General features: G+C 72.4%; 74 protein-coding genes and 2 pseudogenes. 46 read left to right on the forward strand and 30 right to left on the reverse strand.

Translation table 11 applies throughout. From position 1 onward, the window contains the following. Positions 1 to 160: 160 nt before the first annotated feature. Positions 161 to 511 (reverse strand): annotated as a pseudogene (locus ACH4F2_RS30995) (YbjQ family protein); the annotation flags it as partial. Between the two features lie 134 nt (positions 512 to 645). Here ACH4F2_RS30995 and ACH4F2_RS31000 point away from each other — a divergent pair. Beyond that, the gene (locus ACH4F2_RS31000; protein WP_398136068.1) at positions 646 to 1524 is read left to right on the forward strand and encodes a DedA family protein; all 879 of its coding nucleotides are present in this window, start codon (positions 646 to 648) and stop codon (positions 1522 to 1524) included. A gap of 42 nt (positions 1525 to 1566) precedes the next feature. Here ACH4F2_RS31000 and ACH4F2_RS31005 read toward each other — a convergent pair whose 3' ends face one another. Both ACH4F2_RS31005 and ACH4F2_RS31010 read right to left on the reverse strand, forming a co-directional pair. Further along, positions 1567 to 3276 (reverse strand): threonine/serine exporter family protein, encoded by a 1710-nt coding sequence (locus ACH4F2_RS31005; RefSeq protein WP_398136069.1) that lies wholly within the window; start codon positions 3274 to 3276, stop codon positions 1567 to 1569. Between the two features lie 114 nt (positions 3277 to 3390). Next, positions 3391 to 3882, reverse strand: coding sequence for an inorganic diphosphatase (locus tag ACH4F2_RS31010; RefSeq protein WP_007452023.1), 492 nt, complete (start codon positions 3880 to 3882; stop codon positions 3391 to 3393). A gap of 79 nt (positions 3883 to 3961) precedes the next feature. On the opposite strand from ACH4F2_RS31010, the gene dacB reads away from it, so the two are divergent. The 6 genes from dacB to folE all read left to right on the forward strand — a co-directional run bounded on the left by dacB (position 3962) and on the right by folE (position 11677). Continuing rightward, positions 3962 to 5572, forward strand: a complete 1611-nt coding sequence (gene dacB, locus ACH4F2_RS31015; protein WP_398136070.1) for a D-alanyl-D-alanine carboxypeptidase/D-alanyl-D-alanine-endopeptidase — start codon at positions 3962 to 3964, stop codon at positions 5570 to 5572. A gap of 140 nt (positions 5573 to 5712) precedes the next feature. Then, positions 5713 to 6840 carry a zinc-dependent metalloprotease gene (locus ACH4F2_RS31020; RefSeq protein WP_398136071.1) on the forward strand — a complete coding sequence of 376 codons (1128 nt, stop codon included), beginning with the start codon at positions 5713 to 5715 and terminating at the stop codon, positions 6838 to 6840. A 192-nt stretch (positions 6841 to 7032) separates the two neighbouring features. Then, entirely contained in the window at positions 7033 to 8079 is a 1047-nt protein-coding gene (tilS, locus tag ACH4F2_RS31025; RefSeq protein WP_398136072.1) for a tRNA lysidine(34) synthetase TilS, read from the forward strand. Positions 8080 to 8174: 95 nt separating this feature from the next. Next, the gene (gene hpt / locus ACH4F2_RS31030; RefSeq protein WP_226027733.1) at positions 8175 to 8714 is read left to right on the forward strand and encodes a hypoxanthine phosphoribosyltransferase; all 540 of its coding nucleotides are present in this window, start codon (positions 8175 to 8177) and stop codon (positions 8712 to 8714) included. Positions 8715 to 8909: 195 nt separating this feature from the next. Further along, positions 8910 to 10949, forward strand: coding sequence for an ATP-dependent zinc metalloprotease FtsH (gene ftsH / locus ACH4F2_RS31035; protein WP_398136133.1), 2040 nt, complete (start codon positions 8910 to 8912; stop codon positions 10947 to 10949). A 122-nt stretch (positions 10950 to 11071) separates the two neighbouring features. Continuing rightward, the gene (gene folE / locus ACH4F2_RS31040; protein WP_398136073.1) at positions 11072 to 11677 is read left to right on the forward strand and encodes a GTP cyclohydrolase I FolE; all 606 of its coding nucleotides are present in this window, start codon (positions 11072 to 11074) and stop codon (positions 11675 to 11677) included. A 120-nt stretch (positions 11678 to 11797) separates the two neighbouring features. Here the strand turns inward: folE and ACH4F2_RS31045 are convergent, their stop codons facing one another. From ACH4F2_RS31045 to ACH4F2_RS31070, 6 genes are all read right to left on the reverse strand, one after another. Next, positions 11798 to 12286: a DUF3180 domain-containing protein gene (locus ACH4F2_RS31045; protein WP_398136074.1), complete on the reverse strand. Its 489-nt coding sequence runs from the start codon at positions 12284 to 12286 to the stop codon at positions 11798 to 11800. A gap of 61 nt (positions 12287 to 12347) precedes the next feature. After that, positions 12348 to 12959 (reverse strand): 2-amino-4-hydroxy-6-hydroxymethyldihydropteridine diphosphokinase, encoded by a 612-nt coding sequence (gene folK / locus ACH4F2_RS31050; RefSeq protein ID WP_398136075.1) that lies wholly within the window; start codon positions 12957 to 12959, stop codon positions 12348 to 12350. Next, positions 12956 to 13315, reverse strand: coding sequence for a dihydroneopterin aldolase (gene folB, locus ACH4F2_RS31055; RefSeq protein WP_011028954.1), 360 nt, complete (start codon positions 13313 to 13315; stop codon positions 12956 to 12958). Before folB ends, folK begins: the two co-directional genes overlap by 4 nt. Positions 13316 to 13552: 237 nt before the next feature. Next, positions 13553 to 14056 (reverse strand): nuclear transport factor 2 family protein, encoded by a 504-nt coding sequence (locus ACH4F2_RS31060; RefSeq protein ID WP_398136076.1) that lies wholly within the window; start codon positions 14054 to 14056, stop codon positions 13553 to 13555. Continuing rightward, on the reverse strand, positions 14053 to 15015 hold the full coding sequence (gene folP, locus ACH4F2_RS31065; RefSeq protein ID WP_398136077.1) for a dihydropteroate synthase: 963 nt from the start codon (positions 15013 to 15015) through the stop codon (positions 14053 to 14055). Before folP ends, ACH4F2_RS31060 begins: the two co-directional genes overlap by 4 nt. Before the next feature lie 206 nt (positions 15016 to 15221). Beyond that, positions 15222 to 17033: a phosphatidylglycerol lysyltransferase domain-containing protein gene (locus tag ACH4F2_RS31070; RefSeq protein WP_398136078.1), complete on the reverse strand. Its 1812-nt coding sequence runs from the start codon at positions 17031 to 17033 to the stop codon at positions 15222 to 15224. Between the two features lie 230 nt (positions 17034 to 17263). Here ACH4F2_RS31070 and ACH4F2_RS31075 point away from each other — a divergent pair, with 230 nt between their 5' ends. Both ACH4F2_RS31075 and ACH4F2_RS31080 read left to right on the forward strand, forming a co-directional pair. Then, a complete protein-coding gene (locus ACH4F2_RS31075) occupies positions 17264 to 18421 on the forward strand; it encodes an alpha/beta hydrolase (protein ID WP_398136079.1) in 1158 nt (385 codons plus the stop codon). A gap of 123 nt (positions 18422 to 18544) precedes the next feature. After that, positions 18545 to 19921: a hypothetical protein gene (locus ACH4F2_RS31080; protein WP_398136080.1), complete on the forward strand. Its 1377-nt coding sequence runs from the start codon at positions 18545 to 18547 to the stop codon at positions 19919 to 19921. Positions 19922 to 19968: 47 nt separating this feature from the next. On the opposite strand, the gene ACH4F2_RS31085 is transcribed toward ACH4F2_RS31080, so the two are convergent. Both ACH4F2_RS31085 and ACH4F2_RS31090 read right to left on the reverse strand, forming a co-directional pair. After that, positions 19969 to 21351 (reverse strand): PH domain-containing protein, encoded by a 1383-nt coding sequence (locus ACH4F2_RS31085; RefSeq protein WP_398136081.1) that lies wholly within the window; start codon positions 21349 to 21351, stop codon positions 19969 to 19971. Then, a complete protein-coding gene (locus tag ACH4F2_RS31090) occupies positions 21348 to 21869 on the reverse strand; it encodes a PH domain-containing protein (RefSeq protein WP_398136082.1) in 522 nt (173 codons plus the stop codon). The genes ACH4F2_RS31085 and ACH4F2_RS31090 overlap by 4 nt, the downstream gene beginning before the upstream one ends. A 31-nt stretch (positions 21870 to 21900) precedes the next feature. Here ACH4F2_RS31090 and ACH4F2_RS31095 point away from each other — a divergent pair, with 31 nt between their 5' ends. After that, positions 21901 to 23052, forward strand: a complete 1152-nt coding sequence (locus tag ACH4F2_RS31095; protein WP_398136083.1) for an NADH-quinone oxidoreductase subunit D — start codon at positions 21901 to 21903, stop codon at positions 23050 to 23052. Here ACH4F2_RS31095 and ACH4F2_RS31100 read toward each other — a convergent pair. Further along, a complete protein-coding gene (locus tag ACH4F2_RS31100; RefSeq protein ID WP_398136084.1) occupies positions 23017 to 24102 on the reverse strand; it encodes an SAM-dependent methyltransferase in 1086 nt (361 codons plus the stop codon). The genes ACH4F2_RS31095 and ACH4F2_RS31100 overlap by 36 nt on opposite strands. A 118-nt stretch (positions 24103 to 24220) precedes the next feature. Here ACH4F2_RS31100 and ACH4F2_RS31105 point away from each other — a divergent pair, with 118 nt between their 5' ends. From ACH4F2_RS31105 to ACH4F2_RS31115, 3 genes are all read left to right on the forward strand, one after another. Continuing rightward, positions 24221 to 25426: a sensor histidine kinase gene (locus ACH4F2_RS31105; protein ID WP_398136085.1), complete on the forward strand. Its 1206-nt coding sequence runs from the start codon at positions 24221 to 24223 to the stop codon at positions 25424 to 25426. Positions 25427 to 25479: 53 nt separating this feature from the next. Continuing rightward, a complete protein-coding gene (locus ACH4F2_RS31110; RefSeq protein ID WP_398136086.1) occupies positions 25480 to 26154 on the forward strand; it encodes a response regulator in 675 nt (224 codons plus the stop codon). An 83-nt stretch (positions 26155 to 26237) separates the two neighbouring features. After that, positions 26238 to 26870 carry an AAA family ATPase gene (locus ACH4F2_RS31115; RefSeq protein ID WP_398136087.1) on the forward strand — a complete coding sequence of 211 codons (633 nt, stop codon included), beginning with the start codon at positions 26238 to 26240 and terminating at the stop codon, positions 26868 to 26870. Positions 26871 to 26992: 122 nt separating this feature from the next. Here the strand turns inward: ACH4F2_RS31115 and ACH4F2_RS31120 are convergent, their stop codons facing one another. Beyond that, positions 26993 to 28099 (reverse strand): DUF5937 family protein, encoded by a 1107-nt coding sequence (locus ACH4F2_RS31120; RefSeq protein WP_398136088.1) that lies wholly within the window; start codon positions 28097 to 28099, stop codon positions 26993 to 26995. Between the two features lie 158 nt (positions 28100 to 28257). Between ACH4F2_RS31120 and ACH4F2_RS31125 the strand changes: the two genes are divergently transcribed. Beyond that, positions 28258 to 28473 carry a hypothetical protein gene (locus ACH4F2_RS31125; protein ID WP_398136089.1) on the forward strand — a complete coding sequence of 72 codons (216 nt, stop codon included), beginning with the start codon at positions 28258 to 28260 and terminating at the stop codon, positions 28471 to 28473. Between the two features lie 24 nt (positions 28474 to 28497). Here ACH4F2_RS31125 and ACH4F2_RS31130 read toward each other — a convergent pair whose 3' ends face one another. Next, a complete protein-coding gene (locus ACH4F2_RS31130) occupies positions 28498 to 29793 on the reverse strand; it encodes a threonine aldolase family protein (protein ID WP_398136090.1) in 1296 nt (431 codons plus the stop codon). A 209-nt stretch (positions 29794 to 30002) separates the two neighbouring features. Between ACH4F2_RS31130 and ACH4F2_RS31135 the strand changes: the two genes are divergently transcribed. The 10 genes from ACH4F2_RS31135 (at position 30003) to ACH4F2_RS31180 (ending at position 38487) form a co-directional block, all read left to right on the forward strand. Beyond that, positions 30003 to 31079 carry a Rossmann-like and DUF2520 domain-containing protein gene (locus tag ACH4F2_RS31135; RefSeq protein WP_398136091.1) on the forward strand — a complete coding sequence of 359 codons (1077 nt, stop codon included), beginning with the start codon at positions 30003 to 30005 and terminating at the stop codon, positions 31077 to 31079. Beyond that, a complete protein-coding gene (panC, locus tag ACH4F2_RS31140) occupies positions 31076 to 32086 on the forward strand; it encodes a pantoate--beta-alanine ligase (RefSeq protein ID WP_398136092.1) in 1011 nt (336 codons plus the stop codon). Before ACH4F2_RS31135 ends, panC begins: the two co-directional genes overlap by 4 nt. Beyond that, entirely contained in the window at positions 32083 to 33840 is a 1758-nt protein-coding gene (locus ACH4F2_RS31145; protein WP_398136093.1) for an L-aspartate oxidase, read from the forward strand. Before panC ends, ACH4F2_RS31145 begins: the two co-directional genes overlap by 4 nt. Positions 33841 to 33845: 5 nt before the next feature. Then, positions 33846 to 34826 (forward strand): carboxylating nicotinate-nucleotide diphosphorylase, encoded by a 981-nt coding sequence (nadC, locus tag ACH4F2_RS31150; RefSeq protein ID WP_398136134.1) that lies wholly within the window; start codon positions 33846 to 33848, stop codon positions 34824 to 34826. Between the two features lie 5 nt (positions 34827 to 34831). Then, complete coding sequence (locus ACH4F2_RS31155; RefSeq protein ID WP_398136094.1) at positions 34832 to 35629, forward strand: type III pantothenate kinase; 798 nt, start codon at positions 34832 to 34834, stop codon at positions 35627 to 35629. Between the two features lie 278 nt (positions 35630 to 35907). Continuing rightward, complete coding sequence (locus tag ACH4F2_RS31160; protein WP_398136135.1) at positions 35908 to 36555, forward strand: hypothetical protein; 648 nt, start codon at positions 35908 to 35910, stop codon at positions 36553 to 36555. A 23-nt stretch (positions 36556 to 36578) separates the two neighbouring features. Then, positions 36579 to 36758: a hypothetical protein gene (locus ACH4F2_RS31165; RefSeq protein WP_279564289.1), complete on the forward strand. Its 180-nt coding sequence runs from the start codon at positions 36579 to 36581 to the stop codon at positions 36756 to 36758. 145 nt (positions 36759 to 36903) lie between these two features. Next, positions 36904 to 37314 carry a BlaI/MecI/CopY family transcriptional regulator gene (locus tag ACH4F2_RS31170; protein WP_398136095.1) on the forward strand — a complete coding sequence of 137 codons (411 nt, stop codon included), beginning with the start codon at positions 36904 to 36906 and terminating at the stop codon, positions 37312 to 37314. A 9-nt stretch (positions 37315 to 37323) separates the two neighbouring features. Next, positions 37324 to 37833, forward strand: a complete 510-nt coding sequence (locus tag ACH4F2_RS31175; protein ID WP_398136096.1) for an amino-acid N-acetyltransferase — start codon at positions 37324 to 37326, stop codon at positions 37831 to 37833. Between the two features lie 318 nt (positions 37834 to 38151). Continuing rightward, a complete protein-coding gene (locus tag ACH4F2_RS31180; RefSeq protein ID WP_279564292.1) occupies positions 38152 to 38487 on the forward strand; it encodes an Lsr2 family protein in 336 nt (111 codons plus the stop codon). A gap of 43 nt (positions 38488 to 38530) precedes the next feature. Here the strand turns inward: ACH4F2_RS31180 and ACH4F2_RS31185 are convergent, their stop codons facing one another. Beyond that, positions 38531 to 39247: an SCO3374 family protein gene (locus ACH4F2_RS31185; RefSeq protein WP_398136097.1), complete on the reverse strand. Its 717-nt coding sequence runs from the start codon at positions 39245 to 39247 to the stop codon at positions 38531 to 38533. Between the two features lie 430 nt (positions 39248 to 39677). On the opposite strand from ACH4F2_RS31185, the gene ACH4F2_RS31190 reads away from it, so the two are divergent. Next, the gene (locus ACH4F2_RS31190) at positions 39678 to 42203 is read left to right on the forward strand and encodes an ATP-dependent Clp protease ATP-binding subunit (protein ID WP_398136098.1); all 2526 of its coding nucleotides are present in this window, start codon (positions 39678 to 39680) and stop codon (positions 42201 to 42203) included. 67 nt (positions 42204 to 42270) lie between these two features. Here ACH4F2_RS31190 and ACH4F2_RS31195 read toward each other — a convergent pair whose 3' ends face one another. Beyond that, positions 42271 to 45342 carry an NACHT domain-containing protein gene (locus tag ACH4F2_RS31195; RefSeq protein WP_398136099.1) on the reverse strand — a complete coding sequence of 1024 codons (3072 nt, stop codon included), beginning with the start codon at positions 45340 to 45342 and terminating at the stop codon, positions 42271 to 42273. A 46-nt stretch (positions 45343 to 45388) separates the two neighbouring features. Then, a complete protein-coding gene (locus tag ACH4F2_RS31200) occupies positions 45389 to 46021 on the reverse strand; it encodes an HAD family acid phosphatase (protein WP_398136100.1) in 633 nt (210 codons plus the stop codon). Between the two features lie 1015 nt (positions 46022 to 47036). On the opposite strand from ACH4F2_RS31200, the gene ACH4F2_RS31205 reads away from it, so the two are divergent. Next, on the forward strand, positions 47037 to 47711 hold the full coding sequence (locus tag ACH4F2_RS31205; RefSeq protein WP_398136101.1) for a M23 family metallopeptidase: 675 nt from the start codon (positions 47037 to 47039) through the stop codon (positions 47709 to 47711). Positions 47712 to 47742: 31 nt separating this feature from the next. Here the strand turns inward: ACH4F2_RS31205 and ACH4F2_RS31210 are convergent, their stop codons facing one another. Further along, complete coding sequence (locus tag ACH4F2_RS31210; RefSeq protein WP_398136102.1) at positions 47743 to 48342, reverse strand: TetR/AcrR family transcriptional regulator; 600 nt, start codon at positions 48340 to 48342, stop codon at positions 47743 to 47745. Between the two features lie 169 nt (positions 48343 to 48511). Here ACH4F2_RS31210 and ACH4F2_RS31215 point away from each other — a divergent pair, with 169 nt between their 5' ends. The 3 genes from ACH4F2_RS31215 to ACH4F2_RS31225 all read left to right on the forward strand — a co-directional run bounded on the left by ACH4F2_RS31215 (position 48512) and on the right by ACH4F2_RS31225 (position 51565). Then, on the forward strand, positions 48512 to 50116 hold the full coding sequence (locus tag ACH4F2_RS31215; protein ID WP_398136103.1) for an MDR family MFS transporter: 1605 nt from the start codon (positions 48512 to 48514) through the stop codon (positions 50114 to 50116). Between the two features lie 443 nt (positions 50117 to 50559). Further along, complete coding sequence (locus ACH4F2_RS31220) at positions 50560 to 51201, forward strand: RNA polymerase sigma factor (RefSeq protein WP_398136104.1); 642 nt, start codon at positions 50560 to 50562, stop codon at positions 51199 to 51201. Further along, positions 51188 to 51565 carry a hypothetical protein gene (locus ACH4F2_RS31225; protein WP_398136105.1) on the forward strand — a complete coding sequence of 126 codons (378 nt, stop codon included), beginning with the start codon at positions 51188 to 51190 and terminating at the stop codon, positions 51563 to 51565. Before ACH4F2_RS31220 ends, ACH4F2_RS31225 begins: the two co-directional genes overlap by 14 nt. Before the next feature lie 24 nt (positions 51566 to 51589). Here the strand turns inward: ACH4F2_RS31225 and cseC are convergent, their stop codons facing one another. The 5 genes from cseC to ACH4F2_RS31250 all read right to left on the reverse strand — a co-directional run bounded on the left by cseC (position 51590) and on the right by ACH4F2_RS31250 (position 56600). Further along, complete coding sequence (cseC, locus tag ACH4F2_RS31230) at positions 51590 to 53044, reverse strand: two-component system sensor histidine kinase CseC (protein ID WP_398136106.1); 1455 nt, start codon at positions 53042 to 53044, stop codon at positions 51590 to 51592. Between the two features lie 16 nt (positions 53045 to 53060). Continuing rightward, positions 53061 to 53765: a two-component system response regulator CseB gene (cseB, locus tag ACH4F2_RS31235; protein WP_398136107.1), complete on the reverse strand. Its 705-nt coding sequence runs from the start codon at positions 53763 to 53765 to the stop codon at positions 53061 to 53063. Between the two features lie 179 nt (positions 53766 to 53944). After that, the gene (locus tag ACH4F2_RS31240; RefSeq protein WP_398136108.1) at positions 53945 to 54619 is read right to left on the reverse strand and encodes a hypothetical protein; all 675 of its coding nucleotides are present in this window, start codon (positions 54617 to 54619) and stop codon (positions 53945 to 53947) included. Next, on the reverse strand, positions 54607 to 55146 hold the full coding sequence (locus tag ACH4F2_RS31245; RefSeq protein ID WP_398136109.1) for a SigE family RNA polymerase sigma factor: 540 nt from the start codon (positions 55144 to 55146) through the stop codon (positions 54607 to 54609). Before ACH4F2_RS31245 ends, ACH4F2_RS31240 begins: the two co-directional genes overlap by 13 nt. Positions 55147 to 55517: 371 nt before the next feature. Beyond that, a complete protein-coding gene (locus ACH4F2_RS31250; RefSeq protein WP_398136110.1) occupies positions 55518 to 56600 on the reverse strand; it encodes an A/G-specific adenine glycosylase in 1083 nt (360 codons plus the stop codon). Positions 56601 to 56926: 326 nt separating this feature from the next. Here ACH4F2_RS31250 and ACH4F2_RS31255 point away from each other — a divergent pair, with 326 nt between their 5' ends. Together ACH4F2_RS31255 and ACH4F2_RS31260 are read left to right on the forward strand one after the other, a co-directional pair. Next, a complete protein-coding gene (locus tag ACH4F2_RS31255; RefSeq protein WP_398136111.1) occupies positions 56927 to 58525 on the forward strand; it encodes a sensor histidine kinase in 1599 nt (532 codons plus the stop codon). Then, entirely contained in the window at positions 58522 to 59193 is a 672-nt protein-coding gene (locus ACH4F2_RS31260; protein ID WP_398136112.1) for a response regulator, read from the forward strand. The genes ACH4F2_RS31255 and ACH4F2_RS31260 overlap by 4 nt, the downstream gene beginning before the upstream one ends. Positions 59194 to 59199: 6 nt before the next feature. On the opposite strand, the gene ACH4F2_RS31265 is transcribed toward ACH4F2_RS31260, so the two are convergent. Continuing rightward, positions 59200 to 59853, reverse strand: a complete 654-nt coding sequence (locus tag ACH4F2_RS31265; RefSeq protein WP_398136113.1) for a phosphatase PAP2 family protein — start codon at positions 59851 to 59853, stop codon at positions 59200 to 59202. A 174-nt stretch (positions 59854 to 60027) separates the two neighbouring features. On the opposite strand from ACH4F2_RS31265, the gene ACH4F2_RS31270 reads away from it, so the two are divergent. Further along, a complete protein-coding gene (locus tag ACH4F2_RS31270; RefSeq protein ID WP_398136114.1) occupies positions 60028 to 60882 on the forward strand; it encodes a hypothetical protein in 855 nt (284 codons plus the stop codon). 134 nt (positions 60883 to 61016) lie between these two features. On the opposite strand, the gene disA is transcribed toward ACH4F2_RS31270, so the two are convergent. Together disA and radA are read right to left on the reverse strand one after the other, a co-directional pair. Next, positions 61017 to 62141 (reverse strand): DNA integrity scanning diadenylate cyclase DisA, encoded by a 1125-nt coding sequence (disA, locus tag ACH4F2_RS31275; RefSeq protein ID WP_398136115.1) that lies wholly within the window; start codon positions 62139 to 62141, stop codon positions 61017 to 61019. Positions 62142 to 62221: 80 nt separating this feature from the next. Then, positions 62222 to 63631, reverse strand: coding sequence for a DNA repair protein RadA (radA, locus tag ACH4F2_RS31280; protein ID WP_398136116.1), 1410 nt, complete (start codon positions 63629 to 63631; stop codon positions 62222 to 62224). A 336-nt stretch (positions 63632 to 63967) separates the two neighbouring features. Between radA and ACH4F2_RS31285 the strand changes: the two genes are divergently transcribed. After that, positions 63968 to 65827: a hypothetical protein gene (locus tag ACH4F2_RS31285; protein WP_398136117.1), complete on the forward strand. Its 1860-nt coding sequence runs from the start codon at positions 63968 to 63970 to the stop codon at positions 65825 to 65827. A gap of 20 nt (positions 65828 to 65847) precedes the next feature. On the opposite strand, the gene ACH4F2_RS31290 is transcribed toward ACH4F2_RS31285, so the two are convergent. After that, the gene (locus ACH4F2_RS31290; RefSeq protein ID WP_398136136.1) at positions 65848 to 66624 is read right to left on the reverse strand and encodes a hypothetical protein; all 777 of its coding nucleotides are present in this window, start codon (positions 66622 to 66624) and stop codon (positions 65848 to 65850) included. Between the two features lie 194 nt (positions 66625 to 66818). On the opposite strand from ACH4F2_RS31290, the gene ACH4F2_RS31295 reads away from it, so the two are divergent. The 4 genes from ACH4F2_RS31295 (at position 66819) to ilvD (ending at position 71369) form a co-directional block, all read left to right on the forward strand. Next, a complete protein-coding gene (locus ACH4F2_RS31295) occupies positions 66819 to 67751 on the forward strand; it encodes a Ppx/GppA family phosphatase (protein WP_398136118.1) in 933 nt (310 codons plus the stop codon). Between the two features lie 175 nt (positions 67752 to 67926). After that, positions 67927 to 68787: a sugar phosphate isomerase/epimerase family protein gene (locus ACH4F2_RS31300; protein ID WP_398136119.1), complete on the forward strand. Its 861-nt coding sequence runs from the start codon at positions 67927 to 67929 to the stop codon at positions 68785 to 68787. Further along, positions 68784 to 69395: a TetR family transcriptional regulator gene (locus ACH4F2_RS31305; protein WP_398136120.1), complete on the forward strand. Its 612-nt coding sequence runs from the start codon at positions 68784 to 68786 to the stop codon at positions 69393 to 69395. Before ACH4F2_RS31300 ends, ACH4F2_RS31305 begins: the two co-directional genes overlap by 4 nt. A 120-nt stretch (positions 69396 to 69515) precedes the next feature. Beyond that, on the forward strand, positions 69516 to 71369 hold the full coding sequence (gene ilvD, locus ACH4F2_RS31310) for a dihydroxy-acid dehydratase (RefSeq protein WP_398136121.1): 1854 nt from the start codon (positions 69516 to 69518) through the stop codon (positions 71367 to 71369). Between the two features lie 150 nt (positions 71370 to 71519). Here ilvD and ACH4F2_RS31315 read toward each other — a convergent pair whose 3' ends face one another. Then, entirely contained in the window at positions 71520 to 73631 is a 2112-nt protein-coding gene (locus ACH4F2_RS31315; RefSeq protein ID WP_398136122.1) for a PQQ-binding-like beta-propeller repeat protein, read from the reverse strand. Positions 73632 to 73823: 192 nt separating this feature from the next. Here ACH4F2_RS31315 and ACH4F2_RS31320 point away from each other — a divergent pair, with 192 nt between their 5' ends. The 8 genes from ACH4F2_RS31320 (at position 73824) to ACH4F2_RS31355 (ending at position 79498) form a co-directional block, all read left to right on the forward strand. Next, positions 73824 to 74162 carry an SH3 domain-containing protein gene (locus tag ACH4F2_RS31320; protein ID WP_398136123.1) on the forward strand — a complete coding sequence of 113 codons (339 nt, stop codon included), beginning with the start codon at positions 73824 to 73826 and terminating at the stop codon, positions 74160 to 74162. 151 nt (positions 74163 to 74313) lie between these two features. Further along, entirely contained in the window at positions 74314 to 74973 is a 660-nt protein-coding gene (locus ACH4F2_RS31325; RefSeq protein ID WP_398136124.1) for a DUF4232 domain-containing protein, read from the forward strand. Between the two features lie 131 nt (positions 74974 to 75104). Then, a complete protein-coding gene (locus ACH4F2_RS31330; protein ID WP_398136125.1) occupies positions 75105 to 75626 on the forward strand; it encodes an EamA/RhaT family transporter in 522 nt (173 codons plus the stop codon). 173 nt (positions 75627 to 75799) lie between these two features. After that, complete coding sequence (locus tag ACH4F2_RS31335; protein WP_398136126.1) at positions 75800 to 76585, forward strand: class I SAM-dependent methyltransferase; 786 nt, start codon at positions 75800 to 75802, stop codon at positions 76583 to 76585. A 32-nt stretch (positions 76586 to 76617) separates the two neighbouring features. Beyond that, on the forward strand, positions 76618 to 77463 hold the full coding sequence (locus tag ACH4F2_RS31340; protein ID WP_398136127.1) for an ABC transporter ATP-binding protein: 846 nt from the start codon (positions 76618 to 76620) through the stop codon (positions 77461 to 77463). Then, positions 77460 to 78254 (forward strand): ABC transporter permease, encoded by a 795-nt coding sequence (locus tag ACH4F2_RS31345; protein ID WP_398136128.1) that lies wholly within the window; start codon positions 77460 to 77462, stop codon positions 78252 to 78254. The genes ACH4F2_RS31340 and ACH4F2_RS31345 overlap by 4 nt, the downstream gene beginning before the upstream one ends. A gap of 164 nt (positions 78255 to 78418) precedes the next feature. Further along, the gene (proC, locus tag ACH4F2_RS31350; RefSeq protein WP_398136129.1) at positions 78419 to 79231 is read left to right on the forward strand and encodes a pyrroline-5-carboxylate reductase; all 813 of its coding nucleotides are present in this window, start codon (positions 78419 to 78421) and stop codon (positions 79229 to 79231) included. Between the two features lie 105 nt (positions 79232 to 79336). Continuing rightward, positions 79337 to 79498 (forward strand): hypothetical protein, encoded by a 162-nt coding sequence (locus ACH4F2_RS31355; protein ID WP_398136130.1) that lies wholly within the window; start codon positions 79337 to 79339, stop codon positions 79496 to 79498. Positions 79499 to 79579: 81 nt separating this feature from the next. On the opposite strand, the gene ACH4F2_RS31360 is transcribed toward ACH4F2_RS31355, so the two are convergent. Further along, positions 79580 to 80161, reverse strand: coding sequence for a cysteine hydrolase family protein (locus ACH4F2_RS31360; RefSeq protein ID WP_398136131.1), 582 nt, complete (start codon positions 80159 to 80161; stop codon positions 79580 to 79582). Positions 80162 to 80354: 193 nt separating this feature from the next. Between ACH4F2_RS31360 and ACH4F2_RS31365 the strand changes: the two are divergent. Then, positions 80355 to 80654 (forward strand): annotated as a pseudogene (locus ACH4F2_RS31365) (helix-turn-helix domain-containing protein); the annotation flags it as partial. On the opposite strand, the gene trpS reads toward ACH4F2_RS31365, so the two are convergent. Beyond that, positions 80609 to 81619 (reverse strand): tryptophan--tRNA ligase, encoded by a 1011-nt coding sequence (gene trpS / locus ACH4F2_RS31370; protein ID WP_398136132.1) that lies wholly within the window; start codon positions 81617 to 81619, stop codon positions 80609 to 80611. The pseudogene ACH4F2_RS31365 and the gene trpS overlap by 46 nt on opposite strands. Positions 81620 to 82176 lie beyond the last annotated feature (557 nt).

Here is an 82176-nt window from a genome sequence, read left to right on the forward strand (position 1 = left end):
GGCGGCGGGCCCCCCCGGGGCCCCCCCCCCCCCCCCCCCCCCCGCCCCGGCCCCCCCCCCCCCCCGCCCCCCCCCCCCCCCGGGCCGCCCCCCGCCCCCCCCCCCCCCCCCCCCCCCCCCCGCGGGGGGGGGGGGGCCGGCCCCCCCCCCCCCCCCCCCCCACCACCGCCGTCCCGTACGCGCACACCTCGGTGCCCACGTCCGCCGCCGTCGTCACGTCGAAGCGGAACGCCAGCACCGCGTTGGCCCCGCGCGCGCGTGCCTGCTCGACGAGCCGCTCCATCGCCTCGTTGCGGGTCTCCACCAGCGTCTTCGTGAGCCCGCGCAGCTCACCGCCGACCATCGACTTCAGCCCGGCGCCGATCTGGCTCCCCAGGTGCCGGGAGCGCACGGTCAGTCCGAAGACCTCCCCGAGCACCTCCTGCACGCGGTGGCCCGGCAGATCGTTCGTGGTCACTACGAGCACCTCGGGCCGAGGACCCTGGCCGCCGCCGTATTCTTCAATACCCATGGTTCTCAGGTTTCCCCGGGGAGCGTCACAGTGCACCTCTGGGACCCCCGTGGAACCTGGACTGCCACGGCTGCGTTGTACGTTTGGGCAGCCAGGTCCAGCCCGCCTCCCCCAGCAGCAGGAGCCACAATCCCGTGACCACGCTTGCGCTCGGCCCCGAGTGGCTCAGCCCGGACTACCTGATCGAGACCTTCGCTCTACCGGGCATCCTGCTCATCGTCTTCGCCGAGTCCGGACTCTTCGCCTTCCTGCCCGGTGACTCGCTGCTGTTCACGGCGGGTCTCTTCGTGGCCGAGGGCAGTTACATCACCCAGCCGCTGTGGCTGGTGTGCACCCTGATCGTGCTGGCCGCCGTCATCGGTGACCAAGTGGGCTACATGATCGGCAAGTTCCTGGGCCCCAAGCTCTTCAGCCGTCCCAACTCCAAGCTCTTCAAGCGGGAGAACCTGGACAAGGCCCACGAGTTCATGGAGAAGTACGGCCCCAAGGCAATCGTCCTGGCCCGCTTCGTGCCGATCGTGCGCACCTTCGCCCCCATCGTGGCGGGCGCCGGCCGCATGCAGTACCGGACCTTCCTCACCTACAACGTCATCGGCGGCGTGGCCTGGGGCTCGGGCGTCACCCTCGCCGGCTACTGGCTCGGCCAGATCGAGTTCATCCGGAAGAACGTCGAGCCGATCCTGGTGCTGATCGTCGTGGTCTCGGTCGTCCCGATCGCCATCGAGTACCTCCGCGAGCGGGGCAAGAAGAAGCGCGCCGCCGCGACCGAGCCGCCGGCGGTCCAGCAGCACCAGCCGCAGCCCGCGTACCCGGTCATGGACGACGCCACGACCCAGCTCCGCCGCGTGGACGCGTACCCGCAGCAGCCGCAGCCGCAGCAGCCCCAGCAGCAGTCGTACGACCAGCCCTACGGACAGCAGCAGCCGTACGCCCAGCAGTACCCGCAGGGCTACGGGCAGCAGCCCCACGGCGACCAGCAGGGCGGGCAGTACCCCTACAACCAGGGACGCTGACACCACCCGCCCAGGGGCGCGGGGCCGTGACGGCGCGCGGTGCTAGAACCCCCGCGTCCGCTTGGCCGCCCGGCGCCCCGCCGCACTCGCGGCCCCCGGCACCTTCAGGAACAGCCGCGAGATCTCCCCACCGAGGTTCACCCCGATGGCGATGGCCATGGCGAGTGCCACGGCCGTCGACAGGGACACCAGCCCCCTGTCGACCTCGCTCTGCGCGATCGCCAGCAGCCCGAAGTACGTCGCCGAACCGGGCAGCAGCGGCCCGATCGCCGCGGTCGTGTACGGCAGCGCCGACGCGAACCGGTACCGGGACATGAGCTGCCCGAACAGGCCCACGAGCCCCGCCGCGGCGGCCGTGGAGGCCACCGGCGAGATGCCGCCGGCGACGTGCATGGCGCCGTAGACGATCCAGGCGACGCCCCCGTTCAGGGTCACCGCCAGCACGGTGGATCGTTCCTGCTGGAGCAGGATCGCGAAGGCCAGGGACAGCAGCATCGACGCGCCGATCTGGACGAGGGGCTCGTCGCCCGTCCCCAGCTCGGCGTCCGGATTCAGCTCGGCGCCCAGCTGGACGCCGAAGTACAGCACGATCAGCACCCCGGCGACGATGCTGACGAAGAAGTACATGACCTCGAGCAGGCGCGCGGACGCGGTGATGTAGAAACCGGTCAGCCCGTCCTGCACCCCCGCGACCAGCGCCCGCCCCGGCAGCAGCGCGAACAGGCCACCGGTGATCACCGCGGACGCCTTCACGTCGACGTGGACGAGCGTCAGCATGATCCCCATCGCGGCCGGCGGCATCGCGGCCACCGCGAACTGGTAGAACTCCGGCAGCCCGCGCCCGGCGCACAGCCAGGCCAGCCGGTCGCCGAGCATCGAGCCGAGCATGGCCGCGACGAACACGGTCAGCCCACCGCCGACGAGCACCGACGCCGCGCCGGCGAGCAGCCCGCTCGCCGTGGTCAGCACCCAGGTGGGGTACGGGTGCCGGTTGCGGCGCATCTCCGCGAGGCGCCGGTAGGCCTCCTCCAGGGAGATGTTCGTGTCCGGGTCGCTGAGGTCGTCCACCAGGTGGAAGACGGCCGCGAGCCGCGTGTAGTCGGTGCCCCGGCGGCGTACCGTCCGCGACGCCGTGACCGGGTCCTCGACCAGGGACGGCTGGTGGGAGATCGACAGCAGGGTGAAGGTGACGTTCGGCTCGCAGCGGTCCAGGCCGTACGAGCGGCACACGGCGAACATCGCCGCCTCCACGTCCTCGGCGCCCTCACCGCCCGCCAGCAGCAGCTCCCCGATACGCAGGGTCAGGTCGAGCACGCGCGGTACGGCGGGGCCGGTGTCGTCGTCGTGCCGCTGCGCCGACTCGGGCGCGGGCCGTTCGGCCACCGGCATGCGCAGCATGGCGCGCATCCGGTCCTGCCAGGGCACGTCCGTCAGGTTCACCGCCGGGAAGCCGCTCGCCGGAGTGAACGCGGCCGGCGCGGTCCACGCGCTGTACGTGCTCGGCGTGGTGAACGCCGATCCCTCGCCCTCCGCGGGCGCCGCCGGGGGCGCGTCCAGCCCCTCGGGCAGCGCGAACTCCGAGGTCGTCTCCGACTCCGTGCCGGTGGGCCGCGGGACGGCCAGCCCCTGCGGGATCTCGAACTCGGACGTCGTCGACGACTCGCCGTCGGCCGGCGCCGCGACCCCACCGGGCGGCCGGAAGGCACTGTGGGCCTCGTCCGACTGTGGTTTGCGGTCCTCCGCCTCCGTCACCTGCGCAACGCTCCCTGGTTCGAACACACCCTCCTGTAGCCCTCAGTATGCGTACCCAAACGTGAACGGGCCGCACGCTTCACGCGTGCGGCCCGTTACGGGAGGGGTGCCTGATCAGTGGCCGCCCTGGTCCTTGAAGCGCTTGTAGGACCGCTCGATCTCGGCCTCGGCGTCCGTGCGGCCCACCCAGTCGGCGCCCTCGACCGACTTGCCGGGCTCCAGGTCCTTGTAGACCTCGAAGAAGTGCTGGATCTCCAGGCGGTCGAACTCGGACACGTGGTGGATGTCACGCAGGTGCTCCACACGCGGGTCGGTCGACGGCACGCACAGCAGCTTGTCGTCGCCGCCGGCCTCGTCCGTCATCCGGAACATGCCGATCGCGCGGCAGCGGATGAGGCAGCCCGGGAAGGTCGGCTCGTCCAGGATGACCAGCGCGTCCAGCGGGTCACCGTCCTCGCCGAGGGTGTTCTCGACGAAGCCGTAGTCGGTCGGGTAGGCGGTCGAGGTGAACAGGCGGCGGTCCAGGCGGATACGACCGGTCTCGTGGTCCACCTCGTACTTGTTCCGCGAACCCTTCGGGATCTCGATCGTGACGTCGAACTCCACCGGACGCTCCTCCATGATCAGCACATAGTTCTGGTGATTAAGTGTCCCTCACGCAGGTGGGTGATCGCGAAAGGGGCTGGTGATAGTGCCAGAGCTGAGGCCTTGGCGGGCCGCGAGACCGCACGTGGCGCGGGCCGCGGGCGCCGTACGTCCGCGTCTCGCACGCGCCGCGCGGGCCGCGACGCCGCAACTCGCGCGGGTTACGAGGCCGAAGACCTGGCAGTACACCGCCGGTGCCGCCACCGCCGGGCTGGCACTCGCCGCCGGTGTGGTGACCGCCGCCGGCCCCTGGGACTCCATGGGTCAGCGTACGGCCGAGCGCGACCGTGCCGTCGCCATGGAACGCACGGGTGGCGCAGATCACGGTCGCGGGCCCGAGGGCTCCGGTACGACGTCCGGGGCGCCCCGCCCCGCGCCCAGCGCCGGCTCCGTCCTGACCGGACTCGGCGGCACCGCCGGCGGTGTGCCGGACGGCGCCGAGGCCGGGCCGGGCGGCACGGCCCTCGCCGACGTGCTCGGACCCCTGCTGGACGACCCGGCGCTCGGTGACCGCCGCGCGGCGTCCGTCGTCGACCTCACCACCGGCGAGCGCCTCTACGGCCTCGACGCCGACGTCCCCCTCACGCCCGCCTCCACCACGAAGATCGCCACCGCGGTCGCCGCCCTCACCGCCCTCGGCCCCGACCACCGCCTCACCACCCGCACCGCCCTGGAGGCCGACACCGGCGAAGTCGTCCTGGTCGGCGGCGGCGACCCCACCCTGACCGCGCGCGAGGACGACGGGGGCGCCTTGCGCCCGGGCGGGACCGGGAGCGGGGCAGACCTCGCGAGCCTGCGCACCCTCGCCGGGAAGACCGCCGCGGCCCTGAAGAAGCGGGACGTGCGCAAGGTGACGCTGTCGTACGACACGACGCTCTATGCCGGTGAGGAGACCCACCCGATCGGGGTGAACGAGAACCTCGCCCTCGTCACCGCCCTGATGGCCGACGAGGCCCGCACGGACGACTCCACCAGCGGCCCCGTCACGCGCGAGGACGACCCGGCCGCCGACGCCGCCCGTGCCTTCGCCGGCTTCCTGGAGCAGCACGGCGTCACCGCGTCGCCGCCCGGCCCCTCCAAGGCCACGGAACGCGCGGAGACCCTCGCCACCGTCTCCTCGCCCCCGGTGTCGGCCCTGGTCGAGCGGATGCTGACCGACAGCGACAACGACCTCGCCGAGGCCCTGGCCCGGCACACCGCCCTGGCGACCGGTGAGCCCGCCGGCTTCGACGGGGTCTCGGCCGCCCTCCCGGCCCGTCTGGAGCGGCTCGGCCTGCCCGTGCGCGGCACGCGGTTCCACGACGGCAGCGGCCTGGACCGCACCGACCGGATCACCGCCGACCTGCTCACCGCGCTGCTCGCCGAGGCGGCCGACCCGGCCCGCCCCGAACTCCGCCCGGTCCTCACCGGCCTCCCCGTCGCCGGCTTCACCGGCACGCTGTCCAGCCGCTACACGGACGGCGCGGCCGGCCTCGTACGCGCGAAGACCGGCACCCTGAGGGGCGTCAACACCCTCGCCGGCACCGTGGTCACCGCCGAAGGCCGCCTCCTGGGCTTCGCCTTCCTGGCCTCCGGCACGACGGACGCGTGGTCGGCCCAGACGGCCCTGGACCGGGCGGCGACGACCCTGGTGTCCTGCGGCTGCGCATGACCCCCCGACCGTCCGGGGAGCGGCGGCACCGCGGCGCCGGGCCGCGCACCCGTCCGCACGCCGCTCCGGCACCGGCCGGCCACCACCCCACCGCCCGCCACAGCCTGCCCCCAGCGGCAGCGCTCACGTACGGTTGAGGGATGACGAGCATCGGCGCATCTTCCGGCATGGTCGACTGGAATCTCGCGGTGGCGACCGCGACCCGGCTCGTACGGCCGGGCCCCGAGGTGAGCCGCGACGAGGCCAGGGCCATCGTCGCGGAACTCCGCCGCCACGCCAAAGCCTCGGAGGAACACGTCCGGGGCTTCACTCGTCTGGCCACCGAAGAGGCCCACGACACCCCCGTCCTCGTCGTCGACCGCCCCGGCTGGGTCCGGGCGAACGTCGCCGGGTTCCGGGAGATCCTGGGGCCCCTGCTGGGGAAGATGCAGGAGCGGCGCGGCAGCAGCGCGGGCAACGCGGTCCTCGGCGCCGTCGGCGGCAAGGTCACCGGCGTGGAGCTGGGCATGCTGCTGTCGTTCCTGTCCTCCCGCGTCCTCGGTCAGTACGAGACCTTCGCCCCGGCCACCCGCGAGCTGCCCGCCGGTGCGAACGGCGGCGGCCGGCTCCTGCTCGTCGCCCCGAACATCGTGCACGTGGAGCGCGAACTCGACGTCGAGCCCCACGACTTCCGCCTGTGGGTGTGTCTGCACGAGGAGACGCACCGCACGCAGTTCACCGCGGTGCCCTGGTTGCGCGACCACCTGGAGGGCGAAATCCAGTCGTTCCTCGCGGAGACCGACGTCGACCCCATGACCGTCCTGGAGCGCGTCCGCGAGGCCGCCCAGACACTCGCCGGGGGCCGGCCCGAGGGGGAGGAGGACGACGGCGGCCGCTCCCTGGTCGAGCTGGTGCAGACACCGGCCCAGCGGGAGGTCCTCGGCCGGCTCACCGCCGTGATGTCCCTCCTGGAGGGCCACGCCGACTTCGTGATGGACGGGGTGGGCCCGGCGGTCGTGCCGAGCGTCGGGGAGATCCGCGAGAAGTTCCAGCAGCGCCGCGCCAAGGGCGCCTCCCGCCTGGACCTGGCGCTGCGCAAACTGCTCGGCATGGACGCCAAGCTCCGCCAGTACCGGGACGGCGAGCGCTTCGTGCGGGCCGTCGTCGACGAGTGCGGCATGGACGGCTTCAACCGCGTCTGGACCTCGCCCAACACCCTCCCCACCAAGTCGGAGATCGCCAAACCGGCGGACTGGATCGCGCGGGTGCACCGCAAACCGGAGTCGTGAGCCGCGCGGTCGGGGCGTGAAACGAATCCGGCCGACGGCAGGCAAACGCCCCTTCAATCACCCGTCCGAGGGACCGTGAGCCTTCGACAGGCGTGCGATGCTCGGGGAACGGCCCGTTTCTGTCACCATCTACATACTCTGCGTGACCGAATCTCGGGCTCATCCCCGAAAACTTCATGAAGGGCACCGGACATGGGTCCCCATCCTGCGGTCGCGGCGATACGCCTGGCGGTCCGCCGCGTCCTCCACGACATCCTCACCGAACTGCACACCACGGCCGGTGTCGCCGCCGCGACGGCCGCCGACCGCACAGCCGAGCGCCCGCCGTCGCCGCTCGTGCTCGTGGCGTGCTCCGGCGGCGCCGACTCCATGGCGCTCGCCTCCGCCCTCGCCTTCGAGGCCCCCCGGCTCGGCATCCGCGCCGGCGGCGTCACCGTCGACCACGGCCTGCAGAACGGCTCCGACCTGCGCGCCGAAGAGGTCGTCCTGCGCCTGCGCGAACTCGGCCTGGACCCCGTCGAGGCCAGCGCCGTCACCGTCGGCCGCGCGGGAGGGCCCGAAGCCGCCGCCCGCGACGCCCGCTACGCGGCCCTGGACGCCGCCGCCGCCCGCCACGGCGCCGCCGCCGTCCTGCTCGGCCACACCCGCGACGACCAGGCCGAGACCGTCCTGCTGGGCCTCGCCCGCGGCTCCGGCATCCGCTCCCTGTCGGGCATGGCCGCGGTCTCGGGGGCCGACGGCCGTTACCGCCGCCCCTTCCTCCAGGTCGACCGGCAGACCGCCCGCAAGGCCTGCATGGTCCAGTCCCTGCCCGTCTGGGACGACCCGCACAACGCCGACCCCGCGTACACGCGTTCCAGGCTGCGGCACGAGGGCTTGCCCGCATTGGAGAAGGCGCTCGGAAAGGGTGTCGTCGAGGCCCTCGCCCGTACGGCCCAACTCTCCCGGGACGACGCCGACGCCCTCGACACCTGGGCCCGCCAGGCCGAGCCCGGCGTCCGGGACGCCACCGGTGTACTGGAGTGCGCCAAGCTCTACGCCCTCCCGCCCGCCGTACGCCGCCGCATCCTGCGCCGTGCCGCCATCGAGGCCGGTGCTCCCGCGGGCGCGCTGTTCGCCCGCCACCTCGAGGAAGTCGACCGGCTGATCACCGGCTGGCGCGGTCAGGGGGCCATCAACCTGCCCGGCAAAGTCGTCGCCCAGCGCCAGGGTGGCAGACTGGTGATTCGGCAAGGCTGAATCCGGACCCTCCCACCGATCCGCGTACGGATCACCGGGACGTTCCGGAGTGGCCGGTGGGACGACCGAAAGTGATGCGGGTGGACGCGAACGACATGGGTGCCGACCTCGAGAAGGTACTCATCACCAAGGAAGAGATCGACGCGAAGCTGGCCGAGCTGGCCGCGAAGATCGACGCGGAGTACGCGGGCAAGGACCTGCTCATCGTCGGCGTGCTCAAGGGCGCCGTGATGGTCATGGCCGACCTGGCGCGCACGCTGTCCACCCCCGTCACCATGGACTGGATGGCGGTGTCCTCGTACGGGGCGGGCACCCAGTCCTCCGGCGTGGTGCGGATCCTCAAGGACCTCGACACCGACATCAAGGGCAGGCACGTCCTGATCGTCGAGGACATCATCGACTCCGGCCTGACCCTGTCCTGGCTGATCTCCAACCTCGGCTCGCGCGAGCCCGCCTCCCTCAAGGTGTGCACGCTGCTGCGCAAGCCCGACGCCGCGAAGGTCGCCATCGACGTGGAGTGGGTCGGCTTCGACATCCCCAACGAGTTCGTCGTCGGCTACGGCCTCGACTACGCGGAGAAGTACCGCAACCTCCCGTTCGTCGGTACGCTCGCGCCCCACGTCTACGGCGGCTGACGCGGCCCCGTAGCGGGCGCCACGGCGTTTCGGGGGGCTACCGGGAACCCCGGAGGCCCCCGCGCCGTTGGAGCATGCAGACGGGACGCCAGCGGTCCCGTGCGGCTGAGGGCCGCCGCGCTGGGGTACCGTCAGAAGAACTGTCTTATCAAACTCACTATGGCAGGAGGGACGGGGCGCCACCGCTCCGTGTGGATGGACGTGAAGCGATACTTCCGTGGGCCAATCATGTGGATCGTGCTGGCCGTCCTTGCCGTGGTCGTGTTGATGCAGGTCGTCGGCTCGTCCGGCGGCTACAAGACGGTTGACACTGGCCAGGTCGTCCAGGCGATCAACGACAACAGGGTCGAGTCGGCCAAGCTGACCACCGGCGACGAGCAGAACATCAAGGTTCAGCTCAAGGACGGCGAAAAGGTCAAGGGCAGCTCGAAGATCCAGGCGAGCTACATCGGCGACCAGGGCGTCGACATCGCCAACACGCTGCAGAACAAGTACCAGGACAAGCAGATCCCCGACGGCTACACGGTGTCGCCGTCGAAGCAGAACCCGTTCGTCGGGCTCCTGATCACCCTGCTCCCCTTCGTCCTCATCGTGGTCATCTTCCTCTTCCTGATGAACCAGATGCAGGGCGGCGGCTCCCGCGTCATGAACTTCGGCAAGTCCAAGGCCAAGCTCATCACCAAGGACACGCCCAAGACGACGTTCTCCGACGTCGCCGGTTCGGACGAGGCCGTCGAGGAGCTCCACGAGATCAAGGAGTTCCTCCAGGAGCCGGCCAAGTTCCAGGCCGTCGGCGCCAAGATCCCCAAGGGTGTGCTGCTGTACGGCCCGCCCGGCACCGGCAAGACCCTGCTCGCGCGTGCCGTCGCGGGCGAGGCGGGCGTGCCGTTCTACTCGATCTCCGGTTCCGACTTCGTCGAGATGTTCGTCGGCGTCGGTGCCTCCCGGGTCCGTGACCTGTTCGAGCAGGCCAAGGCGAACGCCCCGGCGATCGTCTTCGTCGACGAGATCGACGCGGTCGGCCGCCACCGCGGCGCCGGCCTCGGCGGCGGTCACGACGAGCGCGAGCAGACCCTGAACCAGCTGCTCGTCGAGATGGACGGCTTCGACGTCAAGGGCGGCGTGATCCTCATCGCCGCGACGAACCGCCCGGACATCCTCGACCCGGCGCTGCTGCGCCCCGGCCGCTTCGACCGGCAGATCGCCGTCGACCGCCCGGACATGCAGGGCCGTCTGGAGATCCTCAAGGTCCACCAGAAGGGCAAGCCGGTCGCCCCCGACGTCGACCTGTCCGCCGTCGCCCGACGCACCCCCGGCATGACCGGTGCCGATCTGGCCAACGTGCTGAACGAGGCCGCCCTGCTGACGGCCCGCAGCGACCAGAAGCTGATCGACAACCACATGCTGGACGAGGCGATCGACCGTGTGGTCGCGGGCCCGCAGAAGCGGACCCGGATCATGTCGGACAAGGAGAAGAAGATCACCGCGTACCACGAGGGCGGACACGCCCTGGTCGCGGCGGCCTCACCCAACTCCGACCCGGTCCACAAGATCACGATCCTGTCCAGGGGCCGGGCCCTCGGCTACACGATGGTGCTCCCGGACGAGGACAAGTACTCGACCACGCGCAACGAGATGCTCGACCAGCTCGCCTACATGCTGGGCGGCCGCGCGGCCGAGGAACTGGTCTTCCACGACCCGACGACCGGTGCTGCCAACGACATCGAGAAGGCCACCGGTGTGGCCCGCGCGATGGTCACGCAGTACGGCATGACCGAGCGTCTCGGCGCGATCAAGTTCGGCGGCGACAACAGCGAGCCGTTCCTCGGGCGCGAGATGGCCCACCAGCGCGACTACTCGGAAGAGGTCGCCGCGCTGGTCGACGAAGAGGTCAAGAAGCTCATCGAGACGGCGCACAACGAGGCCTGGGAGATCCTGGTCGAGAACCGCGACGTCCTCGACAACCTCGTGCTCGCGCTGCTGGAGAAGGAGACGCTCGGCAAGGAGGAGATCGCCGAGATCTTCGCCCAGATCGTCAAGCGTCCGGCCCGGCCCGCCTGGACCGGCTCCTCCCGCCGCACGCCCTCGACCCGTCCGCCGGTGCTCTCCCCGAAGGAGCTCGCCCTGACGAACGGAGCGAACGGCGCCACGGCGGCGATCTCCACCGCCAAGAGCACCACGGCGGAGCCGGCTCCGGCACCGGAACGAGCCCCGGAGGACCGCCCGGAGAGCTGACCCGGCCACTCCCGGCGGCCCCACCAGGCCCGGAATGTATGCCACGCCCCCCAGGTTCTAGCCTTGGGGGGCGTGGCATTTCCGTATGCCGACCGCAGGACAGGACAGGAACGAGGCACCAGATGACCGACCCCGTGACGCTGGACGGCGAGGGCCAGATCGGCGAGTTCGACGAGAAGCGGGCCGAGAACGCCGTACGCGAGCTGCTCATCGCGGTCGGTGAGGACCCGGACCGCGAGGGTCTGAGGGAGACGCCCGCACGGGTGGCGCGGGCGTACAAGGAGATATTCGCGGGCCTGTGGCAGGAGCCCGAGGACGTACTGACGACGACGTTCGACCTCGGGCACGACGAGATGGTCCTCGTGAAGGACATCGAGGTGTTCTCGACCTGTGAGCATCACCTGGTGCCGTTCCGCGGCGTGGCGCACGTCGGCTACATCCCGTCCACCAACGGCAAGATCACGGGCCTGTCCAAGCTGGCCCGTCTCGTGGACGTCTACGCCCGCCGCCCGCAGGTGCAGGAACGACTCACCACGCAGGTCGCGGACTCCCTGATGGAGATCCTCGAGCCGCGCGGGGTGATCGTCGTCGTGGAGTGCGAGCACATGTGCATGTCGATGCGCGGCATCCGCAAGCCCGGTGCCAAGACCCTGACCTCGGCGGTGCGCGGCCAGCTGCGCGACGTGGCCACGCGCAACGAGGCGATGAGCCTGATCATGGCCCGCTGACGCCGGGCGGAGTGCCGACAGGTGCCGGGGTACCGAAAGGCGTCGGGATACCGACAGGTTCCGCGTGGTGGGCGCCCGTCCGAGGGCGGGGCGGGCCGCCGAGGCCGGCGCGGCGGCGGATCAGGCTGCCGTGGCCGTGCCCGGGGTGTCCTCGTCGTCGTTGTCGGGGAGCTTGCAGACGCGCTCCAGGAAGATCGCGGCCGCTATGACGGCGATCCCCGCCACGACCGAGAAGCCGGCGTAGAACGCCTGGTCGCGGCGGGCCGGGACGTCGAGGTACTCCAGCAGGAAGGCGCCCGTGCCGCCGTACATGCCGGCGACCAGGGCGGCGACCAGGGCGCTGGCCTGGCCGAAGACGACCGCGCGGGCCGCCATCATCGGGTCGACGCCCTTGGCGTCCGGGACACGCTCCCGCTGGGCCTTGAGACGGGCGCGGATCGAGAGCGCCGTGGCCAGCAGGATCACGGCGATCAGGGCGAGCACGACGGGGGCGGCCAAGGGGACGCTCGGGAGGGTCCCGATCGAGTTCCACAGGCGGGCGCCCGCCCAGGACAGGATCCCGGCGACCACGAACACGCCGGCCAGCACCCTGATGCGCAACTCTTTCACGGTGTCCCGGTGTCCCTTCGGTTCCCCTGCTCGGTCGTCCTGACCTTGTCGACCTTAACGACTACTCGGGCAGCCGGAGTTCCAGGTCGGCGCGGGGCGCGATGCCGTCCCGGGGGACGGACTCCAGGAGGTCTGCGACCGGGCCGTGTCCCGGCAGCTGGGCCTCGGGGTCCACGTCGTGCCAGGGGGCGAGCACGAAGGCGCGTTCGTGGGCGCGCGGGTGGGGCAGGGTGAGCTGCGGGTCGTCGGAGACGACGTCGGCGTAGGCGACGATGTCGACGTCGAGGGTGCGCGGGCCCCAGCGCTCGTCGCGGACGCGGTGGAAGGCCTCCTCGACGGCGTGCGCCCGCTCCAGCAGGGAGGACGGGGGCAGGGTGGTCTTCACGACCACGACCGCGTTGAAGTACGAGGGCTGGCTGTCGGGGGCGACGCCCCAGGGCTCCGTCTCGTACACCGGCGAGACCCCTTTGACCCGCACGCCCGGGGTGTCCTCCAGGGCGTCGATGGCGCCCTGGAGGGTCTCCAGGCGGTTGCCGAGGTTGGCGCCGAGGGCGATCACCGCGCGCTTGGGATTGGACAGCGTGGTGTCGGCGGCATCGACCTGCTCGATGACGGAGGCGGGTACCGGCTGTACGGTCGGGTCGCTGGGACCCTGGGCGAAGGGGGCGCTCATACACGGCTCCGGATGATGGTGACGGTCACGTCGTCGAACGGGACGGTGATCGGCGCGTCCGGCTTGTGGACGCATACCTCGACCTCCTCGACCCCTTCGTGTTTCAGGCAGACCTGGGCGATGCGCTCGGCGAGCGTCTCGACCAGGTTGACGGGCTCGCCCTCGACCACGGCCACGACCTCCTCGGCCACGATGCCGTAGTGCACGGTCTTCGCCAGGTCGTCGTCGGCCGCGGCCGGCCGGGTGTCCAGGCCAAGGACGATGTCCACGAGGAAGGTCTGCCCGTCCTCGCGTTCCTTGGGGAACACACCGTGGTGCCCGCGGGCCTTGAGGCCGCGCAGCGCGACACGATCCACGCGAATCACTCCTGCAGTCGTCGGTCCCGGCCGGTCCGTACCACGTGCGGGCGGTACGCCGGCCTCAGTCGAATCTACCCGCGGGCACTGACAGTGCCGGGCCACGGGGGGTGTGAGCCCTGGCGGAGGCCAGGAGGTTTCACCGTGTGTTTCCCCTGGCGGCCCCGGTGGATCACGGGTTGGTAGCCGCCCATACCCGCCGGTCCGTGATTCCAACCACTTCTTGGTTCTCCAGGGTCAGGGAGGTGTGTCCTCGCCGTCCTCGTCGTCGGTCTCGGTCAGCACGGGGGAAGCGTGGTGCGACCAGAGTTTCCAGCCGGACGGCGTGCGCCGGAACGTGTTGGTGGCGACCACGAGCTGGCCGACGAGCGGGCCGAGCTCGTCGCCGCCCTCGGGGGCGGGGCCGCCGCTGAGGATGTTCTCGGTGCAGGTCACCAGGGCGGTGTCGCCTGTCACGGAGACGTGTACGTCGGTGAGGAAGAACTGGATGTAGTCGGTGTTCGCCATGATCAGCGCGTACGAGCGCAGGACCTCGCCGCGGCCGGTGAGCACCGGCCAGCCGGGGTGCACGCAGGAGATCACGCCGGCGTCCGCCGGGTCGTGGAACGACTCGTCGATGCCCAGGTCGGACGGCGTGAGCCAGAACTCGGACACCTGCTCGAAGTCGCCCCGCTCCAGTGCCTCGTAGAAGGCGGTGTTGGCGGCCTCGACCTGTTCGACGTCGGTGTGGGGGGTGTTCACCGGGTTCCTTCCGAGCCTGAGCCCGAGCCCGAGCCCGCCTCCACGCCTGAGCCCGAGCCCGAGCCCGCCTCCACGCCTGAATCCGGGACCTGGCCCGCTGTGCGCGCTCCCTCGACGGCGCGTGCGACCCGTACGGCGTCGGCCGTGGCGCGTACCTCGTGCACGCGTACGGCCCACGCGCCGGCGTGCGCCGCGAGTGCGGAGACGGCGGCGGTGGCCGCGTCGCGCTCGCGCGCGGGGGGCGGGGCGGCTCCCGGTCCGGCGAGCACCCGGCCGAGGAACCGCTTGCGTGAGGCGGCGACGAGCAGCGGGTGGCCGAGACCGAGGAGGCGGTCGAGGTGGGCGAGGAGGACGAGGTCGTGCTCGGCGTCCTTGGAGAAGCCGAGGCCGGGGTCGACGACGACGCGGTCGGGCGCGACGCCGCCCTCGACGACCGCCTCCACGCGCGCCTGCAGCTCGTCCATGACCTCGGTGACGACGTCGTCGTAGGTGCCCCTGACGTTGCCGCCCTCCAGCAGGCCGCGCCAGTGCATGACGACGAAGGGGGCGTCGGCGTCGGCGACGACCGGGATCATCCGGGGGTCGGCGAGGCCGCCGCTGACGTCGTTGACCAGGGCGGCGCCGGCCGCGAGGGCCTGTTCGGCGACCGAGGCGCGCATGGTGTCGACGGAGATCGTGACGCCCTCGGAGGCCAGTCCGCGCACGACCGGGACCACACGCCTGAGCTCCTCGTCCTCGTCGACGCGGGTCGCGCCGGGACGGGTGGACTCGCCGCCGACGTCCACCAGGTCGGCCCCCTCGGCGACCAGGTCGAGGCCGTGCTTGATGGCGGCGGTGGTGTCGAAGAAGCGGCCGCCGTCGGAGAAGGAGTCGGGAGTCACGTTGACGACCCCCATGACCGCGCAGCGGTCCCATACGGTCAGTCCCGCGAGGTGGCGGCGGCCGGTCTGCTTGCTCATGTGTTCAGCCTAGGCCCAGTGGGCGGGGTGCCCGCGGCGGCCTGTGCGGGCTCGGTGGAGCGCTGCCGGGGCGGGGGCGGCACGGCGCACCGCAGGGCGGCGAGAGCCGTGCTCGGGTGGTGCGGGGGCCGTGCTCGGGCGGCGAGAGCCGTGCTCGGGTGGTGCGCAGTGCCTCCTCGGCGTCGTGGCCGCGCAGCATCCGGCGGTCACGCCGCCCGGGCGTCCCGCTCGGTCACCCGGTGCGCGCAGGGCCGGCGTACGGGCGTCCGGCGCCGCAGGAAGCGCGGCAGCGGCACCGTGAGCGTGACGAAGCCCTCGGCCTGCATGGCGGCGAAGCCGATGCGGGGCAGGTCGGCGGAGGCGCGGTAGACGACGAAGCGGGGCTCCCACCGGGGCCGGAACTTCGCGTTGAACTTGTACAGGGACTCGATCTGGAACCAGCGGGAGAGGAACACCAGCAGTCCGCGCCACGCCCGCAACACCGGCCCCGCGCCGATCTTCTCGCCGCGCGCGAGCGCCGCGCGGAACATGGCGAAGTTCAGCGAGACGCGCGCGATGCCCAGTTTCGGCGCGGCCTGGAGCGCGGCCACGATCAGCAGCTCGTTCATGCCCGGGTCGGCAGCGCGGTCGCGGCGCATCAGGTCCAGGGAGACGCCGTCGGCGCCCCACGGTACGAAGTGCAGGACCGCCTTCAGGTCGCCGTACTCGCCGGGCTCGGCGTCCTGCTTGTGCGCGGTGGCGATCAGGCAGTCGCCGTCGGCGGGGTCGCCGATGCGGCCCAGTGCCATGGAGAAGCCGCGCTCGGTGTCCGTGCCGCGCCAGTCGTCGGCGGCGCGGCGGACGCGGTCCAGTTCGGCGTCACCGAGGTCGGCCACGCGCCGTACCCGGGTCTCGTAACCGGCGCGCTCGATGCGTTTGACCATCTGACGCACGTTGCGCATCGCGCGGCCGGCGAGGGAGAAATCCGCGACGTCCACCACCGCCTCGTCGCCCAGTTCGAGGGCGTCGAGCCCGGTCTCGCGGGTCCAGACCTCGCCACCGGTCTCGGAGCAGCCCATGACGGCGGGCGTCCAGGAGTGCGCGCGGGCCTCGTCCATGAAGCGTTCGATGGCGCCCGGCCAGGCCTCGACGTCGCCGATCGGGTCGCCGCTGGCGAGCATCACTCCGGAGACGACGCGGTAGGTGACCGCGGCCTTGCCGCTGGGGGAGAAGACGACGGCCTTGTCGCGGCGCAGCGCGAAGTGGCCGAGGGAGTCCCGGCCGCCGTGCCTGGCCAGCAGGGCGCGCAGCCGGACCTCGTCGTCCTCGGTGAGGCGGGCGGCGGGGTGTTCGGGGCGGAGGGCCAGGTAGATGGTGGTGATCGCGGTGAGCAGGCCGAGGGCGCCGAGGGAGAAGGCGACCGTCCAGGAGGTGTCGCCCCGGTAGTCGACCGGTCCCTCGACGCCGAACAGGCCGTACAGCACGTGCGTGATGCGGTCGGCCAGGCTCGGCTCGCCGACCATGTGGTGCGGGTGGGCGTTGACGACGACCAGCCCGAGGGAGAGGGAACCGGCGCCCATGAGTACGACGTTGGCGAGCGCCCGCCACCGGCTGCGCGGGTCGGGCAGTGCCGCGAACTGGTCCCGGTGCCGCAGCAGGGGCAGGAGCAGCGCGAGCGAGATCAGCACCCCGGCGAGCGAGTGCCGGTACGCGAACTGTGCGACGGCGCCGAGCGGCAGCAGGGCCACGGCCGCCCGCCACGCCCTCCGCTTGCGGCGCTTGAGCCCGTGGGCGAGCAGCAGCAACAGCACCCCGGCGCTGAGCGAGAGCGCCGCCGCGAACGGGCCGAACGCGCCGGGCAGTACCTCGGCGAGGGCGTGCATACGGCTGTGCCGGAAGCGCGGGAAGACGCCGGCGGCGATGTCCAGCAGGCCCACGAGTGCGCAGGCGCGGCCGACGAGGAGGGGCACGGCCTCCGGGCGAGGGCCGCGCGGCACCCGACGTACGCTGGCGGGCTTCGCTGGAACCCCACCCGACATTTCCTCATCTGTCCTGACAGACATCGCACCCGTAGTTCTGCGAGAGACCGTGGATCCGGGCCCGTTTCGGGCATCCGGCGACATTGCGCCCTCTAGGACGGTGACTTGGTGGGAGAGGTTCACTCCCGCGATCGGAAAGGCCGCGGAGCGCGAGGGGTGCGAAGGGCGGTGGTCCGGGCGGATGGCCCGAACGGACGTGACGTACGGAAAGCGCAGGCAGGTAGCGACGCATGGGTCTCACGAGCGACAAGGTGCTGGCGTTGGCGGTCCTGGCCGGCGTGCTGCTGTTCGCCGGCACGGTGTGGCTGTGGCCACGGCTGGCCCGGCGTACCTGGCGGGCCGTGCTGGGGCGGGTGGGCCTGCTGTTCGCCACCCAGTTGGCGGTCTTCGCCGCGGTCGGCCTGGTCGCCAACCAGTCCTTCGGGTTCTACGGCAGCTGGGCCGACCTGTTCGGCCGGGAGAACGGACAGGGCGTGGTCGTCGACCACTCGGCCGACGACGCCGGCGGTCCGCTCCGGGTCGTCGGCGACCGGCGGGTCACGCGGGCGGGCGGGGCGCGGCCCGAGGCCACCGGGCGGATCCACGAGATACGGATCGTCGGCCGTACGACGCGCATCGCGACGCCCGCGTACGTCTACCTGCCGCCGGAGTACTTCCGGGCGAGCCACCGCACCCGTACGTTTCCCGCGGCCGTCGTCCTGACCGGCTACCCGGGGACGGCCGAGGCCCTGGTGGACAAGCTGCGTTATCCCCGCACGGCACTCGACCTGGCCGAGGCCGGCCGGATGCGGCCGATGATCCTGGTGATGCTGCGGCCCACGGTTGCGCCGCCGCGCGACACGGAGTGCGTGGACGTGCCGGGTGGCCCGCAGACGGAGTCGTTCTTCGCGAAGGATCTTCCCGAGGCGGTGACGGCTCATTACCGGGTGGACCGGGGGCCGGGAAGCTGGGGAGTCGTCGGCAACTCGACCGGTGGCTACTGCGCCCTGAAGCTCGCCCTGCACCATCCCGACGTGTACGCCGCCGGGGCCGGCCTCTCCGCGTACTACGACGCGCCCAGTGATCCCACCACGGGCGATCTCTTCCAGGGCGACGAGGAACGGAAGAACCGGGCCGACCTGTGGTGGTATCTCAAGAACATGCCCGCGCCCGACACTTCGCTGCTCGTCACCAGCAGCGAGTCCGGCGAGACGAACTACAAGGACACCCTGAAGTTCATTGAGCAGGTGAAGGACAAGAAGCCGACGCGCATCTCGTCGATCATCCTGGAAAGCGGCGGGCACAACTTCAATACCTGGCGGCGCGAGATTCCCGCGACGCTGCAGTGGCTCAGTGGGCGGCTCGGCGAGCGGTCCGGCGAGCGGTCCGGCGTGCACACACATAAATGATCTTGGAGTAATTCGCCCGCCGGCGGGCATGTGGATTCCCGTTGCGTGCGAACACATCGGAGATGGCTGTGTTTTTACGGGCCGGGGCGCCAAGATTCGCCTACGCGCGGTAAGTTTCTGGCCATGCCACGTGGACGTCACCGCCATTCCCCGCCCCTGCACAGGCTGCTTCCTCCGTCGGCGATCGCAGGCGTCTCCGTCGTCTGCGCCCTCGGCCCCTGGGTGTTCAGCGAAGCGATGATCCTGCGCTCGCTGGCCGCGGCCGCCGCGGTGACGGCCGTCGTCGGCGCGGTCGTCATGCGCCACTGGGACACGCAGGCGGGAAGGCGCGTCGCCGACCTCACGCGCGCGCGGGCGAGCGACGAGTGGCGTTACGAGGAACGGGTCGCCGAACTGGAGTCCGACCTGGAGGAGTCGCGCGAGCTGCGCGCGAAGCTGGAGCACCGGCTGCGGGCGAAGCGCACGGAGCTGGCGGGGCTGCGCAACGAGCACGCCTCCCTGCTGCGGCGCTACGCCACGGCGGAGACCGAGCGCGCCAGTGCGCTGGAGGGCCGCCGCCTGCTGGAGATCGAGGCCGTGCCGCAGGCGCCCGCGCTGCCGGCGGCGCGACCGGCACCGGCGCGGGAAACGGCCACCGCGGACGCGTCGGCCACCGAGGAGGTCTCCGACGTCACCGTAGAGGTCCCCGAAGAGGTCTCCGAAGAGGTCTCCGAAGTCGTCGGAGGGGGCGCCGAGGAGGCCGCCGGGGAGGCTCCCGCCGTCTTCTCTCCCGCGGGCTCACGACTGTTCCTGCGGGCGCACGCGGCACTGGCCCGGTTCGGCGAGGACACGCCCGCCGGTCCGGACGGTGGCGACCACGACGGCGGCGGTGACCCCGACGACGACGGTGGTGACTCCGGCGACGGTGGCGACGACGGGGACGGCGGTGGAGACGGCGGCGGCGAGAGCGCGGCGGCGGCCGGGACAGCGCGGGAGGACCAGACACAGGGGCGGTCCGAGACGGCCGACGGACACGAGCGCACCGCCGTCTCCGAGGCGACTCGGCCCGACGAGCGGCCCGATGGGCCCGATGGGCCCGAACAGTCCGAACGGTCCGGCCGGCCCGACCAGTCCGACGAGCGTCCCGAGCGTGCCGAGCGGCCCGGTCGTCCCGACCAGCCCACCCGGCAGGCCGCCGGGCACTTCACGGTGCCGACCGCGGTGGCCGTCGTACCGACTGTTCCGGCGCGGCGTCCGGTGGTCGAGGGCGGCTTCGACTTCTTCGGCACGAAGAACCCCGAGGACGCGTCGTCGTCGCCCGACGCCCTCGAGGCCGTCCAGAACGAGGATCTCGCCGACGTGGTCGGCCAGGAGGCCCTCGCCCTGCACAAGGCCGAGGCGGAGGCCGCCTTCAAGCCGTCCGGGGAGGAGTCCCGGGAGGTGGGCCAGGTGATCGACCTGACGGCCCACGACGAGACGGAGCAGATCGACGTACAGGGGCTGCGCAGCGCGGTGTCCTGACACCGGCCGCTGTCCGACGAGACCGGCCGAGGCCGGCCGGCAGGGCCTCAGGCCATCCACCGGTCCGGCAGTGCGTCCCGCCGTCCGGTCCGGGAGCGTTCCGCCTGGTCCCGCAGCAGCCGCGCCGCCTCTTCGGCGTCGCGCAGCCGAGCGGTCACGGTCTTGTTCGCTCCCGTGTCCACCCGTACGTCGGCCAGCCCCAGCACCCGTTGCCAGGGCCCCTGTGTGACGCGGACGCTCTGCACCTTGGCGTGCGGCACCAGCGCCAGCCTGCGGCGCAGCAGCCCGTACCGGGCGGCGAAGACCGCGTCGGTGACGGCGAGCCCGTAACCGCGCCACCACAGCGGCCTGCACCGCGCTGCCCGGCGCGGCGGGCGCGACAGTTCCGGGCCTGCCGGCACGCTCACCCCGGGCAGGACGCGCGCGACGACCGACTCCGCGATCTCGCGCGGGGCGACGGGCAGCAGCACGGAGTTCGACGACCCCGCCACGTCCAGTTCCACCCGTACCCAGCCCCGGCGCCGCCACAGCAGCGGCTCCACGATCCGCACGGTCTGCACCCGGCCCGGCGGCACCGTCTCGTGCGTGCGGTCCAGCAGCCCTCGGTCGATGCGGAGCCCGTCGGGGGACTCGGCCACCGTCCAGTCGTACTCCCCGACGAACCGGCCCGCGCTGCTCGCGCCCGCGGCGCCCAGCAGGGGAAGGGCGGTCGCCAGCACCGTCCACAGGTTGTGGGTGGCCAGCCACAGGAGCGTCGGTACGGCGACGGCGGCGATCAGCGTGCCCCAGGTCGCGCCGGTCAGCAGCAGGGAGACGGCGAGGACACCGGGCGGCACGCGCAGCAGCTGCCGGGAGGGCGCCTCGCCGACCTCGCGCGCGGTCTCCGGCGCGAGGCCGGCCGCGCGGGCGAGCAGCTCGGCGCGCAGCGCGCGGGCCTCGTCGGCGCCCAGGAAGGCCAGTTCGTCCTTCTTGCCGGTGCCTATGACGTCGAGTTTGAGTTTGGCGACCCCTGCGACGCGGGCCAGCAGGGGCTGGGTGACGTCGACGGCCTGTACGCGTTCGAGCCGGATGTGCGCGGTGCGCCGGAACAGCAGTCCGGTACGGATGCGCAGCTCCGTGTCGGTCACCGCGAAGTGGGTGAACCACCAGGTCAGGAAGCCGTACAGGGCGGCGGCCGGGATCAGTACGGCGAGCCCGATCAGCAGGTGGGTCGTGGTCAGCCGGGTCAGCTGGCGCTGCGCCTGGTCGGGGTCGTGCACGGCCCACCCGACGATCACGGCGACCGGCGCCCACGCGCGCCGCAGCGGCGTGACGGGGTGCAGCCGCCGCTCGACGACGTCGTTTCCGGGCGTCGCGGCGCGGTTTCCGCCCCGGGCGCCGTCCTCCGCCGGTGCGGTGCCGTGGCCGTCCCCTGCCCCGGGCGTCGTCACAGCCCCGCCGATCGGGCCTCGCCCAGCTCGGTGAGCCGGTCGCGCAGGCGTTCCGCCTCGGACGGGTCGAGGCCCGGGATGGTCGCGTCGGTCGCGGCGGCGGCCGTGTGCAGCTGCACGCTGGCCAGGCCGAAGTGGCGCTCGACCGGGCCGGAGGTCACCTCGACCAGCTGCATCCGCCCGTACGGGACGACGGTCTCCTCCCGCCACAGCACGCCCCGGCTGATCAGCAGGTCGTCGGCGCGCTCGGCGTACCGCCAGGAGCGCCAGTTGCGCTCCAGCATGACCCAGCCCCCCACCGTCAGGGCCAGCGGCAGCAGTGCCAGGGCCGCCCAGAAGGGGCCCAGGAACAGCCCGGGCAGCACGCCCGCGGCGAGCGTGAGCAGCCCCAGCCACACCACCAGCAACAGCCGCCGCATGCGCAGCAGTCCCGGCGGCAGGCCGGTCCACTCCGGCTCGCCCCGTACCGCCTCCGTCGCCCCCGCAGCGCCCGTGTCGTCAGGGCTCCCCGTCTCCATGGAGTCAGCGTACGTAGGGGAGACTGTGCGCATGACTCCTACGACGGAGACCATGGTCGGTATCGGCGGTGCCGCGGAGAGCACCGACATGGTGCTCAACATCGGGCCCCAGCACCCGTCCACGCACGGCGTGCTGCGGCTGCGGATCGTCCTGGACGGCGAGCGCATCACGAGCGCGGAGCCGGTGATCGGCTACATGCACCGCGGCGCGGAGAAGCTCTTCGAGGCCCGTGACTACCGTCAGATCATCGTGCTCGCCAACCGTCACGACTGGCTGTCGGCGTTCTCCAACGAGCTGGGCGTGGTCCTCGCCGTGGAGCGGATGCTCGGCATGGAGGTCCCCACGCGCGCGGTGTGGACGCGGACGCTGCTCGCGGAGCTGAACCGCGTGCTCAACCACCTGATGTTCCTCGGGTCGTACCCACTGGAGCTGGGCGGGATCACCCCGGTCTTCTACGCCTTCCGGGAACGGGAGGTCCTCCAGAACGTCATGGAGGAGGTCTCCGGCGGACGCATGCACTACATGTTCAACCGCGTCGGCGGCCTCAAGGAGGACCTGCCGGCCGGATGGGCCACCCGCGCGCGCGGCGCCGTCGCGGCGGTGCGCTCGCGCATGGACGTCTTCGACGACCTGGTGCTCGGCAACGAGATCTTCCGCGGGCGCACACGCGGGGTGGGCGTCCTGAGCCCCGAGGCCGTGCACGCCTACGGGGTCAGCGGCCCCATCGCCCGCGCCTGTGGCGTCGACTTCGACCTGCGCCGCGACGAGCCGTACCTCGCCTACGGCGAACTCCAGGACACCCTGAAGGTCGTCACCCGCACCGAGGGCGACTGCCTCGCCCGCTTCGAGTGCCTCCTGGAGCAGACGCACAACGCCCTCGACCTGGCCGACGCCTGTCTCGACCGCCTGGCCGAGCTGCCGCCCGGGCCGGTCAACCAGCGGCTCCCGAAGGTGCTGAAGGCGCCCGAGGGCCACACGTACGCGTGGACCGAGAACCCGCTCGGCATCAACGGCTACTACCTGGTCAGCAAGGGCGAGAAGACCCCGTACCGGCTGAAGCTGCGCTCGGCGTCGTACAACAACATCCAGGCGCTGGGGGAGCTGCTGCCGGGGACGCTGGTCGCGGACATGGTGGCGATCCTGGGGTCACTGTTCTTCGTGGTCGGGGACATCGACAAGTAGCGCGGCGGCGTCGACGGGCCCGACCGGCTGGACCAGCCACACGAAGTCGCCCAGCCCGCCCGGCGCGATCAGCTCCGCGGCCTGCGAGGCGCCCGCGAGGGCGCGTACGTACGCCGCGGGGTCGGTGGAGGCCAGCGCGAGCGGGGGACGCGCGCCCGCGACGCCGAGGGCGCGCAGAGCCTCGCGCTGCGGGCGCAGGAGCGCGCCCGGGGGCGTGCGCTTGGGAGCGCACCTCGTGGTGTCGGCCGCCGCGCACGCGTCCAGGGCGACGTGCGCGGTGATGTCGCACGACCCGTCCGGCACCGGCGCCGTCTCCCGCCCCTCCCGGAAGCCGGTGAGCGTCCCGAACGGCGGGCGGGCGTCCACGGTGTGCGCGTAGTCGGCGGCCACGGCGAGGCCCCCGTCCAGGGCCGCCACGGCGGACGCCCAGGCGGTGTCCCGGGGGAGCCCGATCTCGGCCCGCAGCCCCTCCTCGCCGGGCAGCGGCCACCACCGCGCCAGCCACTCGGCCTCCGCCCCGCCCACCGGCTCCCCGAGCCGCTCGGCCCCGTCCTTGCGGACGAGCACCCGCCGCGCCACACCCGCGGGGTCCACCTGCGCCACCTCCACCGGTACGTTGTCCAGCCACTCGTTGGCGAACAGCAGCCCGGTCACCCCGGACGGCGGTTCGCCGAGCCACTCGATCCGGTGGTCCAGCCCGTCGGGGCGGCCGGCGACCTCGACGGCGTACGCGCGCGTGCGGGCGGCCACATCGGCGGGCAGCGCGGCCAGCACTCCGGTGACCAGTTCGCCCCGCCCGGCCGCCATGTCCACGAAGTCCAGCGCCTCGGGCCGCCCCAGCGCCTCGTCGACCCGGCACAACAGCCGCGCCACGGCCCCGGCGAACAGCGGCGACGCGTGCACGGACGTGCGGAAGTGCCCGGCCGGCCCCTCGGGCCCGCGGTAGAACCCGGCCGGTCCGTAGAGGGCGTCCTGCGTGGCTTCCCTCCAGCCCCGCCAGTTCTTGTCCGCCCCTGAGGCCTCCTGGGTCCCTGCTGTCCCTCGCGTCACAGGCACAGGCTAGGCGCACGGGAGAGCGAAGCCTCCACCTTGCGGAGTATGCGCGGCGGGTGCGGATCGGCCCTCCGGTTGACCCCTGCACCTATTCCGCTTCCCTACGCTGGGTTACGTGCAGCGCCTCTACGATTTCCTCCGCAGACACCCGACCGGGGTCGACTGTTTCTGGGCCCTCGTCGTGCTCGGGATTTCCGTGGTGTCCGTGGCCTCCCCGCAGCCGCGGGGCTCCGGGACGGACTCCACGGCGTTGATCCTCACCTTCACGGTGCTGCTCTGCGTCGTGATCGCGCTGCGTCAGCGGATGGCGGAGAAGATGCTGCTGCTGGCCGTCGGGCTCGGCGTGGGGCAGCTGGCGCTGGACGTCTCGACGTTGCCGGCCGACTTCGCCTTCCTCGTGGTCGTCTACACCGTGGCCGCGACCGGCGCCCGCTGGGCGTCCCGTACCGCGCTGGCCGTGGGCCTGTGCGCGGCGCCCCTCGCCCAGCTGCGCTGGTCCGACGATGAACTGGGCATAGGCGCCAACATCGCCATAACGGTCTTCCAAGGGGTGCCCTTCGCCCTCGCCTGGGTGCTGGGCGACTCCATCCGCACCCGCCGCGCCTACTTCGCGCAGCTGGAGGAGCGGGCCGCCCGGCTGGAGAGGGAGCGCGAGGCGCAGGCCAAGGTCGCGGTCGCGGCCGAGCGCGCCCGGATCGCACGCGAGCTGCACGACGTCGTCGCGCACAACGTCTCCGTGATGGTGGTGCAGGCCGACGGCGCCGCCTACGTCCTGGACGCGGCCCCCGACCAGGCCAAGAAGGCCCTGGAGACCATCTCCTCCACCGGCCGCCAGGCGCTCGCGGAGATGCGCCGCCTGCTCGGCGTGCTGCGCACCGGCGAGCACCAGGAGGCCGGCGAGTACGTCCCCCAGCCCGACGTCCGGCAGATCGAGGACCTCGTCGAGGAATGCCGCGGCTCCGGCCTGCCTGTCGACTTCAAGGTCGAGGGCACTCCGCGGCAGCTGCCCAGCGGCGTCGAGCTCACCGCGTACCGCATCGTGCAGGAGGCGCTGACCAACACGCGCAAGCACGGCGGCCCCAACGCGGGCGCGAGCGTGCGCCTGGTCTACTTCGACGACGGGCTCGGGCTGCTCGTCGAGGACGACGGCAAGGGCGCCCCGCACGAGCTGTACGAGGAGGGCGGCTACGACGGCCAGGGCCACGGCCTGATCGGCATGCGCGAGCGGGTCGGCATGGTCGGCGGCACCCTGGACGCGGGTCCGCGGCAGGGCGGAGGATTCCGCATCAGTGTGCTGCTGCCGCTGAAACCCGCACACTGAGAATTCCGCCCGTACGCATGTACCGCGTTGACACCTGTAAGGAAGAGGCCCCGATGGCGATCCGCGTAATGCTCGTCGACGACCAGGTGCTGCTGCGCACCGGATTCCGGATGGTGCTGGCGGCCCAGCCGGACATGGAGGTCGTCGCGGAGGCGGGCGACGGCGTCGAGGCCCTCCAGGTGCTGCGCTCCACCGCCGTGGACGTCGTCCTGATGGACGTCCGCATGCCCAAGCTCGACGGCGTCGAGACCACCAGCCGGATCTGCGTCGACCCGAACGCGCCGAAGGTGCTGATCCTGACCACCTTCGACCTCGATGAGTACGCCTTCTCGGGGCTGAAGGCGGGCGCCTCCGGCTTCATGCTCAAGGACGTGCCGCCCGGCGAGCTGCTCGCCGCCATCCGCTCCGTGCACAGCGGCGACGCGGTGGTCGCCCCCTCGACCACCCGCCGGCTCCTGGACCGGTTCGCGCCGATGCTGCCGGCCACCGGTCAGGAGCCCCGGCACAAGGAGCTCCAGCGGCTCACCGAGCGCGAGCGCGAGGTGATGGTGCTGGTCGCGCAGGGCCTGTCCAACGGGGAGATCGCGGCCCGGCTCGTGCTGTCCGAGGCGACCGTGAAGACACACGTGGGCCGCATCCTGACCAAGCTCGGCCTGCGCGACCGGGTGCAGGTGGTGGTCCTGGCCTACGAGACCGGGCTGGTGCGGGCCGGCGGCGGACCGGGCTGACAGGTCGGGCAGGGGCCCGCGAGTGCCGCGACGAGTCCGGCAGCGGGTGCCGCAGCGGGTCCCGCGTCGGTAGGGTCACCCGCATGCTCCTGTGGATCAACGGCCCCTTCGGGGGCGGCAAGACACAGACCGCACACGAGATACGGCGCCGGCTCCCGGGCAGCGTCGTCTGCGACCCCGAGCACGTCGGCTTCGGCCTGCGCCGCATGCTGCCGTCCGGGCTGCGGGCGGACTTCCGGGACCTGGCGGCCTGGCGGCAGGGCGTCGTGGAGGTCCTCGACCTCGCTCTGGCCGAGCACGACGGTGTGGTGATCGCGCCCATGACGGTCACCGATCCCGGTCACTTCGCCGAGACCGTCGGACGACTGCGCGACCTGGGCCACGACGTCCGCCACTTCACCCTCCTCGCCGAACGCGAGACCGTCCTGCGGCGGCTGCACGTGCGCGGCTTCGGGCCCGTCCTGCGGTACGTCGCCGGGAAGGACGCCGGACTGCGCCGCGAGAGCTGGGCGGTGGAGCAGCTCGACCACTGTCTGGAGCGGCTCGGCGAACCGGAGTTCGCCGAGCACCTGTGGACGGACCACGCGACGGTCCCGAAGACCGCGGACCGGATCGCCGTGCTCGCTGGACTCACCCTCGGGCCCAACAACGAGGGCACGCTGCGGACACGGCTGCGGCAGGCGGGCGTGGGACTGCGTCACATCAGGTTCGACTGAGGTCGCTCCCACGGTGGTTGAGCGACCGGGCGGCGTTGGTCCGACGATCGGCCGGCGGGCGGCCCACGGTTGTCCAGCGGCCGGTGACCGGGTGGTTGGTCCGCGGCCGGTTCACGGCCGGTTCAGCGCAGTATCCCCTCCAGGAAGTCGCTGCCCAGCCGGGCCACCACCGTCACGTCCAGCTGGTGCAGTACGTACCGCCCGCGCCGGCGGGTGGTGATCAGGCCCGCCTTCTTCAGCACCCCGAGGTGCCGGGATATCTCCGGGGCCGTCATGCCGTGCGTCTGCGCCAGCTCGCTCGTGGTGTACGCGCTGCGGGCCAGATGGCGGCAGATCCGCATCCGGACCGGGTGGGACAGAGCGGTCATCCGCAGCGTGAGCTGCTCGACCGACGGCGGCGAGGCCAGCTCGGGGGAGGCGACGGGATAGTGCAGCACCGGCTGCCAGTCGTGCCGGTGCAGGACCATCAGGTGCGGCCAGCCCAGGCTCGTCGGGACGAGCAGGAGCCCGCCGTTCGCCGTCGCCGAACGGCCGTCTCCCAGCTTGTCGACCGTGATCCGCGCGGCGCGCTCGTCCAGCGCCACCGCCGGGGACACGGCGGCCAGCGCCTCGGCGAGTCCCTTGCGGTGCAGCAGGTCCGTCTTGTGGCGGGCGTCCGCCGCGAGCTGGTGGCGCAGCCGCGACCAGGTCTCCGCGAAGAACGCCTCGTCGCAGTCCTGCGCGAACTGCCGCAGCCAGCTCCGGACCCACGGCGGATCGGCCAGCAGCCGTTCGCTGAAGCGCAGCTGCTGCGGTCCCCGCGCGGCGGCCACGTCCAGCGCGCGCCGGCGCACCTCGGCGTCCACGAGCGCGGAGGACCCACCGGAGCTGTAGGGCGGGGCGCAGGTGAACTCCAGCGCCGCGTCCACGAACTGCTCGTCGGACAGCTTGTCGAGCAGGTCCAGGTCCTCGGCGAGGGTGGCTCCGGGCAGCGTGCTGCGTCCCGGCACACCGGCGAACGGCATGAACAGGTCCGAGAACGTCGACCGCCACAGGAAGTCGGCCTCGCACATCCGGTCGGCCAGGTGAGAGTCGAGCCGGGCGGTCACACCCGTCGCCCAGCCCTGCAGACCCGGGTGGTGCCCCGGCTCGGACAGGGCGTGCAGCGCCATGCCCAGCTCGGCCAGGGGCGAGGGCACGACGGCGACCCTCTCCGGCCGCAGCCCCGCGATGTCGATACGCACGCTCATGCCCTCATGGTGCACCCCGCCACCGACACCGCCGCCGCCGATTGACGCCCGCCGTCAATCGGCGCGACGGGAGGGCCGTACCGCAGCAACCTGGAGGCACAGGGGCAGCCGCGGAGCCCGATGCCCACTCCCACTTTTCCTCGAGAAGGCGACCCGTCATGAGCATCACCGAGCAGTACCTCCTCGACGCCTACCGCGCCCGGCGGCTCGGCGAGCCCGCGCCACCCGCGCCAGGCACCCACGACTGGCAGGTCGTGCGCGAGTGGCGCGACCGCCGCCAGTTCCGTGCCGTCCTCGCCGGCCGCCCGGCGCACGGCCGGGTACGGCGGGCCCTGCGCCGGTGGCGGTCCGCGCGGCCGCGTGTCCTCGGCTGACCCGGGCGGCCGGCGAGCGGCGGGTCAGCGTTCCAGCCTGGCCGCGAAGTCGGCGACCGCCGCCCGCACGTCGTCCGCCGTCCACTCAAGGCCCTCCTCCTCGACCCTGACCTCGGTCATCGCGAGCCCGGGGCCCGGTGTGTCCCATCCCCAGGAGAAGAGCATGGTCCCCGTCTCCTCGCCCTGCCGGACCGCGGCCTCGCCGACGACATCGGCGTCGTAGGGCAGCCAGACCTGGAACTCGTGGGTGTGCGGCGTCTCGGGGTGCACCCGCGCCCACGGCAGTCCCGCTGCCGCGAAGCCCTCCCGCAGCGCGGCGGCCACCACGCGCGCGTGGGTCACGTACTCCGGCAGCCTGGGCAGTTCGCGCTCCAGGCCGGCCAGTGCCGACAGCACCGTCGGGAACTGCTGGAACACCGCGCCGCCGTACCGGTGCCGCCAGGCCTTCGCCTCCTCGACCAGTGTCCGGGGGCCTGCCAGGGCGGCGCCTCCGTAGCCCTTGAGGGACTTGTAGAACGAGACGTACACGCTGTCCGCGAGGCCCGCGATCTCGGCCAGGGGGCGGCCGAAGCGGACGGTGGTCTCCCACAGGCGGGCGCCGTCGAAGTGGACCACCGCGTCCCGCTCCCGCGCGGCCTCGACGACCTCGGTGAGCTCCTCCCAGGTGGGCAGTACGAAACCGGCCTCCCTGAGCGGCAGCTCCAGCATCAGTGCCCCGAACGGCTCCTCGAAGTCGCGCACCTCGTCGGCGGTCGGCAGCCGGGGCGCGCTGGTCACCTGCACCGGGCGCAAGCCGCTGACCAGGCTGAAGGCGTTGCGCTCGTGCTTCTCGGGATGGCTGAGGCCGTGCAGGGCGACGACCGGGCTGCCGGTGCGGCCCGCCCAGCAGCGCAACGCCACCTGCTGGGCCATGGTGCCGGTGGGGAAGAAGGCCGCGGCCTCGGTGCCGAGGAGGGCGGCGGTCTTCTCCTCCAGGGCCTCCACGACGCCGTTGCCGTACAGGTCGGTCGGCTCGTCGAGGTCGTACAGCTCGGCGGCCGAGTCCAGCAGGGCGAGCCGCTCGCGCAGGGACGTGCTGAACCCCGGACCGGCGAGCACGCGCCGGGCGTCGCGGTGGGCGGCCACGCGCCGGTCCCGGAGCCGCCGTCCCCGCTCCTTTGCCGAAGCCTCCGCCGACGGCTCGTCCGCCGGCTCCGTCCCGGCCGCCTCCCCGGCCCGCCGCTCGTCCTGCTCCGCCCGCTCGTCCTGCTCCGCCCGCCCGTCCTGTTCGGCCACGCTGTCCTGTTCCGCCTGCTCCGACTGTCCCGCCGTATCGCTCATGCCGGGATCATGTCGCGCGGACGCCGCAGCGGTCACCCGGTTTCCCGCACGTCGCGCCGGGCGTCCCCACACGCGCGTGGGGTGTGCCCCGCCGCCGCGCGGAAACCCACAGCCTGTGGACGACCGGACGTGCCCCGAACCAATCGCGTTAACATGACGAGAAATCGTCCGGTACCCCGAGCGGACTGGAACGGGAAGGCCGCCGTCGCGTGAACACAACCCCACAGCCAGACCCCAAGGACCGCCCCGCGCGGCTCACCGTAGGCGTCGTCGGCGCCGGACGCGTGGGCCCCGCCCTGGCCGCGTCCCTCCAGCTCGCCGGGCACCGCCCGGTGGCCGTCTCCGGGGTCTCCGACGCCTCCAGACGGCGTGCCGCCGCGCTGCTCCCGGACGTGCCGCTCATGTCGCCCGCCGAGGTCCTCCAGCGCGCCGAACTGGTCCTGCTGACGGTCCCCGACGACGCCCTGCCCGGTCTGGTGGCCGGGCTCGCCGAGACCGGGTCGGTGCGGCCGGGCCAGCTGCTCGTGCACACCTCCGGGCGGTACGGCGCGCGGGTCCTGGACCCGGCGCTGCGGGCCGGCGCCCTGCCGCTGGCCCTGCACCCGGCGATGACCTTCACCGGCACCGCCGTGGACGTCCAGCGCCTGGCCGGCTGCTCCTTCGGCATCACCGCGCCCGAGGAGCTGAGGCTGGCCGCCGAGGCCCTGGTCATCGAGATGGGCGGCGAGCCCGAGTGGATCGCCGAGGACAAGCGTCCGCTGTACCACGCCGCGCTCGCCCTCGGCGCCAACCACCTGGTCACCCTGGTCGCGCAGTCCATGGAGCTGCTGCGCACGGCGGGCGTCGAGGCCCCCGACCGCATGCTCGGCCCGCTGCTGGGCGCCTCCCTCGACAACGCCCTGCGCTCCGGCGACGCGGCCCTCACCGGGCCCGTCGCGCGCGGGGACGCGGGCACGGTCGCCGCGCACATCGTGGAGCTGCGCGCACACGCACCGCAGGCCGTCGCCGGCTATCTGGCGATGGCACGGGCGACCGCCGACCGGGCGCTGGACCACGGCCTGCTGAAGGCCGAACTCGCCGAGGACCTGCTCGGGGTACTCGCCGACGAGGCCGGCGGGACGGGCGTCACGGGCACGGGCACCACGGGCGCGGGCCCCGGCACAACGGACCCGGGCACCACCGGCACTGACAGCACCGACGCACCCGACGACACCGACGGCACCGACGCACCCGACGACACCGACGGCACCGACGGCACCGACGGCCCCGAGGGAGACGCCCGATGACCCCCACCCCGCCCGTCCTGCTGCGCACCGCCGACGAGCTGCACGCGCGCGCGCGGAACGGCCGCCGGGCCGTCGTGATGACCATGGGCGCCCTGCACGAGGGCCACGCCACCCTGATCCGCACGGCCCGCGACCTCGTGGGCACCGACGGCGAGGTCGTCGTCACCGTCTTCGTCAACCCGCTGCAGTTCGGTGCCGGCGAGGACCTCGACCGCTACCCGCGCACCCTGGACGCCGACCTGGAGATCGCCGGGCAGGCGGGCGCGGACGCGGTCTTCGCCCCCGCCGTCGACGAGGTCTACCCGGGCGGCGAACCCCAGGTGCGCGTCACGGCGGGCCCCATGGGCGAACGCCTGGAGGGCGCCTCTCGCCCCGGCCACTTCGACGGCATGCTCACCGTCGTCGCCAAGCTGCTCCACCTCACCCGCCCGGACCTGGCCCTCTACGGCCAGAAGGACGCCCAGCAGCTCGCCCTGATCCGCCGCATGGTCCGCGACCTGAACTTCGGCATGGAGATCGTCGGCGTCCCCACCGTGCGCGAGGAGGACGGCCTGGCCCTGTCCAGCCGCAACCGCTACCTCTCGGTCCGGGAACGCCGCACCGCCCTCGCGCTCTCCCAGGCGCTCTTCGCCGGCCTGGACCGGCACGCCGCCCAGGAGGCGCTGCGCGCGCGGGCCCGCGAAGAGCCCGCCACACAGGCACGCGCCGAGGCGCTCAGCGCCCTGGGCGAGTCCCGCGCTGCGGCCGACGCCCACGCCGTCGCCACGTCCGCCCCGGGCAGCGCCACGGCCGTCCGGGCCGCCGCCCGCCTCGTACTGGACGACGCGGCCCGCGCCGCCCCGCCGCTGGAGCTGGACTACCTCGCCCTGGTCGACCCGTCCGACTTCACCGAGATCGGCGACGACCACACCGGCGAGGCCGTCCTCGCCGTCGCCGCCCGGGTCGGCGCGACCCGGCTGATCGACAACGTCCCGCTCACCTTCGGAACCTTCGGAGCCGCCTCGTGACCAGCACAGGCATACGACTGCACGCCCCCGAGCCCGGCTGGTCCATCGCCGCGGACGTGGTCGTCGTCGGCTCCGGCGTCGCCGGCCTCACCGCCGCCCTGCGCTGCGAGGCGGCCGGCCTGCGGACGGTCGTCGTCACCAAGGCCCGCCTCGACGACGGCTCCACCCGCTGGGCGCAGGGCGGCATCGCCGCGGCCCTGGGCGAGGGCGACACCCCCGAGGAGCACCTGGACGACACCCTGGTCGCCGGCGCGGGTCTGTGCGACGAGGAAGCGGTCCGCCTCCTGGTCACCGAGGGCCCCGACGCCGTACGCCGCCTCATCGCCACCGGCGCGCACTTCGACGAGTCCGCCGAGGGCGGCCTGGCCCTCACCCGCGAGGGCGGCCACCACCGCCGACGCATCGCGCACGCCGGCGGCGACGCCACGGGCGCGGAGATCTCCCGGGCCCTGGTGGAGGCGGTCAACGAGGCAATGCCGTCAGGCACCCACGCGCGTGGGATCCGCACGATCGAGAACGCCCTCGTCCTGGACCTCCTCACGGACGCGGACGGCCGCACCGCCGGCGTCACCCTGCACGTCATGGGCGAAGGACAGCACGACGGCGTAGGAGCGGTCCACGCCCCCGCCGTCGTCCTCGCCACCGGCGGCATGGGCCAGGTCTTCTCGGCCACGACGAACCCCTCCGTCTCCACGGGCGACGGCGTCGCGCTCGCCCTCCGCGCGGGCGCCGAGGTGAGCGACCTCGAGTTCGTCCAGTTCCACCCGACGGTCCTCTTCCTCGGCCCGGACGCCGAGGGCCAGCAGCCCCTGGTCTCCGAGGCGGTACGCGGCGAGGGCGCACACCTGGTGGACGCGGACGGCGTGCGCTTCATGGTGGGACAGCACGAGCTGGCCGAGCTGGCCCCCCGCGACATCGTCGCCAAGGGCATCATGCGCCGCATGCGGGAGCGGGACGCCGAGCACATGTACCTCGACGCCCGGCACTTCGGCGCCGACATGTGGGAGCACCGCTTCCCGACGATCCTCGCCGCCTGCCGGGCGCACGGCATGGACCCCGTCACCCAGCCGATCCCGGTCGCCCCGGCCGCCCACTACGCCTCGGGCGGCGTCCGCACCGACGCCCGCGGCCGTACGACGGTCCCCGGCCTGTACGCGTGCGGCGAGGTCGCGTGCACGGGCGTGCACGGTGCCAACCGACTGGCCTCCAACTCCCTCCTGGAGGGCCTGGTCTACGCCGAGCGCATCGCCGCCGACATCGCGGCGAGGCATGCGGACGGCACCCTCCACGCGCGCGTGCCGGCACCCGTGCCGCACCCCGAGCACCCGGCGCACCCCCTCCTCCCGCCCGAGGCCCGCCTCACCATCCAGCGGATCATGACCCAGGGCGCCGGCGTCCTGCGCTCGGCCGATTCCCTCACCCGGGCCGCCGGCCGCCTGCACCACCTCCACACCGAGGCCCGCGAAGCCCTGCACGAGAACGGCAAGACGTCCGAGCCGGGCGTCGACACCTGGGAGGCCACCAACCTCCTCTGCGTGGCCCGCGTCCTGGTGGCCGCGGCGGCGCAGCGCGAGGAGACCCGCGGCTGCCACTGGCGCGAGGACCACGCGGACCGCGACGACCGGGCGTGGCGCCGCCACATCGTCGTACGCCTGAATCCGGACCGGTCCCTCGCCGTGCACACCACGGACACGCCAGAATTCCCCCCGACCACCCACAGCCCCCAGCCGGCGCAGCGTCCCCAGGAGCAGTGACAGCAGTGAACACCCCCGACCTTCCCCTCGCCTCCACCGGAGGCTGCGGCGACGGCTGCGCCTGCGGCGCGGACACCGACGAAGACGCCTTCATGGAGTGCGGCCTCGACCCCGCACTCGCGGCACTGATGCTGGACTCCGGACTCGACCCCGTGGAGGTCGAGGACCTCGCGAACCTCGCCATCCAGGAGGACCTGGCGGGCGGCGTGGACGTGACGACGGTCGCGACCATTCCCGAGGAGGCCGTGGCCACCGCCGACTTCACCGCGCGTGAGGCGGGCGTGGTGGCGGGCCTCAGGGTCGCCGAGGCGGTGATGTCGGTCGTCTGCACGGACGAGTTCGAGGTGGAACGCCATGTCGAGGACGGCGACCGTGTCGAAGCCGGCCAGAAGCTCCTCTCCGTCACCACCCGCACCCGCGACATCCTCACCGCCGAACGCAGCGCGCTGAACCTCCTGTGCCGCCTGTCGGGCATCGCGACGGCCACGCGCGCGTGGGCGGACGTCCTGGACGGCACGAAGGCCAGGGTCCGCGACACCCGCAAGACCACCCCGGGCCTGCGCTCCCTCGAGAAGTTCGCGGTCCGCTGCGGCGGCGGCGTCAACCACCGCATGTCCCTCTCGGACGCGGCCCTGGTCAAGGACAACCACGTGGTGGCCGCGGGCGGCGTGGCAGCGGCCTTCCAGGCGGTGCGCGAGCACTTCCCCGACGTCCCCATCGAGGTCGAGGTCGACACCCTGCACCAGCTCCGCGAGGTCGTGGACGCGGGCGCGGACCTGATCCTCCTGGACAACTTCACGCCGGACGAGTGCGAGGAGGCGGTCGCCCTGGTCGCCGGCCGCGCCACCCTGGAGGCGTCCGGCCGCCTCACCCTGGACAACGCCAAGGCGTACGCCGCGACGGGCGTCGACTACCTGGCCGTGGGAGCCCTCACCCACAGCTCCCCCATCCTGGACATCGGCCTGGACCTTCGAGCGGCGGAGTAGAGCCCATGCTGCTGACGATCGACGTAGGCAACACACACACCGTCCTCGGCCTCTTCGACGGCGAGGACATCGTCGAGCACTGGCGCATCTCCACGGACTCGCGCCGCACGGCCGACGAGCTGGCGGTCCTCCTCCAGGGCCTGATGGGCATGCACCCCCTCCTCGGCGACGAGCTGGGCGACGGCATCGACGGCATCGCCATCTGCGCGACGGTCCCCTCGGTCCTGCACGAACTGCGCGAGGTCACCCGCCGCTACTACGGCGACGTACCCGCCGTCCTCGTCGAACCGGGCGTGAAGACGGGCGTCCCGATCCTCACCGACCACCCCAAGGAGGTCGGCGCCGACCGCATCATCAACGCGGTCGCCGCGGTGGAGCTCTACGGCGGCCCGGCGATCGTCGTGGACTTCGGCACGGCGACGACGTTCGACGCGGTCAGCGCGCGCGGGGAGTACATCGGCGGGGTCATCGCCCCCGGCATCGAGATCTCCGTCGACGCGCTCGGCGTCAAGGGCGCCCAGCTCCGCAAGATCGAGGTGGCCCGGCCGCGCAGCGTGATCGGCAAGAACACGGTCGAGGCGATGCAGTCCGGGATCATCTACGGTTTCGCCGGCCAGGTCGACGGGGTCGTCAACCGCATGGCCCGCGAGCTGGCCGACGACCCGGACGACGTCACGGTCATCGCGACGGGCGGGCTCGCGCCGATGGTGCTGGGGGAGTCCTCGGTCATCGACGAGCACGAGCCGTGGCTGACGCTGATGGGGCTCCGGCTGGTGTACGAGCGGAACGTGTCCCGCATGTAGCCGCCGGCGCGCGCGGGGCACCGGCGTGGGGTGCGGGCGCGGAGTGCGGCCGCCCGCAGCGGTCGGCGCGTCGGCACCCCGCCGGCCCGCTGCCCCCGCCGGCCCGCTGTCCCCCGCCGGCCCGCTGCCCCCCGCCGGCCCGCTGCGTCGCCGCTCACCACCCCCGCGGGCACCCGCATCCGAGTGGACCCCCACGCCACACCCGCACCTTATGCCGGGTTTGTCTGATTAGCGCGTATCGTCGCCGCATGCCCACGCCCTACGGATCCCGCGGCGGTATGGCGTTCGGTGCCCAGGAGCTGCGTGTGCTCCGGCGCGCCCTCGCCCTCGCCCTGAACCCCAGCCCCCTCTCGACGGAGGAGGCCCGGGACTGCCTCCGCCTCGCAGAGTCGCTCGACGAGGCGATGCGGGAGAGCGCCCGGCTGCGCGCCTTCCTGGTGGCCGACCTCGCCCGGTACCGCGCCGCGCTCCCCGGCACCGCCGCCGGCTACCTCGCGCTCCTGGACGAGGCGCTGGGCGCCGGACACCGCCCGGACACGGACGACATCGCCGCCCTCGGAGCCCTGCGCGGCAACCCCGCGGCGGCCGCCCTCCTCGCCCGCTGCAGGCCCACGGATGCCGCGGCAGTCGCAGCAGCCCCGGCAGCCCCGGCAGCCACAGCAGGCACGACGGCCGCGGCGGTCACCATCACCCTCCCCGCCGCGCGCACCCGCCTCCACGCCCTCCCCGGTGGCCGGCCGGCCGACGGGAAACCCGCCGGCCGGCAGGCCGACGGGAAACCCGCGCAGAAGCCCGTCCGGAAACCGGCCCCCCAGCCCACCCCAACCGCCCCCAAGCGCCCCGTCCCCACCCCGGGCGAGGTCTTCCCCCGCCGCAGGCCGGCCCCGCCCGCCCCCGGCTCCCGGCACCACCTCGTCGCCGGCTGACGCGGGCTGGCTACCCTGGATCCATGGACTACGTCTCCGCGCTCCTGCCCCCGGCCGTCATGGCCGTGTTCTTCATCGGCGTGATCAGGGTGATCGTGAAGACCCAGGGCGGCGCCAACAAGGCCAAGGAGGACGCGGCCGTCGACGCCGCCCTCGCCCGAGCGGAGGGTGCCCGCCAGGCGCCCGCGCACCCCGAGGCCTGACCGGGCCGCCCCCGGGCCGGCACCTCGCCGCGTACGACTCCCCGCACCCACCACGAGGAGTCGTACGCCCCTTTTTGCGCCCGTTTGGCCATGAAAGCGCACGTCCGGCACGCGATCGCCGGAATCTCCCACTATCGTTCGGAGCGTGCCTCGCCCATTGGGAGAACTCGAAGACGCGGTCATGACGAGGGTGTGGAAGTGGAACCGCCCCGTGACCGTTCGAGAAGTCCTGGAAGATCTCCAACAGGAACGGTCCATCGCGTACACCACCGTGATGACCGTTCTGGACAATCTCCATCAGAAGGGCTGGGTGCGCCGCGAGGCGGAAGGCCGGGCCTATCGATATGAGGCGGTCTCCACCCGCGCCGCGTACGCCGCCGCGCTGATGAACGACGCATGGTCGCAGAGTGACAACCCCACCGCCGCTCTCATCGCCTTCTTCGGCATGATGAGCGAGGAACAGCGCGAGGCGCTCAGAGACGCCATCCGCATCGTGCAGGGACCGGAAACCCCCGCGCCGGGCCCCGGCTCGGCCCCGGACGCCGGTGGGCGATAGCGTCCCCACATGTCAAAAGCCATCACCGTCCGACGGGCCCGCACCAGCGATGTCCCGGACGTGCGCCGGCTCCTCGACGCGTACGTCCGTGACCGGATCCTGCTCGACAAAGCGATGGTGACGCTTTACGAGAGCATCCAGGAGTTCTGGATCGCGGAACGGGACGACAACGCCGAGGTGGTCGGCTGCGGCGCCCTGCACGTGATGTGGGAAGACCTCGCGGAAGTACGGACTCTCGCGGTGAAGCCCGGCCTGAAGGGCGTCGGCGTCGGACACCAGTTGCTGGAGAAGTTGCTGGATACCGCGCGCTGGCTCGGTGTTCGCCGTGTTTTCTGCCTGACCTTCGAAGTGGACTTCTTCGTCAAGCACGGCTTCGTGGAGATCGGGGAGACGCCCGTCGACACCGATGTCTACGCGGAGCTGCTGCGTTCCTATGACGAGGGCGTAGCGGAGTTCCTGGGTCTCGAACGAGTGAAACCGAACACCTTGGGCAACAGCCGGATGCTTCTGCATCTGTGATCGCCGGTCATCGGCAGGCATCGGCCGGCATCCGCGGCTCTTCGCAGTCCCTTCGCTGTCCTTCGTAGCCCCTTCGCCGTCCGGCGCGGTCCTTCGCCAGGTTTATTCGACCGACGGACCGTTCGCGGGTTCCCTATGTCCGAAACGCGTATCTTTTCGGCCCTGGGGCGGGCTACCGGTCTCCGCCGGGGGTTTGTGTTTTTCCGGCAAAAGCGGTTTGCTTTCCGACGTACTGCAGTACTGCATATAACAAGGGGCGGCGATACGGCGGATGCCGGCGGACCTCCGGCCCTCAAGTTATCGATGAAAGGAAATCCGGTGGCACAGAAGGTTCAGGTCCTTCTTGTCGACGACCTCGACGGTGGCGAGGCAGACGAGACCGTGACGTTCGCGCTGGACGGCAAGACGTACGAGATCGATCTCACCACCGCCAATGCCGACAAGCTCCGCGGTCTTCTCGACCCTTACCTGAAGGGCGGCCGTCGTACCGGGGGCCGTGCTTCGGGCGGCCGCGGCAAGGCGCGCGCTTCTTCCGGTGGCAGCCAGGACACCGCTGCGATCCGCGCCTGGGCGAAGGAGAACGGCTGGGACGTCAACGACCGCGGCCGTGTTCCCGCGAAGGTTCGCGAGGCGTACGAGCAGGCCAACGGCTGACCACCGCACCCGAACCGCGCCCCAGGTTCCGCCCCGAACGACCTCAGTGCGTCGCCCGGGAGGGCGGGGAGAGCCGGATCCGGTGGCACTGAGTCGCCAGTGTGTGGACCAGCCGTGCGAGATCGGGGGCGGTTCCAGCGCCCCCCATGGCCGACAGGGTCGGCAGCGAGGCATCGCCCCCGCATCCCGGCTCCGGGGGTCGCAGCCAGACGGCGGCCCCCCGCAGGCCGTCACGGCCCGGGGGGCGCGGCGGCAGCCCGGTCGAGCCGGGCCCGGGAGCCATGGGCGCCTCCATGAGGCCGCCCGCGCCGACCGCCGTCAGGTCGAGCGGCAGCGATCCCCACTCCAGCCACTCCAGCAGCCCGGGCATTTCCTCCGCGCTTCCCGCCGCCACGAGCAGTGACATCCGCCCGCCCCGGACGGCCACCGGAAACCCGGGTCGCCGCAGGCCCGGGCCGGAGCGCCCGAGCCGCTCCAGCGCCGCGTGGCCGGCCTCGGCCGGGACGTCCAGGACATCGAAGCGGACACCCACGCGGAGCCGCACCGGCGCCCCGGGCACCGTCGGCCAGCCGAGCACGTTCTCGTACCACCACCGCGCCCGCTCCCAGGAGCACGAGTAGGAACACGAGTACGGGCACGAGTGCGAGCACGGGCACGAGCCGCCCGCTTCGAGCGGGCGGCGGGGGAGCGGAACCGTGGCGGCCGCGGGGGCCGTGGGGGCCGCGGAACCCAAAGGGACCGAGGGCGGGGCGCCAGCCATGCCAAGTGAAACATCCGGAAGAGCGCCCGGGTTACGCTCGGTGTCGAAGGGAATACGGAGAGTGTCGGGTTCGGGGGCGTGCGGGGGTGTGGGGGAGCGCAAGGTTGTTCGCCCGTAGCGGAGGGAACCGATGCGCGCGGCATGGAGTGCCAGTCCGTGCGGGTAAGACATCCCTAGTGGGAGGGGGCGACACGCAGATCGGGGCGCCTCGCGTTCGCCATCGGCGTACTGGTGAGTGGGGTAAGTGCTTGGCCTGCGGGAACATCGTCTCGCACCATCGGGTTGTGGCAGATGTCGGCGTCAGGGGTCAGGAGGCCATCGACGGTGTCGGCAGTTGGAATGAGCGGTCCCCGCTTGCGGGACTAAGCTGCGGAAGGACAGGGAGGGGAAGTTCCCCTTACTGCCTGACCGCTCTGAGGAGCGATTAACGATGTTCGAGAGGTTCACCGACCGCGCGCGGCGGGTTGTCGTCCTGGCTCAGGAAGAAGCCCGGATGCTCAACCACAACTACATCGGCACCGAGCACATCCTCCTGGGCCTGATCCACGAGGGTGAGGGTGTCGCCGCCAAGGCCCTTGAGAGCCTCGGGATTTCGCTCGAGGCGGTCCGCCAGCAGGTGGAGGAGATCATCGGACAGGGCCAGCAGGCCCCGTCGGGTCACATCCCCTTCACCCCCCGTGCCAAGAAGGTCCTGGAGCTGTCGCTCCGAGAGGCCCTCCAGCTGGGTCACAACTACATCGGCACGGAGCACATCCTGCTCGGCCTGATCCGTGAGGGCGAGGGCGTCGCCGCCCAGGTCCTGGTCAAGCTGGGTGCCGACCTCAACCGGGTGCGGCAGCAGGTCATCCAGCTGCTCTCCGGCTACCAGGGCAAGGAGACCGCCACCGCCGGCGGTCCTGCCGAGGGCACGCCCTCCACGTCCCTGGTCCTCGACCAGTTCGGCCGGAACCTCACCCAGGCCGCTCGTGAGTCCAAGCTCGACCCGGTCATCGGGCGCGAGAAGGAGATCGAGCGGGTCATGCAGGTGCTGTCCCGCCGTACCAAGAACAACCCGGTCCTGATCGGTGAGCCCGGCGTCGGCAAGACCGCCGTCGTCGAGGGCCTCGCGCAGGCCATCGTCAAGGGCGAGGTGCCCGAGACCCTCAAGGACAAGCACCTCTACACCCTGGACCTCGGCGCGCTCGTCGCCGGCTCCCGCTACCGCGGTGACTTCGAGGAGCGCCTGAAGAAGGTGCTCAAGGAGATCCGCACCCGCGGCGACATCATCCTGTTCATCGACGAGCTGCACACGCTGGTCGGTGCGGGTGCCGCCGAGGGCGCCATCGACGCCGCGAGCATCCTCAAGCCGATGCTGGCCCGTGGTGAGCTGCAGACCATCGGTGCGACCACGCTGGACGAGTACCGCAAGCACCTGGAGAAGGACGCGGCCCTCGAGCGCCGCTTCCAGCCGATCCAGGTCGCGGAGCCGTCGCTGCCGCACACGATCGAGATCCTCAAGGGTCTCCGTGACCGGTACGAGGCGCACCACCGCGTCTCCATCACGGACGAGGCCCTGGTCCAGGCGGCGACGCTCGCCGACCGTTACATCTCGGACCGCTTCCTGCCGGACAAGGCGATCGACCTGATCGACGAGGCCGGCTCGAGGATGCGCATCCGCCGGATGACCGCGCCGCCGGACCTGCGCGAGTTCGACGAGAAGATCGCCGGCGTCCGCCGCGACAAGGAGTCCGCGATCGACTCGCAGGACTTCGAGAAGGCCGCCTCCCTCCGCGACAAGGAGAAGCAGCTCCTGGCCGCCAAGGCCAAGCGGGAGAAGGAGTGGAAGGCCGGCGACATGGACGTCGTCGCCGAGGTCGACGGCGAGCTGATCGCCGAGGTCCTCGCCACGGCGACCGGCATCCCGGTCTTCAAGCTCACGGAGGAGGAGTCGTCCCGCCTGCTGCGCATGGAGGACGAGCTCCACAAGCGGGTCATCGGCCAGGTCGACGCCGTCAAGGCGCTGTCCAAGGCGATCCGCCGTACCCGTGCCGGCCTGAAGGACCCGAAGCGTCCCGGTGGCTCGTTCATCTTCGCCGGCCCGTCCGGTGTCGGTAAGACCGAGCTGTCCAAGGCGCTCGCCGAGTTCCTCTTCGGTGACGAGGACGCGCTGATCTCCCTCGACATGTCGGAGTTCAGCGAGAAGCACACGGTCTCCCGCCTCTTCGGTTCGCCCCCCGGTTACGTGGGCTACGAGGAGGGCGGTCAGCTGACGGAGAAGGTCCGCCGCAAGCCGTTCTCGGTCGTCCTCTTCGACGAGGTCGAGAAGGCGCACCCGGACATCTTCAACTCGCTGCTGCAGATCCTGGAGGACGGTCGCCTGACCGACTCCCAGGGCCGGGTCGTGGACTTCAAGAACACGGTCATCATCATGACGACCAACCTCGGTACCCGCGACATCTCCAAGGGCTTCAACCTCGGCTTCGCGGCCTCGGGTGACAAGAAGACCAACTACGAGCGCATGAAGAACAAGGTCCAGGACGAGCTCAAGCAGCACTTCCGGCCCGAGTTCCTCAACCGCGTCGACGACGTGGTCGTCTTCCCGCAGCTCAGCCAGGAGGACATCCTGCGGATCGTCGACCTGATGATCGACAAGGTCGACGAGCGCCTCAAGGACCGGGACATGGGCATCGAGCTCTCCCAGTCCGCCAAGGAGCTGCTGTCCAAGAAGGGCTACGACCCGGTGCTGGGCGCGCGTCCGCTGCGTCGCACGATCCAGCGCGAGGTCGAGGACACGCTGTCGGAGAAGATCCTCTTCGGCGAGCTGCGCCCCGGCCACATCGTGGTCGTGGACACGGAGGGCGAGGGCGACGCCAAGACCTTCACCTTCCGGGGTGAGGAGAAGTCGGCGCTCCCCGACGTCCCGCCGATCGAGCAGGCGGCCGGCGGCGCCGGGCCGAACCTGAGCAAGGAGGCGTAGCCCTCCGGGGTGAGCCTGTGAAGGGGCCGCTCCGGGACTTCGGTCCCGGAGCGGCCCCTTTGCCGTGTCAGCGTTGCTCCAGGGTCACTTCGGCGTCCGGGAAGAGCGGCTGGAAATCGGAGACCGGGAACCAGTGCCCCTGTCGGTTCCACATGATCACCGTATGGACCCCGGGAAGTCTGGCCGCCAGGGCGGCGAGGTGCTCGGTGCCCTCCATCGCGGCCACCCGCAGCACCTCGACACCGGGTAGCTCGGGCATGCGGCCGATGGAAGCCGGCAGGTTTCGGATGATCGCCGCGTTCACGTAGAGGTGGGTGAGTCCGGGTAGCGCGGCGACCTCCTGCCAGTCGGCCGCCGTCAGTTCCGTGTTCAGCGGTCCCAGGCTCAGCGTGTGGAGCGACTTCCACTGCCTCAGTCCCCGTAGCCCGGTGGTGTCCGTGCTGTGGTGGCCGAGGAAGAGGAAGCCCAGCGGAGCACCGGTCGGCAGTGTCTCGGTGAGATCGTCGCCGGGCAACTCCTGGACGAGAGAGAGCGTGGTCAGCGACGGCAGCGACCGTAGTCCCGACAGGTCGGCCACGGGGTCGAGGACGAGCTCGGTGAGGGGCAGCGACGCCAGCCGGTCCAGGTCCGTCACGCCCGGGCAGTCGGTGAGCTCCAGCCTGTTCAGCGAGCTGAAGCACCGAAGCGCGTCCAACCCGGTCAGATCCGGGTTCTCGCGGATGTTGAGCTCGGTCACCGCACCGGGCTCCGGTACGGCGGCCGCGATGGCATCGGCCCGGTGTGGACCCGACACGCGCACCGCCGCCCAGGGGCGCATCCCGGCGAGCGCCGCGAGCTGGGCCGGCGAGGAGCAGTCGATGTACAGGTTCGCCCGGTCGAGGTGATCCAGGACCTCGGACGCGTACTCCTCGGTGTCGAACCGGTGCCAGGTTCCCGTGAGCTGCCGCCGCACGTTCAGGTCCGAGTGGTTCCGGAAACGGCGCAGCACGGCGAGCGCTCCATTGTGCTCGTCCCGGCCGAGGAGGGAAGCGGTGACCGTGACGCCCAACGCCTCCTCATCGGTCAGGCCGTCCGGGCCCGGCAGCAGCTCCAGCACCAGCGGTCCGGCCCCCGCCAGTTCCCGAGCGGCCTCGTTGCCCCGCGGTGGAATCAGCTCGGCGGCCCGCTCCTCCACGTCCGTCCTCGTAGCCGGAGCCAGCGTCGTCGTGTGCTCCAGGCAGGCCAGCGCCAGTAGCGTGAGCCGTGGCACATCCCTGGCCAGCAGTTCTTCCAGCACGGTGACACGCTCGTGAGGCCGGGCGTGAGCCATGGCCATGCGGATGACGTCCTCCCACTGGGTGTCGTCGGCATACCTGAGAAGAACGTCGAGGTGACCCTCCGCAACGGCGTACCGGGCCGCAAGGTAGTCCTGGAAGGTGCGGTGGACGAAGTCCACGACGTCCTCGGCGGGGCGGCGCAGCACACCGCTGCGCAGCAACAGATTCCGCAGCGTCGCGGCAGGGTCCGGGTGGCCGACGGCCGACGCGAGGGTGGGCAGCGCCCGCCCCACGATCCCCTCCGCCTTCTCCAGCGCCATTTCGTTTCGGCCACTCAGTACAAGGGCGTAGGCGATGCGTTGGAGCAGTTCGAGCTGGGCCTCCTCACCCATCTCCGGTCCTTCGGACCGGCCCATGCCCCGCTCCCGGTCCCGGCGGGCGAGCAGCATGGTGAGGGCCGCGTCGTACAACTCCTTGCGTCCGGTGGGCAGGTATCCGCGACGTTCCCGGTGCAAGGCGCAGACCAGCCCGCACATCAACGGGTTGACGACGAGCCGGGCCAAGTCGCGCTTGGTACGCAAGGAGTCCAGAAGCGGCTGCTCGTACTCCGGGGCGTTGGCTGCCGCGTGCCAGCGGTGCACGAAGGTGGCGACCTCCGTCCGGCCCATGGGCGCCAGGGTGAGCTCTCGAAAGCTCTCCTGCGCCAGCCAGTCCGCGCGTACCGCGGTGGGGCGGGTGGTGAGCAGCCAGCGGTTGCCGGGGTAAGTGAGGATGAGGCCGCGCAACCACTCCCTGGTCGCCTGCCGGTCGGTTGCCGGGATCTCGTCCAGGCCGTCGACCAGGACGAGTGCCCGGCCCGCGTTCAGGACGCGTTCCGCCCAGCCGTCCGGTGGCGCCAGCGGGCATCCCGCCGCCCCCAGGAAAGCGGCGGGTACGGGGAGCGAGGCGACGCGGATGAGGGTGCGCAGCGGGAGGACGTACGGGATGCGCGTCCCCTCGCGTGCGGCGGTCACCGCCAGCCACTGCACCAGGGTCGTCTTTCCGGAGCCCGCGTCACCGCGTAGTAGCACCCGGGGTTCCCTGTCCAGCGTCTCGTCGGCGGACATCCGCCTGGTGCGGCCCGACGACGCATTCTCGCCGGGCCCGGCGTCCGGGTCGGGTTCTCGGTCGGCGGTCGCCTCCAGGCTCAGGTAGGCGACCTCCAGCGGCCACCGGTCCGGCGAGTCGCGCAGGTCGATGCCGTAGATGGTGAGGTGGTTGTGCCGTTCGGCGACGTAGGACAGGTACCGGCGCTCGAACGCCGTGTCCCGGGCGTCAGGGCGCGGCACCCGTGTGATCAGCTCGTCGACCTTCGCGATCAGTTCGGCCTGGTCGCGGGTCTGGGCGACCAGCGTCCGCGCGACGAACGTCGACCGCCGGGTGAAGAACTCCAGGACGTGCAGGCAGGCCCACTCGGTCGCGGAGTCGAGGAAGTAGCCGGCGTCGGCGGACAGGCCGGTGCCCGTTCCGGGCCCGGAGGCCTGCTGCCGCAGCCGGCCCGCCAGTTCCCGGTGCCCCAGCCGGACCGCCTGGACGTCGTCCATGTCCAGGTCGCCGAAGGCGAGCAGCCGGGCGCCGAGGGCGTCGGCGACGGCGGTCTCCTCGTCGCGCGGGAAGGGCGGCTCGCCCGGGGAGTCCAGGGAGTCCCCGACCAGCCGCCCCGCGAGCCTGCACACCTCCTTCTCGCCGAGTGCGCGCCGCTCGCCCCGGAACGCGACGAGGTGGGTGAGCCGGACCGGCCTGTCGACCAGTCCGGCGCCGGGCCCGCCCGTCAGGAAGAGCTTCTTCACCAGCGGGGCGATCAGGCTGGACGCCAACTTCCCGCCGAGTACCGCCGGTTCCATGTGCCACCCCCGTGGTCGGTCGACCAGGGGAGCTTATCGGGCGGCGTCAGGACAGCCGGCCGTCGTAGTCCGGGAGTTTGAAGGTCTTCTCGGCGTGGCCGCCCGACAGGTCGGTGGCACTGTTGCCGATGTTGGCGATGATCGTGTAGCCCTTCGACTCGATCTCGGCGCGCTGCTCGGTCTTGTACTCGGCGACGTCCCGGAACAGGTCGAGGAAGCCGCGGACGTGGACGCCGGAGGACTCGTAGCCGGCGTGGGCGAGGTTCCACTCGGTGGGCGCCTCGATGATGCCCGGGCGGGCGGTCACGAAGAACAGGGCGACGCCGTGCTCCTGGGCGTACTGGGCGGCCTGAAGGACCGGCTGGTTGGCGGGCTGCGGGTAGCTGAAGCCGAAGTCGGTCTCCAGGGAGGTGTTGTCGATGTCGAGGACGATCGCCGGCTTCTCGCCGGGGGCGGCGTCGGCGATCCGCTCCTTCAGGTACGGCAGCGCCTGGTCCATCACGGCCCGGCAGTCCTTCTGCCAGGTGTCGTAGTCGGCGTCGGCGGCCGTGGCCGTCGCGGCGGCGGGCGCGGAAGCGCTCGTGGCGGCCGCGGCGTCCGCCGGGGAGGCGAGGGCGACGAGGGCGGCGGCGGAGACCGCGCTCACCGACGCGCGACGCAGCCAGGGGCGTCTGTTCATGGAGTTCCTCTCACGTCCGTACGCGCTGCTTGTTGTCGAGTGCATGCTCGGGGGCGAGGGTGACGTGAGAGGAACTGTAGGGTTACTGATCGGTAGGCCGCCAGTTCCTTGCAAGGGATGGCGAGATTCCGCCCAGGGGTCAGTGCGGGGTGCGCGGGTTCCCGGGGACGGGGGCGGGCAGGTGGCCCGCGTTGCTGGTGCTGCGGCAGTACGTGGTGTTCACGCGTCGCGGAGCCGTGTGGGCGGCCGACGGGCCAGGTCGTCGGTGTTGTCGGGGTCGCTGTCGGTGTCGGTGTCGGTGTCGGTGTCGGTGTCGAAACAGGGTGAGCGGCACGGCCCGGGGGGACACCTCGGCGGGGGTCCCGGGTCCCGCCCCGGTCCCGCGCCAGGACGGCCACGTAGCTCGGTCTGTCCCAGGGGCAGAGCGCATCGGCCACGGCGTCCACCTCGGCCCCGGCCGCGGACGCCTCGTACGCGCCCCGCTCCACCGGCACGGACCAGCCTGTGCTGCCCCTTCCCGCCGAGGTTCCGCTACTCGCCCCGGAAGGACGCCGACGCCGACAGCCGTACCGGCCTGGCGGCCGGCCGGGCTCGTCGCGGTCCTGGTCCCGAGCACTGCCGGATCCCCTTCCCCCACCCCGCCCGCGAACCGCGCGAAAGGCCGTTCCGGCGTAGCCCCCGTCACATTCACCGGTCTTTCGATCATGCCCGCCGGTGATGTGCCGCACAGGCCGTTTGCCCTGTACTAGGAGGAATAGTGGACACCGCAAGAACTACGAAAACGGGCATATCGCAGCGCCGGGACGGTCGATTCGCGGGCCTCTGAGCTGGTTCTGTCCGTAATGGGAGCTCTGTGGAGAGTCGAGAAGTATCGTGCTGAAGTACTAAATAACGTCGTAGGTCACACCTTTGTGCGGTTCGGGCCCCCCGGGTTACCAATGTGGAGCCAGCCCGGTGAGCGCCTTCGCGTCACACCGGAAAGGCATCCCTCTGTTCCCGTCCCCATGAGGTTCGAATGTTTCCGCGTGTCACGTCCCGTTCTTCCCGTACGACCATCCGCACCCGCGCCGCGGTGATGGCCGCCGGCCTCGGAGCCTCGGTCGCACTGGGAGCCGGGGTCGCGGCCGCCACCGGCACCACGGCGGCCAGCACCTCCACCGCCGCGAGCGCCGTCGAGGCCCAGGCCGCGGCGCAGGCCAAGGCGGCGACGGCCGAGAAGGCCGGCGCGAGCACCGCCAACGCCAAGAAGACGGCCACCAAGAAGAAGGCCGCCTCCTGGGTGGACCCGGTGAAGCAGTACAAGCTCACTGCGAGCTTCGCCCAGAACGGCGGCATGTGGGCGAGCAAGCACAGCGGCCAGGACTTCGCCGTGCCGATCGGCACCAACGTCGTCGCCGCGCACGGCGGCACCGTCGTCAAGGCCGGCGGCAACGGCGCCGGTGACGGCCCCGCCTACGGCAACGCGATCGTGATCAAGCACGGCAACGGCACGTACTCGCAGTACGCGCACCTGTCCAAGGTCAACGTGAACGTCGGCCAGGTCGTGAAGACCGGCCAGTCCATCGCCAAGTCCGGCAACACCGGTAACTCCAGCGGCCCGCACCTGCACTTCGAGATCCGTACGACCCCGAACTACGGCTCGGCCGTCGACCCGGTCGCCTTCCTGCGCGCCAAGGGCGTGACCGTCTAAGGAACAGGGGCATGGAGCCGGGGCCGAGGGGCTACGCGCCTCCCGCGCCCCGGTGCGCCTGGGTCACCAGATCGGTGGCGACCTCGAGAACGGCCGCGCGCCTCTTCTCGGGGTCGTCCTCCAGGTCCTGGAGGACGAACATCCCGGCGTGCAGCGTGAACATCGCACTGACACAGCGGACCTGGTCGACCAGGTCCGCTTCCGGGTCGATGAGGATCTCGCGCAGCCCGAGCATGCGGTTCTTGAACATCTCGCCGATGCGCAGGTCACGCACCGTCGCCTGGTTCTCCTGCATGAAGCGGAACAGTGGCGCCGCGCCCGCCAGCACCTCGCCGTAGCGGCGGACGATCTCCTGCTTCGTCTCCAGGGTGTGCGGCTGCTCCCGCCCCCACGCGATCAGGTCCCCGATCGGCCGGGTGAGGTCCTCGAAGATGCCGACGAGGATCTCTTCCTTGGTCTTGAAGTGGTAGTACAGCGCCGCCTTGGTGACGTCGAGGCGCTCGGCGATCTCGCGCAGCGAGGTCTTCTCGTACCCCTGCTCGGCGAAGAGCTCGAGTGCCACGTCCTGGATGCGCTGGCGGGTGTCCCCACGGCGTCGCTGCTGCTTGGTGCTGTCCATCGTGCCGCCCATCCTCCTACGCACCTCCTGTTCCGCGCACTTCCCGAACCGTTGCCCCGCACTTTCCGGAAAACTTACTTGACGCCCGGCTAGTTACGCGTCTACCTTCCCGAGCGTAGTCAACTTGCCGGTCGGCAAGTAAGCAAGCGAGTGCACAGCGGTGGCTGGGGGAGTGGGAGCGATGACGGACGCACCGGAGGCAGGGGCCGGCGTCACCGGCGGCGGCGAACAACCGAGAAGCGTGCGGGTGGTCCTGCTCGCGCTCATGATCGCGATGATGCTCGCGATGCTCGACAACATGATCATCGGCACGGCGATGCCGACGATCGTGGGCGAACTGGGCGGCCTGGAGCACCTCTCCTGGGTGGTCACCGCCTACACCCTCGCGACCGCGGCCTCCACCCCGCTGTGGGGCAAGCTCGGTGACATGTACGGGCGCAAGGGCGTCTTCATGACGTCGATCGTGATCTTCCTGATCGGCTCGGCGCTCAGCGGCATGGCCCAGGACATGGGCCAGCTCATCGGGTTCCGTGCCGTCCAGGGTCTCGGCGCCGGCGGTCTGATGGTCGGCGTCATGGCCATCATCGGCGACCTGATACCGCCGCGGGAGCGTGGCAGGTACCAGGGCATGATGGCCGGCGTCATGGCGCTGGCGATGATCGGCGGACCGCTGGTCGGCGGCACCATCACCGACCACTGGGGCTGGCGCTGGTCCTTCTACATCAACCTGCCGCTCGGCGCGGTCGCGCTGGTCGCCATCAGCGCCGTACTGCACCTGCCGAAGAAGCGCAGCCAGGCGCGGATCGACTACCTGGGCGCCGCACTGCTGACCGTCGGCATCACCGCCATCGTGCTCGTCACCACCTGGGGCGGCACCGAGTACGCCTGGACCTCCGCGCGGATCATGGAGCTGATCGGCATCGGCGTCGCCGCGCTGGTCGGATTCGCGTTCTGGCAGACCCGTGCCACCGAGCCGGTCATGCCGCTGCACATCTTCCGCAGCCGCAACTTCACGCTGATGTCCCTCATCGGCTTCATCGTCGGCTTCGTGATGTTCGGCGCCACCCTCTTCCTGCCGCTGTACCAGCAGGCGGTGCAGGGCGCGTCCGCCACCAACTCCGGGCTGCTGCTCCTGCCCATGCTGGGCGCGATGCTCGTCACGTCGATGGTCGCCGGGCGGGTCACCACCAACACCGGCCGCTACAAGATCTTCCCGCTGGCCGGCGGCGCGCTGATGACCGTGGGGCTGTACCTGCTCTCCCTGATGGACACCGACACCAGCCGCTTCACCTCCGGGGTGTACATGGCGGTCGTCGGCCTCGGCATGGGTTGCCTGATGCAGATCACCATGCTGGTGGCGCAGAACAGCGTGGAGATGAAGGACATGGGCGTCGCGTCCTCCTCCACCACCCTCTTCCGCACCCTCGGCTCCTCCTTCGGCGTCGCGATCATGGGCGCCCTGTTCAACCACCGCGTCCAGGACGTCATGGCCGAGAAGGCGGGCGCGCTCGACTCCCAGGTGACGGAGCAGTCGGCACAACTGGACGCGGCGAGCCTGGCCAAGCTGCCGGAGGCGGCACGCGTGGCGTACCAGGACGCGGTGTCCTCCGGCACTCACGGGGCGTTCCTCCTCGGCGCCGCGGTGGCGGTGGTCGCGCTGGTCGCGGCGGTCTTCGTCAAGGAGGTGCCGCTCAAGGGGGCGGGGCCGAAGGCGGCGGAGGGGCCGGCCGACGGGGACGGCGGCGGCGGGGCCACGGCGAAGGCGTCGGTCACCGAGTCGGTCTGACGGCGAGGCGGTCTGGCGGCGAGGCGGTCTGGCGGCGAGGCGGTCTGGCGGCGAGCCGGCCGGTCACCGAGCCGGTCCGGCGGCGATGCGGTCCGCCGCGTGTTCAGGAGGTCTCCGGGTGCTCGCTCCTTGCGACGCCCGGAGACCTTCGTCGTACCGGACAGCCGGGACGGCCTATGACAGGTGGTAACAGGCGGTGACAGGTGGTACTAGGTGGTGACAGGCGATGGCAGGCGATGGCAGGCGATGGCGGGCGATGGCAGGCGGTGACAGGCGTGAATCCTTCCGGGCCCGTCGTGCCTCTCATAGGCGTGCGGACGACCGCGTCCGCCCCGCATCCCACCGGGAGGACCCCATGACCACCGTCGTCATCGCCGTCGCGGCCGCCGCGCTGCTGCTGTGCGCGTGCACCGTCACGCTGCTGCGCCGCCGGAGGCGTCAGCGTGGCTGACCACGCCTGGCCCGGCGCGACCCTGGTCGCCGCGGCGCAACGCGGGGACGTCGAGGCGCTCACCGCGCTGGTGTACGGCTCCTTCCCCCATGTGCACCGGTTCGCGCGCACACTGTGCGCGACACCCCAGGACGCCGAGGATGCCGCCCAGGAAGCGCTGATCATCCTCTACCGCAAGATCGGCATGCTGCGCGCCTCCGGGGCGCTGGCGTCGTGGATGTTCCGGATCGTCCGCAACGAGTGCCTGCGCCGCACCCGCGCCCTGCTCCGCCGCGGACCGGCCGACGAGCCGGGCCTGCTCGGCACGTCGGGCCGGTCCGGCACGTCGGGCCGCCCCGGTGCGTCGGGCGGCCGGTTCGACGCGTTCGGCGGCATCGCGCGGTCCGCCGAGGAGGACGTCCTGCTGTGTCTGGAAGCCGAACGCGTCGCGGCGGCCGTCGCCGCGCTGCCCGACGACCAGCGTCAGGTGCTCGTCATGCGGGACATCCAGGGGCTGCCGGGCCGCGCCGTCGCGGGCCGGCTCGGGCTCAGCACCGCCGCGATGAAGTCCCGCCTCCACCGGGCCCGTTCGGCGGTGCGGGAGGCACTGCGCGACGAGGCGGCCGGAGCGAGGGAGACCGATGACGACAGCTGACCCGACCACGGCGACACCCACCACCACGCCCACCACACCCACCACCACGCCCGGTTCCACGCCCGGTTCCACGCCCGGTTCCACACGCGGCGCCGCCGGGGCGGAACGCGGGGGCTTCGGAAGCGCCACCGTCCCGCGTCATCTGGCACGGGGCGCCGTCGGGTTCGGCGCGATCGCCGGGTCCCTCGCCCTGCTGCCGGTGGCCGGCCCGGTGAGCCTGCTGCTCGCCCCGGCCGGTCTGCTCGCGCTGCGCGGCTGCCCGGTGTGCTGGGTGATCGGCCTCGTGGAGACCGTCTCGGCCGGGCGGCTGCGTCGGTCCTGCGCGGCGGAGGGGAGGTGTGAACTGACCCGCGCCGGGCCCTAGGCGCACGGACGAGGACGTCGCCTGTCAGGACACGCCCCGGGACGGCACGCCCTGGGACGACCGGTCCGGCAGCATCGGGTAGCTCCCGGTGTTCGTCGGCGCGTGCTCCGGCAGCCACAGGACGGCGACCGCGCCCTCGGCCGGTACGTGCTCGGGCGCACCGGCGGGCCGTACGTTGCGGAAGGTGAGCCGGGCGCCCAGTACCCGGGCCTGGCCGGCCGCGATGGTCAGGCCGAGCCCGTGTCCGCGGCCCGCCCGGTCCGTGCTGCCGGTGCGGAAGCGGCTCGGTCCCTCGGCGAGGAGGTTCTCGGGGAAGCCCGGCCCGTGGTCGCGGACCCGGATCACCCGGCCCTCGACGCTGACCTCGACGGGGGGCCGGCCGTGCCGGGCGGCGTTGGCGAGCAGGTTGAACAGGACGCGCTCCAGGCGGCGGGGGTCGGTGGTGACCTCCGACTCGTGCACCACGTGGACGGTGACGTCCGGGTCCTTGGCCGCCACCCGCCGGGTCACGAAGTCGCCCAGCATGATGTCCTGCAGCTCGGCCCGCTCCGAGGCGCCGTCGAGCCGGGCCACCTCCAGGACGTCCTCGACGAGCGTGCGCATCGCCTGCGCCCGGTCCAGCACCAGCTCGGTCGGCCGGCCCGGCGGGAGCAGCTCGGCGGCCGTCAGCAGTCCGGTGACCGGAGTGCGCAGTTCGTGCGCGATGTCCGCGGTGACCCGGCGTTCGGCCTCCAGTCGCTGCTGCAACGCGTCCGCCATCGCGTCCACGGCACTCGCGAGGTCGTCTGTCTCGTCCCGGACGACTCCGCCGATGGCGTCCCGGACGCGGATGTCCGGCTCGCCGTTGGCGACCTGGTGCGCGGCGGCGGCGGCCTTGCGCAGCCGGCGTGACAGCTGACCGCCGATGAGCACGCCGAGCGCGCTGCCGCCGAGGACGACCGCGATGGAGCCGATGACCAGGGCCTGGTCGAGGTCCTGGAGGATGTCCGCGCTGCGGTCGGTGAACCCGGTGTGCAGGGACATCACGTGCCCGTCCTTGAGCGGCACCGCTGCCCAGATGTCCGTGACACCGCTCGGCCGGTCGGAGACGTACGTCGCGCGCCGCCCGTTCTCGACCTTGCGGCGCAGCTCCGGCGGCAGGGCCGGGTCGTCGATCCGGGCGTTGGGGAAGTTCTGCCGCCCGGACAGCTCGTAGTTGCGCTGGGCGACCTGGATGCGTTCGTCGGCGAGGTCGCGGGCGTTGTCCAGCATCGACACCCGGGCCGCGTTGTGCACGACCAGGCTCAGCGCGACCGCCACCAGCGCGCCGACCAGAGCGATGGCCGCGCTGAGCTTCCAGCGCAGCCCGGTACGGATGCTCAGCCCGGCGCGCGTTCTCAGCCCCGTGCGTGTTCTCATCCCCGTGCGGGTTCGCAGCCCCGTGCGGATGCCCGGGTGCCCCGGCGGCGAGGCGGTGTGGCGTCGGAAGAACCCCCGCATATCCCTGTGTCCCCGCTCAGGCCTTCAACTTGTAGCCGAAGCCGCGGACCGTCTCGATCCGGTCCTGGCCGATCTTGGTGCGCAGCCGCTGCACATGGACGTCGACGACGCGTGTGTCACCGCCCCAGCCGTAGTCCCACACACGCTCCAGGAGCTTGTCGCGGGAGAGCACCGTGCCCGGCGCGGAGGAGAACTCCAGGAGCAGCCGCATCTCCGTGGGGGTGAGCGCCACCGGCCGTCCGGCCCGGCGCACCTCCATGCCGTCGGTGTCGACCACCAGCTCGCCGAAGGTCAGCACGCCCCCGGTGTCCGCGCCGCCCTGCGCCTCCGCCCGGTCGCCACCGCCGGCGTGACCGAAGCGGCGCAGCACCGCGCGGATCCGGGCCACCAGTACGGCTCCGTCGAACGGCTTGGTGACGTAGTCGTCCGCGCCCGCCTCCAGGCCGAGCACCACGTCGATGGAGTCCGCCCGCGCCGACAGCATGATCACCGGCACGGTGGACTCGTCCCGGATCCGGCGGCACAGGCTGACCCCGTCGAGGCCGGGGACCATGACGTCGAGGAGCGCGATGTCGGGACGGTCGGCCCGGAACGCCTCCAGGCCGGACAGCCCGTCGGGCATCGCGGTGACCGCGAAGCCGTCCCGCTCGAGGGCGAGCTGGGTGGCCTCGCGGATGACGTCGTCGTCCTCGACGAACAGGACGTGGGTCTGGTCTGCCATCCCGGTGCTCTCAGTCCTCGTTGTGATGGTCGGGTCGTGTCGGGCCGCCGGAAGCGGTCGCCGGATGCGGGTGCGGTCACGTGCGTCAGGTGCGGTCACTCGGGCAGACGCCGGGATCGCGCACCGCGTTCACTTGGCCATCGGTTCGAGCGGCCCGATCGGTTCACGCGCCGTGTGCGTCAGCTGTCCGGCTCCGGCTCCGGCACCTCGGTCGGTGCGGTCCCCACGGCGTTGCTGTAGTCGTTGTGTGTGCGGTACTCCTCGGTGAACCGGCCCGACGCCCAGCGGTACGTGGTCACGATGTCGCTGGACGGACCGGACACCGAGTCGCCCTTCTCGTAGACCTGCTTGGTCACCACCAGGTCGCCGCGGTCGATCTCCGCGTAGAGCGGAGGCTCCTCGGCCAGGAACACATTCTGGTACGCGTCGCCCTCCTCGCGGTACACGTAACTGCCCACACCCACAGCGTCACCGCACGTCAGCACGTTGACCACGACGTCCTCCGCCGGGCCTCCGGTCAGCTCCCCGTACGACACGTCGATGGGGTACTGATCGCCGACGCACGGCTTCAGTTCGCGCTTGACCTCGGCGGAGACCTTGGGGTCGTCCTGGACGAGGCGTACCGCGTCCACGCGGTCGGGGACCGTGGAGGGGGAGGCCGCGGGCGAGGAGGTGGCGGCGGCGCCGCCCACCGCGTCCGCGTGGGCCGGGCCCTCGTCACGGGTGCCGGTGCCGCCGGTCCCGCAGCCGGACAGGGAAACGCCGAGGGCGACGAACACGGCCACCGCCGTACTCGCCGCCTGGACGTTCCTCCGGGCCTGGCCGGGGCTCCGGCCGATGGTCAGGCCGCGCAACGCTCCCGCTCCTCATGCTCCAGCGCCCGTGCGTCCAGGTCGCGGGCGACCAGCTCCTCGCGGAGCCGGGCGAGCGCCCTGTGCAGCGTGCTCTTGACGGTCCCGGCCGACATGCCGAGGGCGGCGGCCGTCTCCTCCGTTGACATCTGCTCCCAGTGTCGCAGCACCACGACACTGCGCTGCTTCGGGGCGAGCACCTTCATGACGTCCATCAGCAGGGCACGGTCCGCGTGCTGTTCGGTGGAGTCGTCCACGCAGGCCTCCGGGAGCTGCTCGGTCGGCACCTCCTCCAGCTTCCGCGCCCGCCACCACTCGGTCCGCGTGTTGATCATCACCCGGCGCAGGTAGGCGTCCGCCAGCCGCTTGTCCTCTATGGTCTCCCAGCGGCGGTACGTCCGCGCCAGCGCGGTCTGCAGCAGGTCCTGGGCATCGACGGGGTCCGGGACCAGACGACGGGCGCTGCGCAGCAGCGCGTCCTGCCGGGTGCGGACGTACTCCTCGAACCCGAGCACCTCGCCCTGCGCCATGGTCAACCGCCTTCCGATCCCCGTTTTCCGGCGGCCTGGTCACCCGCCGGCCCACTGCCTGTGGTCCGTAGTCGTCCTGTGCCCGAGGGGCACGGAAACGAAGGTAGGGAAGCGTTGTCACGGCGCTGTGCGAAGCAGCCTGCGGCAAACCCTCGGCTGCCCGTCGGTTGTGTAACGGAAGCAGGGACGAGGTGAAGCGGTGGGCTACCAGAGGGCGGTAAAGGGTGATTAGTCCGGCGGCGCCGCTGTCACGGAAGCCACCGCGGCGCTGACCCACCTCTGCGCCGCGGCTGTACGTCGCCTCTGTACGACACCTCTGCGCCGCGGCTGTACGTCGCCTCTGTACGGAACCCCTGCGCCGCTGATGTACGTCAGCTTCGGCTCAGTGGCAGCCGGTACGTCCTGTCCGCCAGTGGTTCCACCAGGCCGTCCGCGACGAGGCCGTCCAGGGCGCGGGCGCGCTGGACCGGTTCGTGCCACACCTGGTCGAGGGCCGCCTGCGGCACCGGCCCGTGCGCCTCCCGCAGCACCGCGAGCAGCCGGCCGCGCACCTGCCGGTCGGTGCCCGCGTACGTCTGGCCGCGCCGCGGCGGCCCGTCGTGCGCGGGCTTGCCGGCCAGCCGCCAGGCGCACCGGTCCGCGATCGGGCAGCGGTGGCACGACTCGTTCTTCGCCGTGCAGACGAGTGCGCCCAGTTCCATGGAGGCGGCGGCCCAGCGGGCCGCGATCGCCTCGTCGTCCGGCAACAGCGCACGCGCCAGCTTCCGCTCGGCGGCGGTGGTGGCGTTCGGCGGGTACTGCGCACCGGCGACCGCCCGGGCGAACACCCGGCGGACGTTGGTGTCCAGTACGGCGTGCCGCTGGCCGTAGGCGAAGGAGGCGACCGCGGCGGCCGTGTACTCGCCGATGCCGGGCAGCGCCAGCAGCTGGGCGTGGTCCGCCGGTACGTCGCCGCCGTGCCGTTCCGTTATGGCCGCGGCGGCGCCGTGCAGGCGCAGGGCGCGGCGCGGGTAGCCGAGCCGGCCCCAGGCGCGGACGGCCTCGCCGGGCGCCTCCGCGGCGAGGTCGGCGGGGCGCGGCCAGCGGGCAAGCCACTGCTCGTAGACGGGCAGCACACGGCTCACCGGAGTCTGCTGGAGCATGAACTCACTGACCATCACACCCCACGCGCCGGCCTCCGGGCGCCGCCACGGCAGGTCGCGGGCGTGCTCGTCGAACCAGTCGATGACGGGGGCGTGCAGCAGCACACCGGACGCGGCCCGCTCGCCGCCCGCGGCGGACGCCCGGACACCGGCACCGGCACTGGCGCCGGCACTGACGCCGGTCGCGGAGACGGCGGCTGGGGCCGGGGCCGGGGCCGGGGCCGGGGCCGGGGTGCCGGAGACGGCGGCCGGGGCCGGACCCGCGGCGGGGTCGGAGGGGCCGTTGTTCGAGGGCTTCGTGGGCGCAGTCATGACCCTCCGATCCTGCCACGGGAGGACCACCGCACGGGCGCACCGCCACCCGGTGGCGGCGAGGACACCTGACGATCGGCAGGGGCGCGGCCCTGCCCGCCGCTTGTAGCGTCGGCCCCATGGAAGCTATCCGTCCGGCCGACGGCGCCGGGACCGGTGGTGCCGGGCCTGGCGACGGTACGGGTGCCGATGGCGGTACGGGTACTGGCCACGCCCCCGCCCGCTCTGCCCGCACCGCCTGCTCTGCTCGCCCCGCCTTCCTCGGCAGAGGCGCCCTCCTCTGGGGCGCTCTCGCCCTCCCCGCCGTCACCGCGGACCGGCTCGGGATGAACGAGCCGCGTCCCCTCTGGCAGCAGCTGGCCGGCCTGGGTGTGCTCGCCGCGGCCGTCGCCCTCTCCCGGCGGTGGCCGTTCGCCGCGTTCGCGCTGACGGCGGGCCTCGGCCTGGCCGCCGCCCCCGCTCTGTTCAGCGTCTCCTACGGCCCCGCCCTCGGCGTCTTCGCCCTGCTGCTCGGCCTGCGCGCGGAGCGGGCGCGCCCAGCGGTGGCGGGCTTCGTCGTCGCCGGCGTCGTCGGGACGGTGCGGATCGCGCTGGTCGGAGTCGATCCGGCGCCCGAGTGGCTGGTGCTGACGGGCACGCTGCTCTTCGGCTGCGTCTTCCCCTGGCTCGGCGGACGCTACTGGCGGCAGAGCCGCGCGCTCGCCGAGGCCGGCTGGCTCAGGGCGGCCCGGCTGGAGGACGAGCAGCGGCACGCCGAGGAACGGGCCAGGATGCGCGAACGGGCCAGGATCGCCCAGGACATGCACGACTCCCTCGGTCATGAACTGAGCCTGCTCGCCCTGCGCGCCGCCGCCCTCCAGGTCGCACCGGGCCTCGCCGCCGACCACCGCGCCGCCGCGGCCGACCTGCGCGGCGCCGCCGCCGACGCCACCGACCACCTGCACCGCATCATCGGCGTCCTGCGGGACGTGTCCGTCAACGACGAGCCCGCCCCGCTGACCCCGGCGGGCGAGAGCGTCGAGGAACTCGTCGCGCGGGCCGCCGAGTCGGGGCTTCCCGTCCGCTGGGCCCCGCGGGACACCGCCGCCCCGGCCCTGGAGGCCGGCGGCATCGCCGAACGCCTGCTGCACCGGGTGGTGCGCGAGGCGCTGACCAACGCGGCCCGGCACGCGCCAGGCGCGCCCGTCGTCGTGGCGGTCACCGGGCAGGCCCGCGGTACGACGGTCACCGTCACCAACGGACCGGCCGCCCAGGAGGCGTCGCCCTCGTCGGGCGGTTCGGGCCTGCTCGGGCTGCGCGCCGCCGTCGCCTCGGTCGGCGGCGACTTCCGGGCCGGCCCGCACGGGGCGGGGTTCCGCGTCCGCGCGTACGTCCCCGCACAGCAGGCCCCCGCCCGCGCCCCCGCTCCCACCCCCACCGCGAGCTCCGTCCCCTCGGCGCCCTTCGCCCGCGCCCGCCGCCGGGTCGCCGTCGGCCTGGGCGCCGCCGCCGGCGCGGGCGTCCTGCTGATCGGCGCGGCCTTCGGCTGGTACGCGTACACCGAGACGCACTCGGTGCTCAGCCCCGCCGTCTACGCGGAACTGCGCCCGGGCACGTCGTACGACGAGGTCGCCCCCCTGCTTCCGGACCGCGCGGTCCACGACCCGCCCGTCGAACGCGCCCCCGAGCCCCCACCGGACGCCGACTGCCGCTACTACCGGTCGAGTGGCGAACTCCTCGTCTCCGTCGATCACTTCCGCCTGTGCTTCGACGACGAGGGGCGCCTGGTCGCCAAGGACATCGTCCCCCGCTCCGGCCTGTCCGGCGAGGGAAGCGCGCAGTACGAGCAACACGAGCAGCAGCGGAAGCAACAGCAGCAAGACCAGCAACACGAGCAAGACGTGCAACGTGAGCAACAGGAACAACACGGGGGGTCCGTACGGTGATTCGGGTACTGCTGGCCGACGACGAGGCGATGGTCCGGGCCGGGGTGCGCGCCATCCTGGCGAGCGGTGGCGAGAGCGAGGTCGTCGCCGAGGCGGGAGACGGCCGCGAGGCGGTCGAACTGGCCCGCGCCCACCGCCCCGACGTGGCCCTGCTGGACATCCGCATGCCCCGCCTGGACGGCCTCGCGGCCGCGCGGGAGATCGTACGGACCGTCCCCGGCACGGCCGTCGCCATGCTGACCACCTTCTCCGAGCAGTCCTACGTGGCCCGCGCCCTGGCCGGTGGCGCCACCGGCTTCCTGCTCAAGTCCGGGGACCCCTACGAACTGATGGCGGGTGTGCGGGCCGTGTCCGAGGGCGCCGCCTTCCTGTCCCCGAAGGTCGCCCGGTACGTCATCGAGGACCTCGGCAGGGGCGGGGGCGGCGGCCGGCTCGCCCGCGAGGAACACGCCCGCGCGCGTGTGGCGCGGCTCAGCCCCCGGGAACGCGAGGTCCTCGGCCTCGTCGGCGCGGGCCTGTCCAACCCGGAGATCGCCGCCCGGCTGCACCTGGTCGAGGGCACGGTGAAGGCGTACGTGAGCGCGGTCCTGGAGCGGCTGGAGGTACGCAACCGGGTGCAGGCGGCGATCGTGGCGTACGAGGCGGGGCTGGTCGAGACGGACGCCTGACGCGTCTCAGCGGCGCCGGTGCGAGGTGGCGGCGTACGCGGCGGCGGGTGGGACGGCGGGCCCCGGGCCGGTCAGCCACCGCACCGCCGGCGCCGACGACGCACGCATCGCCTCGGCCAGCCGCGTCGCCGGACGTATCCCCAGGCGTACGGCCGCGGCGGCGACGACGGCGCCGAGGAGCAGTCCGGCGGCGACGTCGTGCGGGTAGTGGACGCCGACGAAGACCCGCGAGAAGGCCATCAGCAGGGCGAGCGGGGCCGTCAGCCAGATGACCGCCCGCCGGATCAGGGCCAGGGCGACGGCGGAGGCGCCCGCTATCGTCGCGTGGTTGCTCGGGAAGGACCAGTCGCCGGTCGGCGGGCATTCCGCCAGGGACGGCACCGCGCCGGCGACCGCCCGGCACGGACGCTCCTGTGTGAAACCGGACTTGAGCAGCTCACTGCACACATACGCCACAGCTGTGGCCAGGGGTGCAAGGCCCGCGATCGCGAACGCGTGAGGGCTGCCGCGTCGCGACCGCCACCAGGCGATGACGAACAGCGCGCCGAACAACAGGATTCCCCCCTCCGTCCACACTTCCGCCGTGTGCTGGGCCCACGTTGGGGCGTCCTGGGCGAAGCCGGTGATATCGCGGTAGAGCTCGTCGTCCTCGAAGGTCATACTCACGGACGGTAAGGGGCGGCGCGATACGGTCACACCCTGCGATCGGCAGGTGCGGAACCTGACGATCGGCAGGGGTTCGGGCCGGTCTCCGGAATGATGATCCGTAAAAGTTGCGGGTCTGAACGGCGGGTGGGACAAGGGAACGCGCCGATCTCTCGTACAGTTTGCGCCGTGGGATCTCTGCGCAATCCGGTCGGGCCGCTTCCCTCCACCATCTACTGGCGACGGAGGGCCGTACTGCTGTCCCTGTTCGCACTGTTGGCACTGCTGATCACGTGGGTCGTGGTAGCCGGCGGCGGAGACGGTGGCAAGGACCGGGAGGACGGCGCCGACGGCAAGAACCCGGCTCCTTCGATCACTCCCGGGCCCTCGGGGTCCGGGCCGGCGATCAGTCAGGCGCCGGGCGGGCGCGACGAGTCGGGGAGCGGGGGCTCCGGCGGGTCGGGCGCGGGGTCAGGGAGCGGTGAGGGAGCCGGTGACGGGTCCGGTTCCGCTTCCGGCGGCGGTGGGTCCGGTGGCGGCGCGGGGTCCGATGGGCCGGGCAGTGCCGGCGGCGGCGGTTCCGCGGGCGGCGCGGCGACCGGCGTCGGCGCGGGTGACGCCCTGCCGGCTGGGTCGAGCCTGCCCAACTGCACGTCGGGCGCCGTAAAGTTGAGCCTGCGCAGCGTCCGCAACAACTACACCCCCGGTCAGACGCCCACCTTCGAACTGACCGCGCGGAACGTCTCGGGCAGCGACTGCAAGGTCGATCTGGGTCCGGAGCACACGGTGTTGACGATCACGCCGGCCAGCGGCGACGACGCCTACTGGTCCTCCGACGACTGCGTCAAGGGAACGGGCAGCCTGCAGTACCGGGTGGCCGCCGGCAGCGGAATCACCTACACCGCGAAGTGGGACCGCAAGCCGAGCGCCCCCGAGTGCGGGACGCCTCCGGCGGGGTCGGCCCAGGCGGGGACGTACCTGGTGGAGGCGAAGGCGGCCGGGTTCGAGAAGGTGCAGACGTCGTTCGTGCTGAAGAGGGACTGACGACAGCCCGACGCCGGCGCGGCCTTTGCCCGCGCCGACGCTCGGCCGCACCGCTCACACCTACGGGCCGGGAAACACCGCTCACACCTACGGGCCGGGAAACCCCGCTCAGGCGTACGACCGGGGTGTACGGCTCATACGTACCGCTCCAGGATCGACGACTCCGCCAGCCGCGACAGGCCCTCCCGCACGCTGCGCGCCCGCGCCTCGCCGACGCCGTCCACCGTCTGAAGGTCGTCCACGCTGGCGGCGAGCAGCTTCTGCAGGCCGCCGAAGTGCTCCACCAGCCGGTCGATGATCGCGCCGGGCAGCCGCGGGACCTTCGCCAGCAGCCGGAAGCCGCGTGGCGACACCCCGGAGTCCAGGGCCTCCGGGGAGCCCGTGTATCCCAACGCGCGGGCCACCGTGGACAGTTCGAGCAGCTCGGCGTGGCTGAGCTTGTCCAGCTCGGCGAGTGCCTCGTCGACCGTGCGGGACCGCTTGGCGGTCGGCTCGGGCACGTAGTCCCGCACGACCAGCTCGCGCTCGGGTTCCACGCCGGCGATCAACTCGTCCAGCTGGAGCGCCAGCAGCCGTCCGTCCGTGCCCAGCTCCACCACGTACTCGGCGATCTCGGTCGCGATGAGGCGCACCATCTCCAGGCGCTGGGCGACCGCCGACACGTCCCGGACGGTGACCAGGTCCTCGATCTCCAGCGCGGACAGCGTGCCCGCGACCTCGTCGAGGCGGAGCTTGTACCGCTCCAGGGTCGCCAGGGCCTGGTTGGCGCGGGAGAGGATCGCCGCGGAGTCCTCCAGGACGCGGCGCTGGCCGTCGACGTAGAGGGCGATGAGCCGCATGGACTGGGAGACGGAGACGACGGGGTAGCCGACCTGCTTGCTGACCCGGTCCGCCGTACGGTGCCGGGTGCCCGTCTCCTCCGTGGGGATCGTCGGGTCCGGAAGCAGCTGCACGCCCGCCCGCAGGATCTTGGACAGGTCCGAGGACAGCACGATGCCGCCGTCGAGCTTGCACAGCTCGCGCAGCCGGGTCGCGGTGAACTCGACGTCCAGCACGAAACCGCCCGTGCACATCGACTCGACGGTCTTGTCCCAGCCCAGCACCATCAGACCGCCGGTGTTGCCGCGCAGGACCCGCTCCAGGCCGTCCCGCATGAGCGTGCCGGGCGCCACCGCGCTCAGCGAGGCGCGCATCAGGCCATCGGCACCGGCGCTCCCACCGGACCTTCCGGGAGCTGCTGCCCGGTCGTTGGCTGCCACTGCACTCCTCCGGTCGCAGGTTCTCAGGTGCTCCCCTGTCGCACACTCGGTCGTACGGACGGGCGAGACCAGGGCAAAGTCTACCGGCGGTCCTCCTCCTCCCGTGGGGCCTCTCGCCGACGCGAACGCGGAAGTACGCGCAGGGCGTCCCCTATGTCCGCGACTTCCAGGACCTTCATCCCGTCAGGGACCCTGCCGGGGTCGGTCGGTACCAGTGCGTGCGTGAAGCCCAGGCGGTGCGCCTCGGAGAGCCGTCGCTGCACGCCCGTGACCCGTCTCACCTCTCCGGCGAGGCCGACCTCGCCGATCGCGACGAGGTTCTTCGGGAGCGGGGTGTCACTGGCGGCCGAGGCGAGGGCGAGCGCGACGGCCAGGTCGGCGGCCGGCTCGGAGAGCTTCACGCCGCCCACCGTCGCGGAGTAGATGTCCCTTTTGCCCAGAGCGCTGATCCGGCCGCGCTGCTCCAGGACGGCCAGCATCATGGAAACGCGGGACGTCTCCAGACCGGAGGTCGTGCGTCGCGGGGACGGGATCTGGGAGTCGACGGTGAGCGCCTGGACCTCGGCCACCAGTGGACGGCGGCCCTCCAGGGTGACGGTCAGGCAGGTGCCGGGCACGGGCTCCGCGCGGCGGGTGAGGAAGAGTCCGCTGGGGTCGGTGAGGCCGGTGATGCCCTCGTCGTGCAGCTCGAAGCAGCCGACCTCGTCGGTGGTGCCGTAGCGGTTCTTGACGCCCCGGACCAGCCTGAGGCGCGCGTGGCGGTCGCCCTCGAAGTGCAGGACGACGTCGACCAGGTGCTCGAGGAGGCGGGGGCCGGCGATGGCGCCGTCCTTGGTGACGTGGCCCACGAGGAGGGTGGACATGCCGCGGTCCTTGGAGGCGCGGATCAGGGCGCCCGCCACCTCCCGCACCTGCGCCATGCCGCCGGGGGCGCCGTCGATCTCGGGGGAGGCCACCGTCTGCACGGAGTCGAGGATCAGCAGGGACGGCCTGACCGCGTCCAGGTGGCCGAGGACCGCCGCGAGGTCGGTCTCGGCGGCGAGGTACAGATGGTCGTCGATGGCCTTGATGCGGTCGGCGCGCAGCCGGACCTGGCTGGCCGACTCCTCACCCGTGACATAGAGGGTCTTGTGCTGCTCGCTCGCCGACTTCGCCGCCACGTCGAGCAGCAGCGTTGACTTGCCGACGCCGGGCTCACCCGCGACGAGGACCACGGCGCCGGGCACCAGGCCGCCGCCGAGCACCCGGTCCAGCTCCGGCACGCCGGTGGAGCGGGCGGTCGCCTGCCGGCCGTCGACCTGGCCGATGGGCAGCGCGGAGGTGGTGACGCGCCCCGGCGTCGTCGTACGGACCGCGGGCGCGCCGTACTCCTCGACCGTGCCCCAGGCCTGGCATTCGGGGCAGCGGCCGAGCCACTTGGCCGTCTGCCAGCCGCACTCGGTGCAGCGGTAGGACGGCCGGTCCTTGGTGGTTTTCGTACGGGCAGCCATGCACGAAACCGTAACCGCCGCCACTGACAACACGTGCCACGCGAACGAAGCCCCACGAAACCAGCCCGCCGCCCCGCCGCCGCCGCGACCCGACCCACCGGGCCGGCCGGCCCCCGCCCGGGACCGCCCCTCGACCGGGACCGCCGACCGCCGGGACGACGGGCCGCGCACAGCCGACGGGCGGCACACACCCCCCGAACGGGCCACCGGCCACCCTGACCAGGCCACGGAAACACAGCTTCCTGTCCCCTTATGAGGGATCGTTTCACCCGTACGGATTAAAACCGCCCAACGCGCCAGTTCGCGCCACCCATGGCCCCCTACGGTCGCCGAGTGATGAGGAGCAGTCCGGAGACAACGACCCGTACGACCGGTGCACACCGGACGCACCGGGAAGCGCGTGACCGCACCGCGGCGCGCACGCTGGCGCAGCGGCCGCCCGCGCGCTACGACGCCTATCTGGACGGCCTGTTCACGTACTGCATGTCCGTGCTCTGCGACCACGCCGCCGCGACCGACGCCCTGGGTGACGTGCTCGCGCTCGCCGAGCGCCGCGGCCACCGTGGCCCCGTGGCCGCCGCAGACCGCAGGGCCTGGCTGTACGCGCTGGCCCGCTGGTCCTGCCTGCGCAAGCTGGCCGAGGCCAAGCGGAAACGTCCGAGCAGCCACGCGGCGGGCCGCCCCGGCGCCGCCCGGCAGCGCACCGCACCGCAGCGGCCCGCGTCCTCGTCCGCCGCGTACGGCGGGCGGAACAGGCGCGCCGGACCCGCCGGATACGCCGCACACACCGCACTCGACGCACACACCGCACTCGACGGACACGAAGCAGACGGATACGACGGCTACGACGAGGAGCAGCAGCGGCACCGCCGTGAACTCGCCCTCCTCGCCTGGCCGGAGGCCGCCGGCACCACCCCGGAGCAGCGCGAGGCCCTCGAACTCGCCGTGCGCCACCACCTCGCCGCCCGCGAGGTCGCCGCCGTCCTCGGCATGGACCTGGCCGCCGCCCGGGAACTGCTCGCCTCCGCCGCCTGCGAGGTCGAGCGCACCCGCGCGGCCCTCGCCGTCGTCGAGACCGGCACCTGCCCGGGCGTCGCCCGCCTGGCCGGCGACGACCAGTACGTGCTGAGCGCGGCCCTGCGTCGCGAGCTGGTCCGGCACGTCGACGACTGCCCGCGCTGCCGCCGTACCGCCGAGCACGCGATCCCCGGCCGCTGGCCCGGCACGAGCGTGACGCCCGCCGAGCTGCCCGTCCTGGAGGCACCCCGCGCGGCACTGCACGTCGCCATGGCGCACCCCCCGCGCGCGCGGGGCGCGGTCCCCCGCTTCGACCGGCGCGGCTTCCCGATGGACCCCAAGGACCGGGCGGCCCGACGGGACCGCCTCCGGGCGCGTGCCGTCACCGCGACCGTCGTCGCCACCGTCGTGGCCGCCCCGGTGCTCGCCCTGTGGGCGGCCTACCGCGGCACCGCCGTCGTCGAGGGCGAGGGCGGCCGCTCGGCCACCGCCAGTGAGGCGCAGGCCCCCGACGGCCTGGACGGCGAGTCCGCGGGCGGCGGCCACGGCTACGCGAGCGCCGACAACACGGGCACCACCCCCGGCACCCGCTTCGGCGGGAACGGCGTAGCCGACGTCACCGTCGAGGTCGTCAGCGTCTCCGGCGCCGGCGGGAAGGGCGCCGGTCACCTGGAGGTGACGGCCGGCCACGACGGCGACACCACACTGGTCACCCTCACCGCGACCGGCGACGCACCGGTGCGCTGGGCCGCGTCCACCAGCGCCTCCTGGCTCTACCTGAGCCAGTCGTCGGGCACCCTGCGTCCCGGCGAGACCCTCACCATCAGGGTGTACGTCGATCATCTGCGTGAGCCGTCCGGTCACTGGAGCGCACGGGTTGCCGTCTCACCCGCCGGCGCCGTCGTCTCCATCGAGGGTTACGGCACCGCGCCCAGCCCGTCGCGCCCGGGCCCGCGTCCCAGCACCCCCGACGACTCGCCGTCGCCGTCCGACCCGGGGCCGGACCCCGACCCGGGTCCGTCCACCTCGGCACCCGTCGACCCGACCCCCACCGACGACCCGTCGCCCACGTCGCCCGCCCCGGACCCGACGCCCTCCGGACCGTCCCCGACCGGCGGCCCGGGCGGCTCGCCGCCGCTGCCGGGCGGCAGCGGCACCCCTGGCCCGACCCGCTCGTAGAAGGCCTCGAAGACCCGGCGTCAGCGGGCGGGGTCCGCCGGATGCGGGGCCAGCAACGGCAGCTGCGAGGCCAGCCGCTCCTCGCACAGCTCGACCAGCCGGTCGTATCCCGCCTTGCCCATCAGCTCGACCAGCTCCGGCCGGTAGGACACGTACACCGGGTCGCCCGCGCCGTGCGCCGACGTCGCCGACGTGCACCACCAGTGCAGGTCGTGCCCGCCCGGACCCCAGCCGCGCCGGTCGTACTCACCGATCGACACCTGCAGCACCCGCGTGTCGTCGGGCCGGTCGATCCACTCGTACGTCCGCCGGACCGGGAGCTGCCAGCACACGTCGGGCTTGGTCTCCAGCGGCTCCCGGCCCTCCTTCAGCGCCAGGATGTGCAGCGAGCAGCCCGCACCGCCGGCGAACCCGGGCCGGTTCTGGAAGATGCACGAGCCCTGGAAGGGGCGGGTCTGGCGGGAGCCCTCGTCGTCCTCGGAGACCCAGCCGTTCCGCGTGCCCTCGGCATGGTGCTGCCAGACGTCCGGCGTGAGCCTCGCCACATGCCCGGCGACCCGCTTCTCGTCGTCCTCGTCGGAGAAGTGGGCGCCCAGCGAGCAGCACCCGTCGTCCGCGCGGCCCGCCTGGATGCCCTGGCAGCCGCTGCCGAAGATGCAGTTCCAGCGGGAGGTCAGCCAGGTCAGATCGCAGCGGAAGACCTGCTCGTCGTCCGCCGGGTCCGGAAACTCCACCCACGCGCGCGCGAAGTCGAGACCCTTCTCGTCGGCCGCAGGCGAACCCGACGGCGCACTCACCGAGGAACCCGACGGCGCACCCGCGGGCGAACCCGGGTCCGACACCCCGCCCAGTGCGTCCTTCTTGTCCTTCTTGTTCTTCTTGGCCGACTTTTCGTCCTTCGCCTTTTTCGTCTTTGGCACGGCTCCAGGGTAAGTCGCCCGAGCCGGATGACGGCACCGCCGCCCGGCCCGCTGGCAGTAGCGTTCCGTACATGAGACTCGGTGTCCTCGACGTGGGTTCGAACACGGTGCATCTGCTGGTGGTGGACGCACATCCGGGCGCGCGCCCGCTGCCCGCCCACTCGCACAAGGCGGAACTGCGCCTCGCCCAGCTCCTCGACGAGGACGGCGCGATCGGCGCCGACGGCGTCGACCGCCTGGTCGCCGTCGTCCGGGACGCGCTCCAGGCCGCCGAGGACAAGGGCGTCGAGGACCTCCTGCCGTTCGCCACCTCCGCCGTGCGCGAGGCGAGCAACGCCGACGACGTCCTCGCGCGCGTACGGGCCGAGACCGGCGTCGAGCTGACCGTCCTCAGCGGTGCCGAGGAGGCCCGGCTCACCTTCCTCGCCGTCCGCCGCTGGTTCGGCTGGTCCGCGGGCAAGCTGCTGGTCCTCGACATCGGCGGCGGCTCACTGGAGATCGCCTACGGCATCGACGAGGAACCCGACACCGCCGTGTCGCTGCCGCTCGGCGCGGGCCGGCTGACCGCCGCCCGGCTGCCCGGCGACCCGCCCCACGCGGACGACGTCAGGGCGCTGCGCCGGCACGTCCGTACCGAGATCGCCCGCACGGTCGGCGACTTCAGCCGCTTCGGCGCCCCCGACCACGTGGTCGCCACCTCCAAGACCTTCCGGCAGCTGGCCCGCATCGCCGGCGCCGCCCGCTCCGCCGAGGGCCTCTACGTCCACCGCGAGCTGAAGCGGGCCTCCCTGGAGGCCTGGGTGCCCCGCCTGGGCGCCATGACCAGCGCCGAGCGCGCCGAACTCCCCGGCGTCTCGGAGGGCCGCGCGGGCCAGCTCCTGGCCGGTGCGCTGGTGGCCGAGGCCGCGATGGACCTCCTCCACGTGGAGAGCCTGGAGATCTGCCCGTGGGCGCTCAGGGAGGGTGTGATCCTCCGCCGCCTCGACCACATGGGCCAGGGATGACCCGCCCAGCGAGGGGCGCGGGGCCGTACCGGCGCGAGGAGCGCGTGACCGTACGCGGGGCTCGCCGCGCGGGCGCGAGCAGCCGCGAGGCACGCCGCACCCGCCGTATGGCACTCACCACAACGGCGACCAGGCACCCCGCGCCCACCCAGCCCCACCCCGTAACCTGACCCTCGTGGCAGAACCAACGGACGCCGTCCGGACCCCGGACGCGAAGGTCGCCCTGTCGACGGCCTCCGTCTACCCGGAGTCGACGGCTACGGCCTTCGAGATCGCCGCACGCCTCGGATACGACGGGGTCGAGGTCATGGTGTGGACCGATCCGGTCAGCCAGGACATCGACGCGCTGCGCAGACTCAGCGACTACCACCGCATGCCGATACTCGCCGTGCACGCTCCCTGCCTGCTCATCACCCAGCGGGTGTGGTCCACCGATCCCTGGGTCAAGCTCCAGCGCGCCCGCGCCGCCGCCGAGAGGCTCGGCGCGTCCACCGTCGTCGTCCACCCGCCGTTCCGCTGGCAGCGGCAGTACGCCCGGGACTTCGTCAGCGGCATCTGGCGGATGGCGGACGAGACGGACGTGCGGTTCGCCGTCGAGAACATGTACCCCTGGCGCTACCGCGACCGCGAGATGCAGGCGTACGCCCCCGACTGGGACGTGACGAAGGACGACTACCGCCACTTCACGATCGACCTCAGCCACGCCTCCACGTCCCGCACCGACGCCCTCGACATGCTCGACCGCATGAGCGACCGCCTCGGCCACGTCCACCTCGCCGACGGCAAGGGCTCCGCCAAGGACGAGCACCTCGTCCCCGGCCGGGGCGACCAGCCCTGCGCCGAGGTCCTGGAGCGCCTCGCGCACACCGGCTTCGACGGGCACGTCGTCATCGAGGTCAACACTCGTCGCGCGATGTCCAGCGCCGAACGTGAGGCCGATCTCGCCGAGGCCCTGGCCTTCACCCGCCTGCACCTGGCGTCGTCGGCGTCGGCGGGCTCGTCGGCATCGGCCGGCCCGAAGTCGGACCGTCGGTGAGCGACACCGCCGGGGGGACCCGCCGCCGCGGCCGCCCCCCGCGCACGGAGTCCGCCGACACCCGGGCACGCATCCTCGGCGCGGCCCGCGAGGAGTTCTCCGAGCGCGGCTACGAGAAGACGTCGGTACGCGGCATCGGCAAGGCGGCGGGCGTCGACGCGGCGCTGGTGCACCACTACTTCGGCACCAAGGAGCAGGTCTTCGAGGCGGCCATCGAGGTCGCCTTCGCGCCGGCCCTGCAGGCCCCGGACGCGATCGGCGACGGCCCCCTCGACGACGTCGGCGAGCGGCTCACCCGGTTCGTCATCGGCGTGTGGGAGAACCCCTCCACCCGGAAACCGGTGCTGGCCATCGTCCGCTCCGCCGTGAACAACGAGACCGCCGCCGCCGTCTTCCGCCGCCTGATCGCCGCCCAGGTGATGCGGCGCGTCGCGGCCCGGCTGGAGCGGCCGGACGCGGAGCTGCGCGTCGAGCTGGCGGCGGCGCAGCTGGTGGGGTGCGCGATGCTCCGCTACGTGATCAAGGTGGAGCCGCTGGCCTCGGCCGACCCGGAGGAGCTCGTCGCCCGCCTGGCACCGGTCGTACAGGGCCACCTCACCGGCCCCTGAGGTCACTTTCGGTCGCCGCCGGCGAGACGCGCGTCCCGCATTACGGACACCCTGTCCCGACCCCTGGATGACCGGCGTACGCTCGACGACAGTCATAACTCTCCGAAGGAGCGAGCGACGATGCCCGAACTGAGGTCCCGCACAGTCACCCACGGCCGCAACATGGCGGGCGCCCGCGCCCTTATGCGTGCCTCCGGTGTACCCGGCGCGGACATCGGGCGGAAGCCGATCATCGCGGTCGCCAACAGCTTCACGGAGTTCGTGCCGGGCCACACGCACCTCGCCCCGGTCGGCCGGATCGTCAGCGAGGCGGTCACCGCGGCCGGCGGCATCCCGCGCGAGTTCAACACGATCGCCGTCGACGACGGCATCGCGATGGGCCACGGCGGCATGCTGTACAGCCTCCCCTCCCGCGACCTGATCGCGGACAGCGTGGAGTACATGGTCGAGGCCCACTGCGCCGACGCCCTGATCTGCATCTCCAACTGCGACAAGATCACCCCGGGCATGCTCAACGCCGCGCTGCGGCTGAACATCCCCACGGTCTTCGTCTCCGGCGGCCCGATGGAGTCCGGCCGCGCCACCCTGGTCGACGGCACGGTCCGCACCCTGGACCTGGTCGACGCGATGTCGGAGGCGGTCAACGACAAGATCTCCGACGCGGACATCCTCCGCATCGAGGAGAACGCCTGCCCCACCTGCGGCTCCTGCTCGGGCATGTTCACCGCCAACTCGATGAACTGCCTGACCGAGGCCATCGGCCTCTCCCTCCCCGGCAACGGCTCGGTCCTGGCCACCCACACCGCCCGCAAGGCGCTCTACGAGAACGCCGCCCGCACGGTGCTGGACCTGACCCGCCGCTACTACGAGCAGGACGACGACTCGGTCCTGCCCCGCAACATCGCCACCCCCGCGGCCTTCGCGAACGCCATGGCGCTCGACATCGCGATGGGCGGCTCCACCAACACGATCCTGCACCTGCTGGCCGCCGCCCAGGAGGCGGAGGTCCCCTTCGGCCTCACGGAGATGGACGCCCTCTCGCGTCGCGTCCCCTGCCTGGCGAAGGTCGCGCCCAACGTCGCCAAGGACCGCACGTACTACATGGAGGACGTGCACCGCGCCGGCGGCATCCCCGCCCTCCTCGGCGAACTGCACCGCGCGGGCATGCTCAACGAGGACGTGCACTCCGTCCACAGCCCGTCCCTGGCCGACTGGCTGAAGACCTGGGACATCCGCGGCGGCTCTCCGTCCAAGGAGGCCGTCGAGCTGTGGCACGCGGCCCCCGGCTGTGTCCGCTCCGCCGAGGCCTTCTCCCAGTCCGAGCGCTGGGACTCCCTGGACGAGGACGCCGAGGGCGGCTGCATCCGCTCCGCCGAGCACGCCTACTCCAAGGACGGCGGCCTCGCGGTCCTGCGCGGCAACCTCGCCGTGGACGGCTGCGTGGTGAAGACGGCCGGCGTCGACGAGTCCATCTGGACCTTCGAGGGCCCGGCGGTCGTCTGCGAGTCGCAGGAGGAAGCCGTCCAGAAGATCCTCACCCAGCAGGTCAAGGAGGGCGACGTCGTCGTCATCCGCTACGAGGGCCCCAAGGGCGGCCCCGGCATGCAGGAGATGCTCTACCCGACCTCGTACCTGAAGGGCCGCGGCCTCGGAAAGGCCTGCGCCCTGGTCACCGACGGCCGCTTCTCCGGCGGGACCTCGGGCCTGTCCATCGGCCACGCCTCGCCCGAGGCGGCCGCCGGCGGCACCATCGCCCTCGTCGAGGACGGCGACCGCGTCCGCATCGACATCCCGAACCGCTCCATCGAGCTCCTGGTCGACGACGCCGAGCTGGCCCGCCGCGAGCAGGCCCTGAACGGCGTGTACGCCCCGAAGAACCGCGAGCGCAAGGTCTCCGCGGCCCTGAAGGCGTACGCCGCGATGGCGACGAGCGCGGACAAGGGCGCGGTGCGCGACATCAGCAAGCTGGGCTGACCACCCGGCCCGTCCGGGGTCGGTCGGGTCCTGTCCGGGATTCGGGGTTCAGGCCCGTCCGGGGTCGGTCCGGTCTCGTCCGGGATTCGGTCCAGGCCCGTCCAGCGTTCGGTCCAGGCCCGTCCGTCGCCCGGCGCGGCCCCGGCGGCTTCACCAGGCGGCCGGGTCCCGCCCCGCCACGCCGAACACGGTCCCGTCGGGCGCCCCGGCGTAGACGTGGCCGCCCGCGAGCACGGGCGCGGGCAGCGCGGCGGGGACGCGGTCGGAGTCGGCGCCGAGCCGCGGCCGGGTCTGCCCGAGGAGCTTCCCCGTGCGGGCGTCGACGCCCAGCAGCCGGCCGTCGGGAGCGGTGACGTACACGTACCGCCCGTCACAGACGGGCACCGAACCCTGGCTCACGCCCGTCTCCAGCCGCCACCGCTGCCTGCCCGCCGCCATGTCCACGGAGACCAGCGAGCCGCCCGCACCCATGAGGTGCACGGTGTCCCCGCACACGCCGGCCTCCGCCTGCGCGACCGGCACGGGCAGCGTTACCCGGCGGGTGGCCCCCGTTCCGGGCGTGTAGCGGACCACCGCCTTCACGTCCCCGTAGACGACGCCGCCGGCGAGAAGGTACACGGATCCGTCCGCCGCCCCCACGGGCGTCAGCGACCCCTCCAGCTCCGCGTCCCACCGCACGTCCCCCGTCGCCGGATCGACCGCGGTGACCCGGGTGCTGTTCCCGTCTCCGGACAGGCTCGTCGCGTACGCCGACGGCTCGCCCGGCTCCCCGGTGAACGAGGAGAAGTACGGCACGGCCTGGCCCGGGATCCGTCCGGACCACCTGGTCTCGCCCGAGGCGCTGTCCACGCCCGTGACCGTCCCGTCGGAGCGGGTGAGCAGGAGCATGTCGCCGACCGCCCGCACTCCGTCGTACTCGGGCATCTCCTCCTGCCACACCGGCTTGCCCGTGGCCGGGTCGAGCGCCTCCAGATCACCGATCCGGTCGAGGGAGGGCTGGACGAGGCCGCCCGACACGACCGGCGGTTCGCTGCGGGCCGCCCCCGCGACGTCATGCCGCCACAGCGTGCCGCCGTCGGCCGGATCGAGGGCGAAGACCAGTCCCGGCCGCGCACACAGCAGCCTCCGAGCCCCGTACGAGCAGTGGGGCATGCCGCCGCCCTCCGATCCGTGCACCGTCTCCCACACGCCGAAGCCGCCCGGCGCGCTCTGCGCCGCGGTGGTCTTCCGCGCCGGTTCCGCGCCGCCGACCAGCTGGAACGAGGTCAGCCCGCCGGTCACGGCGAGGCAGAGCGCCCCGGCCACCAGAACCGTCCGCCTGCCGAGGCGCCGCGCGGGCCGCTCCTCGGGCGCGTCCGCCACAGGCTCCGGCGCGTCCTCCTCCCGCGTGTCCCGTGCCGGCGGCGCCGGTACGAACACCTGCGTGTCGTACGCCGCCGCCGCCGACCGCAGCTGCCGCATCAACTCGTCCGGCGTGGGCCGGTCTTCGGGTTCCTTGGCGAGACACCGCAGCACCAGCGGCGCGAGCGTCTCCGGTACGCCGGTCAGGTCGGGCTCGTCGTGCACGACCTGGTAGGCGACGACGTACGGGCTGTCGGAGTCGAAGGGCCCGCGCCCGGTCGCAGCGTGCACCATGAGCGAGCCGAGGGCGAAGACGTCGGCCGCGGGACCCACCTCCCGGGGCCGCCGGAACTGCTCGGGCGCCATGAACGGCGGCGTACCGATCAGCTTCCCGGTCTCGGTGCGCAGTTCGCTGTCCTTCGGCCGGGAAATGCCGAAGTCGATGACCTTCGGCCCGTCCTCGGCCAGCAGCACGTTGCTCGGCTTCAGGTCCCGGTGCACGACCCCGACCCGGTGGATGTCGCGCAGCGCCTCCGCGAGCCCGGCCATCAGCCGGCGCGCCTGGTCCGGGTCCATGGGCCCGTTCCGCTTCACCTGCTCGGAGAGCGTGGGGCCGGGGATGTACAGGGTGGCCATCCAGGGACGTCCGCCATCCGGATCGGCGTCGACGACCGGCGCGGTGAAAGCTCCGCTCACCCGCCGCGCGGCGGCCACCTCCTGCCGGAACCGCCCTCTGAACTCGGGGTCCATGGCGTACCGGGCGTGTACGACCTTCACCGCGACGCGCATCCCGGAGGTGCTCCGGGCCAGGTGCACGACGCCCATGCCACCCGAGCCCAGACAGGATTCCAGACGGTAGTGACCGGCGTATTCCGGAAGTTCCGCTTCCGCGTCCGTTCCGGCGTTCCTCTGCGGCGCCATGGAACCACCCCCGTGCTGTTCGTTCGCGCGCGCGACGCTCGGAGCCTAGTCGATGGGTCGTACGGGACCGAGGCGGCTTGCTAGCCTCCGCGTGCGAGTCGCGGACTTGTGTTCCGTGGCTTGATTCGTGCTTGTTCCATGGGAATCAACGTGTCCCACGACAGCCGTGGGGTGCGACGGGGGAGGTATTTCATGTCTGTCGACCAGATCTCGGACATCGAGGGCGGGGACGAGAAGACGACTGCGGAGACGACCGTGAAGGTGACCACCGCGGCGGCCACGGCCGCGGTCTCCTACCCGGTCGCTCCGGGCTACCGGCTGAACGTCCGCAGCGGCCCCGGTACCAACTACTCCGTCGTCCGGGCCCTGCCCGAGGGCGCCCGAGTCCAGATCAACTGCCAGACAACGGGCACCCGGGTGTCGGGCCCGTACGGCACCTCGAACATCTGGGACAGCATCGGCAGCGGCCAGTACGTCTCCGACGCGTACATCCGCACCGGCAGCGACGGCTACGTGGCTCCTCGCTGCTGAGTGTGCGGCTGCCGAGTGTGTAACAGGGCTGTCCTGGCGCTGTTTTAGGGAGGTGCCGGGCGGAACGGGGTGCCGGCCGGGCGGGTCTTGGTGATCAGAAACGCCGCTCGTGCCGACGGGCCGGCACCCCAACCGATACCGAGGAAAAACGATGCGCGTTCGCAAGATCACCCTCGTAGCCCTGGCCGTCGTCGCCGGTCTCTCGCTCACCGCCTGCCAGAACGACGACGGCACGGACCAGAGCGCCCCGTCGGCCGCCTCCTCCTCGTCCTCCTCGAACGCCGGATCGGAATCGGCGGGCTCCGACCAGGACGGCGGGACGGGGTCGGCGGGGAAGAGCCCCGCCGGGCAGGGCACGGCCGCCGGGACCGGTTCCAGCGAGGACGGCAAGGCCGGCACGTGCCGCACCGACGAGCTGGAGATCACGGCGGTGGACAGCACCATCGGCGGCGACCCCGACGGCACCGTGGCGGTCGACCTGAAGAACGGCGGCGGCCGGGACTGCACCCTCTCGGGCCACGCGGGTGTCGACCTGAAGACCAACGCGGGTTCGCTGTCCGCGACGCGTACAGGTGAGCCGGCCGATCCGGTCACCCTCAAGGACGGCGAGACGGTGTCCTTCGGCATCAGCTACCCGATCAACGACTCGGGCGGCTCCGGCGTCCGCATCACGGGCCTGGTGGTGACCCCGCCGGACGAGACGAAGTCGGTCACCCTCGACTGGCCGGGCGGCGCCACGCTGCCCGTCACGGACGGCTCCGGCTCCCCGGTGAAGGTCGGCCCGATCGGCAGTGCCGGCCAGGGCGGCTGACCCGCACCTCCGCGAAACGGGCCCGCACCTCCGCGAAACGGCCCCGCACCTCCGCGGGGCGGGCCCGTAGGTTCCGCGGGGCGGGCCCGCCCGGCGCCGGGTCCGCGAGGCCCCGGCGCCATAATCGACCCGTGAGCGCAGAGAACGGCACGAACGGCAGCCCGGACACCCCCGCGGCCTCCACGCCCCCCGCAGGCCCCCGCCCCGAGCCCATCCGGTTCTACGGAACCACCTGGGTGAACCACGACAACGGCTACGCCGCCCGCCGGGCCGGCCTGGCCGTCGGCTCCCTCGCCGCGGCCGCCGCCGCCTGTTTCGTGCTCCGCATCGCCTACCAGGGCCTCCAGATCGCCGACATCGGCGGCTTCGTCTCGCTGCTGATGATCGTGATGTTCGCGATCTGCAGCGCCCTGGCCTTCCGCCACACCTGGGCGGCCTTCACCAGCCGCCCCGACCCCGACCGCCAGGCCTCCCTCCGCGGCCTGCTGGCCATCGGCTTCGTCGGCTCGCTCCTCGCCTACTTCTTCCGCACCTTCACCGAGGCCCCGGGCGAGAAGCTGCACCGCGCCGAGTACGACAGGGCCCGCGAGGAGTACGAGAAGCGCACCACCCGCCGCTCGGGCAACCCGTCGAAGAAGCGCCGCCGCCGCTAGGGGCTGCCGTCGGGATCGTGCCGCAGCCGCGCGCTGACAAGGACCCGCCGATCTCCTGCGACCCAGCCGCAGACCGCGCGACGGACGGCCGCCGGACAGGCGCTACGCCGGCGGCCACCCGGCTCTCCCGAAAACCCCCCTGCGCTCCGAAGCCCCCGGGCCACCATGGCCGTATGACGACACCCGCGTCCTCCGGGCCCACCCACAGCGCCCGCGCCCACTCCTTCAACGCCGCCGCGGCCCAGTACGCCGCCAACCGCCCGTCCTACCCGCCCGCCCTCTTCGACACGCTGGAGGAACTGGCCGGGCGCCCACTGGCCGGCTCCCGCGTCGTGGACGTCGGCGCCGGTACGGGCATCGCCACCGCCCGCCTGCACGCGCGCGGCGCCGACGTGATCGCCGTCGAGCCCGGCGCCGGCATGGCCGCCGAGTTCCGCCGCGCGCTCCCCGGCGTGCCGATAGTCCGGGGCAACGGCAACGCCCTGCCCCTCGCCGGCCACTGCGCCGACTTCCTCACCTACGCCCAGGCCTGGCACTGGACCGACCCCGCTCTGGCCGTCCCGGAGGCGCTGCGCGTGCTGCGTCCGGGCGGGGCGCTCGCGCTGTGGTGGAACACCAGCGCCCTCGACGTGCCGTGGATCGCGGCGGCCGTCGAGCGCGCCGACCGGCACTTCGGGCTGAACATCTCCGCCGAGCAGCACAACATCAGGCCCCACGTCGCCGACCCGGCCGGCTGTCTCGAATTCACTCGTCGCGACATCCGCTGGAGTCGCCGCGTTCCCCTCGACACCCACCTGGCCAACCTCGGCAGCCACTCGGTCTTCCTGACCGACACCGACGAACGCCGCGCCGCCTTCCTGACCGAGGAGCGCCGACACCTCCTCGCCGTCTTCCGGGACGGAATCGTCGAGGAGACGTACGACGTCCGCCTGCTGCTCGCGACGACCTCGACTGCTTGACGCGGCCCACAGCCGGGAGGAGTATTCATCACGTGATGAATTACTCCTCCCTGCCACCCGAAGACCCGCCCCCCGAAGGGGAGCCCGCAGCGGAAGGGCGAGGCGGTGGCGCCCCCACCCCACCCGCCGTCCACGCCGAGGACCTCACCGTCACCCGAGGCCCCCGCACCGTCCTGCGCGCCCTCGGTTTCACCGTCCCGCGCGGCCGGATCACCGGCCTCCTCGGCCCCTCCGGCTGCGGCAAGTCGACCCTGATGCGCGCGATCGCCGGCACCCAGGCCAGGGTCACCGGCACCCTGGACGTCCTCGGCCACCCCGCCGGCCACCCCGCCCTCCGCACCCGCATCGGTTACGTCACCCAGGCCCCGTCCGTCTTCGACGACCTGACCGTCCGCCAGAACCTCGCCTACTTCGCCGCGATCCTCGCCCCCGGCCGCGCAGCCGCCGGCCACCGCCACGAGAACGTCACCCGCGCCATCGCCGACGTCGACCTCACCACCCATGCCGACGCCCTGGCAGGCAACCTCTCCGGCGGCCAGCGCAGCCGCGTCTCCCTCGCCGTCGCCCTGCTCGGGACCCCCGAACTCCTGGTCCTCGACGAGCCGACGGTCGGCCTGGACCCCGTACTCCGCCGGGACCTCTGGACCCTCTTCCACTCACTCGCCGCCGACCGCGGCACCACCCTCCTCGTCTCCTCCCACGTCATGGACGAGGCCGAGCGGTGCCACGGCCTCCTCCTCATGCGCGAGGGCGAGATCCTCGCCGAGGACGCCCCCGACGCCCTGCGCACCCGCACCGGCTCCGCAACGGTCGAGGAAGCCTTCCTGCACCTGGTCGACAAGGCGAAGGCGGCCCGCACGAAGGAGACGACCCCATGACCACTCCCACCACCCCCATCACCCCTCTGCACCCGGCCGCTCCCACCGGCCCCCTGTCCCTCTCCCGCACCACAGCCACCGCGACCCGCGTCCTGCGCCAGCTGAGCCACGACCCCCGCACCATCGCGCTCCTGATGCTGATCCCCTGCGTGATGCTGTTCCTGCTGCGCTACGTCTTCGACGGCAGCCCGCGCACCTTCGACAACACCGGCGCCTCGCTCCTCGGGATCTTCCCGCTGATCACGATGTTCCTGGTCACTTCCATCGCGACCCTGCGCGAGCGCACCTCCGGCACCCTCGAACGCCTCCTCGCCATGCCGCTGGGCAAGGGCGACCTCATCGCCGGCTACGCCCTCGCCTTCGGGGCCCTCGCCATCGTCCAGTCGGCCCTCGCGACCGGCCTGGCGGTCTGGTTCCTCGGCCTGGACGTGACGGGCAGCCCCTGGCTCCTCCTCCTGGTCGCGCTGCTCGACGCCCTACTCGGCACCGCCCTCGGCCTGTTCGTCTCGGCCTTCGCGGCCTCCGAGTTCCAGGCGGTCCAGTTCATGCCGGCCGTGATCTTCCCCCAGCTCCTCCTCTGCGGCCTCTTCACGCCCCGCGACCGGATGCACCCGGCCCTGGAGGCCGTCTCCGACGTCCTCCCCATGTCCTACGCGGTCGACGGCATGAACGAGGTCCTGCGCCATCCCGACATGACCACCGCCTTCGTACGGGACGCCCTGATCGTCGCGGGCTGCGCACTCCTGGTCCTGGCCCTGGGCGCGGCCACCCTCAAACGCCGGACGCCATAACCGCCCCACCGCCGTACCCGCCTCATCGCCGTACCCGCCTCATCGCCGTACCCGCCCCACCGGCATTCCGCCCACCGGACGCCCCACCCCCAGCCACCCCCGGGATGCGAGGATGACGCCGACGGACGACGCACCCCAGAGGGCACCGGAAGGCACCGAAAGCCATGACCCACAAAGTCGCAGTCCTCGGCACCGGCAAGATCGGCGAAGCCCTGCTCAGCGGAATGATCGGAGCCGGCTGGGCCCCCGCCGACCTCCTGGTCACCGCCCGCCGCGAGGAACGGGCCGAAGAGCTCCGTACCCGCCACGGAGTCACCCCGGTCACCAACGCCGAGGCCGCCAAGACCGCCGACACCCTGATCCTCACGGTCAAGCCGCAGGACATGGGCACGCTCCTCGACGAACTCGCCCCGCACGTCCCCGCCGACCGCCTGGTCATCAGCGGCGCGGCCGGCATCCCGACCGCCTTCTTCGAGGAGCGCCTCGCCCCCGGCACCCCGGTGGTCCGCGTCATGACGAACACCCCGGCCCTCGTCGACGAGGCGATGTCCGTCATCTCCGCCGGCACCCACGCCACCGCCGCCCACCTGACCCACACCGAGGAGATCTTCGGCGCCGTCGGCAAGACCCTCCGCGTCCCCGAGTCCCAGCAGGACGCCTGCACCGCCCTCTCCGGCTCCGGCCCGGCGTACTTCTTCTACCTGGTCGAAGCCATGACCGACGCCGGCATCCTCCTCGGCCTGCCCCGCGACAAGGCCCACGACCTGATCGTCCAGTCCGCGATCGGCGCCGCGACCATGCTCCGCGACAGCGGCGAACACCCGGTCAGGCTCCGCGAGAACGTCACGTCCCCCGCCGGCACCACCATCAACGCCATCCGCGAACTGGAGAACCACGGCGTCCGCGCCGCCCTCATCGCCGCCCTGGAGGCCGCCCGGGACCGCAGCCGCGAACTCGCCTCCGGCACCAAGGACTGACCCTCCCGGCCGCGGCCGGACGAACCCGTCCGGCTGACCGGCGTCCACGACGCACAGGACGGAACGATCAAGCTCTACGTCGGACACCGCCTGAACGGTGTCGCGATGCCCTTCACGAACGCCTCCGGCGCGGGCGAGTTCACCGTCGGCGCGACGACGGACGGCGACACCTGGACGCGTCACCTGCCTGCGCGCATCAAGGACGTCCGGGTCTGGGCCGGCGCGATGGCCTCGTCCCAGCAGATCAGCGAGGTGACCGGCGCCTGACCCGGGCCGCCCGGCCGGCGCGTCCACCGCGTCGGCCGGGCGTCGGCCACTCCTGCCCCCGCGTGTCTCCAGAAGCGGGGCTCACTTCGCCGCCACCACGTCCTCCGTCGTCACCACCGTCGCGAACCCGCCCCCGTGCAGCGACACCGCCGACGCCCGCGCCAGCTCGTCCGCACTCTGCCGCCAGCCGAAGGGCCCCTCCAGCCCGAAGGTGTACGTCGCGTCGAATGCGACCACCACCTCGTACCCGAGGTTCCCACCCATCCGTGCCGTCGTCTCGACGCACATGTTCGTCTGGATCCCGGCCAGCACGATCTGCGAGATCCCCGCCGCCCGCAGCCAGGCGCCCAGGTCCGGCGTGCCGAGGAACGCCGAGTTCACACTCTTCGTGACCAGCAGCCCGGCCCCGCCCCCCTTCCCGCGCCGCTGCTCCACGTACTCCTTGAACCCGTTGCCCTCGTACCCGGTCCGCAACGGCGACCCGGGCATGACCGAGTCGTGCCGTACGAGGACGACCGGCCGCCCGCTCGACTGCCATACGTCGATGAGGGCGGCGATGTTGTCATCCGCCGCCGGGTTGTTGCGCGTGCCCCAGAAGCCGGCCTCCTCGAAGCCCTTCTGTACGTCCACGACCACCAGCGCTGCGTTCTCCGCGATGTCCATGCCCCGATCGTGCCGCCCGGCACCAACCACGCCCAGAGGTTCAAAAGCCAGCGATCGATGCTTTACTGCCACCCGTGCCACCCATGCCACCCGTGCCGCCCATGCCACCCACGGCAGCCCTCTGTGCCCCCTACCGCGTTGCCCTCGTCGCCTTCCCCGGCATCCGGGCCTTCGACGTCTCCGTCATCACCGAGGTCACGAGCCCCTGACGGTCGCCGGCCTGGCCGCCCGCGCCGGTATGTCCCCACGGTCCTTCGCCCGTCACTTCACCGCTGCCACCGGCACCACCCCGCTCCGCTGGCTCCTCGACCAGCGCGTCGCGGCGGCCCAGAAGCTCCTCGAACGCACCGACCTGCCCATGCCCGAGGTCGCCCGCCGCGCGGGCTTCGGCAGCGAGGTCACGATGCGCCAGCACTTCGCATCGCGCCTCGCCACCAGCCCCCGCGCCTACCGGGCCGCGTTCACGGGGGGCAGCAGCCCGATCGCGCGGTAGGCGGCATCCACGGTCGGCCGAGCCATGCCCCGAGCCTTGTCCGCGCCCTCCCGCAGCACTCCCTCCACGTACCCGGGATCCGCGCACAGTTCCTTGTGCCGCTCCTGCACGGGCCGCAGCACCTCGACGACGGCCTCCGCGGTGTCCTTCTTCAAGGTGCCGTACGAGTCGTACCCACCCGCCAGCTCAGCCGGTCCCCCGCCCGTGCAGGAGGCGAGGATCTCGAGCAGGTTGGCGAGCCCCGGCCGCCCCTCCCGGTCGTACACGACCTCCCGCCCACTGTCGGTCACGGCCCGCATGACCTTCTTCCGCACCACGTCCGGCTCGTCCAGCAGATAGACGATCCCCGGCCCGACGTCGTCGCTCTTCCCCATCTTCGACGCGGGCTCCTGCAGATTCATCACCCGAGCCGCAACCGCCGGACTCGTAGCCCGCGGCACCACGAACGTGTGCCCGTACCGCTGGTTGAACCGCACCGCCAGGTCCCGGGCGAGCTCCACGTGCTGGGTCTGATCGTTCCCGACCGGCACCTCGTCCGTCCCGTACGCCAGGATGTCGGCCGCCATCAGTACGGGATACGTCAGCAGCGACAGCCGCACACTCCCGCCCCGCCGCCGCTCCCGCGCGGTTTTCTCCTTGTACTGGATCATCCGCCGCATCTCCCCGTCGGTGGCGACGCACTCCAGTACGTACGACAGCCGGGCGTGCTCGTCGACGTGGCTCTGCACGAACACGGTGCACAGCTCCGGATCCAGCCCCGCCGCCAGCAACAGTGACGCCGCCTGCCGGCTCAGTCTGCGTACCCGCGCCGGATCGTGGTCGACGGTCAGCGCGTGCAGGTCGACGACGCAGAACAGGGCGTCCGATCGGTGCTGGTCCTCCGCGGCCCACTGCCGCATGGCTCCCAGATAGTTCCCCAGCGTCAGGTGCCCGGTCGGCTTGACCCCACTGAAGACCCGTGTCATCTCTCCACCTCCTGGTCAGGGCCGCCGCCACCCGCCGGCCGCCCCTCCTGGAGGGAGATACGAGAACGGCCGCCGAAGCGGCGGCCGTTGAGTGCGTACGTGAGCGCGGCCGCCGTCAGGCGGCCCGCCAGAGCTGAGCACACGTACGCGTCATCACGCCTCTCACAGTACGCCCGCGGACGCCGCGTGCCCCGGCATTTGACACGCCGCTCCCGCACTCGTAATGTTCTCCGAGTTGTCCGACGTGAGCGCCGACTCCGGTCGGTCCCCGGGCAGCGATTCCGCAGGTACCAACCACTTTTCGACGAACAGTCGCGCTGTCGACGTCGTCGCATTGGCGGTGCGTGTATTTACGGAATGAGGAATCCATGTCCGTCAGGACGCGGCCCCCGATTAGCTCGGGAGTCGGGAATCCGCTAGAGTCTCACTCGTCGGAACGGCCCAACAGCCGTGAAGACAACCCCCTCTGACTGGGAATCAGGGCCGAAAGGATCTGATAGAGTCGGAACCGCCGGAAAGGGAAACGCGAAAGCGAGAACCTGGAAAGCGCCGAGGAA

The organism is Streptomyces sp. NPDC017890, assembly GCF_044328675.1.
Lineage (GTDB): Bacteria > Actinomycetota > Actinomycetes > Streptomycetales > Streptomycetaceae > Streptomyces.

Bases quoted from the DNA above. Each gene is read 5' to 3' on its own strand.
- ACH4F2_RS31020 (WP_398136071.1), top strand. From the start codon at position 5,713: ATGACGAGCATCGGCGCATCTTCCGGCATGGTCGACTGGAATCTCGCG.
- tilS (WP_398136072.1), top strand. From the start codon at position 7,033: ATGGGTCCCCATCCTGCGGTCGCGGCGATACGCCTGGCGGTCCGCCGC.
- hpt (WP_226027733.1), top strand. From the start codon at position 8,175: ATGGGTGCCGACCTCGAGAAGGTACTCATCACCAAGGAAGAGATCGAC.
- ftsH (WP_398136133.1), top strand. From the start codon at position 8,910: ATGGACGTGAAGCGATACTTCCGTGGGCCAATCATGTGGATCGTGCTG.
- folE (WP_398136073.1), top strand. From the start codon at position 11,072: ATGACCGACCCCGTGACGCTGGACGGCGAGGGCCAGATCGGCGAGTTC.
- folK (WP_398136075.1), bottom strand. From the start codon at position 12,959: ATGAGCGCCCCCTTCGCCCAGGGTCCCAGCGACCCGACCGTACAGCCG.
- folP (WP_398136077.1), bottom strand. From the start codon at position 15,015: ATGAGCAAGCAGACCGGCCGCCGCCACCTCGCGGGACTGACCGTATGG.
- ACH4F2_RS31070 (WP_398136078.1), bottom strand. From the start codon at position 17,033: ATGTCGGGTGGGGTTCCAGCGAAGCCCGCCAGCGTACGTCGGGTGCCG.
- ACH4F2_RS31075 (WP_398136079.1), top strand. From the start codon at position 17,264: ATGGGTCTCACGAGCGACAAGGTGCTGGCGTTGGCGGTCCTGGCCGGC.
- ACH4F2_RS31080 (WP_398136080.1), top strand. From the start codon at position 18,545: ATGCCACGTGGACGTCACCGCCATTCCCCGCCCCTGCACAGGCTGCTT.
- ACH4F2_RS31090 (WP_398136082.1), bottom strand. From the start codon at position 21,869: ATGGAGACGGGGAGCCCTGACGACACGGGCGCTGCGGGGGCGACGGAG.
- ACH4F2_RS31095 (WP_398136083.1), top strand. From the start codon at position 21,901: ATGACTCCTACGACGGAGACCATGGTCGGTATCGGCGGTGCCGCGGAG.
- ACH4F2_RS31110 (WP_398136086.1), top strand. From the start codon at position 25,480: ATGGCGATCCGCGTAATGCTCGTCGACGACCAGGTGCTGCTGCGCACC.
- ACH4F2_RS31115 (WP_398136087.1), top strand. From the start codon at position 26,238: ATGCTCCTGTGGATCAACGGCCCCTTCGGGGGCGGCAAGACACAGACC.
- ACH4F2_RS31120 (WP_398136088.1), bottom strand. From the start codon at position 28,099: ATGAGCGTGCGTATCGACATCGCGGGGCTGCGGCCGGAGAGGGTCGCC.
- ACH4F2_RS31125 (WP_398136089.1), top strand. From the start codon at position 28,258: ATGAGCATCACCGAGCAGTACCTCCTCGACGCCTACCGCGCCCGGCGG.
- ACH4F2_RS31130 (WP_398136090.1), bottom strand. From the start codon at position 29,793: ATGAGCGATACGGCGGGACAGTCGGAGCAGGCGGAACAGGACAGCGTG.
- panC (WP_398136092.1), top strand. From the start codon at position 31,076: ATGACCCCCACCCCGCCCGTCCTGCTGCGCACCGCCGACGAGCTGCAC.
- ACH4F2_RS31155 (WP_398136094.1), top strand. From the start codon at position 34,832: ATGCTGCTGACGATCGACGTAGGCAACACACACACCGTCCTCGGCCTC.
- ACH4F2_RS31160 (WP_398136135.1), top strand. From the start codon at position 35,908: ATGGCGTTCGGTGCCCAGGAGCTGCGTGTGCTCCGGCGCGCCCTCGCC.
- ACH4F2_RS31165 (WP_279564289.1), top strand. From the start codon at position 36,579: ATGGACTACGTCTCCGCGCTCCTGCCCCCGGCCGTCATGGCCGTGTTC.
- ACH4F2_RS31175 (WP_398136096.1), top strand. From the start codon at position 37,324: ATGTCAAAAGCCATCACCGTCCGACGGGCCCGCACCAGCGATGTCCCG.
- ACH4F2_RS31185 (WP_398136097.1), bottom strand. From the start codon at position 39,247: ATGGCTGGCGCCCCGCCCTCGGTCCCTTTGGGTTCCGCGGCCCCCACG.
- ACH4F2_RS31190 (WP_398136098.1), top strand. From the start codon at position 39,678: ATGTTCGAGAGGTTCACCGACCGCGCGCGGCGGGTTGTCGTCCTGGCT.
- ACH4F2_RS31195 (WP_398136099.1), bottom strand. From the start codon at position 45,342: ATGGAACCGGCGGTACTCGGCGGGAAGTTGGCGTCCAGCCTGATCGCC.
- ACH4F2_RS31200 (WP_398136100.1), bottom strand. From the start codon at position 46,021: ATGAACAGACGCCCCTGGCTGCGTCGCGCGTCGGTGAGCGCGGTCTCC.
- ACH4F2_RS31205 (WP_398136101.1), top strand. From the start codon at position 47,037: ATGTTTCCGCGTGTCACGTCCCGTTCTTCCCGTACGACCATCCGCACC.
- ACH4F2_RS31210 (WP_398136102.1), bottom strand. From the start codon at position 48,342: ATGGGCGGCACGATGGACAGCACCAAGCAGCAGCGACGCCGTGGGGAC.
- ACH4F2_RS31215 (WP_398136103.1), top strand. From the start codon at position 48,512: ATGACGGACGCACCGGAGGCAGGGGCCGGCGTCACCGGCGGCGGCGAA.
- ACH4F2_RS31225 (WP_398136105.1), top strand. From the start codon at position 51,188: ATGACGACAGCTGACCCGACCACGGCGACACCCACCACCACGCCCACC.
- cseC (WP_398136106.1), bottom strand. From the start codon at position 53,044: ATGCGGGGGTTCTTCCGACGCCACACCGCCTCGCCGCCGGGGCACCCG.
- cseB (WP_398136107.1), bottom strand. From the start codon at position 53,765: ATGGCAGACCAGACCCACGTCCTGTTCGTCGAGGACGACGACGTCATC.
- ACH4F2_RS31245 (WP_398136109.1), bottom strand. From the start codon at position 55,146: ATGGCGCAGGGCGAGGTGCTCGGGTTCGAGGAGTACGTCCGCACCCGG.
- ACH4F2_RS31250 (WP_398136110.1), bottom strand. From the start codon at position 56,600: ATGACTGCGCCCACGAAGCCCTCGAACAACGGCCCCTCCGACCCCGCC.
- ACH4F2_RS31255 (WP_398136111.1), top strand. From the start codon at position 56,927: ATGAACGAGCCGCGTCCCCTCTGGCAGCAGCTGGCCGGCCTGGGTGTG.
- ACH4F2_RS31265 (WP_398136113.1), bottom strand. From the start codon at position 59,853: ATGACCTTCGAGGACGACGAGCTCTACCGCGATATCACCGGCTTCGCC.
- radA (WP_398136116.1), bottom strand. From the start codon at position 63,631: ATGGCTGCCCGTACGAAAACCACCAAGGACCGGCCGTCCTACCGCTGC.
- ACH4F2_RS31285 (WP_398136117.1), top strand. From the start codon at position 63,968: ATGAGGAGCAGTCCGGAGACAACGACCCGTACGACCGGTGCACACCGG.
- ACH4F2_RS31295 (WP_398136118.1), top strand. From the start codon at position 66,819: ATGAGACTCGGTGTCCTCGACGTGGGTTCGAACACGGTGCATCTGCTG.
- ilvD (WP_398136121.1), top strand. From the start codon at position 69,516: ATGCCCGAACTGAGGTCCCGCACAGTCACCCACGGCCGCAACATGGCG.
- ACH4F2_RS31315 (WP_398136122.1), bottom strand. From the start codon at position 73,631: ATGGCGCCGCAGAGGAACGCCGGAACGGACGCGGAAGCGGAACTTCCG.
- ACH4F2_RS31320 (WP_398136123.1), top strand. From the start codon at position 73,824: ATGTCTGTCGACCAGATCTCGGACATCGAGGGCGGGGACGAGAAGACG.
- ACH4F2_RS31325 (WP_398136124.1), top strand. From the start codon at position 74,314: ATGCGCGTTCGCAAGATCACCCTCGTAGCCCTGGCCGTCGTCGCCGGT.
- ACH4F2_RS31335 (WP_398136126.1), top strand. From the start codon at position 75,800: ATGACGACACCCGCGTCCTCCGGGCCCACCCACAGCGCCCGCGCCCAC.
- ACH4F2_RS31345 (WP_398136128.1), top strand. From the start codon at position 77,460: ATGACCACTCCCACCACCCCCATCACCCCTCTGCACCCGGCCGCTCCC.
- proC (WP_398136129.1), top strand. From the start codon at position 78,419: ATGACCCACAAAGTCGCAGTCCTCGGCACCGGCAAGATCGGCGAAGCC.
- ACH4F2_RS31355 (WP_398136130.1), top strand. From the start codon at position 79,337: ATGCCCTTCACGAACGCCTCCGGCGCGGGCGAGTTCACCGTCGGCGCG.
- ACH4F2_RS31360 (WP_398136131.1), bottom strand. From the start codon at position 80,161: ATGGACATCGCGGAGAACGCAGCGCTGGTGGTCGTGGACGTACAGAAG.
- trpS (WP_398136132.1), bottom strand. From the start codon at position 81,619: ATGACACGGGTCTTCAGTGGGGTCAAGCCGACCGGGCACCTGACGCTG.